102 protein-coding genes and 2 pseudogenes (2 of these 104 running past the window's edge) are annotated in these 115,343 nt (G+C 59.1%); 47 read left to right on the top strand and 57 right to left on the bottom strand.

Going from position 1 to position 115,343, the window contains the following annotated elements; genetic code table 11:
* A protein-coding gene (locus tag FHW68_RS12720) for an MFS transporter (protein ID WP_095632855.1) crosses the window boundary here: on the bottom strand, positions 1–960 show its 5' portion. The gene continues 339 nt to the left of window position 1, outside the view; only the first 960 of its 1,299 coding nucleotides appear in the window; its start codon is at positions 958–960; its stop codon lies beyond the left edge, outside the window.
* A 401-nt stretch (positions 961–1,361) separates the two neighbouring features.
* Between FHW68_RS12720 and FHW68_RS12715 the strand changes: the two genes are divergently transcribed.
* Both FHW68_RS12715 and FHW68_RS12710 read left to right on the top strand, forming a co-directional pair.
* Entirely contained in the window at positions 1,362–1,766 is a 405-nt protein-coding gene (locus tag FHW68_RS12715; protein ID WP_007896491.1) for an acyl-CoA thioesterase, read from the top strand.
* An 84-nt stretch (positions 1,767–1,850) separates the two neighbouring features.
* Entirely contained in the window at positions 1,851–2,750 is a 900-nt protein-coding gene (locus FHW68_RS12710; RefSeq protein ID WP_183680645.1) for a D-hexose-6-phosphate mutarotase, read from the top strand.
* Positions 2,751–2,874: 124 nt separating this feature from the next.
* Here the strand turns inward: FHW68_RS12710 and FHW68_RS12705 are convergent, their stop codons facing one another.
* From FHW68_RS12705 to FHW68_RS12685, 5 genes are all read right to left on the bottom strand, one after another.
* A complete protein-coding gene (locus FHW68_RS12705) occupies positions 2,875–3,411 on the bottom strand; it encodes a DUF3299 domain-containing protein (protein ID WP_183680643.1) in 537 nt (178 codons plus the stop codon).
* An 83-nt stretch (positions 3,412–3,494) separates the two neighbouring features.
* Positions 3,495–3,746, bottom strand: coding sequence for a GlsB/YeaQ/YmgE family stress response membrane protein (locus FHW68_RS12700; protein WP_095632852.1), 252 nt, complete (start codon positions 3,744–3,746; stop codon positions 3,495–3,497).
* A gap of 107 nt (positions 3,747–3,853) precedes the next feature.
* Complete coding sequence (locus tag FHW68_RS12695; protein WP_095632851.1) at positions 3,854–4,936, bottom strand: 5-(carboxyamino)imidazole ribonucleotide synthase; 1,083 nt, start codon at positions 4,934–4,936, stop codon at positions 3,854–3,856.
* Between the two features lie 11 nt (positions 4,937–4,947).
* On the bottom strand, positions 4,948–5,439 hold the full coding sequence (gene purE, locus FHW68_RS12690; protein WP_095632850.1) for a 5-(carboxyamino)imidazole ribonucleotide mutase: 492 nt from the start codon (positions 5,437–5,439) through the stop codon (positions 4,948–4,950).
* A 330-nt stretch (positions 5,440–5,769) separates the two neighbouring features.
* Positions 5,770–6,687, bottom strand: a complete 918-nt coding sequence (locus FHW68_RS12685) for a LysR substrate-binding domain-containing protein (RefSeq protein ID WP_095632849.1) — start codon at positions 6,685–6,687, stop codon at positions 5,770–5,772.
* Positions 6,688–6,866: 179 nt separating this feature from the next.
* Between FHW68_RS12685 and aspA the strand changes: the two genes are divergently transcribed.
* The 7 genes from aspA (at position 6,867) to FHW68_RS12650 (ending at position 19,707) form a co-directional block, all read left to right on the top strand.
* A complete protein-coding gene (gene aspA / locus FHW68_RS12680; RefSeq protein WP_095632848.1) occupies positions 6,867–8,291 on the top strand; it encodes an aspartate ammonia-lyase in 1,425 nt (474 codons plus the stop codon).
* Between the two features lie 501 nt (positions 8,292–8,792).
* Positions 8,793–10,244, top strand: coding sequence for a sodium:alanine symporter family protein (locus FHW68_RS12675; protein ID WP_095632847.1), 1,452 nt, complete (start codon positions 8,793–8,795; stop codon positions 10,242–10,244).
* A 175-nt stretch (positions 10,245–10,419) separates the two neighbouring features.
* A complete protein-coding gene (locus FHW68_RS12670) occupies positions 10,420–11,424 on the top strand; it encodes an asparaginase (RefSeq protein ID WP_183680641.1) in 1,005 nt (334 codons plus the stop codon).
* 147 nt (positions 11,425–11,571) lie between these two features.
* Positions 11,572–12,570, top strand: coding sequence for an AraC family transcriptional regulator (locus FHW68_RS12665; RefSeq protein ID WP_183680639.1), 999 nt, complete (start codon positions 11,572–11,574; stop codon positions 12,568–12,570).
* 259 nt (positions 12,571–12,829) lie between these two features.
* Positions 12,830–13,861 (top strand): histone deacetylase family protein, encoded by a 1,032-nt coding sequence (locus FHW68_RS12660; RefSeq protein WP_095632844.1) that lies wholly within the window; start codon positions 12,830–12,832, stop codon positions 13,859–13,861.
* 13 nt (positions 13,862–13,874) lie between these two features.
* Positions 13,875–14,975 (top strand): polyamine ABC transporter substrate-binding protein, encoded by a 1,101-nt coding sequence (locus FHW68_RS12655; protein ID WP_095632843.1) that lies wholly within the window; start codon positions 13,875–13,877, stop codon positions 14,973–14,975.
* A gap of 178 nt (positions 14,976–15,153) precedes the next feature.
* Positions 15,154–19,707, top strand: coding sequence for a dermonecrotic toxin domain-containing protein (locus tag FHW68_RS12650; RefSeq protein ID WP_260296487.1), 4,554 nt, complete (start codon positions 15,154–15,156; stop codon positions 19,705–19,707).
* Between the two features lie 8 nt (positions 19,708–19,715).
* Here FHW68_RS12650 and FHW68_RS12645 read toward each other — a convergent pair whose 3' ends face one another.
* Positions 19,716–21,266, bottom strand: coding sequence for a PLP-dependent aminotransferase family protein (locus FHW68_RS12645; RefSeq protein ID WP_183680635.1), 1,551 nt, complete (start codon positions 21,264–21,266; stop codon positions 19,716–19,718).
* 90 nt (positions 21,267–21,356) lie between these two features.
* Here FHW68_RS12645 and FHW68_RS12640 point away from each other — a divergent pair, with 90 nt between their 5' ends.
* From FHW68_RS12640 to FHW68_RS12630, 3 genes are read left to right on the top strand one after another with little or no spacing between them, the layout of a single operon-like run.
* Positions 21,357–21,980: an FMN-binding negative transcriptional regulator gene (locus FHW68_RS12640; protein WP_095632840.1), complete on the top strand. Its 624-nt coding sequence runs from the start codon at positions 21,357–21,359 to the stop codon at positions 21,978–21,980.
* 9 nt (positions 21,981–21,989) lie between these two features.
* Positions 21,990–22,436 (top strand): GNAT family N-acetyltransferase, encoded by a 447-nt coding sequence (locus FHW68_RS12635; protein WP_183680633.1) that lies wholly within the window; start codon positions 21,990–21,992, stop codon positions 22,434–22,436.
* Between the two features lie 17 nt (positions 22,437–22,453).
* Positions 22,454–23,125 (top strand): GNAT family N-acetyltransferase, encoded by a 672-nt coding sequence (locus FHW68_RS12630; RefSeq protein WP_183680631.1) that lies wholly within the window; start codon positions 22,454–22,456, stop codon positions 23,123–23,125.
* A 120-nt stretch (positions 23,126–23,245) separates the two neighbouring features.
* Here FHW68_RS12630 and FHW68_RS12625 read toward each other — a convergent pair whose 3' ends face one another.
* Entirely contained in the window at positions 23,246–24,145 is a 900-nt protein-coding gene (locus tag FHW68_RS12625; RefSeq protein ID WP_095632837.1) for a homocysteine S-methyltransferase family protein, read from the bottom strand.
* Positions 24,146–24,256: 111 nt separating this feature from the next.
* Between FHW68_RS12625 and FHW68_RS12620 the strand changes: the two genes are divergently transcribed.
* The 3 genes and pseudogenes from FHW68_RS12620 to FHW68_RS12610 all read left to right on the top strand — a co-directional run.
* A complete protein-coding gene (locus FHW68_RS12620; protein ID WP_095632836.1) occupies positions 24,257–25,078 on the top strand; it encodes an ABC transporter substrate-binding protein in 822 nt (273 codons plus the stop codon).
* A complete protein-coding gene (locus FHW68_RS12615) occupies positions 25,075–25,917 on the top strand; it encodes an amino acid ABC transporter permease (RefSeq protein ID WP_183680629.1) in 843 nt (280 codons plus the stop codon). The genes FHW68_RS12620 and FHW68_RS12615 overlap by 4 nt, the downstream gene beginning before the upstream one ends.
* 571 nt (positions 25,918–26,488) lie before the next feature.
* Positions 26,489–27,592, top strand: a pseudogene (locus FHW68_RS12610) (autotransporter domain-containing protein); the annotation flags it as partial.
* A 262-nt stretch (positions 27,593–27,854) separates the two neighbouring features.
* Here the strand turns inward: FHW68_RS12610 and oadA are convergent.
* Both oadA and FHW68_RS12600 read right to left on the bottom strand, forming a co-directional pair.
* Positions 27,855–29,663 (bottom strand): sodium-extruding oxaloacetate decarboxylase subunit alpha, encoded by a 1,809-nt coding sequence (gene oadA, locus FHW68_RS12605; protein ID WP_095632833.1) that lies wholly within the window; start codon positions 29,661–29,663, stop codon positions 27,855–27,857.
* A gap of 98 nt (positions 29,664–29,761) precedes the next feature.
* Positions 29,762–31,177: an acetyl-CoA carboxylase biotin carboxylase subunit gene (locus FHW68_RS12600; protein ID WP_095632832.1), complete on the bottom strand. Its 1,416-nt coding sequence runs from the start codon at positions 31,175–31,177 to the stop codon at positions 29,762–29,764.
* Between the two features lie 205 nt (positions 31,178–31,382).
* On the opposite strand from FHW68_RS12600, the gene FHW68_RS12595 reads away from it, so the two are divergent.
* Entirely contained in the window at positions 31,383–32,330 is a 948-nt protein-coding gene (locus tag FHW68_RS12595; RefSeq protein ID WP_168185092.1) for a LysR family transcriptional regulator, read from the top strand.
* On the opposite strand, the gene FHW68_RS12590 is transcribed toward FHW68_RS12595, so the two are convergent.
* The 3 genes from FHW68_RS12590 to FHW68_RS12580 all read right to left on the bottom strand — a co-directional run bounded on the left by FHW68_RS12590 (position 32,272) and on the right by FHW68_RS12580 (position 36,605).
* On the bottom strand, positions 32,272–32,484 hold the full coding sequence (locus tag FHW68_RS12590) for a PA3496 family putative envelope integrity protein (protein ID WP_095632830.1): 213 nt from the start codon (positions 32,482–32,484) through the stop codon (positions 32,272–32,274). The genes FHW68_RS12595 and FHW68_RS12590 overlap by 59 nt on opposite strands.
* Before the next feature lie 211 nt (positions 32,485–32,695).
* A complete protein-coding gene (gene hexR / locus FHW68_RS12585; RefSeq protein WP_007896526.1) occupies positions 32,696–33,562 on the bottom strand; it encodes a transcriptional regulator HexR in 867 nt (288 codons plus the stop codon).
* Between the two features lie 169 nt (positions 33,563–33,731).
* Positions 33,732–36,605 (bottom strand): EAL domain-containing protein, encoded by a 2,874-nt coding sequence (locus tag FHW68_RS12580; RefSeq protein ID WP_183680625.1) that lies wholly within the window; start codon positions 36,603–36,605, stop codon positions 33,732–33,734.
* Between the two features lie 258 nt (positions 36,606–36,863).
* Here FHW68_RS12580 and uvrD point away from each other — a divergent pair, with 258 nt between their 5' ends.
* The 3 genes from uvrD (at position 36,864) to FHW68_RS12565 (ending at position 40,742) form a co-directional block, all read left to right on the top strand.
* Positions 36,864–39,047, top strand: a complete 2,184-nt coding sequence (gene uvrD, locus FHW68_RS12575) for a DNA helicase II (protein WP_095632828.1) — start codon at positions 36,864–36,866, stop codon at positions 39,045–39,047.
* 275 nt (positions 39,048–39,322) lie between these two features.
* On the top strand, positions 39,323–40,198 hold the full coding sequence (locus tag FHW68_RS12570; RefSeq protein ID WP_095632827.1) for a Tim44 domain-containing protein: 876 nt from the start codon (positions 39,323–39,325) through the stop codon (positions 40,196–40,198).
* 136 nt (positions 40,199–40,334) lie between these two features.
* The gene (locus FHW68_RS12565) at positions 40,335–40,742 is read left to right on the top strand and encodes an SMI1/KNR4 family protein (RefSeq protein WP_007896531.1); all 408 of its coding nucleotides are present in this window, start codon (positions 40,335–40,337) and stop codon (positions 40,740–40,742) included.
* 178 nt (positions 40,743–40,920) lie between these two features.
* Here the strand turns inward: FHW68_RS12565 and FHW68_RS12560 are convergent, their stop codons facing one another.
* Positions 40,921–42,684: a cation:proton antiporter gene (locus FHW68_RS12560; RefSeq protein WP_183680623.1), complete on the bottom strand. Its 1,764-nt coding sequence runs from the start codon at positions 42,682–42,684 to the stop codon at positions 40,921–40,923.
* Positions 42,685–42,881: 197 nt separating this feature from the next.
* On the opposite strand from FHW68_RS12560, the gene FHW68_RS12555 reads away from it, so the two are divergent.
* A complete protein-coding gene (locus FHW68_RS12555; RefSeq protein ID WP_007896533.1) occupies positions 42,882–43,364 on the top strand; it encodes an acyl-CoA thioesterase in 483 nt (160 codons plus the stop codon).
* Between the two features lie 93 nt (positions 43,365–43,457).
* On the opposite strand, the gene pdxY is transcribed toward FHW68_RS12555, so the two are convergent.
* Entirely contained in the window at positions 43,458–44,330 is an 873-nt protein-coding gene (gene pdxY, locus FHW68_RS12550; protein WP_095632825.1) for a pyridoxal kinase PdxY, read from the bottom strand.
* Between the two features lie 120 nt (positions 44,331–44,450).
* Here pdxY and FHW68_RS12545 point away from each other — a divergent pair, with 120 nt between their 5' ends.
* A complete protein-coding gene (locus FHW68_RS12545; RefSeq protein WP_183680621.1) occupies positions 44,451–44,864 on the top strand; it encodes a DUF3301 domain-containing protein in 414 nt (137 codons plus the stop codon).
* Between the two features lie 127 nt (positions 44,865–44,991).
* Here FHW68_RS12545 and FHW68_RS12540 read toward each other — a convergent pair whose 3' ends face one another.
* Positions 44,992–45,954, bottom strand: a complete 963-nt coding sequence (locus FHW68_RS12540; protein ID WP_183680620.1) for a GTP-binding protein — start codon at positions 45,952–45,954, stop codon at positions 44,992–44,994.
* A gap of 26 nt (positions 45,955–45,980) precedes the next feature.
* On the opposite strand from FHW68_RS12540, the gene FHW68_RS12535 reads away from it, so the two are divergent.
* The gene (locus tag FHW68_RS12535) at positions 45,981–46,337 is read left to right on the top strand and encodes an NADH:ubiquinone oxidoreductase (protein ID WP_183680619.1); all 357 of its coding nucleotides are present in this window, start codon (positions 45,981–45,983) and stop codon (positions 46,335–46,337) included.
* A 4-nt stretch (positions 46,338–46,341) separates the two neighbouring features.
* Here FHW68_RS12535 and FHW68_RS12530 read toward each other — a convergent pair whose 3' ends face one another.
* From FHW68_RS12530 to dksA, 3 genes are read right to left on the bottom strand one after another with little or no spacing between them, the layout of a single operon-like run.
* Positions 46,342–46,992 (bottom strand): DUF1826 domain-containing protein, encoded by a 651-nt coding sequence (locus tag FHW68_RS12530; protein ID WP_183680618.1) that lies wholly within the window; start codon positions 46,990–46,992, stop codon positions 46,342–46,344.
* Positions 46,992–48,200: a zinc metallochaperone GTPase ZigA gene (zigA, locus tag FHW68_RS12525; RefSeq protein WP_183680617.1), complete on the bottom strand. Its 1,209-nt coding sequence runs from the start codon at positions 48,198–48,200 to the stop codon at positions 46,992–46,994. The genes FHW68_RS12530 and zigA overlap by 1 nt, the downstream gene beginning before the upstream one ends.
* Positions 48,201–48,228: 28 nt before the next feature.
* Positions 48,229–48,633, bottom strand: a complete 405-nt coding sequence (gene dksA / locus FHW68_RS12520) for an RNA polymerase-binding protein DksA (RefSeq protein WP_183680616.1) — start codon at positions 48,631–48,633, stop codon at positions 48,229–48,231.
* Between the two features lie 126 nt (positions 48,634–48,759).
* Here dksA and folE2 point away from each other — a divergent pair, with 126 nt between their 5' ends.
* The 6 genes from folE2 (at position 48,760) to FHW68_RS12490 (ending at position 53,710) form a co-directional block, all read left to right on the top strand.
* Complete coding sequence (gene folE2 / locus FHW68_RS12515) at positions 48,760–49,656, top strand: GTP cyclohydrolase FolE2 (protein WP_183680615.1); 897 nt, start codon at positions 48,760–48,762, stop codon at positions 49,654–49,656.
* The gene (locus FHW68_RS12510; protein ID WP_183680613.1) at positions 49,653–50,321 is read left to right on the top strand and encodes a metal ABC transporter ATP-binding protein; all 669 of its coding nucleotides are present in this window, start codon (positions 49,653–49,655) and stop codon (positions 50,319–50,321) included. The genes folE2 and FHW68_RS12510 overlap by 4 nt, the downstream gene beginning before the upstream one ends.
* Positions 50,321–51,187 carry a metal ABC transporter permease gene (locus FHW68_RS12505; protein ID WP_183680611.1) on the top strand — a complete coding sequence of 289 codons (867 nt, stop codon included), beginning with the start codon at positions 50,321–50,323 and terminating at the stop codon, positions 51,185–51,187. Before FHW68_RS12510 ends, FHW68_RS12505 begins: the two co-directional genes overlap by 1 nt.
* A gap of 11 nt (positions 51,188–51,198) precedes the next feature.
* Positions 51,199–52,074 carry a metal ABC transporter substrate-binding protein gene (locus FHW68_RS12500; RefSeq protein ID WP_183680610.1) on the top strand — a complete coding sequence of 292 codons (876 nt, stop codon included), beginning with the start codon at positions 51,199–51,201 and terminating at the stop codon, positions 52,072–52,074.
* Entirely contained in the window at positions 52,071–52,631 is a 561-nt protein-coding gene (locus FHW68_RS12495; RefSeq protein ID WP_095632813.1) for a DapH/DapD/GlmU-related protein, read from the top strand. Before FHW68_RS12500 ends, FHW68_RS12495 begins: the two co-directional genes overlap by 4 nt.
* A 185-nt stretch (positions 52,632–52,816) precedes the next feature.
* Complete coding sequence (locus FHW68_RS12490) at positions 52,817–53,710, top strand: His/Gly/Thr/Pro-type tRNA ligase C-terminal domain-containing protein (RefSeq protein WP_095632812.1); 894 nt, start codon at positions 52,817–52,819, stop codon at positions 53,708–53,710.
* A gap of 108 nt (positions 53,711–53,818) precedes the next feature.
* Here FHW68_RS12490 and FHW68_RS12485 read toward each other — a convergent pair whose 3' ends face one another.
* Positions 53,819–54,340 carry a DUF3617 domain-containing protein gene (locus FHW68_RS12485; RefSeq protein ID WP_095632811.1) on the bottom strand — a complete coding sequence of 174 codons (522 nt, stop codon included), beginning with the start codon at positions 54,338–54,340 and terminating at the stop codon, positions 53,819–53,821.
* Between the two features lie 131 nt (positions 54,341–54,471).
* Here FHW68_RS12485 and cls point away from each other — a divergent pair, with 131 nt between their 5' ends.
* A complete protein-coding gene (cls, locus tag FHW68_RS12475; RefSeq protein WP_183680608.1) occupies positions 54,472–55,911 on the top strand; it encodes a cardiolipin synthase in 1,440 nt (479 codons plus the stop codon).
* Here the strand turns inward: cls and cfaB are convergent.
* From cfaB to hflK (FHW68_RS12450), 5 genes are all read right to left on the bottom strand, one after another.
* Positions 55,908–57,095 carry a C17 cyclopropane fatty acid synthase CfaB gene (cfaB, locus tag FHW68_RS12470; RefSeq protein WP_183680606.1) on the bottom strand — a complete coding sequence of 396 codons (1,188 nt, stop codon included), beginning with the start codon at positions 57,093–57,095 and terminating at the stop codon, positions 55,908–55,910. The genes cls and cfaB overlap by 4 nt on opposite strands.
* Before the next feature lie 201 nt (positions 57,096–57,296).
* Positions 57,297–59,207 (bottom strand): heavy metal translocating P-type ATPase, encoded by a 1,911-nt coding sequence (locus FHW68_RS12465; RefSeq protein WP_095632808.1) that lies wholly within the window; start codon positions 59,205–59,207, stop codon positions 57,297–57,299.
* A complete protein-coding gene (gene hflK, locus FHW68_RS12460) occupies positions 59,204–60,265 on the bottom strand; it encodes a protease modulator HflK (RefSeq protein ID WP_183680604.1) in 1,062 nt (353 codons plus the stop codon). The genes FHW68_RS12465 and hflK (FHW68_RS12460) overlap by 4 nt, the downstream gene beginning before the upstream one ends.
* The gene (hflC, locus tag FHW68_RS12455; protein WP_183680602.1) at positions 60,262–61,311 is read right to left on the bottom strand and encodes a protease modulator HflC; all 1,050 of its coding nucleotides are present in this window, start codon (positions 61,309–61,311) and stop codon (positions 60,262–60,264) included. Before hflC ends, hflK (FHW68_RS12460) begins: the two co-directional genes overlap by 4 nt.
* Positions 61,308–63,272, bottom strand: a complete 1,965-nt coding sequence (hflK, locus tag FHW68_RS12450) for a protease modulator HflK (RefSeq protein ID WP_183680600.1) — start codon at positions 63,270–63,272, stop codon at positions 61,308–61,310. The genes hflC and hflK (FHW68_RS12450) overlap by 4 nt, the downstream gene beginning before the upstream one ends.
* 196 nt (positions 63,273–63,468) lie before the next feature.
* On the opposite strand from hflK (FHW68_RS12450), the gene lpdA reads away from it, so the two are divergent.
* Positions 63,469–64,869 (top strand): dihydrolipoyl dehydrogenase, encoded by a 1,401-nt coding sequence (gene lpdA, locus FHW68_RS12445; protein WP_095632804.1) that lies wholly within the window; start codon positions 63,469–63,471, stop codon positions 64,867–64,869.
* Between the two features lie 113 nt (positions 64,870–64,982).
* Here the strand turns inward: lpdA and FHW68_RS12440 are convergent, their stop codons facing one another.
* Positions 64,983–65,456 (bottom strand): Lrp/AsnC family transcriptional regulator, encoded by a 474-nt coding sequence (locus tag FHW68_RS12440; RefSeq protein ID WP_038980472.1) that lies wholly within the window; start codon positions 65,454–65,456, stop codon positions 64,983–64,985.
* Positions 65,457–65,602: 146 nt separating this feature from the next.
* Here FHW68_RS12440 and FHW68_RS12435 point away from each other — a divergent pair, with 146 nt between their 5' ends.
* Positions 65,603–66,232: a LysE family translocator gene (locus FHW68_RS12435; protein ID WP_183680598.1), complete on the top strand. Its 630-nt coding sequence runs from the start codon at positions 65,603–65,605 to the stop codon at positions 66,230–66,232.
* On the opposite strand, the gene FHW68_RS12430 is transcribed toward FHW68_RS12435, so the two are convergent.
* The 7 genes from FHW68_RS12430 to FHW68_RS12400 all read right to left on the bottom strand — a co-directional run bounded on the left by FHW68_RS12430 (position 66,233) and on the right by FHW68_RS12400 (position 75,467).
* Complete coding sequence (locus FHW68_RS12430; RefSeq protein ID WP_183680596.1) at positions 66,233–68,368, bottom strand: hypothetical protein; 2,136 nt, start codon at positions 68,366–68,368, stop codon at positions 66,233–66,235.
* Positions 68,355–69,551, bottom strand: coding sequence for a DUF3142 domain-containing protein (locus FHW68_RS12425; RefSeq protein WP_183680594.1), 1,197 nt, complete (start codon positions 69,549–69,551; stop codon positions 68,355–68,357). Before FHW68_RS12425 ends, FHW68_RS12430 begins: the two co-directional genes overlap by 14 nt.
* Positions 69,552–69,732: 181 nt before the next feature.
* Positions 69,733–70,569: a class I SAM-dependent methyltransferase gene (locus FHW68_RS12420; protein WP_183680592.1), complete on the bottom strand. Its 837-nt coding sequence runs from the start codon at positions 70,567–70,569 to the stop codon at positions 69,733–69,735.
* The gene (locus tag FHW68_RS12415; protein WP_183680590.1) at positions 70,563–71,717 is read right to left on the bottom strand and encodes an acyltransferase; all 1,155 of its coding nucleotides are present in this window, start codon (positions 71,715–71,717) and stop codon (positions 70,563–70,565) included. Before FHW68_RS12415 ends, FHW68_RS12420 begins: the two co-directional genes overlap by 7 nt.
* Positions 71,714–72,607: a bifunctional 2-polyprenyl-6-hydroxyphenol methylase/3-demethylubiquinol 3-O-methyltransferase UbiG gene (locus FHW68_RS12410; protein WP_183680588.1), complete on the bottom strand. Its 894-nt coding sequence runs from the start codon at positions 72,605–72,607 to the stop codon at positions 71,714–71,716. The genes FHW68_RS12415 and FHW68_RS12410 overlap by 4 nt, the downstream gene beginning before the upstream one ends.
* Complete coding sequence (locus tag FHW68_RS12405) at positions 72,604–73,908, bottom strand: glycosyltransferase (protein WP_183680587.1); 1,305 nt, start codon at positions 73,906–73,908, stop codon at positions 72,604–72,606. Before FHW68_RS12405 ends, FHW68_RS12410 begins: the two co-directional genes overlap by 4 nt.
* Entirely contained in the window at positions 73,902–75,467 is a 1,566-nt protein-coding gene (locus FHW68_RS12400) for a glycosyltransferase (protein WP_260296476.1), read from the bottom strand. Before FHW68_RS12400 ends, FHW68_RS12405 begins: the two co-directional genes overlap by 7 nt.
* On the opposite strand from FHW68_RS12400, the gene FHW68_RS12395 reads away from it, so the two are divergent.
* From FHW68_RS12395 to FHW68_RS12355, 9 genes are all read left to right on the top strand, one after another.
* Entirely contained in the window at positions 75,466–75,678 is a 213-nt protein-coding gene (locus tag FHW68_RS12395; protein WP_183680991.1) for a hypothetical protein, read from the top strand. The genes FHW68_RS12400 and FHW68_RS12395 overlap by 2 nt on opposite strands.
* A 214-nt stretch (positions 75,679–75,892) precedes the next feature.
* On the top strand, positions 75,893–76,807 hold the full coding sequence (locus FHW68_RS12390; protein ID WP_183680583.1) for a GDP-mannose 4,6-dehydratase: 915 nt from the start codon (positions 75,893–75,895) through the stop codon (positions 76,805–76,807).
* A complete protein-coding gene (gmd, locus tag FHW68_RS12385) occupies positions 76,804–77,775 on the top strand; it encodes a GDP-mannose 4,6-dehydratase (RefSeq protein ID WP_095632793.1) in 972 nt (323 codons plus the stop codon). Before FHW68_RS12390 ends, gmd begins: the two co-directional genes overlap by 4 nt.
* 3 nt (positions 77,776–77,778) lie before the next feature.
* Positions 77,779–79,221 carry a mannose-1-phosphate guanylyltransferase/mannose-6-phosphate isomerase gene (locus FHW68_RS12380; protein WP_183680581.1) on the top strand — a complete coding sequence of 481 codons (1,443 nt, stop codon included), beginning with the start codon at positions 77,779–77,781 and terminating at the stop codon, positions 79,219–79,221.
* Positions 79,222–80,019, top strand: a complete 798-nt coding sequence (locus FHW68_RS12375; protein ID WP_095632791.1) for an ABC transporter permease — start codon at positions 79,222–79,224, stop codon at positions 80,017–80,019.
* Complete coding sequence (locus tag FHW68_RS12370; protein WP_095632790.1) at positions 80,019–81,272, top strand: ABC transporter ATP-binding protein; 1,254 nt, start codon at positions 80,019–80,021, stop codon at positions 81,270–81,272. Before FHW68_RS12375 ends, FHW68_RS12370 begins: the two co-directional genes overlap by 1 nt.
* Positions 81,269–82,636 (top strand): glycosyltransferase family 1 protein, encoded by a 1,368-nt coding sequence (locus FHW68_RS12365; RefSeq protein WP_183680579.1) that lies wholly within the window; start codon positions 81,269–81,271, stop codon positions 82,634–82,636. The genes FHW68_RS12370 and FHW68_RS12365 overlap by 4 nt, the downstream gene beginning before the upstream one ends.
* The gene (locus FHW68_RS12360) at positions 82,620–83,750 is read left to right on the top strand and encodes a glycosyltransferase family 1 protein (RefSeq protein ID WP_095632788.1); all 1,131 of its coding nucleotides are present in this window, start codon (positions 82,620–82,622) and stop codon (positions 83,748–83,750) included. The genes FHW68_RS12365 and FHW68_RS12360 overlap by 17 nt, the downstream gene beginning before the upstream one ends.
* Positions 83,751–84,881 carry a glycosyltransferase family 4 protein gene (locus FHW68_RS12355; RefSeq protein WP_183680577.1) on the top strand — a complete coding sequence of 377 codons (1,131 nt, stop codon included), beginning with the start codon at positions 83,751–83,753 and terminating at the stop codon, positions 84,879–84,881.
* Between the two features lie 190 nt (positions 84,882–85,071).
* On the opposite strand, the pseudogene FHW68_RS12350 reads toward FHW68_RS12355, so the two are convergent.
* From FHW68_RS12350 to FHW68_RS12340, 3 genes and pseudogenes are all read right to left on the bottom strand, one after another.
* A pseudogene (locus FHW68_RS12350) lies at positions 85,072–86,019 on the bottom strand (pyridoxamine 5'-phosphate oxidase family protein); the annotation flags it as partial.
* 63 nt (positions 86,020–86,082) lie between these two features.
* Complete coding sequence (locus FHW68_RS12345; protein WP_183680573.1) at positions 86,083–86,709, bottom strand: glutathione S-transferase family protein; 627 nt, start codon at positions 86,707–86,709, stop codon at positions 86,083–86,085.
* Between the two features lie 130 nt (positions 86,710–86,839).
* On the bottom strand, positions 86,840–87,742 hold the full coding sequence (locus tag FHW68_RS12340) for a LysR family transcriptional regulator (protein ID WP_183680571.1): 903 nt from the start codon (positions 87,740–87,742) through the stop codon (positions 86,840–86,842).
* A gap of 159 nt (positions 87,743–87,901) precedes the next feature.
* Between FHW68_RS12340 and FHW68_RS12335 the strand changes: the two genes are divergently transcribed.
* Genes FHW68_RS12335 through FHW68_RS12310 form a run of 6 tightly spaced genes read left to right on the top strand, consistent with a single transcriptional unit; the run spans position 87,902 to position 93,640 of the window.
* Positions 87,902–88,525: a CDP-alcohol phosphatidyltransferase family protein gene (locus tag FHW68_RS12335; protein ID WP_095632783.1), complete on the top strand. Its 624-nt coding sequence runs from the start codon at positions 87,902–87,904 to the stop codon at positions 88,523–88,525.
* A 39-nt stretch (positions 88,526–88,564) separates the two neighbouring features.
* Positions 88,565–90,322, top strand: coding sequence for a bifunctional alpha/beta hydrolase/class I SAM-dependent methyltransferase (locus FHW68_RS12330; RefSeq protein ID WP_183680569.1), 1,758 nt, complete (start codon positions 88,565–88,567; stop codon positions 90,320–90,322).
* Positions 90,319–91,629, top strand: a complete 1,311-nt coding sequence (locus tag FHW68_RS12325; RefSeq protein ID WP_183680973.1) for a phosphatase PAP2/dual specificity phosphatase family protein — start codon at positions 90,319–90,321, stop codon at positions 91,627–91,629. Before FHW68_RS12330 ends, FHW68_RS12325 begins: the two co-directional genes overlap by 4 nt.
* Positions 91,619–92,074, top strand: a complete 456-nt coding sequence (locus FHW68_RS12320) for a hypothetical protein (protein ID WP_183680567.1) — start codon at positions 91,619–91,621, stop codon at positions 92,072–92,074. Before FHW68_RS12325 ends, FHW68_RS12320 begins: the two co-directional genes overlap by 11 nt.
* Before the next feature lie 11 nt (positions 92,075–92,085).
* Complete coding sequence (locus FHW68_RS12315; RefSeq protein WP_095632779.1) at positions 92,086–92,706, top strand: 1-acyl-sn-glycerol-3-phosphate acyltransferase; 621 nt, start codon at positions 92,086–92,088, stop codon at positions 92,704–92,706.
* Between the two features lies 1 nt (position 92,707).
* Positions 92,708–93,640, top strand: coding sequence for a phosphatidate cytidylyltransferase (locus FHW68_RS12310; protein WP_095632778.1), 933 nt, complete (start codon positions 92,708–92,710; stop codon positions 93,638–93,640).
* Between the two features lie 79 nt (positions 93,641–93,719).
* On the opposite strand, the gene glmS is transcribed toward FHW68_RS12310, so the two are convergent.
* From glmS to rpmH, 21 genes are all read right to left on the bottom strand, one after another.
* On the bottom strand, positions 93,720–95,552 hold the full coding sequence (gene glmS / locus FHW68_RS12305) for a glutamine--fructose-6-phosphate transaminase (isomerizing) (protein ID WP_183680565.1): 1,833 nt from the start codon (positions 95,550–95,552) through the stop codon (positions 93,720–93,722).
* A gap of 1 nt (position 95,553) precedes the next feature.
* A complete protein-coding gene (locus tag FHW68_RS12300) occupies positions 95,554–96,330 on the bottom strand; it encodes a DeoR/GlpR family DNA-binding transcription regulator (RefSeq protein ID WP_095632776.1) in 777 nt (258 codons plus the stop codon).
* Between the two features lie 203 nt (positions 96,331–96,533).
* Entirely contained in the window at positions 96,534–97,901 is a 1,368-nt protein-coding gene (glmU, locus tag FHW68_RS12295; protein WP_183680563.1) for a bifunctional UDP-N-acetylglucosamine diphosphorylase/glucosamine-1-phosphate N-acetyltransferase GlmU, read from the bottom strand.
* 116 nt (positions 97,902–98,017) lie between these two features.
* The gene (locus FHW68_RS12290) at positions 98,018–98,443 is read right to left on the bottom strand and encodes a F0F1 ATP synthase subunit epsilon (protein WP_007903037.1); all 426 of its coding nucleotides are present in this window, start codon (positions 98,441–98,443) and stop codon (positions 98,018–98,020) included.
* A gap of 45 nt (positions 98,444–98,488) precedes the next feature.
* Positions 98,489–99,865: a F0F1 ATP synthase subunit beta gene (gene atpD, locus FHW68_RS12285; protein WP_007969907.1), complete on the bottom strand. Its 1,377-nt coding sequence runs from the start codon at positions 99,863–99,865 to the stop codon at positions 98,489–98,491.
* A gap of 27 nt (positions 99,866–99,892) precedes the next feature.
* A complete protein-coding gene (gene atpG, locus FHW68_RS12280; RefSeq protein WP_007934344.1) occupies positions 99,893–100,753 on the bottom strand; it encodes a F0F1 ATP synthase subunit gamma in 861 nt (286 codons plus the stop codon).
* 50 nt (positions 100,754–100,803) lie between these two features.
* Positions 100,804–102,348, bottom strand: coding sequence for a F0F1 ATP synthase subunit alpha (gene atpA, locus FHW68_RS12275; RefSeq protein ID WP_007969905.1), 1,545 nt, complete (start codon positions 102,346–102,348; stop codon positions 100,804–100,806).
* A 21-nt stretch (positions 102,349–102,369) separates the two neighbouring features.
* Entirely contained in the window at positions 102,370–102,906 is a 537-nt protein-coding gene (locus FHW68_RS12270) for a F0F1 ATP synthase subunit delta (protein WP_095632774.1), read from the bottom strand.
* 12 nt (positions 102,907–102,918) lie between these two features.
* On the bottom strand, positions 102,919–103,389 hold the full coding sequence (locus tag FHW68_RS12265; RefSeq protein WP_095632773.1) for a F0F1 ATP synthase subunit B: 471 nt from the start codon (positions 103,387–103,389) through the stop codon (positions 102,919–102,921).
* Positions 103,390–103,447: 58 nt separating this feature from the next.
* Positions 103,448–103,705 (bottom strand): F0F1 ATP synthase subunit C, encoded by a 258-nt coding sequence (gene atpE, locus FHW68_RS12260; protein WP_003097235.1) that lies wholly within the window; start codon positions 103,703–103,705, stop codon positions 103,448–103,450.
* 135 nt (positions 103,706–103,840) lie between these two features.
* On the bottom strand, positions 103,841–104,710 hold the full coding sequence (gene atpB / locus FHW68_RS12255) for a F0F1 ATP synthase subunit A (protein WP_095632772.1): 870 nt from the start codon (positions 104,708–104,710) through the stop codon (positions 103,841–103,843).
* A gap of 16 nt (positions 104,711–104,726) precedes the next feature.
* Positions 104,727–105,134, bottom strand: a complete 408-nt coding sequence (locus tag FHW68_RS12250) for a F0F1 ATP synthase subunit I (protein ID WP_007903021.1) — start codon at positions 105,132–105,134, stop codon at positions 104,727–104,729.
* A gap of 148 nt (positions 105,135–105,282) precedes the next feature.
* Positions 105,283–106,155 (bottom strand): ParB/RepB/Spo0J family partition protein, encoded by an 873-nt coding sequence (locus FHW68_RS12245; RefSeq protein WP_095632770.1) that lies wholly within the window; start codon positions 106,153–106,155, stop codon positions 105,283–105,285.
* Positions 106,156–106,164: 9 nt separating this feature from the next.
* Positions 106,165–106,962 (bottom strand): ParA family protein, encoded by a 798-nt coding sequence (locus FHW68_RS12240; protein ID WP_007934331.1) that lies wholly within the window; start codon positions 106,960–106,962, stop codon positions 106,165–106,167.
* A gap of 18 nt (positions 106,963–106,980) precedes the next feature.
* On the bottom strand, positions 106,981–107,625 hold the full coding sequence (gene rsmG, locus FHW68_RS12235) for a 16S rRNA (guanine(527)-N(7))-methyltransferase RsmG (RefSeq protein WP_095632769.1): 645 nt from the start codon (positions 107,623–107,625) through the stop codon (positions 106,981–106,983).
* A complete protein-coding gene (gene mnmG, locus FHW68_RS12230) occupies positions 107,622–109,520 on the bottom strand; it encodes a tRNA uridine-5-carboxymethylaminomethyl(34) synthesis enzyme MnmG (protein WP_183680561.1) in 1,899 nt (632 codons plus the stop codon). Before mnmG ends, rsmG begins: the two co-directional genes overlap by 4 nt.
* Positions 109,521–110,071: 551 nt before the next feature.
* On the bottom strand, positions 110,072–111,442 hold the full coding sequence (gene mnmE / locus FHW68_RS12225; RefSeq protein ID WP_095632767.1) for a tRNA uridine-5-carboxymethylaminomethyl(34) synthesis GTPase MnmE: 1,371 nt from the start codon (positions 111,440–111,442) through the stop codon (positions 110,072–110,074).
* A 79-nt stretch (positions 111,443–111,521) separates the two neighbouring features.
* On the bottom strand, positions 111,522–113,210 hold the full coding sequence (gene yidC, locus FHW68_RS12220; RefSeq protein WP_095632766.1) for a membrane protein insertase YidC: 1,689 nt from the start codon (positions 113,208–113,210) through the stop codon (positions 111,522–111,524).
* A 2-nt stretch (positions 113,211–113,212) separates the two neighbouring features.
* Positions 113,213–113,458, bottom strand: a complete 246-nt coding sequence (yidD, locus tag FHW68_RS12215) for a membrane protein insertion efficiency factor YidD (protein ID WP_052966011.1) — start codon at positions 113,456–113,458, stop codon at positions 113,213–113,215.
* Positions 113,451–113,852: a ribonuclease P protein component gene (rnpA, locus tag FHW68_RS12210; protein ID WP_218228034.1), complete on the bottom strand. Its 402-nt coding sequence runs from the start codon at positions 113,850–113,852 to the stop codon at positions 113,451–113,453. Before rnpA ends, yidD begins: the two co-directional genes overlap by 8 nt.
* Positions 113,853–113,868: 16 nt before the next feature.
* Positions 113,869–114,003 (bottom strand): 50S ribosomal protein L34, encoded by a 135-nt coding sequence (gene rpmH, locus FHW68_RS12205; protein WP_003213577.1) that lies wholly within the window; start codon positions 114,001–114,003, stop codon positions 113,869–113,871.
* Between the two features lie 567 nt (positions 114,004–114,570).
* On the opposite strand from rpmH, the gene dnaA reads away from it, so the two are divergent.
* Positions 114,571–115,343, top strand: partial view of a chromosomal replication initiator protein DnaA gene (gene dnaA, locus FHW68_RS12200; protein ID WP_095632764.1) — the 5' portion only. It continues 748 nt past the right edge of the window; 773 of the gene's 1,521 nt are visible here — the first part of the coding sequence; its start codon is at positions 114,571–114,573; its stop codon lies beyond the right edge, outside the window.

The following is a 115,343-nucleotide window of genomic DNA, read 5'->3' as shown; positions in this document are numbered from 1 at the left end:
GAATACGCGTCCCGCACCGAAACGATCCGCCAGGGCGCCGGCAATGATGCAGCCGATGCTCAGCAGCACAATCGCCACGCTGTTGGACTGCAGGGCGGTGGTTGGCGCGAAGTGATAGACCGTCTGCAATACGGTCGGGGTCATCAGGATCAACACCACGATGGCGGCGGACAGCAGCCAGGTCAGCAGCATGGAAATCAGAATCGCACCGCGATGGTCGCGCAACACGGCGCGCAGCGGTACTTCCTCGGCCAGGGCTTTGCGCAATTGCAACTCGGCAAACACCGGGGTTTCGTGGAGCCAACGACGCAGGTAGACCGAGAACAGGCCAAACACGCCGCCCAGCAGGAACGGGATTCGCCAGGCGTAATCCGACACTTCCACCGGCGTATAGATGCTATTGATTGCGGTCGCGACCAACGAGCCCAAAAGAATACCGGCGGTCAGACCGCTGGTCAGCGTGCCGCAGGCATAACCGATGTGACGCTGCGGCACGTGCTCGGAAACGAATACCCAGGCTCCCGGCACTTCACCGCCAATCGCCGCGCCCTGGATGACCCGCATCAGCAGCAACAGGATCGGCGCCCACATACCTATTTGCGCGTAAGTGGGCAGCAAGCCCATGATCAGGGTCGGGACTGCCATCATGAAAATGCTCAAAGTGAACATCTTCTTGCGTCCCAGCAGATCACCGAAGTGCGCCATGACGATGCCGCCCAATGGCCGCGCCAGGTAGCCGGCGGCGAAGATGCCGAATGTCTGCATCAAGCGCAGCCACTCGGGCATGTCGGCGGGAAAGAACAGTTTGCCGACCACTGTGGCAAAGAACACAAAGATGATGAAGTCGTAAAACTCCAGCGCGCCGCCCAGGGCAGACAGCGATAACGTCTTATAGTCGTTGCGGGTCAACGGGCGTGCGGATTGGCTGGGCTGCGCGATGCTCGAGGGCGCTGTGGTCATGGCAAGGGCTTCTCTTATAGTCGGATCTGCAACCTCGACAACGCTGGCAGAGGCTTGGGCAGGTTCGGCACGATAGCAAATTGTTCAAAAAAGCACATAGAAGCGCGTATTTGACGGTCAAAATGAGAACCGGATGGTCGTCTCGGAGTCTACCGATCGATATACTCGCAACATTGCAACGGTTTGTAAGGGTTGCTGTGCGAAACCGTCGTTGGCACCTGTCAGCCGATTTCGCAGAGTTTCCCTTTAGGCGCCTTAAGAAAAACGTGACGAACGCAGTATGTTCGGGGCTGAATCGTTTTTCCAAGGCTCCAGTGCGCAGGCACTTGCGCGCGGAGCCGTAAGACGGCTATTCAACCTGAAGTACCAATGAAGAGTCACGGGTCAGAGGCACCCCCGGCATGATAGAGCTCGAACAAGAAGATCCAATCCCGCAAGGCGACCTGGCCCTGCAAATCACCGCGCTTCCGCGCGAAACCAACGGCTTTGGCGATATTTTCGGCGGCTGGCTGGTGGCGCAGATGGATTTGGCTGGCACCGCAATGGCCAGCAAGGTGGCGGGTGGTCGCGTGGCCACCGTGGCAATCGATCGCATGGCGTTTCTGGTGCCGGTAGCGGTGGGCGCGCAGCTGTCCTTCTATACCCAGGCCCTGGAAATCGGCCGTAGCTCGATCCAGATGATGGTTGAAGTCTGGAGCGATGACCCACTGTCCAGCGAATGGCGTAAAGTGACCGAAGCCGTGTTCGTGTTCGTCGCCATCGACGGTAGCGGCCGCACTCGCTCGGTTCCGCCTCGGGCCCGTTAAACCGGAGCTTGTAAAAACGGCGCGTTAAACCCCGCGACCGTTTTGCGGTCCATTGAGTCATTGTTCCTGATTGAGAGTTGCCCCATGAGCACGCCCAACGTTGAAGCCGTGAAACTGGATGAACTGAACTGCTGGCGCATCCGCCACGGTCAGGCCGAATTGCTGGTGGCCCAACAAGGTGCGCACATTCTCAGTTATCAAGTGGACGGCCAGCCGCCGCTGATCTGGCTGAACGACAAGGCTGTGTTCAAGGCTGGCAAAAGCATCCGCACCGGCGTGCCGGTGTGCTGGCCGTGGTTCGGCAACCTGGCGCGCAACCCGCAGAGTGTCCAGGCCATGCGCGTCAGCCAGGAACCGCCGACCGCCCATGGTCTCGTGCGGGCGATGGACTGGGAGCTGCTCGGCATCGAAACCGAGGGCGAAAGCCTGAAGGCGGAATTCAATCTGCCCTACCCCGAAGGCGGCCTGCCAGGCTGGCCACATCAGGTGGACTTGAAGTTGAGCATTCGTCTGGATGAGCAGTTGCACATCAGCCTGACGAGCCAGAACAAGGGCGCTGAACACGTCACCATCAGCCAGGCCCTGCATAGCTATTTCGCGGTCAGCGATGTGCGCAACGTGCATGTCGAAGGGCTGGATGGCTTGAGCTATATCGAAACCCTGGACGACTGGAAAACCGTCACCCAGACCGGTGATTTGCGTTTTAACGGTGAAACCGACCGCATCTATCTCAATACCCCGCCAACGCTGAGTATCGTTGACCCGCATTGGGAACGACGCATCGAACTGACCAGCAGCGGTTCGCGTTCGGCAGTGATCTGGAACCCCTGGATCGCCCGCGCCGCAGCATTCAGCGATATGGCCGACGATGGCTGGCAGCGCATGCTGTGCATTGAAACGGCCAATGTGATGGACGATGTGGTGACGCTGGCACCGGGGGCGAGTCATACCCTGGGCGTCAGTATCGGCACCAAACCGCTCTAGCCATACCGCAATACAAAATGTGGGAGCCAGCCTGCTGGCGATAGCGGTCCGTCAGCTACTTTCAAGTTGACTGACACGACGCCATCGCCAGCAGGCTGGCTCCCACAGTTATTTTCGTTGGTTGCTAGAGATCAGACTCCTGCACCACCCGCACCTGCGCTGCATCCAGAGCATACGCCGCATCCGCCAGGTCATTGTTGACCGTCTCGATCTTCAACGTGCCGGTCACCCACAGCGGCGTGTAGATATCGTTCAGCTTCAAGCCTTTTGGATAACGCACCAGCACCAGTTGGTTTGGCGGCGGTGGTGGCACGTGGATGCAAGCGCCTGGATAGGGCACGAGGAAGAACAACGTGCTGTGGCCCTTGGCGTCGGATTCCAATGGTACCGGATAACCGCCAATGCGAATGTGCTTGTCGTTCATCGACGGCACGGTTTTGGTCGAGTACATCACCGCCGGCAAGCCCTTGCTCTGCTTCATGCCACCCTTTTGGGTAAAGGTGCCGTTGGCTTCCGGTGAGTTGTGATCGATTTCGGGCATGGCCTCGAGGGCCTTCTGGTCCGACTTGGGCATCAGTTCAAGCCAGTCGGTTTCCGGCAGTTCGCCGGCATGGACCAAACCACTGCCCAGGAAGAAAAGAGTCAACAGAAGACGGCGCATGAAAGGGCTCGGCAAAAGAAAGGACGGTGTAGCGCGAGCATTCTAGCCCTCTGCGGCGATGACGCGCAGAGGGCTTTATCACTTCAATGAGTTCTTTTTTTGATCAGGCCGTAGATCACCAGCAAAACCACCGCGCCCACCAGCGCACCGATGAAACCTGCGCCTTCGCCAGCGCGGTAAATGCCTAGGGCCTGGCCGCCGTAAGTAGCCGCCAGCGAACCGCCGATACCGAGCAGGATGGTCATGATCCAGCCCATGCTGTCATCGCCCGGTTTCAAAAACCGAGCCAGCAGGCCGACAATCAAACCAATAAAGATGGTTCCGATAATTCCCATGGCATTTCCCTCTGAATGATTTGGATATGCCGAAAGCCTAGACAGACTTTTGCATCCTGCCATCAGAGAACGGCGGCCCCTGAAGGTTCCGCCGCCGTCACATGAAACTATTCGGCGATGAGCGCTTCGACTTTGAGGATCTGCGCAGCCAACGCCTCGCGGTCTGCACAGCGCAGAGTGGCGTGACCGACCTTGCGACCGACCTTGAAAGCCTTGCCGTAGTGATGCAAATGGCAATCGTCGATCGCCATCACTTTTTCTACTGGTGGCACCACACCGATGAAGTTGAGCATCGCGCTCTCACCCACCTTGGCCGTCGAACCCAGCGGCAGACCGGCAACGGCCCGCAGGTGGTTTTCGAACTGGCTGCACTCGGCGCCTTCGGTGGTCCAGTGCCCGGAGTTGTGTACGCGCGGGGCGATTTCGTTGGCCTTGAGGCCACCGTCGACTTCGAAGAACTCGAACGCCATCACGCCGACGTACTCCAGCTGCTTGAGCACCCGGCTGGAGTAATCTTCAGCCAACGCTTGCAGCGGGTGATCGGTGCTGGCCACGGACAGCTTGAGAATGCCGCTGTCGTGGGTGTTGTGAACCAGTGGGTAGAACCTGGTTTCGCCATCGCGAGCGCGCACTGCGATCAGCGAGACTTCGCCAGTGAACGGCACAAAACCTTCCAGCAGGCAGCCAACGCTGCCCAGCTCGGCGAAGGTGCCGACCACGTCTTCAGGCTTGCGCAGGACTTTCTGGCCCTTGCCGTCGTAACCCAGGGTGCGGGTTTTCAGCACGGCGGGCAGACCGATCGAAGCCACGGCGGCGTCCAGGTCGGCTTGCGACTGGATGTCGGCGAACGCGGGGGTCGGAATCCCCAGGTCCTTGAACATGCTCTTTTCGAACCAGCGATCACGTGCGATGCGCAAGGCTTCGGCGCTTGGGTACACCGGAACGAATTGCGACAGGAATGCCACGGTTTCGGCCGGGACGCTTTCGAACTCGAAGGTCACCAGGTCGACTTCATCGGCCAATTGACGCAGGTGATCCTGATCGCCGTAATCGGCACGCAGGTGTTCGCCCAACGCGGCTGCGCAAGCATCTGGCGCCGGGTCGAGGAAAGCGAAATTCATGCCCAGCGGAGTGCCCGCCAGCGCCAACATGCGGCCTAACTGGCCGCCACCGATTACACCGATTTTCATCGTCAACAACCTCAGGCGATGCGTGGGTCTGGATTGTCCAGGACGCTGTCTGTCTGCTCAGCGCGGAATTTCTTCAACACGGTATGAAATTGCGGATGCCTGGCGCCCAGGATGCTCGCCGAGAGCAGCGCTGCGTTGATCGCGCCGGCTTTGCCGATGGCCAGGGTGGCAACCGGAATGCCCGCGGGCATTTGCACGATGGACAGCAGCGAATCGACGCCCGAGAGCATCGACGACTGTACGGGGACGCCCAGCACCGGCAGGTGGGTCTTGGCCGCACACATGCCTGGCAGGTGGGCCGCGCCGCCGGCACCGGCGATGATCACCTCGATGCCACGGGCCTCGGCCTCTTCGGCATACTGGAACAGCAGGTCCGGGGTGCGGTGGGCGGAGACCACTTTCACCTCGTAAGGGATGCCGAGCTTTTCCAGCATATCGGCGGTGTGGCTAAGGGTGGACCAATCGGACTTGGAGCCCATGATCACGCCAACCAGTGCACTCATCGTCGTGCCTCTTCTCTCTGGGCGCCCGCGGGCGCGTCAAAAAACAACAAGCCACGCAGAAATGCGTGGCTTGATTGTACGAAAAATGGCCGGACGAACCGGCCGAAGGCCGCGCAGTATACCTCAATGAAGCAGATAAACAGCCCCCGATGCGACCATCTGTCATACGGCGCAACGTGCCGGTTTTATTGACCTCAAGGTCAATCAAATCCACCACAAATCCCTGTGGGAGCTGGCTCGCCTGCGATGAGGCCGGTATAGCAAACAATGATGCTGCCTGACACGCCGCAATCGCGGGCAAGCCCGCTCCCACAGGGTTCTTCGTTGTATTCAAGAACCGGTGGTGGTTTGGGCCGCGCCACCTTCAAGCTTGCGCCACAACAACCGCACATTGGCCTTGCGCACCAAAGCGCAGCGGTACAGACGGATCTCCAGTGGCACGTGCCATTGCGGGCCACCGCAGACGACTAACTCACCGCGAGCCAGTTCGGCGCGCACGCTCAGTTGCGGCACCCAGGCGATGCCCAACCCCTCCAGCGCCATGCTTTTCAGGCTGTCGGCCATGGCGGTTTCGTAAATAGTGGTAAACCTGAGGGCGCGCTGGCGCAACAGCATGTTGACCGAGCGCCCGAGAAACGCACCGGCGCTGTAGGCCAACAGCGGCACGCTGGTTTCGCCTTCCAGGTCGAACAACGGCTTGCCGTCGGCATCGGCGGCGCAGACCGGGAGCATTTCGGTATCTCCCAGATGCAGCGAGGGGAAAATCTCCGGGTCCATTTGCATCGCCGAGTCCGGGTCATAGAACGCCAACATCAAATCGCAGCCGCCTTCACGCAATGCATGCACCGCATCGCCAACGTTAGTGGCCACCAGTCGCGTGGCGATGTTCAGCCCCTCGTTGCGCAACTGCGCGATCCAGCGCGGGAAGAAACCCAGCGCCAGGGAGTGAGCGGCGGCAACCTGCATCACTTCGCCCTGCCCGCCTTCCAGGTGATGAAGGTGGCGCAGCACTTCACCCAGCTGTTCGACCACGGTTCGCGCGGTAACCAGAAACAGCTGCCCCGCCGCTGTCAGCTCCACCGGCGTGCGGGAGCGATTCACCAGGGTCAGCCCCAGCGCAGCTTCGAGGCTGCGGATTCGGCGACTGAACGCCGGCTGGGTCACGAAGCGTCTTTCTGCCGCTTGGGAAAAACTGCGGGTGGCGGCCAGAGCGCTAAAGTCCTCGAGCCATTTACTTTCCAGATTCATCACACCCTCCGCACACGCACCAAATTGGGTCACACGCTCGCCGCACACGCGGCGTCACACGGGCATTATGCCGAATGTGCATAGGCTAGTGTTTAACAGCATTGGCCCAAAATTCATCACAAGCCTAGCATTTGCAGTGTTCCGGCACAGACCGGGTCCATATCGAGATGATTTCTATCATGTCCTCCGCTGCATCTTTCCGCACAGAAAAAGACCTGCTTGGCGTACTCGAAGTACCTGCTCAAGCGTATTACGGCATCCAGACCCTGCGAGCGGTGAACAACTTCCGCCTCTCTGGCGTTCCGATTTCGCATTACCCGAAACTGGTTGTCGGTCTGGCAATGGTCAAGCAGGCCGCCGCTGACGCCAACCGCGAGTTGGGTCACCTGAGCGAAGCCAAGCACGCTGCTATCAGCGAAGCCTGTGCCCGATTGATCCGCGGTGATTTCCACGAAGAATTCGTGGTGGACATGATTCAAGGCGGCGCTGGCACTTCGACCAACATGAATGCCAACGAAGTCATCGCCAACATCGCGCTGGAGGCCATGGGCCACAGCAAAGGCGAATACCAGTACCTGCACCCGAACAACGACGTCAACATGGCGCAGTCGACCAACGACGCCTACCCGACCGCAATCCGCCTGGGCCTGCTGCTGGGTCACGACGCGCTGCTGGCCAGCCTCGACAGCCTGATCCAGTCGTTTGCCGCCAAAGGTGAAGAGTTCAGCCACGTTCTGAAGATGGGTCGTACCCAGCTGCAAGACGCCGTGCCAATGACTCTGGGCCAGGAATTCCGCGCCTTCGCCACCACATTGGGCGAAGACCTTGCACGCCTGAAGACCCTGGCGCCAGAGCTGCTGACCGAAGTGAACCTGGGCGGCACCGCGATCGGCACCGGCATCAACGCCGACCCGCGCTACCAGCACCTGGCCGTGCAACGCCTGGCGACCATCAGCGGTCACCCACTGGTTCCAGCCGCCGACCTGATCGAAGCCACCTCCGACATGGGCGCCTTCGTGCTGTTCTCCGGCATGCTCAAGCGCACCGCGGTCAAGCTGTCGAAGATCTGCAACGACCTGCGTCTGCTGTCCAGCGGCCCGCGCACCGGCATCAACGAAATCAATCTGCCAGCGCGTCAGCCAGGCAGCTCGATCATGCCAGGCAAGGTCAACCCGGTTATCCCGGAAGCCGTGAACCAGGTCGCGTTCCAGATCATCGGCAACGACCTGGCCCTGACCATCGCGGCCGAAGGCGGCCAGTTGCAACTGAACGTGATGGAGCCGCTGATCGCCTTCAAGATCTTCGACTCGATCCGCCTGCTGCAGCGCGCCATGGACATGCTGCGCGAGCACTGCATCGTCGGCATCACTGCCAACGAAGAGCGCTGCCGTGAACTGGTCGAACACTCGATCGGCCTGGTCACCGCGCTGAACCCGTACATCGGCTATGAAAACGCCACCCGCATTGCCCGTATCGCGCTTGAAAGCGGCCGCGGCGTGCTGGAACTGGTGCGCGAAGAAGGCTTGCTCGACGAAGAAATGCTCGCCGACATCCTGCGCCCGGAAAACATGATTGCTCCGCGTCTGGTGCCTTTGAAGGCTTAACCGAACGCAGGCTCTTTTGAAGAGCACGCTCACCAGGTCGAGGGACTAGACACCTCTCACCTTTTGAGGGCTTGGGGATTTACTCCCTCAAGCCCTTTTTTTTAACTCTTTGGCAGGAAAAACGTCTTTTGTGGGAGCGAGCCTGTTCGCGATAAACGATAACGCGGTGCCTTTGACTGGACCGCAGCGCCTGCATCGCGAGCAGGCTCGCTCCCCCATGAGCCTGACTCGAAAAGTCGGGTATTTAAAAGCTTCGTTTCGTCGCTTGCACCACAATCGTGCAGACGGACGGCACTCTCCTAGGTATAGTGCCGGCCCTCTTCGCGTGAGCGGTCGTCGGTAACGAGGCCCAAACCCATGCGAAACCCGAACTAATAACAACCCGCGATATGGAACCGGAACGAACCTCGATCCACCTGTTATGCCATGCGAAAGCCGGTGTAACTCGATGTGTCCGGCCATCCAGTATTTGCACACACAAAAAATAGCGAGGAATAATCCATGCTCGAAGTCATCAACGACTTCCTCTCAGGGAAAGTACTGATCGTGCTCATTGTCGGGCTCGGTAGCTACTTCACGATCCGCTCGCGTTTCGTTCAGTTCCGCCATTTCTTCCACATGTTCGCGGTGTTCCGCGACAGCCTCAAAAGCAGCGCTGGCCAGCTCAGCTCGTTCCAGGCCCTGATGCTCAGCCTCGCCGGTCGCGTCGGTGCCGGTAACATCGCCGGTGTCGGCATCGCTGTGACCCTCGGTGGCCCCGGTGCCGTGTTCTGGATGTGGGTGACCGCGCTGGTCGGCATGTCCAGCAGCTTCTTCGAATGCTCCCTCGGCCAGCTCTACAAGCGCTGCGACTCCGAAGGCCAGTTCCGTGGCGGCCCGTCCTTTTACATTCAGCACGGCCTGCAGAAACGCTGGCTGGGCATGATCATGGCGTTCCTGCTGTTGATCACCTTCGGCTTTGCCTTCAACGGCCTGCAAGCCCACGCCGTGACCCACTCGCTGAACAACGCCTTCGGCTTCGACACCACTTACACCGGGCTGGCACTGGCGGTATTGCTGGGCCTGGTGTTCATCGGCGGTATCAAGCGGATCGCCAAAGTCGCTGACCTGCTGGTACCGGTGAAAACCCTGGCGTACATCGGCGTGACCCTCTACGTGATCGTGCTGCAGTTCGACCACGTTCCGGGCATGTTGATGACCATCGTCAAAAGCGCCTTCGGTCTGGACCAGGCGTTCGGCGGCCTGATCGGCAGCGCCATCGTCATGGGCGTGAAGCGCGGCGTGTTCGCCAACGAAGCGGGCCTGGGCAGTGCGCCGAACGTGGCCGCTGTGGCCTCGGTCGAGCACCCGGTCTCCCAAGGCGTGGTTCAGGCATTCAGCGTGTTCCTCGACACCTTCGTGATCTGCACCTGCACCGCGTTGCTGATCCTGCTGTCGGGCTTCTACACCCCGGGCTTCGAAGGCGACGGCATTGCCCTGACCCAGAACTCCCTGGCCGCCGTGGTCGGTGACTGGGGCCGGATCTTCATTTCGGTGGCCCTGTCGTTGTTCGTGTTCACCTCGATCCTCTACAACTATTACCTGGGCGAAAACAACCTGCGCTTCATGATGGGTGAAAACCGCAAGGCGCTGATCGGCTATCGCACGCTGGTACTGGTATTGATTTTCTGGGGTGCCATTGAAAACCTCGGCACCGTGTTCGCCTTCGCCGACATCACCATGACGATGCTGGCGTTCGTGAACCTGATTGCGCTGTTCCTGCTGTTCAAGGTCGGCATGCGCATCCTGCGTGACTACGATGACCAGCGCGCTGCCGGCATCAAGACCCCGGTGTTCGATTCGAGCAAATTCCCGGATCTGGACCTGGACCTGAAAGCCTGGCCAGCCAATCCGACAGCCGCCACTCCTACGGCGGCAGCAGAGCCGCAAGGCGTGACCGCAGCGCAACGCTGATCGGTAAAAAACCGGGCGCATCCTCTGCGCCCGGCGTGACACAGCTTGCGACCGGCGTCATGCTCGGTCGCAAGTTGTGGCAGCTTTTTCGAGGCTGCCATTCTGGTTCGAGCTTGAGACCCCATCGCTGCCACCGCGAGCAGGCTCGCTCCCCTATCGTTTTTGGAGAACCTCCATGAATTCCTCGACTTTTCCCGCTGCCCGGCACGTCATGGTGCTCTACACCGGCGGCACCATCGGCATGCAAGCCAGTGCCCACGGCTTGGCCCCGGCGTCCGGTTTCGAAGCGCGGATGCGCGAGTATCTGCACAGCCAGCCTGAACAGGTAGTGCCGCAGTGGCGCTTTCGCGAAATGTCGCCGCTGATCGACAGCGCCAATATGACGCCCGCCTACTGGCAGCAACTGCGTGAAGCGGTGGTCGATGCTGTTGATGTCCAGGGCTGCGACAGCGTGTTGATCCTGCATGGCACCGATACCCTGGCCTACAGCGCCGCCGCCATGAGCTTTCAGCTGCTCGGCCTGCATGCCCGCGTGGTGTTCACCGGCTCCATGTTGCCGGCCGGCGTGACCGACAGTGATGCCTGGGAAAACCTCAGCGGTGCGTTGGTTGCTTTGGGCCAGGGCCTGGCGCCGGGCGTTCATCTTTACTTCCATGGTGAACTGCTCGACCCGACCCGTTGCGCCAAGGTTCGCAGTTTCGGTCGTCATCCGTTCAAGCGGCTGGAGCGTCAGGGCGGCGGCGTGAAAGCGACTTGCGTACCGGCGCAGCTGAATTACAACCAGCCTAAACAGCTGGCGAAGGTCGCGGTGCTGCCGCTGTTCCCGGGCATCGGTGCCGATCAACTGGATGGCGTGCTCAACAGCGGTATTCAGGGGCTGGTGCTGGAATGTTATGGCAGCGGTACCGGGCCAAGCGACAACCCGGACTTTCTCGTCAGCCTGGAGCGAGCGCGGGACCAAGGCGTGGTGGTGGTCGCGGTGACACAATGTCATGAAGGTGGCGTGCAGCTCGACGTATACGAGGCGGGCAGCCGCTTGCGTGACGCCGGTGTGTTGTCCGGTGGCGGCATGACTCGCGAGGCGGCGTTTGGCAAGTTGCATGGGCTGCTGGGTGCAGGGCTTGAATCGGCTGAAGTTCGGCGGCTGGTCGAGCTCGACCTGTGCGGCGAACTGAGCTGACACAACACAAAACCCTGTAGGAGCGAGGTTTGCCCGCGAAGCTTTTGGCGCACTTGAGGACGCCTTCGCGGGCAAGCCTCGCTCCTACAGGGGCCATCAGGCATGTAACTTGCTCCCCTTCCGGCACGCCCAACGCTGGAAGCACCCATGCTCCACTCCCATCTCACCACCCTCAATGCCGTCTCCCTGGTGCTTGACACCTTCAAGGCCGAAGGCCTGTCCAGCGAAGCATTATTGGCCGGCAGTGGTATCAGCGCGGCGGATCTGAGCCGGGCGGATACGCGCATCACCACCAACCAGGAGATGCTGGTTTGCGCCAACGCCGTCGCGTTACGCCGCGATATCGGCCTGGAACTGGGCCGGCGGATGCACGTTTCGTCCTACGGCATGCTCGGGTATGCCTTACTCACCAGCGCCACTTTAGGTGACGCTTTGCGGTTGGCGCTGCACTATCCGGCGCTATTGGGAACACTGTTCGAATTGAGCCTGGTGGAAGACGACGAGCGCATCTGGCTCACCGCCGGCGACTATCGGGAAAATCCGGCATTGGCGCCGTTCAATGTCGAGTTTTGCCTGGTCTCGATGAAAGTCACCTGCGAAGACTTGCTCGGCCACCCTCTGCCCCTGCTCGGTGCCCGCTTCGAATACCCGGCGCCGGATTATCAGGCGCGCTATGCCGAGCGTTTCGACTGCCCTTTGCAGTTCGATGCCGTGTCCAATGCCTTTGCTTTCGACAAACGCTGGCTTGAACAACCTCTGCCTCTGGCCGACGCCATTACCCATCAGGCCATGGCCGAGCGTTGTCGCAAACAAAACACTGAGTTCACCGGGCGTCAGGCCTGGCTCGGGCGCATCCGCCAACTCCTCGCTTCGCAGCTCAACGCAGCCCCGGGCCTGGATGGGCTGGCCGAACAGATGAATTGCTCGGCGCGCACGCTGCGCCGACATCTGAAAGACCTTGGCTGCAGTTATCAGGAACTGCTCGATGAATTGCGCTTCGAGCAGGCCAAGCGAATGCTCTGCGAAGATCATCTGCCGATCTATCGGATAGCCGAGGCGCTGGGGTTCAGCGAGACCGCAAGTTTCCGCCATGCGTTTGTGCGCTGGAGCGGCGTGGCGCCGAGTCAGTTCCGGCCACACCGATAATCCCTGTGGGAGCGGGCTTGCCCGCGAAGAGGCCAGTACATTCGACGCATCTCCATTGACTGGACCATCGCTTTCGCGGGCAAGCCTCGCTCCTACAGGGGGCGGATGCGTCATCCGGGGGCACCGGTGTGCCATCAGGGGGCGAATTTCGGTCAAATCTTTTGGCCATATCGATCCCCTTTTGGCCTTTCCTGCCGTTCTCCCAAACGCCGCCCGCCGCAAAACTGTGTGCAACCGAATCAGCCTGCGGAGAACAAGAATGCTGACGATCTACTCACACGATCACCACCTGCATCACGGCCGTTGCGAATTGATGGACGGGCAATTGATGCCCTGCTTCGAAATGCCCTCGCGGGCCGACCATGTGCTGGCACGGGTACAGTCCCGCGATCTGGGCCCGATCGCGGCGCCGCAGGATTTTGGTCTCGAGCCGATCGCGCGCATCCATAGCCGCGACTACCTCGATTTCTTCAAAGGGGCCTGGGCACGCTGGACCGAGTTCAACACCGACGGCGATTTGCTGCCCTACACCTGGCCGGCCCGCACCTTGCGCCGGATCATGCCCACCAGCCTGCACGGTCAGCTCGGCTATTACAGCTTCGACGGCGGCGCACCGATTACCGCCGGCACCTGGCAAGCGGCGTATAGCGCGGCGCAAGTGGCGCTCACAGCCCAAGCGGAGATCCAGCGCGGTGCTCACACTGCCTTCGCCTTGTGCCGTCCACCGGGGCACCATGCCGCCAGCGATTTGATGGGCGGTTATTGCTACCTCAACAACGCCGCCATCGCCGCCCAGGCATTCCTCGATCAAGGCCACAAAAAGGTCGCGATCCTCGACGTCGATTACCACCATGGCAACGGCACCCAATCGATCTTCTACGAGCGCAGCGACGTGCTGTTTACCTCGATCCACGGCCATCCGGAAGCCGAGTTTCCGTTCTTCCTCGGTTACGAAGACGAACACGGTGAAGGACCGGGCGAAGGGTTCAACTTCAACTACCCTTTGCCCGCCGGTTCAGGCTGGGACCGTTGGAGCGCAGCGCTGGAACAGGCCTGCAAAGAGATTGAAAAGTACGGTGCCGACATCATCGTCGTGTCCTTGGGCGTCGATACGTTCAAGGACGACCCGATCTCCCAGTTCAAACTCGACAGCCCGGATTACCTGGCGATGGGCGCGCGCATCGCGGGCCTCGGCAAGCCGACACTGTTCGTGATGGAAGGCGGTTACGCGGTGGAAGAAATCGGCATCAATGCCGTGAACGTTCTCGAAGGTTTTGAAAGCGCCCAATGAGGAATCAGCACAAATGAATCGACTCACGCGTTTTATCGCCCCAGTGCTATGCGCCACCGTATTCAGTGGTGCCGTTCACGCCCAAGAGCGCACGTTGCGGGTGTACAACTGGTTCGACTACATCACCCCCAAAGCATTGGAAGATTTCAAGACCCAAAATCCCCAGACCAAACTGGTCTACGACATCTTCGACACCAACGAAGCACTGGAGGCCAAGTTGCTGACCGGCAACTCCGGTTACGACGTGGTGGTGCCGTCCAATGTGTTCCTCGCCAAGCAGATCGAAGCCGGCGTATTCCAGCCGCTGGATCGCAGCAAACTGCCGAACTGGAACCACCTCGACCCCAAGCTGATGAAGCTGATCGAAGCCAACGACCCGGGCAATAAATTTGCCGTGCCCTATATGTACGGGACCATTCTGATCGGCTTCAACCCGGACAAGGTCAAGGCGGCTCTGGGCGACAACGCACCGGTGGACAGCTGGGACCTGATCTTCAAGGAAGAGAACATCAGCAAGCTCAAGCAGTGCGGCGTGGCCTTGCTCGACTCACCGTCGGAGATCCTGCCCCTGGCCCTGCAACACCTGGGCCTGGACCCCAACAGCAAGAAGCCGGCGGACTACGCCAAGGCGGAAGCGCTGCTGATGAAGATCCGTCCACACATCACCTATTTCCATTCGTCCAAGTACATGGCCGATATTGCCAATGGTGACATCTGCGTCGCGGTGGGTTATTCCGGCAGCTTCTCCCAGGCCGCCAACCGCGCCAAGGAAGCCAAGAACGGCGTGATCGTCGACATGCGCTTGCCCAAAGAAGGCGCACCAATCTGGTTCGACATGCTGGCGATCCCCAAGGGCGCGAAGAACCCGGAAGACGCCTACACCTTCATCAACTACCTGCTGCAACCTCAGGTCATTGCACCGGTCAGCGACTTCGTCGGCTACCCGAACCCGAACAAGGACGCCACGGAAATGGTCGACCCGGCGATCCGCAACAACCCCAACCTGTACCCGACCGAAGCAGCAATGAGCACGCTCTACACCCTGCAACCGCTGCCGCGTGATGCCGAGCGTGCCCGCACCCGCGCCTGGACCAAGATCAAGTCTGGTACTTGAAGCACCATGAAAACCAAGACCCGCGCCATCGCGGGTCTTTTTTTGCCTGCGGTATTTATCTACCACCTGCCCCGGTTTGCGTCTGGGTACTGTCGGTTCGAAACGGCAGTACCTGCCCCCATTCGCCAACCGGTTCCTGACCATGACTGAAAACATCCGAACAACCGTTTCGCCCCCCATGTTGAATAAAAGTCGCCTGGTGGATCAAGCCAGCGGCGGTCCGTCACTTCATGATGCCGCTGCGCAATTTTTGCAAAATGCCTTGAAGAAATGCTTTCCCGAACAAAACATCGACCCCGACAAAGCCATGCTGGCCACGCCGATATGGCGCTCGCACGGAGACGATCTGGTTAGCCACGGCAACCACTTCGAATCACTGACTTATGCGCTGGCACGTCTGGCCTTTAAAAAAACCACAGCCAACTACATCGAGGGCGAACATTTCCTGACCCTGACGCCCCATGCCCGCGATCCCATCCATTTACCGGTCAGTATGGACGCGATCACCAGCCTGCTGAATGAACATGCCCCATCGCTGTTCCTGGCCTTCGAACAACGTCAGCTGGACTACTGGAATGAAACCGTCGGCCAGCTGCCGCGCTGGCAAACCCTTTCCAATACCTTGCAGGAGGCACTCGATGTTCAGTCGGTTACCGGCTGGGACGCGGATGAGTGCCGCCTCGCACGACTCGTTTCGCAATACCCTGACAAGGCGCTACGTCAGACCACCGACAGTGGGCTGTCTGATGTCCGCGCGTGCCTGCTGGATCTGGATGTCGGCTTCGAAATGGCAGAGGGCAACAGCACCCGACACTTGATGCTACCGGGCGCGCTGGTGCTGAACGCAACCATTGGCACCCGCGAACTGGTCGTGATGTACACCATCAGTAATGGCTACGAATCGTTCGATTCTCTGGAGCAACTGGGCATGGTCCTTCCCCAGCGAATCGACATCGATCTGAGCGGCCAAAGCCTGAAGTGGCGACTTTATGAACCCGAGGAAAACATCTTCGATGCCATGGTCTGGGCGCTGATAGGCATTCAGATTGATTCCATTGAGGCGCTCGATCCAGCCAGTCGCTCGCTGTTGGCCAGATTTTCTCCCCGGCGGGACGAAAGCACTACGATCAATGCCAAAGACAACGCACGCGTCGAACAGCTGGAAAACGCGATCCCCGAATGGCTATTGGCAGGCTCGCTCGACGATATCCAGGCCTACAGCGGCTACCTGACCAATCTGGGCTCTCTCAGAGGTCAGTCCGACAGCGGTGTCTTCAATGCCGAAGACATACCCCTCATCAATACCTACGCCCAGCAAAAAATGTGCGATGCCATCCTCGCCGACAAAACCGGCGAAGATGCAGCGGGCCTGCGCCTGAATGACATTCGGATCACTGTCACCCACAGCTTTGAAGCCGGCGGTTTCACCCTCCCCGACCCGCATAACCGACAGGTCGAAACCCTGGGTGAATTCGCGCTGCAAAATGTTCGACCGTACAGCGCGACAGTCGCCTATGCCGATGGCCAAGCCGCACCCGCCTGGATGACAGTGACGTTCCTGTTGCGTATGGCCAATGAGATCAACATCGGCGAAACCTACCCTCAGCTGATCAAGCGCACACTCATCGACGATCCGGTGCAGGCTCGGCGCCACAAGGCCCGTTACTGTCGTCAGTGGCCATTGCTGCTGCCGTTGCTGGCCCTGGAATACAAGCTCAAGCAACAGGGCGGGGTCGATGATCAGGGTTACCGTCAGGTCTGCCAACTGATGGAGTCGATCGAAACCAACGGGCCACTCGCCGAGTGGCCGGTGCAGATTCGCCCGCTGGCATTCATGCCCCATTATCGTCTTGGCAGTACGCCGGACACCGTCGCGAACATGTACATCATCGCCCCGCGTGCGGACTCGAGCGGCCCTTGCCTGCTTTATCAACCGTTGCTGGATCAACCATTGCGCCAGTTCCCTTCCGAACAGAACATGCTGTATGCGTTTTATCAGCCCGGCGAACTGCGCGACTCGATTCTGGCCTGGCTGCCCAACAGCACGTTGAGTTTCGAATACGCCCAATATGTGTTTTCCAGCGGTATACCCTCGCCCTGGACCATTACCGAACTGGCTTTCGAACCATTTATCCACCTCGACCTGACCGCTTCCGTCAACCTGACAAACACGCCGCTGAGCGGCGATATCCTGACGACCCTGTTCAATCGCAATAGCCAGGCAATGGCCGAGCTGGCCGACCGCCAATCGACCTCCAACGCCGAACGTCGCTGGGCGTTGCTGGCTGACAGCGGTTGGGCGATGTTCAGCGTGGCCGCCAATTTTCTCAGCGGTTCGGCGGGCACCGCGGTCTGGGTCTGGCAAAGCATCACCCAGATCCAGCAGGCGCTGGATGCCCATGAGCACGGCAACACGCTCGTCGAGTGGTCTTCGATCGGCGATGTCCTGTTGGCGCTGGGCATTTTGCTCATGCAACGGGTCGCGACGCGGCGCATTCGCTTCTCAAATCCCCTGGACGAAAATGCCTCGCAGCAACAGCCATACATGGACGAGCCTCTATTCACGGCCCCTTCCATCACCAAGCCGCCGACGGTCACCCATGACGCGACCCCGCTGAGTGCCGAACTGCCCGAAACGCACCTCTCCATCCTCGCGCCTGCCACGCTTGGCCGTATCAATGCAGGAGCGCGATTTTTACAGCAGATCAATCGATTCCAGGTCCCGGCGCCGAAGCTGCCCGTGGGTGCACAGGCCAACGCCAACCATCTGCATGAACTCACGGGAAAGCTGTACGCCAAGGTCGGTGAGCGATGGTTTCAGGTCAGCGCCGAAACGGACGAACCGGTATTCATCGTTGATCCGAACGACCCCGAGCGATCCGGTTTCAGTGTGAAATTCGACGAAGGCACAGGTCGATGGCACTGGGACCTGAAGCTACGGTTGCGTGGCGGCGGCCCGAGCGGGCGAATAGAAGCCCTGCGGCGCGAAAAAGCCCGGAAAAAGGACGAAGCATGGACCGCCCTGCATCTGTTCATTGCTCAGGAAGCGGCTGGCAAAGCCCGTTTGGAGGAGGCCTTGCAACACCTGGAGAACAACGACGTATCAGCGACGGAGTCCGATGCAGCCATAACCACTTACACCACAACCGCCAACGAGCTGGCCAATGGATATGCCCAGGCCCTGGAAAACCTGGAAAAATGGCGCGAAGCAGGCGGCGCGGGCGTGTTTTATCAGTCTCAGCTGATGCGCCTCACCATTGAGCAGCATCGCTTCCTCAGCAGCTGGCTGAGAATGAAGATGCGCGAGTATGCAAAAATCGTCGTGCCCCTGGTCAGCCAGTCCGAGCTTGCGAGCAGCCTGCCCCGCGCCACGCAGCTGGAAGCCGCACAGAAAGCCATAGTCATCAGCGATGAAATAATTGATCGCCTCGATCGCCTGCACACCTCGCTGGACACGTTGATGAGCAACACCGGCACGGCCCGCAAGATCGCCGGCGATCTGAAAAAATTACTGCCTTCTTTCTCCCGTTACGACCTTCAAGCCAATGAGATCGGCTTGTCCACCGAGCTTTGCCTGCACGAAGTACCCGACAGCAACATGAGTCAGGTACGTCAGCTTGTCGTGCAGATTTTCGACAGCGCGGCTGACGCGGGACACACCTTGCGCTCCACTGAAGCCGGGGCGCTGAATGTCGATCGGCTCACCACCCTCGTCGATCACCTGGCAGACGCCGAACGGCGCCTGCAAGAGCTCTCCATCACCTGGCCCGATCATTTGGAGCCGGTCCGATTCAAGCGCATTCAAACGTTGGTTGGTCAGTTACATAAAGTGGCGCGTAACCGTCTGCTCGACTCGCTTCCCGAGTCTGAAGAAGTACCGGTCGCAGCAATGAGCCGACTCGAACCGCTGCCCTCCACGTCCCGAGCCATCGGCAAGGCGAACAAATCCCGGCCACGAGGGAGTGAAGCGCCAAAGACACCTTCTACCGAAAATCCCGAGCCTGTCGAAGACATCCCCATCATCAAGGCGGCGACCCGGCGCCCAGTACAACCGGCGGTACTGGACGATGAAGGCATCATCGCCAACGCGATGTCTCAAACCGTTGAACTCGACGGGTTCATCAAACGTCTGCGCACCGACGCTCAGCGCCCCTCGCGCATCCCGGCGGACATGCAAGACCTGTTCGATCAACAGGCGACAAGATTTGAAAAAGCCGCCAATGACGTGGAGGCGGTACTGGCTCGCAGAAGAGCCGATTTCCCGGTGGGCAGCTTGAGCACGGAATTACGCGAGGGAGCCGCAAGGCTGCGACGCGAAGGCATCAATGTCTACAGCACCCTACTGATGGGACGCAAACCCCGGGAGGCCTATCTGAAATGGCTGAACGAACATGACCAGGTAGAGATCGTCAAAGACGAGCGCGGCCGCATCAAGACCAGGCAGCGTAAGGACTACTTCCAGGAATACCGGATTCTGGACAAGACACGCCAGAAAAAACCGTTGTGGGTCGCGCATTTCCATTACGACAACCTGACCGATCCAGATGATTTGTTCACGGCCGCTCATCTCAAATTCGCCGAGGGGTATCTGCAAGAGCTGCCAGCCAGAACACGCCAGGAACTGAATACCTTCGATGCGGTGGATAATGCGTTGCGCCGGATCGGCAATCCGCAGGTTCTGGATCTGTTTCTGAAACTTGAGCCGCAAGCGCCGGCAGGCACTGAAACCTGAAGAAATAGTCAACCGCCCCAGACATTGCGCAAACGGGCCAGAGCCGCCTCGATCGCCGGCTCTGGTACGGCGGCAAAACCCAACACCAACCCGGCTCGCTGATCCAGCGGCGTCTGCGAGTCGGGCAACCAGTAACTGCTTAAACCAATGACCTCGACCCCGACGCTTTCGGCTTGCTCGATCAACTCGCGTTCACGAGCCACGCTGCTCACCGAAACCGTCAAATGCAGCCCCGCGGCCACACTCGGCACACTTGCAATACCCTCAATGTTTGTCGGCCAATGGGCTAACAGACAATTGCGTCGACTCAGGGCAGCCCGGCGCATGCGACGGATATGCCGCTGGAAATGCCCGGCGGCCATGAATTCGGCCATCACCGCTTGGGTGCTCACCTCAGAATGCCGCACATCCACCGCTCGACGCTGGGCAAACGCCTCCACCAATCCGGGGGGCAATACCAGGTAACCCAGTCTTAACGCCGGGAAGGCGACCTTGCCGAAGGTCCCGACATACAGCACCCGCCCCTGTCGATCCAGTGCAGCCAACGGCGCCAGGGGTGCGCCGCTGTAACGGTATTCGCCATCGTAGTCGTCCTCGACAATCCACCCGTGGGTACGTTCGGCCCACGCCAACAATTCAAGACGCCGCGCCAGACTCATCACCACCCCGGTCGGGTACTGATGCGCGGGAGTGACATAAGCCAGACGACAATCGCCCAGGCTCGCCAATTCGGTGCAGTCGATGCCCTCACTGTCCACCGCTACGCCGTGCAATCGCGCGCCAGCCACCGCAAACGCGTGACCCGCCGCCCGGTACCCAGGATTTTCAATACCGACTCTGTCGCCAGGTTCCACCAGCAGCTGTGCACAAAGGCTAATTCCCTGTTGTGCGCCACTGGTGATCACAATTTGCTCAGCCGAGCACTGCATACCCCGTGAACTGCGCAAATAAGCGGCAATCAGGCCGCGCAAGCGCGCGTCTCCCGCCGGATCGCCATAACACAGCCGCTGTAAATCCGGTTTACGCCAGAAAGCCGCGTTCAGCTTGGCCCAGACCTCGAAAGGAAATAGATCAAAGGCCGGAACGCCGACCCGAAATGCCCGAGGTGGACCACTGGGAGGCAAGGCCAAATGGTTCTTTTCAATTCGCCCCAAAGCACCGCTGTGGATAACTTCACTGGATGAAACCCCAGGTAAATCCGGCGAATTTGTGGATAAGGCTGTGGGTAACCCTGTTGAAAACCCTGTGGATACTTTTGTGGATAATTTTTTTGCCGGTAACGCGGCTTGAGGCAATAGCGCGACGTAAGTCCCGTCGCCCACACGCCCCTCGATGAAGCCTTCTGCATAAAGCTGATCGTAGGCTCGGACCACGCTGTTCCGGGAAATCGATAACGCCGTCGCCAGATCGCGACTGGCCGGCAGTCGTGTGCCGCTGGCCAGTCGTCCGTCGAGTACGCGCATTCGCAGCGCTTGATAGAGCTGACGACTCAGGCCCTGGCGGCGATCGAGTTCGATACCCGCCGGGTTGAATAATGAGGGAAGCGGCGTGTTCGACATGGTAATGGACCTATGAAATTGGTCATTAATGGCTCTTACAACAGACCAATAGCCTGCCTAGGATGCAGGCATTCGCCAAGGAATATCTCCATGTATACGCCCAGCAATTTCGCCATCCATGATTTGAATGAGCTGCATCAGCACATCCTCGGCACTCGCCTTGGGGTTTTGGTCACCCACGGTGAGCAAGGCCTGCAAGCCAGTCATCTGCCGCTGCTGCTGAATGTCGACCACGGCCCGAATGGCACCCTCTACGGCCACTTTGCCAAAGCCAATCCGCAATGGAAGGAACTGCAGAACGGCGCTGAAGCGCTGGTGATATTTGCCGCTGCCGACGCTTATGTGAGCCCGGGGTTTTATCCGGCCAAAGCCGAACACGGCAAAGTGGTGCCGACCTGGAACTACGTGGCCGTACACGCTTATGGCCCGGGCGAAGTGTTCACTGATACCGACCGCCTGCGCGATCTGGTCGGCGCATTGACCGATCGCCATGAAGCCGGTCGTGCCCAGCCATGGAAGGTCGCCGATGCTCCCGCCGACTATATCGACGGCATGCTCAAGGCCATCGTCGGTTTTGCCTTGCCGATCCAGCGGCTGGAGGGCAAACGCAAGCTCAGCCAGAACCGTAATGCCGCAGACATCGCCGGTGTGCGCGAGGGATTGGCCGCCAGCCCTGATGTTCACGACCAGGCCCTCGCTCAATTGATGCAATAAGGAACGAACATGAATCAGATCGACATCCGCCAGGTTACCGCCGACGATCACGCCGCCTGGCTGCCGCTGTGGCAAGCCTACTTGCGCTTCTACAACACCGAATTGCCCGACGCAGTCACCCAAAGCACTTGGCAGCGCCTGCTCGATCCGAGCGAACCGACCCACGGGGCGCTGGCCTGGGCCGATGGCAAAGCGGTGGGCATGGTGCATTTCATCTATCATCGCTCGAACTGGAGCATCGAAAACTCCTGCTACCTGCAAGACTTGCTGGTAGCACCCCAAATCCGCGGCACCGGTGTCGGTCGGCAACTGATTGAATTCGTCTACACCACGGCCAAGGCAGATGGCTGCTGCAAGGTTCATTGGCTGACCCACGAAACCAACGCCACCGCGATCCAGCTCTATGAGCGCATCGCCGAACGTCCCGGTTTCATCCAGTTTCGCAAAGCCCTTTAAGGTTCAAGGAGAGCAGCATGTCGACTTCACTCGCCGACTGGAAAGGTGTTCCGCCGCCTTCGGTCCAACTGATCGAAGGGTGTTTCATTCGCCTGGAAAAGCTTGACCCGGCGCGTCATGCCGACGGTTTGTGGGAAGCCCTGGAAGGCCCGGGCGCGGATCCGAAGCTGTGGGACTATTTGCCTTACGGTCCTTTTCAGGAACGCAGCGCTTTCAACGATTGGCTGAACAATCATGCAGCCAACAGCGACCCGTACTTTTTCACGGTGATCGACCGCGCCAGCGGCGACGTGCAAGGTATTCTCAGCCTGATGTCGATTGTCCCGGCTCAGGGCCGCATCGAGATCGGCCATGTGACCTTCGGCGCAGCGATGCAGCGCTCACCGAAAAGCACCGAAGCAGTTTACCTGCTGGCCAGGGAATCCTTTGCCTTGGGTTACCGGCGTCTGGAATGGAAATGCAACAACGGCAATGCCCGCTCCAAGTATGCGGCGCAGCGGTTAGGGTTCACTTTTGAAGGGGTGTTCCGCCAGCACATGGTGGTCAAGGGGCAGAACCGTGACACCGCGTGGTATTCGATTCTGGATTCGGAATGGCCGGCGATTGGCGCGGGGTTCGAGCGGTGGCTGTCCGATGAGAACCAGACGGCATCGGGGCAGGTGAAAACGTTGACGGAATGTCGCGGGTGATTTTGTGATCGTTCCCACGCTCCTGCGTGGGAATGCAGCCACGGACGCTCTGCGTTCGATCCGGAAAGCGACGCAGAGCGTCGCGGGATGCATTCCCACGCGGAGCGTGGGAACGATCTTTCAAACCAGTTTCTGGGCGAGCACCGCAATATGCTCCGGCCCGATTCCGCAGCAACCACCCAAATGGCTGGCGCCGCGCTTCTGCCAATCAGCCGCCCATTGCAGGTAACCCGGCGGGTCCAGATCGTCGCGCAATGGGTCCAGACCATCATTGGCCGTGGCCTCTTTCGGCTGCGGCGGGAAGGCATTGGCGTACGCGCCGATGTGTATTTTCACCCCCAAGCGTTCGAAGGTTTCCCGTGCCGCATCAATGGCGGCGCCGATGACTTCCGGCTGGCTGCAATTGAACAGCAAGGTCTCGACGCCCAACCCAGCCGCCACCGCGGCGGCCTCGGTTACCGGTTCACCAGAACGCAGACGCGGCACTTCGTCGGTGTCTTCATCCTTCAAGGTAAACGACAGCCAGAACGGCTTGCCATCCTTCGGCAGACCGGCATGAATCGCTCGCGCCTCGACAATCGAACTCTGGGTTTCAGCCAGCCACAAGTCGACATGCGGCGCCAGGCCGTTGACCAGCGGGCTCAGCAGCTCAGTGACCCGCGCAGCATCAAACAGGTCCGGGCGATAGGAGCCGAACAATGGCGGCAATGACCCGGCCACGCGCACGGGCTTGCCCGCCGCATCGACCGCACGCCGGGCCAGCTCACCGGCCAACGCCGCGAGGGCCTGAGCCTCAGCGGCAAAACGCTCTTCGCCAATATGGAACGGCACCACCGCATAACTGTTGCTGGTAATCACGTTGGCACCGCTTTCAATATAAGCCGCGTGCACAGCCTCTACCGCTTGCGGTGCTTCACTCAAAGCCAGCGCCGACCACTCGGGCTGCCTGAACGGCGCCCCTCGGCGTTGCAGCTCACGACCCATGCCGCCATCCAGAATTACCGTGCTGCCTGCGCCCATATGCTTTTCACTCATAAGCTTATGAAAATAACTCACTATCAGAGTCGTTCTTATAACTATTTAATACGCACCGTACCGTTAATAACAACTTCTTTTTTTCAGGGATCAACTGTGAAATTTCAACCACTGCTGGCCCTGGGCCTGACGATTCTGGCGGCCTCCACCCAAGCCTTGGCGGGTGCCACTCTGGACCGCATCGAGCAGAAGAAAGAACTGGTCGGTGTGCTGATGGAAAGCTATCCACCGTTCTCGTTTCTCAACGATCAAAACCAGCTCGACGGTTTTGACGTCGACGTGGCCAAGGCGGTGGCGGACAAACTGGGCGTCAAGCTGCGTCTGGAAACGCCGTCCTGGGACGTGATCGCCGCCGGGCGCTGGAGTGGACGTTACGACATCTGCATCTGCTCGATGACACCGAGCAAGGCCCGCGCCGAAGTCTTTGACTTCCCGGTCGAGTACTACGCCTCCCCTGCCGTGATTGTGGTCAATGCCAAGGACGACAGCATTCACAGCGCCAAGGACCTGAGCGGCAAAAAAGTCGGCCTCACCAGCGCCTCCAGCTATGAAAGCTACCTGAACAAAAACCTGGTGATCGAAGGCGCCGAAGACATCCAATTGCAGTACCCGTTCGAGAATGTGCAAATCGCCCCGTATGACACCGACAACGTCGCCTTTCAGGATTTGGGCCTGGGCGCTGGCGTGCGTCTGGACGCGATTCTCACCAACCTGGTGACCGCGCAACCGCGTCTGAACGAAGACAAACGCTTCAAGCTTGCCGGTGAACCGCTGTATTCGGAGCCGAACTCGGTGGCCATCGAAAAAGGCGATGCGCAATGGGACGCCAAAGTGCGTGATGTGTTTGCCCAGTTGAAACAGGACGGCACCTTGAGCAAGCTGTCGCAAAAATGGATTGGCGCCGACATCAGCAAATGACTTCTTTCCCCAAACCTTCTCAGCCGCCGCAACCGGTGGCTGAGTCAATGCTGCAACGGATTTTCGGTTTCCGCACCCGGCTGTACCTGACCTGGGTGGCGATGTTCGGCTTGTTCGCGAGTTTCTTCCTGAGCTTCGACCTGAAGTTCTCGATCATCCTCGACAAACTGCCGAACCTGATCGGCCTGCATCTGGCGCCCAACGGCTTTGTGCAAGGCGCAGCACTGACGTTGTTTTTGTGCCTGTGTTCAATTGTGGCGTCGTCGCTGCTGGGCTTCATCACGGCTTTGGCTCGGCTGTCGAAAAGCGCGGTGGCGTTCGGTATCGCCAGCTTCTATGCCTCGTTCTTTCGCGGTACACCGCTGCTGATTCAAATTCTGCTGATCTACCTCGGCTTGCCGCAATTGGGCATCGTGCCGGGCGCCATCGCCGCCGGCATCATTGCCCTGTCGCTGAACTACGGCGCGTACCTGAGTGAAATCTTCCGCGCCGGCATCCTCGGCGTCCCCCATGGCCAACGCGAAGCGTCATTGGCCCTGGGCATGCGCGAAACCGTGATTTTCTGGCGCGTTACCCTGCCCCAGGCCATGCGCACCATCATCCCGCCCACCACCAACCAGTTCATCTCCATGCTCAAGGACTCGTCACTGATCTCGGTGATGGGGGTTTGGGAAGTGATGTTCCTGGCGCAATCGTATGGGCGCTCGAGCTATCGCTATATCGAAATGCTCACCACGGCGGCGATTATCTATTGGTTGATGTCGATTGGACTGGAGCTGATTCAGGCGCGGATGGAGCGGCATTATGGGAAGGCGTATTTGAGCCGTAGCCAGGTTTAAAGCAAAAGGATCGCAGCCTTCGTCAGCGCCTGCATCGGGCCGACTCGCACCTGTAGGAGCGGCCCAAGGCTGCGATCTTTTGATCTTTAATATGCGGCGATGCGATAGCCCTCTTGTCTTGATTCATTGTCAGAAAAAGCGTCAGCTCAAACAGATAAAAATAGCCCCCCTCAAATAATTGGCCATTTTCTACACAACCATCTGACACTCCCCGCAAGCCCGTCGGAAGCAGCTGACATCGGCACCTATAGCCTCCCTCCTAGAGTTTGGTCTCATCTCAAAGAGGCTGTACTCGATGCCCATTCAATACAAATTCCGACCACAACATCTGGCGCTGGCCATTACGCTTGCAATGGGTTGCATAGAAACCTCCAGAGCGCAGCAACCGGAACCCCAAGTCACTTCCGATGCGCCGACTCCCAAGTCTCGTAGAAAGCCACCTAAGCTAAATAAGCGCATCGTTGATCTTCCGGCGTCCAAGGAGGTCATCGAACCACATAAAAACCCTGATCGGTCCACAAACCGGTTGGATGAAGGACAGGCAACTCCGCCTGTTACAACTAAACCGCCTGCCGTTGAAGAACCCAAAGCCAGTCAAACAGCTCAGACTCCATCCAGCCCCACAAATACCGCCGTCACGCCCCTGCTCGCCTCCACCACCGAAACAGCCTCACCAGCCATCGACCAACTGAACAGCAGCCTGAACGCCAATCTCGCCAAGGCAACTCTGAACAGCGACAGCCCAATCAGCGCGAGCATGCTTTCGGCCATGCGCCAGCTGGATAGCGCCAGTGCCTACAGCAATCCCGGCAGGCGAAACAACACACCACGCTTGGCGGCCGGCGATGAAGCCACTGGCAGGGTCTGGTTACAAGCATTGGGTCATGGCGGCACACTGGATCGCAGTCATGGCAGCAGCGCCTTGCAACACGCAACCAAAGGTCTGGTACTGGGCGCGGATTGGGCGCTCGATGAACAGTGGCGTATAGGCGTGATCGGCGGACAATCGCAGACGCGCCTGGACGGCAGCCAACTGGACGGTGATCTGGACAGCTGGCATCTGGGCGCCTACGCCCTGCGCCAAAGTGGTCAGCTGGCTTTGCGCCTGGGGGCAACTTACGGCAACCATGATGGCAGCACCAAGCGTCGGGTAGCTTTCAACGGTTTCAGCGATCGTCCAAAAGGCAGCTACGACGCCAGCACGCAACAAGCCTTTACAGAGGTCGGTTACAACCTCGGCAGCGGCAACCTCAGCGCCGAGCCTTTTGCCAACCTTGGCTACCAGCGGTATCAGCGCGACAGCTATACCGAAAAAGGCGGTGCGGCGGCACTGCAGGTCCATGGGCAAACGCAGGACAACTTCAGCAGCACCTTCGGTCTGCGCCTTGCCCAGCTCAATACACTCGAAAACGGCATGCAACTGACGCCGCGATTCAGCGCTGGCTGGAAACATACCTACGGTAATGTCGACAGCAAAGCTCAGCAGCGACTGGTTACCGGCGGCAAGAATTACACCGTTGAAGGCGCGGCCCTGGATCGCGACAGCCTGACGCTTGATGCAGGGCTGGAGCTGGCGGTTTCGGCCCGGCATACGTTGGGTGTCGGGTACAACGGCGAGCTCGGCGATAACAGCCGCAGTCATGGCGTAATGGGACAGTGGCGGATGGCATTCTGATAAAGCCACTGACTTGATGCAGAACCTGTGCAAGCGAGCCTATGTGGCGGCGACCCTTGTCGGGAAATGGTATCGCCCCGTCGGATCGTGAAGTGCCCTGCGAAGTTGAACCGCTTTCAAAGGTTAACGACTACTTCGCAGCCGAACCGGGGCGAGCCCCCTCGCCACAGGTCGCTTCCACATCTGGCAGATGGAATAGCGCATAAAAAAAGGGGAGCACATGCCCCCCCGAGGTTTAAAGCGGTCTATCGAGGCTGTTAACTCAGCCTTCGATCTCGATCAGGATTTCGCCCGGGTTTACCCGGTCGCCCTTGGCCACATGAATGGCGGTGACTTTGCCGGCGATGGCCGATTGGACTTCGGTTTCCATCTTCATCGCTTCGGTGATCAGCACGGCCTGGCCGGCTTTCACGGTGTCGCCTTCCTTGACCAGCACATCGACGATATTGCCCGGCATGGTGGTACTGACGTGGCCCGGTGCAGTGGCTTGCTTGCGCTTGCTGCTGCCGCCGCCGACGAATTCGTTGAGCGGTTCGAACACCACTTCTTCCGGCATGCCGTCGATGGACAGATAGAAGTGGCGCTTGCCTTCGGACTTGACGCCGACACCGGTGATGTCAACGCGATAAGTTTCGCCGTGAACGTCAATGACGAACTCGGTCGGCACACCTTCGCCGCCGACCGACGCCACGCCGCCCGCTTCCGGAATAGGCAGCAGCACCTCTGGTACGAGGATGCCGGCAGCACGTTCTTCGAGGAATTTGCGGCCGATGTCCGGGAACATGGCGTAGGTCAGCACGTCTTCTTCAGACTTGGCCACCGCGCCGATTTCGGCACGCAACTTGGTCATTTCCGGCTTGAGCAAATCGGCCGGACGCACGTCGATCACTTCTTCGCTGCCGATCGCCTGACGGCGCAGTTTTTCGTTCACGGTGCCCGGCGCTTTGCCGTAGCCGCCTTGCAGGTAGAGCTTCACTTCATTAGTGATGGTCTTGTAACGCTCGCCGGCCAGCACGTTGAAAAATGCCTGGGTGCCAACGATCTGCGAGGTCGGCGTTACCAGCGGCGGGAAGCCGAGGTCTTCGCGAACGCGAGGGATCTCCGCCAGCACTTCGCTCATGCGGTTCAGCGCGCCCTGCTCTTTCAACTGGTTGGCGAGGTTGGAAATCATCCCGCCCGGAACCTGGTTGACTTGAACGCGGGTATCGACAGCGGTGAATTCGCTTTCGAATTGGTGATACTTCTTGCGCACGGCGTAGAAGTACAGGCCGATCTCCTGCAACAGCTCCAGGTCCAGGCCGGTGTCGTATTCGCTGCCCTTAAGGGCGGCGACCATCGATTCGGTGCCCGGGTGACTGGTGCCGGAAGCGAAGCTGGAAATGGCGGTGTCGATGTGGTCGGCGCCGTTTTCGATGGCCTTGAGTTGGCACATGGTGGCCAGGCCAGCGGTGTCATGGGAGTGAATGAACACAGGCAGCGATTGTTCGGATTTCAACGCTTTAACCAGTTCGCCAGTGGCATACGGGGTCAGCAGGCCGGCCATGTCCTTGATCGCCACGGAATCGCATCCCATGGCTTCCATTTGCCTGGCTTGTGCCACGAACGCGTCAATGGTGTGCACTGGGCTGGTGGTGTAGGCGATGGTGCCCTGAGCATGTTTGCCGGCGGCTTTCACCGCTTCGATGGCGACTCGCAGGTTACGCACGTCATTCATCGCATCAAAAATGCGGAACACATCGATGCCATTGACCGCAGCCTTGGCAACGAAGGCTCTGACCACGTCGTCGCTGTAGTGGCGGTAGCCCAGCAGGTTCTGGCCACGCAGGAGCATTTGCAGACGCGTGTTAGGCAATGCGGCGCGCAGCTGGCGCAGACGCTCCCACGGGTCTTCTTTCAGGAAGCGGACGCAGGCGTCGAAGGTCGCGCCGCCCCAGCATTCCAGCGACCAGTAGCCGACTTTATCGAGCTTGTCGCAGATCGGCAGCATGTCTTCGGTGCGCATGCGGGTGGCGAGCAGCGATTGGTGGGCGTCGCGCAGGATGGTGTCGGTAACAAAGATCTTCTTGGACATTCTTATCTCCTCATAGCGACAAGCTTCAAGCTACAAGCCGCAAGAAAAAGCCGATCTGCTTCTACTTGCAGCTTGCTGCTTACAGCTTGCCACTGCATTCAAAGGCCTGCGTGGGCGGCGATGGCGGCGGCGATGGCCAGGGCCAGCTCTTCGGGTTTGCGCTTGATCGAGTAGTTGGTCAGTTCCGGGTGGCTTTCAACGAAGCTGGTGTTGAACTGGCCGCTACGGAATTCCGGATTACGCAAGATTTCCTGGTAATACGCGGCGGTGGTCTTGACCCCTTGCAGACGCATGTCGTCCAAAGCGCGCAAGCCACGGTCCATCGCCTCTTCCCAGGTCAGCGCCCAGACCACCAGTTTCAGACACATGGAATCGTAGAATGGCGGAATGGTGTAGCCGGTATAGATCGCTGTGTCGGTACGTACGCCAGGACCACCGGGCGCGTAGTAACGAGTGATCTTGCCGAAGCTGGGCAGGAAGTTGTTTTTCGGGTCTTCGGCGTTGATCCGGAACTGCAATGCGAAACCACGGTGCTGGATGTCTTCCTGTTTCACCGAAAGCGGCAGGCCGGAGGCGATGCGAATCTGCTCGCGTACGATGTCGATGCCGGTGATTTCTTCAGTGATGGTGTGTTCCACCTGCACCCGAGTGTTCATTTCCATGAAGTACACCTCGCCCTCGGCGAGCAGGAACTCCACGGTGCCGGCATTCTCATAACCTACGGCTTTGGCAGCGCGCACCGACAGGTCGCCGATGTAGGCGCGCTGTTCCGGGGTCAGTTGCGGGCTCGGGGCGATCTCGATCAGCTTCTGGTTGCGACGCTGGATCGAGCAATCACGCTCAAACAGGTGCACCACGTTGCCAAAGCTGTCACCGAGAATCTGCGCTTCGATGTGTTTCGGATTGACGATGCATTTTTCCAGGAACACTTCCGCCGAACCGAACGCCTTGGTGGCTTCGGAAATTACCCGCGGAAAGGCTTGTTCTAGTTCTTCGCGACTGTTGCAGCGACGAATGCCGCGTCCGCCACCCCCTGAGGTGGCCTTGAGCATGACCGGGTAACCGATGCGATCGCCCTCGGTCAGGGCTTCTTCGATACCCGACACGTTGCCTTCAGTGCCCGGAGTGACCGGTACGCCAGCCTTGATCATGCTGCGGCGAGCTTCAGTCTTGTCGCCCATGCGGCGAATCACTTCAGCCGCTGGACCAATGAATTTGATACCGCGTTCGGCGCAGATATCTGCCAGTTCGGCATTTTCCGAAAGAAAGCCGTAGCCGGGGTGCAGCGCATCGCAACCGGTTTCCACTGCCAGGTTCACCAGCTTGCGCGGGTTCAGGTAGCCGGCCAGGGGCTCGGCACCAATGCTGTGGGCCTCATCCGCACGCTTGACATGCAAGGCATGGCGGTCGGCGTCGGAATAGATCGCGACCGAGCGAATGCCCATCTCGGCGCAGGCACGCACGATTCGTACGGCAATTTCACCACGGTTGGCGATCAGGATCTTTTTTATCACTTGGAGGTTCCCTTGAGCCGGTGATACCCACGACCTGTCACACCAGGTCGACGCGTGACCAAATGTTTCAATTCGGTCGCAGGTCCACACTAGCTCTCACAAGGGATTAACAAAAATGAATAATAATTGGGTTACACATAAGCAAAGACTTATAGTTAAGGCATCAGCCTTCGCTCAGGGTCTCTAGAAAATGCGTAAGTCATTGATGCGTATGACATTGCGTCAATTGCAGATCTTCAATGAGGTGTGCGACTTAAGGTCCTACAGCCGTGCAGCCGACGAAATGTCTCTCACACAACCTGCCGTGAGCCTACAGATTCGTCAACTCGAAGAGCTGATCGGTCAGCCGTTATTCGACTACGTCGGCAAAAAACTCTACATGACCGAGGCCGCCGAAGCCCTTCAACGCGCCAGCCGAGACATTTTCGGGCGCCTGGAAAACCTCGATATGCAGCTGTCAGACATGCAAGGCTCATTGCAGGGCCAACTGAAACTGGCGGTGGAATCCAGCGCCAAGTATTTCGTACCGCACCTGTTTGCTGCTTTCAAACGCCAGCATCCCGAAGTGAACCTGCACCTGACGGTGGTCAACCGTGGCCAAGTCATCCGGCGCCTGTCGGATAACCGTGATGATCTGGTAATCATGTCGATGGTCCCACAGGACATGGGGCTGGAATTCCTGCCGTTCCTCAATAATCCGATCGTCGCGGTGGCACCGCCGGATCATCCGTTGTGCCACATGGGGCCATTGCGCTTGCAAGATCTGGAACCCTACACGCTGCTGTTGCGTGAACCCGGCTCCGGCACACGACTGGCATGCGAAGAGTACTTCAAAGAGAAGCGCGTGCATTTCACCCAGATCCAGGAGGTGGCTTCGGCTGAAGCGCAGCGTGAATGCGTATTGGCGGGTCTGGGCCTGGCGCTGTTGACGCGCCATGCCCTGAACCTTGAATTGGCAACCGGGGGATTGATCGAGTTGCCAGTCGAAGAGCTGCCGCTGTATCGCAGCTGGTGCCTGGTACAGGCCAAGGCCAAACGGCTGTCACCGGTGGCCCACGCCTTCCTTGCATTTATTCGCAGCGAGCGGATACAGATCAGCGCGCTGGTTGAGCGTTTCGACGGGAAGTTGCGGGAGCCGCCTGCCAGTAATTGAGTTCCAGATCGTCAGGAAACTCGCCAATTTCGGCCAGAAGCTGGCGGCGTTCGCTACGATCTTCGATCGCACGACGAAATTCCATGCGGCGCTGATCTTCTTGCTGACGGCGGGTTTTGACGGCGCTGTTGCGTTCTTCGTAGGGCTGAGCCATTTCGAGTCTCCCAAGGCGAGTACGGGAGTTTCAAGATAGGCGCCAGGGATGACGGTTTGGCGGCTTGTAGGTTACAGACTGATGAAATTCATCAAATGTGGCGAGGGGGCTTGCCCCCGTTGGGTCGCGTAGCGGCCCCAAAGTGTTTGCGCCTGCTGCGCAGCCGAACGGGGGCAAGCCCCCTCGCCACAAGGTCCGTGACAGTCTTGAATCAATCGTCCAGCGCTTTCACCGATTTGGGCGACAGCCGCAAACTGCGAAGGCTGCGTTTGACGCTTTTCAGGTGATTGACCAGGCTCGGACCGCGAGCCATGGCCACGCCCATCGCCAGCACATCGATGACTACCAGATGCGCAATGCGCGACGTCAGCGGCGTATAGATTTCGGTGTCTTCATGCACATCGATCGCCAGGTTGACGGTCGACAACTCGGCCAACGGTGTCTGGCTCGGGCACAACGTGATCAGCGAAGCGCCGCTCTCGCGCACCAGATTGGCCGTGATCAACAGATCCTTGGAACGCCCCGACTGGGAAATGCAAATCGCCACGTCGCTCGGCTTCAAAGTGACCGCCGACATCGCCTGCATGTGCGGGTCGGAATATGCCGCTGCCGTCAGCAGCAAACGGAAAAACTTGTGCTGGGCATCCGCCGCCACTGCGCCCGACGCACCGAAGCCATAGAACTCGACACGCTGAGCCTGAGACATGAGCGACACCGCCCTCTGCAACTCCACCGGATCGAGTTTCTCGCGAACCTCCATCAGCGTATGCAGGGTGGTGTCGAAGATTTTCAGGCTGTAATCGGCGACTGAATCGTCTTCATGGATCGCGAACTGCCCGAAGCTCGCGCCAGCCGCCAGGCTCTGCGCCAGTTTCAATTTTAAATCCTGGAACCCGGAGCAACCGATGGCGCGGCAAAACCGCACGATGGTCGGCTCGCTGATGCCCACGCTGTGGGCCAGATCGGCCATGGAGCTGTGCATCACCGCCGCAGGATCAAGCAGCACGTGGTCGGCGACTTTGAGCTCCGACTTGCGTAGCAGGTGGCGGGACTGGGCGATGTGTTGCAGCAGATTCAAGGGGCTGGACTCTTTGTTATAGGCAGGTGCCGGGGATGTAGCACGCTTGTAGTTATACTACATGAATCGGCTTTTTGCCTGCTCAATGCGTAACTCGATGTCCCCATTTCATGCGACATGCGCTCCATGTAGCCCCCTCGGCCCTTGTGGCAGCTGATGAAGCCAGCTGCTACAAAGGATCGGCGTCGCGTCGTAAAAGCTCCACCAGGTTGGCAGCCTCGACCGGCCGACTGATCAAATACCCCTGCACCTCATCGCAGCCCTCGGCTTTCAGAAACTCCAACTGCTGCGGCCGCTCCACACCTTCAGCCACCACTTTAAGTGACAGGCCATGGGCCATGGCGATGATCGCCCGGGTGATCGCCGCATCCTCACTGCTCTCCCCCAAACCGCGGATAAACGCCTGATCAATCTTCACGTAGTCCACAGGGATGCGCTTGAGATAGCTAAGAGACGAATAGCCAGTACCAAAATCGTCGATCGCCAGTTTCACCCCAAGGTCGCGCAACTGCTGGAAGGTCGCAATGATGTGCTCGACGCTGTCCAGCAACTGGCTTTCGGTGAGTTCCAGTTCCAGGTGGTGCGGCGCCAGACCGGTTTCCTCCAGCACCTGGCGCACCAGGCTGACCAGTTTCCCTTGACGCAGTTGATGCACCGACAGGTTGACCGACACCCGAATCGGCTGCAGGCCCTGACGCTGCCACTCGCAGGCTTGCCAACAGGCCTGGCGCAGAACGAACTCGCCAATAGCGCCGATCAACCCGGTCTCCTCGGCCAGACCGATGAAATCCCCCGGTGGTACTTGGCCCAGCGTCGGATGATGCCAGCGTACCAACGCCTCGGCGGCATTCAGCCGGCCGGTGGCGAGGCAGAGTTTCGGTTGATAAAACACTTTCAACTGTTTGTCTTCGATGGCTTTGCGCAGCTGGTTTTCGAGCTGCAAACGCTCGAGCGTGCTGGCTTGCAGGCTGTCGGTATAGAACTGGAAGTTGTTGCCGCCCAAGTGCTTGGCGTGCTGCATGGCCATGTTCGACTGGCTCACCAGCGCGGAAATCTCCCGCGCAGTGTCTGGCAACAGGCTGATGCCCATGGACGCGCTCATCACCAGCTCATGCCCGTCGACGGTAATCGGCAAACACAGCTTGGCCGACAAACGGGTTGCCATGCGCGCCAGGCTCGACAGGTTGCCATAGGCATCGAACAGCACCGCAAATTCATCGCCGGACAACCGGGCGATGGTGTCCGCTTCCGGCAGCGCATTGACCAGGCGCCGGGCCATTTTCTGCAACAGCTGATCAGCGATCTCGTGGCCGAGGCTGTCGTTGAGCAGCTTGAATCGATCCAGATTGACGTGCAGCAATGCCAGGCTGCGCCGACCGCCCTGACGCACGCGCTGATGAGCCTCGTGAAGCCGTTCGCGGAACAAGGAGCGGTTGGCCAACCCCGTGAGCTCGTCGTAATGAGCCAGGTAACGCATACGCTCTTCAGACTCCCGCCGAGCAGACAGATCGGCGAAGAAGCCAACAATATGGCTTACTTTTCCCCGTGAATCGCGTACGACGTTCAGTTGTAGCCATTGCGGATACAACTCGCCATTCTTGCGCGTTTCGACCAACTCGCCCTGCCAGCTGCCGTGCTGCTCCAGCGCCTGACGAATCGCCACGTAATGCCGACGGGCGTCACGGCTGCAAGGTAACTCGACCACATTGCGCCCGAGCATGTCGTCGATCTCATAGCCAGTCACCCGACTGAAGGCCTGATTGGCGGCTATTAGCGCATAACCAGGATCAAGAATGACGATGCCCTCGCTGGCGGCCTCGAACACCATCGCCGCCAATTGACGCTGTTCTTCCTGTCCCTTGCTGGCACTGATATCGCGTCGGGTGCCGACCATACGGATCACCCGGCCGTTTTCGCTACGCTCGACCGCTCGACCACGGTCTTCGATCCAGACCCAATGGCCATCGCTATGCCGTACCCGATATTCGATCTGATAATCCTCGCTGCGACCTTTCAAATGCTCGACCAGGGCGCGCCTGAGGGACGGCAAGTCTTCGGGATGCAGACGAGGCTTGAGGTGGCTGAGCATCGCCGTGACGTATTCCGGCTCCAGCCCGAACAGCTCTTGCAATTGGGTGTGATGGACTTCGTCTGTCTGCAGGTTCCAGTCCCACAACCCGAGTTCGCTCGCTTTCAACGCCAGCGCCAGTCGTGCCTCGCTCTTGCTCAGGGCCTGGTTGGCGGCGTCCAGCTCCAGACTGCGCTGAGCGACCCGGTTTTCGAGGTCGACCTGGGTTTCACGTAACTCGTCTTCAGCCCGGCCGCGCTGGTCGACTTCCCTGGCCAATTCGTGGTTGAGCTGATCGCTGCGACGTTGCGCCTGCTGCAAATGCTCGATCAGGGCTTGATTTTGAAAGCGCCGCAACAACCCCTGGTTGATCAGCCGATTGACCTGCCAGGCAACCACGCTCAACGAGCCCAGCAAAATCAGCCCGAACCAGCCCCAGCCCTGTTCCTGCTCATCGCCGCCCCAGAACAGATAGCCAATGGCCGGCAAAAGGCAGGGCAAGGTAAAGGATAGAAAGGCCGGCAGGCTCACGGCATAAGCGACGCTGGCCGAGAGCGCCGCGGCACCGATCAGGCCGAACACCCAGGCTTGCTGCATGAAATTGTCCGCGGGCACCAACGCGATGCCGGCACCGGCCAGGGTCAGGCCAGTCATGGCAGAGCCGAGCATGAACATGCGACGCCAGACCGGATGGGCCTGGCGGTGAGGAATCGCCGAATCGAAAGCCGCGACCTGGATCACCCGCAACGCCACCAGTGACAATAACCAGATCAACCAGACGCTGACCACGAAGTAACGCTGGGGGCTCCAGAGCAATCCGACGCACACCAGACCGTTGGTCAGCATGAACAGCGTAGGCAACAGTGAGCCCTGATACAGCAGGCGCGTGCGTTCGACCGCCATCTCCATGGCGTACTGTTTGCGGATAATCCGGGGCTCCACAGAGGGGCCCGACAGGTCGGAGCGGAGGATCATAGGCAATATTTTTGTTCTTATTAGTGAGCATGCGAGCCCGAATTGTGCACGGAGCATACACAAGCAAATGCCCGGACCAAACAGTCCAAGGTCATAAAATAGACGAAAGTTGGAACCGTCCGTCCCGGTTTAAAAGCCGCCAGACAAGCCCTGCCAACGCTTGCAGCCGGTGACTGACCGGTCGTCATCGGCGCTTCTTTCATCGGCTAATGCAAAGCTCGGTTTGCCCGGGCTGACGGCGCACCCTAGAATGCCCCGATGCGCGATGATCTCTCCCTTCTGCTGAACTCCCTCAACGATGCCCAACGTCAGGCCGTAGCTGCCCCCGTGGGTCGTCAGTTGGTCCTGGCCGGTGCTGGTTCCGGTAAAACCCGAGTGCTGGTGCACCGTATCGCCTGGTTGATCCAGGTCGAAAACGCCTCGCCCCACTCCATTTTGTCGGTGACCTTCACCAATAAGGCTGCTGCCGAGATGCGTCACCGCATCGAGCAGCTGATGGGTATCAACCCCGCCGGCATGTGGGTCGGCACTTTCCACGGCCTGGCGCACCGCTTGCTGCGGGCGCACTGGCAGGAAGCCGGCCTGAGCCAGACCTTCCAGATCCTCGACAGCGACGACCAGCAACGGCTGGTCAAGCGGGTGATCCGCGAGCTGGGCCTGGACGAGCAACGCTGGCCGGTCCGACAGGCCCAGTGGTTCATCAACGGGCAGAAAGACGAAGGTCTGCGTCCGCAACATATTCAAGCCAGCGGCGATCTGTTCCTGGCGACCATGCGCAGCATTTATGAAGCCTATGAGGCTGCTTGCCTGCGCGCCGGCGTCATCGACTTCTCTGAGTTGCTGCTGCGTGCCCTCGATCTGTGGCGCGATCACCCGGGCCTGCTCGCCCATTATCAGAAGCGCTTCCGGCACATTCTGGTGGACGAATTCCAGGACACCAACGCCGTGCAGTACGCCTGGTTGCGTCTGCTGGCCAAGGGTGGCGACAGCCTGATGGTGGTCGGCGACGACGATCAGTCGATCTATGGCTGGCGTGGCGCAAAAATCGAGAACATTTATCAGTATTCCGACGACTTCCCCGATGCCCAGATCATTCGTCTGGAGCAAAACTACCGCTCTACCGCCGGGATTCTCAAGGCCGCCAACGCCCTGATTGCCAACAATACCGGGCGCATGGGCAAAGAGTTGTGGACCGATGGCGGCGAAGGCGAAGCGATCAATCTGTACGCGGCGTTCAACGAACACGATGAAGCACGCTACGTGGTTGAAACCATCGAAAGCGCGCTGAAAACCGGCTTGGCTCGCAGCGATATCGCGATTTTGTACCGCTCCAACGCCCAATCGCGCGTTTTGGAAGAAGCCTTGCTCCGTGAGCGCATTCCGTATCGCATTTATGGCGGTCAGCGCTTCTTCGAACGGGCAGAAATCAAGAACGCCATGGCGTACCTGCGTTTGCTGGAAGGCCGTGGCAACGATGCGGCCCTGGAGCGTGTGATCAACGTTCCGGCCCGTGGCATTGGCGAAAAAACCGTCGAAGCGATCCGCGATCATGCGCGCCACAGCCATGTGTCAATGTGGGAGGCCATGCGTCAGCTGGTGGCCAACAAAGGTCTGACCGGTCGCGCTGCGGGTGCCATAGGGGCATTTATGGAGCTGATCGAGGACCTCGCCGCCAAGTGCCTGGAAATGCCGCTGCACTTGATGACCCAAACCGTGATCGAGCAGTCGGGGCTGATTGCCTACCATCAGGCGGAAAAAGGCGAGAAAGGCCAGGCCCGGGTAGAAAACCTTGAGGAACTGGTCAGCGCCGCGCGCAACTTCGAAAACCCGGAAGAGGATGAAGAACAGTCGCCACTGTCAGCATTCCTCGGTCACGCCTCGCTGGAGGCCGGAGACACCCAGGCCGACGAACACGAAGACAGCATTCAGTTGATGACCCTGCACAGCGCCAAGGGCCTGGAATTCCCTTACGTGTTCCTGGTGGGCATGGAAGAAGGCCTGTTTCCGCACAAGATGAGCCTGGAAGAACCCGGCCGTCTTGAAGAGGAACGCCGCCTGGCCTACGTCGGTATTACCCGGGCGATGCAGAATCTGGTGCTGACCTATGCTGAAACCCGACGCCTGTACGGCAGCGAGACCTACAACAAGGTGTCGCGTTTCGTACGTGAAGTGCCGAAAGGCCTGATCCAGGAAGTGCGGCTGTCCAACAGCGTCAGCCGTCCGTTCGGCGGTGGCCAGCAGCAGAGCTCCAGCAGCCTGTTCGGCGGCAGCGAGATCCCGGACACCGGGTTCAGCCTTGGTCAGACTGTGCGGCATTCGGTGTTCGGCGATGGGGTGATCCTGAATTTCGAAGGCGCCGGTGCTCAGGCGCGGGTGCAGGTGAACTTCAGCGAAGGCAGCAAGTGGTTGATGCTGGGTTACGCCAAGCTGGAAGCGGTATAACGCTGAAAAGATCGCAGGCTTGGCCAGCTCCTACAAGGAATTCGCGTACCCTGTAGGAGCTGCCGAAGGCTGCGATCTTTTTCCAAGGCCGCCCAGGCATCCTTCCTACAGAACTTATCCACTCGTCCTACAGACCAACGTTAACAAGTCTTATTGCATGATCGGAAGCTGAACACTACCTGTCAGGCAAAAGCCCGAAACACTCTGCCGCTAGCCAGCAACACTTCAGCTGTGCAACATGGCGCGCGTGCCTTCCACAAATGGGAATTCCCTTTATGAAACGTTTTCTTAGCATCGCCATGGCGTTGTGCATTGGCCTGACGATGAGCCTCGACGCCAATGCCGCCAAGCGCTTTGGTGGCGGCAAGAGCTCCGGCGCTGCGCCGACTCACCAGACCAGCCAGATGGCTCCTTCTTCTCCTGCTGGCGGCGCTGCTGCCACTGCGGGCGCGGCCGGTGCTGCTGGCGCCGCCACCAAGGCCAGCGGTGCTTCGCGCTGGCTCGGCCCTCTGGCCGGTATCGCCGCCGGTGGCCTGCTGGCCTCCATGTTCATGGGCGATGGCTTCCAGGGCATGCAGATCTTCGACATCCTGATCATGGCGGTCATCGCCTTCCTGGTCTTCCGTTTCATCGCCGCCCGTCGTCGCAAGCAGCAGGAGCACATGGCTCCAGCCGGCGCGCCGATGCAGCGTGAAATGTTCGAACAGAAACCAGCAGCCATGGGTTCGATCTTTGGCGGTTCGGCAGCACCGGTTGCCGCTCGTCCGGTGATCAACGCGCCAGCCTGGTTCAACGAAAACAACTTCATCGAAGCGGCCCGCAACCATTTCCAGTCCCTGCAGCAGCATTGGGACGCCAACGAAATGGACAAGATTGCCGAGTTCGTGACTCCGCAACTGCTGGAGTTCCTCAAGCGCGAACGTGCCGATCTGGGCGACGGCTTCCAGTCGACCTACATCGATAACCTCCAGGTACAACTGGATGGCGTTGATGATCGTGCGGACAAGACCATCGCCACCCTGACCTTCAGCGGCGTGTCGAAGTCCTCGCGCTTTGATCAGGGCGAAGTATTCAGCGAAAGCTGGAACATGGAACGTGCACAAGGCGAAAACCAGCCTTGGCTGGTGGCCGGTATCCGCCAGAACGGCTGATCACTTCCCGCGTTTCACCTGTTGTAATAAAACCCCGGCCCCGGCCGGGGTTTTCTATTTCGCGGTTGCATCTATAGCGAGCTACTGTATAAACCGCCCCAACTAAACCGCGCCATCAAGCAAGAGGATCCCGGACGTGGAAGAAATCATCGAACAACTGCGTGAAGCCAACGAACCGGTACCGGTCCCCTTGGAGTTGCCCGACGAAGATCAGATTGTGGAAATCGAAGAGCAATTGTTCATCGACATCCCGTTCGTCTTCAGAGAATTTTTGCTGACCGTCAGCGACGTGGTCTATGGCAGCCTGGAGCCAGTGACCGTCACCGATCCGCAGTCCCACACCTACCTGCCAGACGTTGCCGCCAACGCCTGGGACGCCGGCGTTGATCGCAGCCTGATTCCGATCTGCCAGGACGGCGATAACTACTACTGCGTTGAAGAAGATGGCACCGTGGTGCTGTGGCTGGCCGAAGAAGAGTTGCTCGCCGAAGAAACCTGGGAATCGGTATGGCACTGGGCGCGGGACGTCTGGCTGGAAAGCTGATTTACCCTGCACCACTTTTTTGTAGCAGCTGGCGCAGCCTGCGTCCGGCTGCGAAGCAGTCGGAAATACCTGCGACTCGGTTAACCTGAAAAAACCTCGGCGCCTGACTTGCGACTGCTGCGCAGCCGAACGCAGCCTTTGGCAGTTGCTACAAGTGCAAGGTGCTACAAGTGCAACGTCAGTGCCTTGATGAATCGTTGTGATTGTCCAGCGTTTCCAGCAAGGCCGCCTGCATTCGCGCATGCACGCGGGTGAACCAGCGCCAGAGCAGCGCCGCCACCACCGCCGCGACTATGACGATCAGCACCAGCAACTTGTTGGTCGGCAGAATACTGGCCGACAAGGCTGCCAGCAGCAGGAAAATCATTAACAACGAGAGGATCGGAATCACTTCGGCGATCACCCGACGCACTCGCTGCGTGTGGCGGCCGGCCATTTCCGGCTTCACACCCATCTCTGCCAGCAGCATCGACAGCGCCTTGAGCTTGCGATAAGCGGCTATCAGGAACGGCTGCGACAACAGTAACGCCCCGCCCCAGATCAACGCTTTCTGCCAGCTCGGCTCACTTATCCAGCCTTGCAGGTAAACAGACATGCGTTCGGCAAAGAACGCGCCCGAGAGAAAGATTGCGATCACCAGCGCCAGATTGATCCCTACCTGCAACAGAACCCGCCGAATCATCGACGCCAACAGCGCGCGCTCGCCCTGAGGCTGAATACTGCGCAGCCATTCGCCGTACATCCCCAACACACGACCCAGGCGTTGCGGCATCACCGCAGCAAGCCTGATCGACAGCGGATCGGCCGCGCGAATCAGATACGGCGTTAACAGCGTGGTGATCACCGAGACGGCCACCGCCACCGGGTAGAGAAAACTGCTGGTGACCTGCAGCGTCATGCCCAATGTGGCGATGATGAAAGAGAATTCGCCAATCTGTGAAAGCCCCATCCCCACGCGCAACGAGGTGCGTCCATCATTGCCGGCAATAAAGGCACCGAGGCCGCAGGACAACATCTTGCCCAGCACCACTGCCACGGTGATCACCGCGATCGGCCAGGCGTATTGCAGCAGGATCATCGGGTCGAGCATCAGGCCGATGGCGACGAAGAAGATGGCACTGAACAGATCGCGAACCGGCTCGATCAACTGCTCGATCTTCAGCAGTTGTCGCGATTCAGCCATGATGGCGCCGATCAGGAACGCGCCGAGGACCATGCTGTATTCAAGTTTGACCACCAACAGGCAGAAGCCGAAACACAGGCCCAGTACAGTAATCAGCAGCATCTCGTTGCTTTCGAATTTCGCCACGTAGGCCAGCAGTCGCGGAACCAGCAGAATGCCAATAACCAGTGCGACAATCATGAACAGTGACAGCTTGCCGACCGTGGAAAAGACCTCGCCGGAACTGACTGTGCCGCTGACCGCGATGCTCGACAGCAACGCGATGATGCCGATGCCGAGGATGTCTTCGACGATCAGTACGCCGAAGATCAGCTGTGCAAAACGCTCATTCTTCATCTTCAGGTCGTTGAGCGCCTTGACGATGATGGTGGTCGAGGAAATCGCCAGGATTGCGCCGAGGAACAGCGAATCCATGGTATTCCAGTCGAACCAGCGGCCGATTTCGTAGCCGATCCAGATCATCAGGACGATTTCCAGGAAGGCCGCTATAAACGCCGTGGCGCCAACCTTGAACAGCTTGCGCAGGCTGAACTCCAGGCCCAGGCAGAACATCAGGAAAATCACCCCCAGCTCGGCGAGGGTTTTGATGGTGGCTTCATCGTGGATCAGGCTGAACGGCGGCGTATGCGGGCCGATGATGAAGCCGGCGACGATGTAGCCGAGCACCACGGGTTGTTTGAGGCGATGAAAAAGCACGGTCACCACACCCGCGATCAACATGATCACTGCCAGATCCTGAATGAAACTGATGGCGTGCATGGCATGTGGCTCCTTGGGGCGGGCTTTTGAAGGGTAACATCGCGATTTCCAGCGGGAAGAAAGTGCAATATATGGAAACAGATCGATTCGGGCGTGACGGCGACCCACCGCCCGGCGTCCCGATAACTGTTAGATTGAAAAACCAAGCGCCCACAGAGGTGTAACCCAGACATCCTGCCTTGACCCGTGAGTACATTATGGAACCCGGAAACGCCCAGCTGTCGATGACGGTATTGATGACCCCCGACATGGCCAACTTCTCTGGCAATGTCCACGGCGGCACCTTGCTCAAATACCTCGATGAAGTGGCCTACGCCTGCGCCAGCCGTTATGCCGGCCGCTATGTGGTGACCCTGTCGGTGGATCAGGTGATTTTCCGCGAGCCGATTCACGTCGGTGAACTGGTGACCTTTCTGGCCTCGGTCAACTACACCGGCAACACCTCGATGGAAGTGGGCATCAAAGTCGTGACCGAGAACATCCGCGAGCGCTCGGTGCGCCACACCAACAGCTGCTTCTTCACCATGGTCGCGGTGGATGACCAGCGCAAACCGGCTGCAGTCCCACCGCTGCAACCGCAGAACAGTGAAGACAAGCGTCGGTACATGCAGGCGCAGCAGCGTCGGCAGATTCGTCAGGAACTGGAAAAGCGCTATCAGGACATCAAGGGCGACGCCTGACGTGTTCGGTCTTTAGATCGCTTCGCGGGCAAGCCTCGCTCCTACGGGTAATGCGCCATCCCGGTGTAGGAGCGAGGCTTGCCCGCGAAGCTTTTAAAGGCTGATCGCCGTCGCTTCAAACCGCACCCGCGGATGGGCAATCCGGTCCTGCGCACGCACCAGTTCCAGCTCATAGCTGGCGCAGGCCTGGGTTTCCAGCAGCACTTCATGCACCGCCGCCGCGGTGAACTCGAAGGCAGTCACCAGATTGTCACCCTGCAGCACGCGCGCCAGGAACAACCCGGAAGTCAGATCGCCAACGCCCACCGGCTGACGCGGAAACGCCAGCAGCGGCCGACGCAGGTGCCAGCTGCCTTCGGCGGTCACCAGCAGCATCTCGAAGCCATCCGCCAATTTGCCGGGATAGTCCAGATGCTTGACCAGCACCGCCTTCGGACCGCGCGCCAGCAGCGCTCGCGCCATGGCCAGGCAATCGAACAATGACTGTGCCTTGCGTCCCGAAAAGCTGTTCAGCTCCAACTGGTTCGGGCACATGAAGTCGGCCACCGCTGCCGCCTCTTCCAGTAGAAAATCGCTGACCTCGGCTGGAACGGTGCAGCCCTTCTCCGGATGGCCCATCACCGGGTCGCAGAGGTATACCGCTTTGGGATTGGTCGATTTGATTCGATCCACGCCCGCGAGAATCGCTCGGCCCTGGGCCGCGCTGCCGAGGTAGCCGGACAACACGGCATCGCAATTGCCCAGCTCGCCAATCGCAGCGATACCTTCTACCAATTCCGGAATCTGATGCGGAGCCAGCACTTCCCCGGCCCATTGACCATATTGCGTATGGTTGGAGAACTGCACGGTATTGAGCGGCCACACGTTAACCCCGACCCGCTGCATCGGGAAAACCGCGGCGCTGTTGCCAGCGTGGCCGAACACCACGTGGGACTGGATGGCGAGCACATGGGGCGTACGTTTCATGCGGTGAGTTTTCCATCAAACGATTGAAATTCGAGCCGCGCAGTATGCGACTAAACGCAGCCTGTACGACAGACCGGCGACGCAGTTAAGCTGACGCTATCTTGTTGGAGCAACCTGTTGATGCTGACCCTCGGAAATATCCTCGTGTTGATGCTGCTCGCCACCGGTGGCGCGTGGTTGTGGCACAACCACGGCCTGCGCGAACGTGCGCTGGAACGGGTCATGCATCATTGCGCCAAGCTTCGGATCGAGCTGCTGGACGGCAACGTAGCGTTGAAGAAGATCGCATTCATTAAAGACGCCAACGGCCGTCGGCGCCTGGCCCGTGTGTATAACTTCGAATTCACCGTAACCGGCGAAACCCGCCACACCGGCACCATCACCCAATTTGGCGCCCATAGCGCACAGATCGAGCTGGCGCCTTACCCGATGCCGTTCGACGACACACCGCCCGTGGCCGATATCACGAAGCCCAGAGCCGAGGTGATTGAACTGAGCCAGTGGCGGCAAGAACACACGAAGTGGCGTCCGTGAGTCGGATGTCAGTCAGTTAAAACCAATCGCGGGCAAGCCCGCTCCCACAAGGTTCACACTGTACCTGTGGGAGCGGGCTTGCCCGCGATGAGGCCTTCAAAAACGACACAAAAACTCGCTAATTTGCCTAAGTGCGGCACCCCGCCAAACCTTCCTGCAGTTCTGGGACAGCCTGCTGCTCACTGAAAATCAACTCAATACGCGAATCCCGATGCCATTCACTGATCTGCCAATTCAGTGACGAGTTATCCAGCGCATTCGCCGACACCCATCCCTCGGCGCTGTGGATAACCAGCTTCGCCCGCCGCCATTCAAGATGCGCAAGCCACTTTTCGATCAATCCGGCATCGAATATCTGACTCGGATGCCACCGCCATCCAACGCTCCAGCCACCCTCCTGCACCTGACTCAAGCAAATCGGCAACGTGGGATCGGTCCAGATGGCTGGCATCTGCGCCAATCCTTTGGGCGCGACAAAGTTATCCACACCCCCGACAGCCTGAGCCGCGATCCCCGGCAACTTGCCCAACGGCAAGGCGGCTTGCTGCGTCCAGTACAAGGGAAGCGTTGGCAACTGTGCGGCGATTCGTTGGCGATCGCTGTCGTTGAGGTTTTCTGCCTTGTTCAGCAACAGCAACCCGGCACTGTCCAAGGCTTGCTGTTGCGCCGCCGGTAACGTTTTTCCGGCCGCGAGCGCCTGAGCATCCAGCACCAGCACGCACGGCTGCACCGCCAGGACGCCTTGCCACGGAACCTCACTCAATTGCCGGAGTAACTGCGCCGGATGTCCCAGTCCGGAGGGTTCGATGAATAGTCGATCCGGTCGCGCCTTGCGCAGCAATCGCCCCAGGCCGATCTGAAACGGCGCACCATTGACGCAACACAAACAGCCCCCGGCCACTTCCCCCAGTGCGATACCATCGGCATCCTGAGTCAACAGCGCGGCATCCAGACCGATCTGGCCGAACTCGTTGATCAACACCGCCCAGCGCTCACCCGCGGGCCGTTGCGCCAGCAGGTGCTTGATCAGGCTTGTCTTGCCGGCACCTAGTGGGCCAGCAATGACGTGGGTGGGAATATTCTGCAACATGGTCGAGGTTTCTGAGGAGGTAAAGGATGCGGTTGATGGGATGGTCGTTGCTGCTGGCGCTCACGTCGGGCGAAGCGCTGGCCCAGGCTTGCGTGGTACACAGCACGGCTGAGCGGCTCGATGTGAAAGTCTGCCAGCAAAACCGCAATATCCCGGAAAAACTGTTCGCCGATGGTTTCTGCCAGCCGAATTTGCCCGGACAGACAGTCGAGGTGCAGTACGTCGACCAATGCCCCACCGGCGCGTTCGGAGTGTGCAGCAACGCTCAAGTCGCCAATATGCCTTACCGGCAGGATATTCACTATTACGGCGTGGCCTCCGATGCGGCATATTTGAAGCCGTTTTGCGAAGCCCAGAGCCAGGGAACCTGGCTCAAACCTTGAGCGGCTAGCTCAGCCAGTCAAGGGTCAGGATCAAACGACGCTCACCCGGCGCCGGCTGCGGCGAGCGGTGGATCAAACCGAAGCCTTCGTTGCCGTGCCACTTCTCCCCTTTAAGCAACGCCACTTCGCCGCTGGTGATTTGCTGGATCAGCGAATTGTTCTGCGGTTCGGCCTCAGGTTTGCCTAATTGCCGGCGATCTATCGCCCCTTCTTTGAGCCATTGGCTGCCGATACCTGCGTAGGTGGTGATCAACCGCACCGGCACATGATCGACGTGGAAACGCGGGCACATGGCGGTGTCCAGAACCCGCAGGCGCAGGCCGATACGCTGGGCGCCCAACAGGCAGGCGAAGGCGCTGACCAGCCAGGAAACATCGGCGATAAAGCCTTCGTAGCCTTCAAGGTCACTGAAGCCTGAGGCTAAACCGTGGAGATTGGGATCGGCATCATCGCCGGGCAGTTCCAGGGACAGCGACTCGGCCAGCGGCTCATTCAGGGACAACAACAAACGAGCGAAATCGGCAATGTGCACCGGGAGCTGGCGTTGCCAGAGGGCCAGGTTCACGCCGTCGTCCAGAATTCCGGTCAGCACTTTTGGCGTATCACCTTGGACCTGACGAATGACCGGTCGCAGCTTCAGACTGGGCGCCAACATCAGGCAGCCGCCTCTTCGTGCCAAGGACCGAACGGATCGGGCAGTAACTGCCAACCCTCGACACCCAAGGCCATTTCAGCATCCGTCAGCAGGCAGTTGTCGAGTTCGGCGGCGAGTTGCGCAAAGTCGATGTTCTGGCCGATAAACACCAGTTCCTGGCGGCAATCGCCGGTGGCGGCGGTCCAGTTTTCCATGATCCCGGCGGTACTTTCTTCGTCTTGCGGCCACTGGTTTTTTGGCACGAAACGCCACCAGCGCCCGGCAAAACCGTGACGCATCAAGCCCCCAGCCTGGGACCAACTGCCAGCGTCCCGGTGTTTGCTGGCCAACCAGAAAAAGCCTTTGGAACGCAGCAATTTGCCGTTCACCCACGGACGGTCGATGAAGCTGAAGAAACGCTGTGGATGAAAGGGTCGCCGCGCCCGATAGGCCGTGGAGGCGATGCCATATTCCTCCGTTTCCGGCACGTGCTCACCGCGCAATTCCTGCAACCATCCCGGCGCCTGAGCGGCTTTTTCGAAGTCGAAGCGCCCGGTGTTGAGGATTTTCTTGAGCGGCACTTCGCCCATGACCATCGGAATGATTTCTGCCTGGGCATTGAGCCGTTCAAGGATTGCAATCAACTCCTGGCGCTCGCGGCTGCTGATCAAATCGATCTTGCTGATCAGGATCACGTCGGCGAATTCGATTTGCTCGATCAACAGGTCAGTGATCGAGCGTTCGTCCTCCTCGCCCAGGGTTTCGCCACGGGAAGCGAGGCTTTCGGCGGCCTGATAGTCGAGCAGGAAGTTCATGCCGTCGACCACGGTGACCATGGTGTCGAGCCGTGCGAGGTCCGCCAGGCTCTGCCCTTCTTCATCGCGAAACGTGAAGGTTTCTGCCACGGGCAGAGGCTCGGAAATGCCTGTGGACTCGATCAACAGGTAATCGAAACGACCGTCCTTGGCGAGTTTGCCGACTTCTTCGAGCAAATCTTCCCGCAGGGTGCAGCAGATGCAGCCGTTGCTCATTTCCACGAGCTTTTCTTCGGCACGGTTCAGACTGACATCGCGCTGAACTTCGCTGCCATCAATGTTGATCTCACTCATGTCATTGACGATCACCGCGACCCGCAAATTTTCGCGATTACGTAATACGTAATTAAGAAGTGTACTTTTTCCGGCACCGAGAAAGCCCGAAAGGACGGTCACGGGAAGACGATTAGGCATCAGGTATTCCTCATCAGGATGTGGCCGGTCAAATCGCCCGTTGATGGCGTTCGCGCAGCTCTTCACGTTCTTTGGCTTCAATACACAGAGTGGCGGTGGGTCGCAGCAGCAGGCGCTTGAGACCAATCGGCTCACCGGTTTCGCGACACCAGCCGTACTCACCGCGGGCCAGGTGTTCGAGGGCTTCGTCAATCTTGTCCAGGAGCTTCTTTTCCCGCTCCAGCAGGCGCAGTTGCCACTGGCGCTGTTCTTCGGCGCTACCGATGTCAGCGGGATCGCTGTGGGGTTCCTGCTCGCGTAACGCGTCGAACTCGCCGGCAATGCGTTCCTGCAGCTCGCCACGCTGAGCCAGCAACAGCTCGCGAAAGAAGCCTTGCTGGGCGTCGTTCATGTAATCGGCGGCGGGTTGAGCGAGGAGTTCTTGCTTAGTCATGGCGATGGATCATCAGAGCGGGTGTATTTTTATGTTATAATATAACAATACAAACAAGTCACTCCCTCTTGCGCGTCCATTGTTATAATATAACATGCCAAATCAACTCCCACGATGGACCTGCTCATGAATGCGCTGACTCTGCCGGATATCGCCGCGCAGGCTTCACGCCAAGCCCTGCCACTCGATTGGGTGGGCATGTGCGGCATTGCTCTTCCGGTTTTATTCGATGGCCAGCGACTGAGCGCAAAGGTCGACGCTGGCGTTAGCCTTGACGATGGAGAGGTGCGCGGCATCCATATGTCGCGGCTGTATCTAGCGTTGGAAATGCTTGAGCAGGAAAACCTTTCGCCTGCCTTATTGCGGCGAGTCTTGCAGAATTTTCTCGAAACCCATGAAGGGCTTTCCCACAACGCTTACCTGAAAATTCACACCGAACTATTGCTCAAAAGACCTGCGCTCGTCAGTCCACTGGCCGGCTGGAAAACTTATCCGGTGAGCATCGAAGCCAGTTTGAAAAACGCGATGTTCCACGTGGAACTAAAAATCGACGTTGCTTATTCCTCAACCTGCCCGTGCTCAGCAGCGCTTTCGCGGCAGTTGATTCAGCAACAATTCGTGGATGACTTCGCCAACAAATCACTGCAACACGCCGATGTTCTGGCTTGGCTCGGCTCTACGAAAGGTATCGTTGCGACGCCGCATAGCCAACGCAGCAATGCGCAATTGCAACTGCGTCTGGACGGTCGTTTGGATGAGCTGCCGCTGATCGACGCGATCAATGATGCGGAAGCAGCCCTCGGCACAGCGGTGCAAACCGCCGTGAAGCGCGCCGACGAACAAGCTTTCGCCCTCGCCAACGGCCAGAATCTGATGTTCTGCGAAGACGCCGCTCGACGCTTGAACCTGACCCTGAAACGTTCCGCCGGAATCAACGCCTTTCACGTGCGAGTCGTTCACGCCGAAAGTCTTCATGCCCACGATGCTGTCGCTGAAAGTCGCTGGAATTGGGAGGCCGCATGATCCAATGCCAAGCCTTGCGCTGGGGCGCTCCCGGTCAACCGCTCACGCCATCGGTGGATTTCCAGTTAGCCAAAGGCAGTTTGACCGCGGTCATCGGTGCCAATGGATCGGGTAAAACCAGCCTGCTGAAAGTCATCGCCGGTCTGCAAAAGCCACTGGCAGGAAAAGTCATCATTGATGTTCCACGCAAAGGCGGCCTTTCGTTTCTGCCTCAGCAACAACACCTGGACCGGCAGTTCCCCATCAGCCTGCAAGAGTTGGTGGCCGCAGGGTTCTGGGGTAGCAAACAAGCTGCGGAGACTCGTCGCCAACGTCTCAAGTCTGCACTGCAAGACTGGTGTTTGAGCGGCCTGGAACATCGCCCATTGATGGCCCTCTCCGGAGGCGAATTGCAGCGAGCTCTGCTCGCCCGGTTGAGTCTTGCCGAAGCCCCTTTGTTGTTGCTCGACGAACCCCACGCCGCACTCGATGAACTTGGACAGGCGCTACTGTGGAAACACATCCACGCCTGGCATGCCGAAGGCCGAACCCTGGTCGTGGTGTGTCATGACCTGGCCGCCGTGCGCCAATACATCCCACAAGCCCTATTGATCAAAAGCAGCGGCTGCGTGCTAGGCCTCAGTACCGATCTGATTCGCCAACAACCTCAGACGCTGGTGGCTTGATGATCGCTGCCGCTCAGCTCTGGCAACCGTTCCACGAATTCGTATTCATGCGCCGTGCGTTGCTCGGTGCTCTCGTTCTGGCGTGCAGCACGGCACCGCTTGGGGTGTTTCTGATCCTGCGGCGCATGAGCCTGATCGGCGACGCGGTGGCTCACGGCATCTTGCCCGGCGCCGCATTGGGCTTCTGGTTCGCCGGGTTGAGTCTGCCCGCACTGACCATCGGCGGCCTCGGTGCCGGCTTGAGCATGGCCGGACTGGCCGCCTGGATCACCCGCCGCACCGGCCTGCGGGAAGACGCGAGCCTGGCCGCGATCTATCCGATTTCGCTGGCCAGCGGCGTGCTGATCCTCGGCATCGCCGGCAAGCGACTGGACCTGTTGCACCTGCTATTTGGCTCGGCGCTGGCAGTCGACGGGCCGACTTTGACCGGCATGATTTGGGTCTCGGGCTTCAGCCTGATCGTCATGGCCCTCATCTACAAACCCTTGTTGCTGGACACCCTCGACCCGCTATTTCTGCAAACCGTCAGCCGCCTCGGGCCACTGGCTCATGGGGTATTTCTGACGCTGGTGGTGCTGAACCTGGTGATCGGTTTCCAGGCTATCGGTGCCCTGATGGTGGTCGGTTTGATGATGCTGCCAGCCGCGGCTTCTCGCTTCTGGAGTCGTCGCTTGCCAGTACTGATGATCATCGCCGCGCTGCTCGGCTGCCTCTCGGTCTGGCTCGGCTTGTTGCTGTCGTTTTACTACTCGCTGCCCAGCGGCCCGGCGATCGTGCTGACGGCTGGCGGTTTGTATTTGCTGTCCGTGGTCTTCGGTCCGGTGCACGGTTTGCTGCGCCGCCCGCCTTTGCTCACATCCCAATGAGGTGTTGCCCGATGCGCGCTTTACTCGTGCTGTTCAGTCTGATGCTGTCGATGTCGTTGTCTGCCGCGGAAAAACTCCAGGTCGTCACCAGCTTCAGCATCCTCGCCGACATGACCCATCAAATCGGCGGCGACCATATCCAGATCACCAACATGGTCGGGCCGGACGCCGATGCCCATACCTATGAACCGACCCCGGACGATGCCAAGGCGCTGCTCAAGGCCAGGCTGATCATCAAAAACGGGTTAGGTTTCGAGCCATGGCTGGATCGTCTGCTGACCAGCACCGAGGCCAAAGCTACGGTCATCAGTGCCAGCCACGGTGTCATTCCACGCTCGCTGGAAGAAGATGGCGAAACCATTCCCGATCCACACGCTTGGCACAACCTGGCAAACAGCGAGCTGTACATCAGCAACATCACCAAAGCGCTGATCGCCGCCGACCCTGCCAACAAAGCCGACTACGAACACAACAGCCAGGCCTACCTGAAAAAGATCTATGCCTTGCTCGCCGAGGCCAAAGCCAAGCTCGGTTCGCTGCCGCCGGGTAATCGCAAAATCGTGACCTCCCATGACGCCTTCGGCTATCTCGGTCAGGCGTACGGCATCGACTTCATGGCGCCACAAGGTCTGTCCACCGAACGTGAACCGTCGGCGGCCGAAGTCGCTGCGCTGATCACCCAGATCCGTCAGGCCCAGGTCAAAGCGGTGTTCATGGAAAACATCAAGAACGCACGCCTGCTCAAGCAAATCGCTGATGAAAGCGGCGCGCGTATCGGCGGCACGCTTTACTCTGACGCTCTTGCGGCGACGGGCCCGGCCAGCACCTTCGCCGGGTTGTTCGAATACAACCTCAACACCCTGTACAACGCGATGAGCAAGCCATGATCCGCAAGAATCCTTCCGGCGATCTGCCGTCGATTGCTGAGTCCGCGTATGTGGATAAAACCGCCATCATCTGCGGCAAAGTGGTGATCGGCGAGAACGTATTCGTCGGCCCGTACGCGGTGATTCGCGCCGATGAAGTGGATGACTCGGGCGAAATGGAAGCGATCACCATCGGCGCCAATTCGAATATCCAGGACGGTGTGGTGATTCACTCCAAGTCTGGCGCGGCGGTGACCATCGGCGAGTTCAGCTCTATCGCCCACCGCTCCATCGTGCACGGTCCCTGCACCGTCGGTAACCGCGTGTTCATCGGATTCAACAGCGTGCTGTTCAACTGCGCGGTGGGCGACGGTTGCGTGGTGCGGCATAACTCAGTGGTCGACGGTCGTGACTTGCCCGAGGACTTCTACGTGCCCTCCACCACGCGCATCGGGCCCAATACTGACCTGTCGCAATTCCCACCGGTGAGCGTCAGCGCCTCGGAGTTTTCCGAGGATGTGGCGCGCACCAACGTCGATCTGGTGCGCGGCTACAAAGCCCTGCAGAACGAATTCTGACCATGAGCAGCGTGTCGTGACTGGCTGGTAAGTCATGGTCGCATCATCAAGATGCGACCGCAGTATTGAAGGTGAAACGAACGCCGTGGCAATCCGGTTGCACGTTTTGCATTTGACCACAGGCAGGGTTTAGCCCTACGGTTTATGCCTAGCACGCGTTATCGAAAACATTCGAGAACACGATCATGATCCATATCACCCTGCCCGATGGTTCATTGCGTGAGTACGATCAGCCACTGTCTGTATATGAAGTCGCTGCGAGCATCAGTTTCGGGTTGGCCAACGCGGCGGTGGCCGGTCGGGTCGACGGCGTGTTGGTCGATTGTGGATTCCTGATCAAGGGCGATGCCCGGGTAAGCATCGTCACGCCTCAAGAGCCCGATGGCCTGGAAATCCTTCGCCGTTCCTGCGCGCTGATGTTGGCCATGGCCGTCAAACAGCTTTATCCGCACGCGCAATTGCGCACAGGCTCGTCGCTGGGTGACGGTTTCTTTTATGAGTTTGCTTTACGGCATTCTTTAACGCTGGCCGAGTTGCCTCTGATTGAAACGCGCATGCGTGCATTGGCGGCAACCAACCATTCGATCCGCCGGGAAACGGCTTCCCGGGCAACGCCAACTGGACGGTTATCGCTGTATCGCTTGGGCGATTTTGAAAGTTTTGCCGCAGGCCCGCATGTACCCACCACCAAGGTATTACAGGCCTTCGCGCTGGATCATATTGGCGGCACCTCTGAGCAACGGATCTACGGCACGTGCTGGTCCAGCCAACAGGAACTGGACACCTGGCGAGCGCCGTCGCAGGTAATGGTCGTGAACATTGATGAACGTCAGAGTGCTTATGCGCACTCGGTGACCGAGACACTGCGCCGCCGCGGATTGCGCGCCAACTCGGACCTGCGTAACGAGAAAATCAGCCACAAGATTCGCCAGCACAGCCAGAAAGTGCCGTATCTGTTGGTAGTGGGCGAGAAGGAAAAGCAAGGCGGGTTTGTCAGTATGCGCAGCGGCAGCGGAGAAGACTTCGGAGAGAAAGGGATTGAGGCGGTATGTGAATTGTTGAATCCGCTCCGGACTTGAGGTGCCCGAGCGGACGCCTTCGCGGGCAAGCCTCGCTCCTACAGCATCTGGGTCGTTCGCACGATCGACATTGATACCCCGTAGGAGCGAGGCTTGCCCGCGAAGCTTTTAGGCCCGAGGTTTAACGGTCCCGCAATCCTGGCCCAACCACACAGCACGAGTATCGAGGCTGCCCTTCTGCTGAATGCCGGTGGCGTTGAAGGTGCCGTTGACCTTGGTGGTGAACTCGCGATCGCTGAGGAATGTGGCGACACCCGCGCCTTGCGCTTTCGGACAGCTGAAGCGGAATTTCCACTGGTTACCGGTACGCTCGGTGATTTCCTGCTTGCAGCCCGACTGTGGGTCCGTCAGCGGAATGTCGTTGGTCTTCACTTGCTCAGGCGTGAGGCACGCACGAATTCCTTTACCACCCATGGTGATGCCCTGTTTCTCCAGCTGCGCACGCTGTTCAGGGGTCATCTGACTCTGTATCTGACCGAGGATCAGTTGCAGGTCGGGCAGATTCTGATCATCGACCTTCATGTTGCTTGAAGTCATTTCCCACAAGCCTGGCTGCAACATCTGCGCCTGAGCAGCCACAGAGAATGTCAAACCAAACGCTATGGCCAAACCCAGCAGACGAACGTTCATCGAGTAACTCCTGATCATTAGTGGCCGTTAGACGTCAGCCACGGACTTCGGTTCATGGGCCAATTAAATAGCGACATTCTGCCCGGAACATGGTCTTTTAAGCATTGAATCTTCAGGAGCAAGGCTGCCCCATGGATTATTTCGGACCGCATGTGTTCGGTTATCTGATCGCTCTGTTGCACGCGCTGGGCTCGATTGCCGCCATTCATGCCGTATTGACCGTTCGGACCGCCCAAGGCTCGATCGCCTGGGCTCTGTCACTGCTGTTCATTCCCTACCTCACGCTTATTCCTTACCTGGTCTTCGGCCGTAGCACCTTCGATGGCTACATCAAGGCCCGACGGCAAGCCAACGAGGAAATGCGCAAGGCCATCTCCGAACTGAACTGGCGCCCTTGGGTAGAAGAGGCACTGGCTGCTCGTGCCTCCAGCGCCTACGCGTCGTTGAGAGCCATGCCCAAACTGGGACACATGCCGTGTCTGGCGAACAACGAAGTGCGCTTGCTGATCGACGGCCAAGCCACCTTCGATGCAATTTTCGATGCCATCAGCAATGCCCGGCAAGCGGTGCTGATCCAGTTCTTCATCATTCACGATGACCGCCTCGGCCAACGCCTGCACACCTTGCTGACGAAAAAAGCGGCCGAAGGCGTGGCCATTTACCTGCTCTACGACCGCATCGGCAGCCACTCATTGCCCCACGGTTATGTGCAACCGTTGCGCGACGCCGGTATCGAGGTCAAAGCCTTCGCCACCCGCAGTGGCTGGCTCAACCGCTTTCAGGTCAATTTCCGCAACCACCGCAAGATCGTCGTGGTCGACGGGATTGTCGGTTTTGTCGGTGGGCTTAATATCGGCGACGAATACATGGGGGAGAAACCGCCCCTGGCGCCATGGCGTGACACCCACGTACAAGTACGCGGGCCGGTAGTGGCCTGCATGCAGGAGTCCTTCGCCGAAGACTGGTTCTGGGCGGCCCGTTCGCTTCCACCCTTGATCCTGCCGCAGGTCTATCCCGATGACGGTGTGCTCTGCCAATTACTGGCCACCGGCCCTGCGGATTCCTGCGAAACCTGTTCGCTATTCTTCGTCGAAGCCATCCATGCGGCGACGGAACGGGTGTGGATCACCACCCCTTATTTCATCCCTGACGAAGCGGTGTTCGCCGCGTTACGACTGGCGGTATTGCGTGGTGTGGATGTACGGATTTTGTTGCCGTCGCGGGCGGATCACCGGATCGTCTATGCCGCATCCAGCCTTTACGCTTTCGAAGCAGTACGTGCGGGCGTGCGCTTGTACCGTTACCAACCGGGGTTCATGCATCAGAAAGTGGTGCTGATCGACAGCGAAATCAGCGCCATTGGCAGCGCCAACATGGACAACCGTTCGTTCCGGCTGAATTTCGAAGTGATGTTGCTGACGGTCGACAGCGTATTTGCCACCAAAGTGGAACACATGCTCAATGATGACTTCGCCCAGGCTCACGAAATCGCCAAAGAAGAAAGCCGGCAGACCCACCGCCTGCAACAGATCGGCATGCGGGTCGCCCGGCTTATTTCACCGATTCTTTAAGGGTTGTATATGTCGTCGCGGGTCCAGGGCAGTTCATGGCTGCCATCGGGATGGGTTTTCACCGCGAGAATTTGATGCAGGTTGATCCAGCCTCGGGCAAAGGCATAGGCGCACCCTGCCAGGTACAACCGCCAGATCCGTAAAGCCTGTTCCGGCACCAGTTTGCTGGCGGCGTCCAGATTGTCTTCCAGGCGTTCGCTCCAGTGGTCCAGGGTTCGCGCGTAATGCAGGCGCAGGCTCTCGACATCGACGATTTCCAGCCCCGCTTCGCTGATCTCGGCGGAGATCATCGCCAGGTGCGGCAGCTCGCCATTGGGGAATACGTACTTCTCAATGAACTCGCCGGCGCCGCGCCCAACCGGCCGGCCGTCGGTGTGCTTGGCGGTGATCCCGTGATTCATCACCAGACCGCCCTCCTTCACTGCACTGAACAAGATTTTGCAGTACTCGGCCAAATTGGCGTGGCCGACGTGTTCGAACATGCCAACGCTGACCACCTTGTCAAAGCGAGCGTCCTGCGGCAGATCGCGGTAATCGAGCAGTTGCAGTTCGATCTGATCCTCCAGGCCTTCGGCTTTCACCCGTTCGCGGGCCAGTGCCAATTGCTCTTTACTCAGCGTGATTCCGAATACTTTCGCGCCGAACTCCCGAGCCGCATAGCGCGCCAACCCGCCCCAGCCGCAACCGACATCCAGCAGATATTCGCCTGGCTGCAAGCGCAACTTGCGGCACAGGTGGCGAAACTTGGCTTGCTGGGCTTGTTCGAGGGTTTCACTGCCGGTCTCGAAATAGGCGCAGGAATACGCCATGTCGCTGTCGAGCCACAATTGATAAAACGCGTTGGAAAGGTCGTAGTGGTAGGAGATGGCCTGGGCGTCGGTTTCCTTGTCATGGACGGTGCGCACAGGCTGATTGCCTTCCTCACCGTTCAACAACGCCTGGCTCCATTCATCGCAGACACGAATCACGTCGCTGATGGAGCCTTCCAGCTCCAGCTTGCCCTCGACGAACGCCGCCCCCAACGCATCGAGGCTGGGATGGGTGAACTGGGTAACCATGTGGGGGTCCTTGACCACAATGGTGACGCTGGGCGCCGGCCCCAGATTGAATTCATGACCATCCCAGAGTCGCAAGCGAAGCGGTAATTGCAGATTCTGTAAGGCCGGTGGAAGTTGCGCGAGCATGAAAAGTCCCCCTTGTTTCAGACGCCAAATCTGAGGGTAGACCATCCCTGAAAAATAGCAGGCTATCGATTAATAGCCCACTTTCTGATCCCGGTGTTGCCATCAACGGTGAAACCCAGCCAACGGTCGGCTCCTTGTGAGTGACCGCCTTACCCTAGATGACTACAAATCCGGCACACAGTTCTGAAAAGTTGTAGACACTTACACCTCATCCTTAAGTTTGAGTAGGGGTTCCTGAAAGCGTAGCAAACGCCCGGCATTCCCGAGCACCAATAACGTGCTCAAGTTGTGCAGCAGCGCGGCAATCATCGCCCCTGCCGCGCCGAGCCAGCCAAATGCGGCAAACGCGACGATGGCCAGGGTCCAGCCCAACCCGATGATCACGTTGACCTGCAAGGTCTGGCGGCATTGGCGACTCAAGCGCACACAGGTTCCGAGCCGGCGCAGATCGCTGCCGATCAGCACGATATCGGCCGAGGCCAGCGCGATGTCCGCGCCGCCCGCGCCCATGGCCACGCCGACCACACCGGCCTTGAGCGCCAGGGAATCGTTGATACCGTCGCCCACCACCATTGGCCGGAACCCGCTGCCGATTTCTTTCATTACGCGGTTGAGCTTGTCTTCGGGCAAGGCCTGGGCTTCGACATCACTGATGCCCACATCGCGGGCCAGCGTATGCGCAACGCTTTGCCGATCCCCGGTGAGCAACAGCTGACGACCCAAACCCAATTCACGCAACTCGCTCAGGGCAAACCGCGCCTCGGGTTTTACACTGTCGGCGAGCAACAGCCAGGCGAGAAATTCACCGTTGAGTGCCAGCCCGGCAATCGGGCCGTCGTGTTCGGGCACAGCGGATGTGGCGATGCCCAGTTGCGCGAACAGCTCCGGACGGCCGAGGGCCGCTTCGCCCTGCTCAGTCATCGCCACGACACCCAGCCCCTGACGCTCGTGAATGTCAGAGAGCAGCAGAAAGTGTTCCTGGGTGACTAACCCGGCCAAGGCGCGGCTGACCGGGTGACTGCTGGCGGAACCGAGGCTGGCGGCAAGTTTCAGCACGTAGCTGCGATCCTCCAGCGGACTGTCGATGGATTGCAGGCGCAAGGTGCCAAACGTCAGGGTTCCGGTCTTGTCGACCACCAACGAGGTCAGGTCAGCCAACTCTTCGAGGAACGCCGAGCTGCGAATCAGAATGCCGTGCCGAGCCGCCACCGCCACTCCGGCAATGGCCGTGGCCGGTGCCGACAACACCAGCGCGCAAGGGCACGCCGCGACCAACACTGCGAGCATCGCTTGCGCATCGTTGGTCACGAACCAGGTCACGGCAGCCAGCAGCAACACCAACACCATGTAGCTGCCGGCGTAGCGTTCGAGCAAACGGGTGATCGGCGGCTTGGAGCGTTCAGCGCTTTGCATCAGCGCAATGACTTTACCCAGGGTCGATTCGTTACCGGTGCGGGTCACTTCAATGCGCAGCAGGCCATCGAGGTTGATCGCCCCACCGAACACCGGCATGCCTACGACAGTTTCTATCGGCACTGACTCACCGGTGATCGAAGCGGTGTCCAGGCTTGCCTGACCCGACAATACCCGGCCATCCGCCGGCACTCGATCACCGGCACGCACCTCCACCAGATCGCCAGCCTTGAGCGTGCCGTTGTCGACTTCAACAACGCTGCCATCAGCCTGAATTTTACGTGCATGGCTGCGAGTCAGTTTGCCCAGAGCATGAATCGCTTCCTGGGAACCGATCACGCTGCGCTCTTCCAGTACGTGGCCGAAGATCATGATGATCGGCAATAGCGCAGCGGTCAGCAGATCGCCCGTGGCCCAGGCGCCGAGCATGGCCAGGGCGATCAGTTGATCGGTAATCCCGTGCAGGCTCGGATAACGCAGGCTGAACCACGCCGAGCGCATGACCGGCACGGCCACCAGCAACGAAGCGAAACCCAGCAGCAATTGGCTCACCCCGGTCTGCTGTGGTAACAACCAGCGCCAGATCAGCCCCAGCGCAAGCAAGCCCAATGCAAGCATGGCCAGGGTCAACTGGCGCGCGGCGCTACGTTGTTCAGCCGAAGACAACATGCTCGGTGCGGCGGCGGTTTGGGCGGTCATTGCGCAGCTCCCTGAATGATCAGGCGGGAATCGTCTTTGGGATCGACCGTGGTCACCGAGCCGGCCTGGCCGAGAATCTTCGGCATCCGCTCACGGTAAATCCGCAGCAGCATTTGCGGGTCGGTGCCTTGCTGCTGCGCCTTGGCCAAACTCAGCACTGTGGCGGTGTCGGCGGAGGCTTTGGCCAGGCGTTCGCTGGCTTGGGCGTGAGCCACTTGCAGCGTGCGGTCGGCTTGTTCGTTGGCGGACTGAGTCAACTTCTCGGCTTCGGTGCGCGCGTTGGCCACGGCTTTGTCGGCTTGCTGGCTGGCGGTTAACACTGCGTTGAACGCATTCACCGCCGGCCCGGGAAGACTCGATTGCACATCGACCCGCTCCACTTCAATGCCCAACCCCTGCCCGGTCGCCGTCAATTCGGCCAAGCGTTGATTGATGCCCCGCACCAGATCGCCACGTAGACGTTCGCGGCGCTCAGCGGCCTGATTGTCGGCGCCGATCAGTTCCGGTCGAGCCACCAGAATGGTGTCCAGGTCGCGCGCGGCAGTAAGCGCCACGGCACTGCGCGTCACCAGCCGATCCAGCGCCGGCAGCACATGTTCACCCTGAAGAACGAAGGCATAGGGTTCGGTGACCTTGTAGAACACCCGCACATCCAGTTGTACCACGCCCGCATCACCGGTCAGCAGATAACCGGAGCCGGCAAGCGCATCGCTGATGGGTGTGGCGAAACTCGCGACTCGATCGGCCTGCAATGCGGCATCCGTGCGCAGCAGACTTTCCACCCGACGCTCGATCACCCGGTCCGCTGCCGGCAACAAGATGACCTGCTCGAACGGGCGCGGCCATGCCAATAGCAAACCGGCATTTTGAAGGCGATCCAGTGCGCCGAAGTGCAGCACCACAGCACGATTTTGCGGGTCGATCTGCCGCACATTGGAAAATGCCCATGCCAACGCAGCCAGCACGGTCACGGCGTACAGCGCCAGAAAAGCCAAGCGCCCGGCCTGAATCCACGGGCTGCTCAACTCATGTGTTCCACGTGGAACTTTTAAATTCATGGCTGCGACCCGGACTTGTTATCGAGAGTCGGCGGTCCCTCAACCAACACCCGAAATGGCGCAGCATCGGTACGCAAAATCAGTTTGGTGCCCGGCGTGACGATGGTGCCCAAGGTGTCGAGAGAGCGCAGCACGTTATAGAGCTGCGGCGAACCGGCGTAGGCACGGCCGTAAATCTGCGCGGCTTCGACGCGGGATTGGGCTTCGATGTCCGCGGCTTTCACTGTTGCATCAGCTTGTACGATTCGCGCGTCACGCTCGGCCGCGGAGCGAATCTGCGCCGCTTCACGCTTGCCGATGGCCGTGCGTTCAATGGCGATGGTTTCACGCTCGGCACGCATACGATCGACAGTCGCAGTGAGCGTCACCGATGGCAAGGTCAAACGCTCGATGCCGACTTGCAGCACGCGCACGCCATAGGTGGTGAGTAACTGCTGATCGATCTGCTGACGCAGTTGCGCTTCAAAATCGGCGATGCGCACTTGATTGGCATCGGTGTTCACCAGGTTGGCCAGATCAAAACTGCTGGCGGTGGTTTCCAACGCGGAGCCGACAAAAGTGCGTATCTGCCGCGCCGCTTCGTCCGGCTGGTTCTGCACGGCGCGCATAAAGCGTTGCACGTTGTCTGGATCACCCGGCACCTGCCAGGCCACGTAGGCTTGCACGATGATGCGCAGACCATCGCGCGTGCCCACATCCTGCAAACCGCTGGAGGTGGTGCGCAGCCGCAGATCCACCGGAATCGCCGCCTCGAACGGTGCCGGCCAGCGCCAGCCAAGTCCCGGCTCCAGCAACACCCGCGATGGATTGCCGAAGCGAGTGATAACCGTGGCCTCTCCCGAACGCACCTGCACCAGGCTCGCCGCCGCAATGGCAAACGCCACCAGCAGCGCCGCCCAACCCATTCGCCGCCACGGGAACGGGCCCGCTTCGTGTGGATCGCCGTGGTGATGATGGTGATGGCCGTGGTGATGTCCGCCATGGCCGTGATCGTGGTCAGCGTGGTCATCGTGACCGCGATTGTGTGTAGGCGTCGGCTGGTTCAATGGGCGGCTCCTGGCTGAGCGGAATTACGCGGCGGCCCAGGCTCAGCCGGCAGCGTGAAGGTACGTAGGTCGATGGTCGGCGCATTGCTGGTGCCGCCCAGGCGATGATCAAGAACCAGTAGCCTGGCGTTGGCCAAACCTTGGGTCAGCTGGCTGAGGTATTGCTCCAGCACGAAGGCCTGGCCGGCGCTGGAAAAAGCCTTTCGCTCGGCGGCAAATTTCAACTCGGCGGCCTGAGCGGTCGCACTGATTTCATGAGCACTGGCCGTGGCGCGATCGTGAGCGATGCTGGCTTGCAGTTGCGCCTGGTGGGTCGCTTCGGCCGCAGCTCCGCGCTCACGGGAAATCGATGCCTGAGCGGCAATCTGCGCCGCTTGCACACCGTGATAAGCATTGGCCGCACCCGCTGGCGGGTGGATGGCCTCAATTACCGTGGCAAGAATTTCCACGCCGCTGTCGAGTTTTTGCAGGTCAGCCTGCACGGCGCGGCCGATCTCTTCAGCGAGCCCTACCCTGTCCTCGCCGAGCAAACCATCGAGGGTTCGCGAGGCGAAATCGTGCACCAGAATCCGGCTGGCGGTGCTGCGGATCAACGTTGGCACATCGGCGCTGTTGTACGTCGCGGCTAATGCCGCCTGATTGCTCAAGCCGATTCGATAGACGAAGCGCACGTCCATGTTGACGATCTGGAAGCTCTGTTTGTCGTCGCGGCTGCTGGCGATGACCTGGGATTTGTCGTTCACATGACTGGCGTCCCACAAGCGATTGGCAATCGCCGGTGCCGGGCCTTCGGCAGGTTCGGCCGTGACCGGCGCCGACGTGTCGCCCACGCTGGTGGCCAACTCGTGAACCACGCCGTACTCGACGCTCAGCACCCGGCCCAGCGGCCACGGCAAACCGGCGTGCAAACCAGGGCCGAACACCTCCACCGGTTTGCCGAAACGCTCATAGATACCGCGCCCTTGCAGGGGAATTTCGTGAATACCGGTGAGCGACCAACCGACGATAGCCACCACTGCCAGCACCGGCAAAAATGCCCGGCGCATGTAGGTGAAGGCCCAGATTTGTCGCAGGTCGATACCAAAGCGATTGTGCAATTCGTGCTGCAATACGAGCAAAGGCTGCGGCGGCCAGCGCAGCATGTCAGCGACGAAGCTTCGCGCCAGCAAGGCCGGCTCCAGCTGTTCACGACGAGGGCTGAACAGCGACAACAGGGCCCGCAGCAGCAACTCGACGGCGACCAACCCCGGCAGCAAGCCGATCAGCACTGCCAGACGCACCGGCCAGACCGATGTTTCATTGCCGAACAACACACACAGTGCGCTGAGCACCAGGCAAATAATCGCGACCCGTGTCAGTTGCGCCAACGGCCCTGCTTCGGGCCACTGGGCGACGTTTTCCTGTGCCAGTTGCCGCTCCAGCACCAGCAAACCGAAAGCCAGCAGCAACGACAGCGTGGCGCCGACACTGGCCGACATCCCCAACGCGGCGGGCGGCAAGGTCAGATTCCAGACGTGCCCGATACTGTACAACGTCAATAACGCCCAGCCCGCTAACCATAGCGTTGGCGCACCGATCTGCCCCAGCAAGCGCAACCACCGTTGGCTGATGCGGTCCAGCCACCGCTCGTACCAGCCTTCAGCGCCAACGACCTCCTCAGCGACAACCACCGGCACCGACAATGCAGGGTCCATCGCCCGTGCGCGCCACTGCGTTACCCACCAGGCCGATTGCAGGCCGGCGACCAGCACCAGCAAACCGGCGCTCTGATTGACCAGCAACGCCGGCCAAAGCGACTGCGGCGCAAACAGCCCGACAAAAAACGCCAGCACCAGCCCCGCGCCAGCCAAGGCCGCCAAACCGATCGCGAATGGCCGCAATCGACGTCCTTGAACCACCGCCTGCTGAAAGCGCGGCAGCGCTGCTATTTGTGCCTCATCGTCATCGAGATCGACTTGCATACCACCCCAGCCTTCGCTTGCATCACATTTCGTTACGATATAACGAAAGTAGTGAAATATTCGTCGTAAATCGCTTCATCTAAAAGCGCCGGACCTGAAGCCTTGACCGAAATGGCTCGAAACGCACATATTACGCTCGTAATTTTTATCCAAGGCTACGTTTATCGACCCTGTCCCCTTCACCAGGAGTACCACCATGAGCACCTATGACGTTGTGATTCTGGGCGCAGGCCCCGGCGGCTATAACGCAGCGATCCGCGCTGGCCAGCTGGGTCTTAAAGCAGCCTGCGTGGAAGGACGCGCCACTCTGGGCGGAACGTGCCTGAATGTCGGCTGCATGCCGTCCAAGGCGCTGCTGCATGCCTCAGAACTCTACGACGCGGCCATGGGAGCGGAATTCGCCAACCTGGGGATTGAGGTCAAACCTGTCCTCAACCTGGCTCAAATGATGAAACAGAAAGATGAAAGCGTTACCGGGCTGACCAAAGGCATCGAGTTTCTGTTTCGCAAAAACAAAGTCGACTGGATCAAGGGCTGGGGCCGCATCGACGGGCCGGGCAAAGTCACGGTGACCGACAACCAGGGCACCAAGACCGAACTGAGTGCCAAAGACATCATTATCGCCACCGGTTCCGAACCCACTCCCCTGCCCGGCGTGGACATCGACAACAAACGCATTCTCGACTCCACCGGCGCATTGTCGCTGGCTGAAGTACCGAAGCATTTGGTGGTGATCGGTGCCGGGGTGATCGGCCTGGAGTTGGGCTCGGTATGGCGGCGCCTGGGTGCTCAGGTGACGGTGGTCGAATTTCTCGATCGGATCTGCCCCGGCGTGGATGGCGAAGCGGGCAAGAGCCTTCAACGCTCGTTGAGCAAGCAAGGCATCCGCTTCAAGTTGAGCTCGAAAGTCACCAGTGCCACGACGTCGGCGAGCGGTGTTCAGCTCAGCGTCGAACCGGCCGCGGGTGGCACCGCCGAGTTGCTTGAAGCCGATTATGTGTTGGTAGCCATTGGTCGGCGCCCTTATACCCAAGGCCTGGGGCTGGAAAACGTCGGCCTCGCCACGGACAAGCGCGGCATGCTCGCCAATAAGGGCCACCGCACCGAGGCCGCTGGCATCTGGGTGGTCGGTGATGTCACGTCGGGGCCGATGCTCGCCCACAAGGCCGAAGACGAAGCCATGGCCTGCATCGAGCAAATCGTCGGCAAGGCCGGCGAGGTCAATTACGACCTGATCCCCAGCGTGATCTACACCAAACCGGAGTTGGCCAGCGTCGGCAAGACCGAAGAACAACTGAAGGCCGAAGGTCGCGCTTATAAGGTTGGCAAGTTTCCCTTCACGGCCAACAGCCGGGCGAAGATCAATCACGAAACCGAAGGCTTCGCCAAAGTATTGGCCGATGAGCGCACCGACGAAGTCCTCGGTGTGCACCTTGTGGGCCCCAGCGTGAGTGAATTGATTGGCGAATATTGCGTGGCGATGGAGTTCAGCGCCTCGGCCGAAGACATCGCCCTGACTTGTCACCCACACCCGACTCGCTCCGAAGCCTTGCGCCAGGCGGCAATGGATGTGGAGGGGATGGCGACGCAGATGTAAGCCCGGAGACTGAACTACCGCTATCGCGAGCAGGCTCGCTTCCACATTTGATCTGTGGCGTTCACACAGCCAATGGGGGGGAGCGAGCCGGCTCGCGATGCAGTCAACGCGGTCTAAAGCGGCAAATGCTCCAACGGCAATGCCCCCGGGGTCTTTACCGTGTGAATCGCAAAGTTGCTGCGGATATCGCTCACACCCGGCAGTTTCAACAGGCGGCCGGTGAGGAAACGGTCATAGGCGCGCAAATCGGGCACCACCACTTGCAACAGAAAATCGGACTCCCCTGATACCAGGAACGCCGAAATCACCTCAGGCAATGCCGTCACGGCCAGGCGAAAAGCTTCAGCTTGTTCATCATTGTGGCGTTCGACTTTGACCCCGACAAACACTGTCAGCCCAAGGCCCACTTCATCTCGATCCAGATTGGCCTGATAACCGCGAATCACGCCCGCCTCTTCCAGCATCCGTACCCGACGCAAACAGGGCGAGGCAGACAAACCGATTTCGTCAGCCAATTGCACGTTGCTCAGGCGACCGTCCCGTTGCAACGCGGCGAGAATCTTGCGGTCGTAGGCGTCCAGTTTCATGGTTTGGCAGATCCCGATGGTTCGATCATCACAAAGTGGCAGGTTATGCCAAATATCGGGTCTTTAGAAGCTGACTACGCAACCACCTGCCCTGCCCCTCGGACTTAGACTGATCTCCACCAGATCGACAACCAATGGGGTGCAACATGGCAGGACTCTGGCTGTTTTTCATGGCGCTGGCGGTGGTGTACCTGTTGCCGGGCCCGGACATGATCCTGCTGTTGCAGACCGGCGCGCGTCAGGGCAAAGGCGCGGCGCTGGCCACGGCGTTGGGGCTCGGTGTGGCACGTGGTTGTCATGTGGCCTTGGCGGCGTTGGGTTTGGCGGCGCTGTTCAAGACGGCGCCCTGGACCTTCGACGTGGTGCGCCTGGCTGGGGCTGCGTACCTGCTGTGGATCGGCATTCAGTGCCTGCGCACCACGATGTTGCCGAGCTTGAATGGTACAAACGCAACTACCGAAAAACCGCATTGGCGCGAGGCCGTCCAGCGCGGTTTGCTGACCAACCTGCTCAACCCCAAGGCGCTATTGTTCTGCTCGGTGCTGTTGCCGCAGTTCATTGATCCGCATGCCGGGCCGGTGCTCACGCAATTTGCGACGCTGGGCGTAATGCTGGTCGGTGTCGGGTTACTGTTCGACAGCGCCTACGCGTTGGTCGGCGCCGCGCTGGGCCGCTGGCTGCAACGCAGTCCATCAGCCCAGCGGGTGCAGCAATGGTTGTTCGGCAGCTTGCTGATCGGCTTCGCGGTGCGGCTGACCTTTGTGCAGCAGGGATGATTACTGCCGCGCCTTGCGCTGGCGTCGATTGATCAGCACCAGCGCTACCGCTGTAAACGCTACAACACTCCCCACTTGCAGCCATTTTTTGTAAGGCCGTAGTGCCGAACGGATGGGAGCCACAGCCTGGGTTATGTAACGTTTATCTGCATTCTGAAAATCCGGGGTAAGACATTGTTCGCCGAAGGAGATTGCCCAATCCACATAAGGGCCTTCTTTGATGTAGCGTTGATAGAAGGCTCTTGCTTCTTCGCGACTGGTGTTCCAACCCGCCGCCTCACACAGCACGGCTGCAAAGGCTTGGCTAGTGTGGGGCAAATTGTCGGCTGCACGACTGGCTAAAGCTGTGGCGACATAACGATAGTGATAGCGCTGATCCGGCTTGGCGGCGCTGGATTGCTGGCGTTGGACTTCCTCTTCAGCCATGAGAGGTCCGACCTTGAGTTCGCTGCTCTCGAGGCGGTAATTGCCACCAAACGTCGCGTAATCCGGGGACATCTCATAGCCCAACAACTCCATTCCATCGTAGCGGGCCAGTGTCGCGGCATAGTAATAAGCGAATGCCCGTTTGGTCGGCCACCACTTTGATTCGGCGTCGTTGCGCAACTCCCCATACCACTTGGCTTTGGCCTGCAAAACAGCATGATCGAAATACCCTGGCGCTTCGTCATAACGCCCTTCACGCAACAACCGCCGCCCCAGCAGATTTCGCAGGCTGGCGGCAACCGGCAACGGCACATAATTGTCGCGATCCTGCTGACTGAGCGGTGGCGGTGCGGGCACCTGAGTGTCGACGTAATGCTTGAGTTCATCGAGGGTCAGCACCCGCTCGGCAACCGTGGCCGCGTCGTACCAGTAAATGCGTTGGCTGCGATAGAGCTGATCAAAGGCTTGCAGATAATCCCCGCGTTGCAGAGCCAGGATCGCGCTTTCGCCCTCGACCCGGCACTTGGGCTGCACTGTTTCGTAATCCCAGTCCGGGGTCCGTCGTTCACCCCAGGACTCGTTCTGCGGGAAGGCTTGGGCTGCCTTGGCGTAAGCCGCAGCGGCAGCGCCTTTGTCGCCATCACGCAACGCCAGTTTCGCCCGCAGCCACCATGCAAGGCCGCCATCACCGGCCTGTTCGAGAAAGGCTTTGGCACTGGCGTAATCGCCCTGTTGATAGCTCATCGCCGCCAGGCGATCCGCGTTATCCAGGCTGCCGCGGGTGCTGTTTTGCAACAGCTTGATCAGTTTTTGTTCGTTCGGCGGTTGATCACCGAATGACCAGCCCAGTCGACTGATCAACGACGCCGTCACCAGTTGCTGCACCGCTTTGCCCTTGAGCAATACCGTCAGTCGGTCATCGGGCATTGCCATCAGATCGGCCATCAACCATTTCAACGAGCTGTAGCCCACCGCCGAACCGTGGAGGTTCTGCGTGGCGTAGAGTTCGATGGCGCTGTCCCAGTCGCCAGCGGTGCGGGCCACTCGCGCTTCTTCGCCGAGGCTCGCAACACCCAGTTCCAAGGGGTCGCTGAAGCCGTCGATGCTCAGCTGACGAGTTCGTTCGAAGGCTTTTCGGGATTGAGCCAACAGGTCGGGCCCCGCGCCCGCCCGTGAACTCATGGCAAACAGTGCCCGCCCCAACGAGTAAGCCGCCCAGGTACTGCGCAACGCACGTTGATCCGCCGGCAGCGCCAGCACTTTCTGAAAATATTCAGCGGCCAAACCATGGTCACCCGCGTTGAACGCCACCGCGCCCGCCAGGTACAACCTGTGCTCGGCCGGCAGGCTCGCGCCTTGCTCTTCAACCTGACGGGCATCGGTCAGGCTGCGCAGTTGTTGCACCAGTGCTTGCTGCTCAGGCGTCAAACCAGCCTGTTCGGCGGTGTTGCGCTGACCCGCGTAATCCGGCCCATCGCCGTAACCGTCCCCCGGAATGTTGGTGGCAGCCGTGACATTTTTCAGTCCAGCGATGGCATGCCCGAGGCGACTGATCTCAACGTTGAAGTTGCCTTCCGGCAGTTCCGCCAGCGACTGGCCACGGTTGTCCAGCAGGCGCATGGGGAAGTCCGGCCCGCAGGCCAACGCTGAACCCAACGGCAGGCTGAGGCTCAGGCAAAGCACATGGCGGGGCCAGTTACGGGTGAACATTCGAACCTCCTTGATCAATAGTTGCGCAGCGTGCCCAGCCGATGGCGCGCTGCCCGCCGGCCGGTATTCGACCCTCGCGCAGGCGGGTGAAGGTAAGCAGATCCAGACGTTGTTGCAACGCATAACCGGCCAATGCATCGGCGCCGTCGCAGCCCTGCACCGCCAATGTCAGGCGTTCGGGCCAGGCGCTATCGAGGTTGCCGTGGTTGCTGACGCTGATGTCGTAGAGACCGTCCTGCGCCAAGAGCTTCAATCTCATGACGCTGTCGAGCTTATCGCCACGCGCCACGGCGATAAGCGTCGTCAAGCTCCAGGCCCTGCGATCATTGGCCAGCGGCAGGCGAAACCAGATCAGCCCGGCCAGATGATCCGGTGGATCGGCGCGCAACTCGGCGCCGAGTTTGCTCAGTTGCAGCGGATCCGCCAGTAATTCCCGGCGTTCGCCGCCCCGCTCGATGGGCACTTCACTTTCCACGACCGGCGCGCCACCGTCCCCCGGCAACAACGCCACGCCATAAGCCGGCAATGCCAGATAAAACGGTTTCGAGGTGATACGGCTCCAGGCTTTGGCCCATTGCCGTGCCTGATTGGGGTCGAACAGCCCACGCCGTGGATCGCTCACCGCGTGCACCTGCAAAACGCTGCTGTCGACAGTTGCCAGCAACGCCGGCAATTCAGGGCTGTCGAGCCAGGCCGGCAACGCGGTGATGCTCAACGGCAAGGAAGCGGGCAGAACGGTGCGTAAATGCGTAAGGAATTCGCGATAGGCCGGTAGCCGGGCATTGCCCGCATCGTGATCGATTTCCACGCCGGAGAGGATCAGCCCCTGCCCTTGCCAATCGCTGAGCACTTGCTGGATTTGTGCGGTGACCTGCTCTTGATCCAGGCCCGGGAGCTGGCCATCCAGACGAATCACCGCAATCAGCGGTCGGCCATCACGCTTGAGCAGCACCGGATCGATCCGTGCCCGGCTCCAGCCAGCCTGCGCAAACGCCTGCAAGGCCAGCACGCGCAAGGTCGAGAAATCGGCGCGGCTGTCGCGCAGCGCGGCGTCATGGGCCGGCGTCCATTGGCGTTGCCAGACGTAGAGTTGCTGATCGAGCGGCGGCGCGCTCTGTTGCTCGCAACCGTTGAGCAACAGCAATGCGGCAAGCAAGGCCGACAGACGAGCGAGAAAATACATGAAGACCCTTGGGCGGCTTGACCCCAACCGCATTATTCGTAGCAGCTGCCGAAGGCTGCGTTCGGCTGCGAAGCAGTCGTGAAACCTGCACAGTTTCTCTGAAGGCTGGGGGTGTCTGAATGGCGGCTGCTACGCAGCCGAACGCAGCCTTCGGCAGCTGCTACAAAGGATACAGCGACTGTTACGCTTCAGGCTTGCGGGCAATGATCACCTGACTTTTCGCCACCACCGCATCCAGCGCCTGTTTGATCTGCGCCCCCCGTGGCGAGGACAGAACGGCTTGCCAGGTGTCGGCCCAATGGTTGAGCAATGGATGGTCGGCATTGCTGAAATCGACCTTGGCCTCCCAGAACAACAGCATCCACATCGACCAATAGAACCCGTACTGGCTGTGGCTGATGACGTCCAGGCCAGCATCGCTGACCATCGCCTTGAACTGCTCTTCGCTGATGATGCGAATGTGGTTGGGCTTCTGGAAATACTCCGGCGCGGCGATGTCTTTTTGCAGGTCTTCGGAACTGGGGTGCGGAACACTGAGCAAATACAGCGCCCCGGGCTTGCCGACCCGCACCAGTTCGGCGAGGAACTGCGCCGGATCGTCGACGTGTTCGATAACTTCGGTGGACACGACTCGGGTCGCGGTCGCGTCGGCAATCGGCAGCGGGTTGCAGTCCGTGACGTGGCACTCGATGCCCCGTGCCGGCGTGTCGCTCAGGCGCTGACGAGTCGCTTCGACCTTGGCGGCGTCGATGTCGGCAATGATGATCTTGGCCCCGCGCATACCGCAGAAATGTACGTTGCCCCCGTCACCGCAGCCCACATCCAGCAGCGTGTCCTCGGGGCTGACCGGGAAACCGGTGAACAGCTCACCGGTTTGCTGGTTGAACCAGCCGCTGAGCATCGCGTCGTGCAAGCCGAGCATGTAGGGGTCGACCTTGTCGGCGACCGAGGATGCCGGCGTCAGCGGCTGCGCGGTAGCGGACGTGCCCGCCGTGAGTTTCTTCAAAAGGCTCAGCATGAGGTGGCTCCAGAGGATGCATGGGCTGATCGGGACAGGCGCAAATGATGTACCAGACGGACACCCCGGTTGCGCATGGGTAGCTCGATGAATCGGTAGTTGAGTTCACTCAGCAGCACGATCAGGGTCATGGCGCAAAACAGCGCCAGTGCCGGCTGCATCGCCACGTCCTGCCAACCGGCGGGCGCGAAACGAAACCAGCTTTCGCGCACGACAAAGAACGCCGGAATGTGAATCAGGTAAATGCCGTAGGAACGGGCGCCCAGCCAGACCAGTACTTGCTTGAGCTTGCCCTTGGGCAGCAGGTAATCGCGATTGTAGGAAGCGATCCAGACCAGCAGCGCGCACAACAAGGCAATCGCAGCGACGCGATAGTTCGCCAGGTTGAAAGGTGTGCTCGCCAGCACGCTCAGTGCGGCGCCCAGGCCGATCAGTGTCAACGGGCCTGACCAGCGATGGCGCAACCATCGTGGCTCCCAGGTCAGATAGCTCGGCCTCGAGCTCCACATCGCCAGCAACACGCCCAATGCCAGGGCATCGGTCCTGAAACTCATCAACAGCGCTGAACGCCAAGTGAACAGTTGCACGGCAACCAAGGCCAGCAACACCCACACCAACCGCTTGCGGCAGACGAGGATCAGTAAGGGCAGCAGCAGGTAGAACTGCTCTTCAAGGGACAGGCTCCAATAAACGAAACTGGCACCGTATTCGAAGCGCATGAAGCTTTCGGCAAAGCGCAAATTGGCCAATTGCAGAAAGCCCGCCAGCGTCGCCTGCAGATTGGCCTGCACCGTGCCAAAGGCGCCCGAATGATTGAAAAACAGTGCGCCCGCTAACATCAGCAGCAGCCACAACCAGGCGGATGGCAACAGACGAAAGGCCCGGCGAATCCAGAAATCGCGGGTTTCCCGCCAGAAGGCCAGGGGTGTCTGGCAACCACGCAGCAGCGGAATCAAGCCTCGGGCGATGACAAACCCGGAGATGACAAAAAACAGGTCCACGCCCCACCAGAATTGCCCGTGGGCCGTACCCGATTCGAAACCCGGCAACTGGCCCGGAAACGGCATGGTTTGCAGGTGATGCACCAGCACACCAAGCACAGCGATCCCGCGCAACAACTCGATGTCGAGAATCCGTCGACTGCTCATGGCGCAGTCCCGGACTTTGAATCGGTCGCCATCGGTTTACGTGCAATGATCACCTGACTCTTGGGCATGAACTGATCGAGCATCTGTTTGATTGCCAGCCCATTGGGTTGCGCCAGCAGGTCTTGCCAGGTTCTCGCCCAGCTCTCCATCAGCGGCGGATAGGGCGCTTGAATCCGGTCACGTACCGCGCCGCCCAAGTCGCGCCCGGCCGCGCGCTCGCTGGCCCAGAAAAAGATCATGCCCATCACCCAGAAAAACCCGGAGGCCTGACGATGCTCGATCACCAGGCCGGCGTCCTCCACCAGGGCGGTGAAACGTTCCGGGGTAAAAATCTGCACGTGATTGGGTGACTGAAAATAACTGGCAGGGGCGATGCCCTGCTGCAAATGCTCGCCCACCGGCGCCGGTACGCTGAGCAGATACTGCGCACCCGGACGGCCCATGCGCACCAGCTCGGCCATGAAGGGTTCGGGTTGATCGATGTGCTCAAGCACTTCCATACACACGATTTTGTTTGCGCAGCCATCGGCGAGCGGCAACGGCAGGCTATTGCTGACCAATCCCAGGTGGGGCTTGTCCGTCTGCGCGTCCACTTGCCGGGCCAGATCACGGACCTTGTCGTGCTCACTGTCGGTGAAAATAACCGAGGCGCCCTGCCGCACCGCAAACAACGTCGCAACGCCTTCACCGCAACCGACGTCCAGCAAAGTGTCGTGCGCCGTGATTGCAAAACCCTTGAGCAATTCGCCGCTTTCGTTCAAAAACCAGCCATCGAGGATGGCGTCGTGCAAGCCGACATCGCGCGGTGACACACTGCCTTGCGCAACCGGCGCAGGCACAGCTTTGGGTTGCGCCATCGGACGCAGCCGCCTCATCAATGCGCGGATCATGCCTCGGGGGTTTCCATGGCAGCCGCAGCGCGGGTTTCGAACAGCCGGGCGAGGAATTCTTTCAGACGCTGTTCAGCGGTTGCCTGGCTGCAAAAGTTTTGCAGGCTGGTCACCGCGTGGGCGGACATCCTTGCATAGCGTTGCGGGTCGTCCATGGCCACCGCGTAGCTGGCCTGATAAGCCGTGCACAGCGAGGCCCAGTTGGTGATGTAACGCAGGGTGCGAAACGCCTTTCGCGGGTCGTGGGGCCAGGCCGTCAGCTCATCCGTGGAATCGATGAGGAAAGCATTGTCCGCGTCCAGATAATCAATCATCGCCGTAGTGCGCGGCGCCACTGCCGGCTTGCCGCAGGACATGAACTCCATCAGCGGCAGGCACTGGCCTTCGCCGTAGGACGTATTCACCACGTAACTCGTGGCCTGCACCAGACGTTCGTAATCCGCATCCGCGAGGTAGCCATAAATCAACACGATACGGCAGCGGTACGGCTGGTTTTTGTACAGGTGATGAAGGATATCGGTCAGCGCTTCTTCGGCATCGTGATGCGTCAGTTTGAGCACCAGCGTGGCATCTTCTACCTCGCGGAAGGTCACGCAAAAAGCACTCAACATGTCTTCCCAATTCTTGCGCCCGTCGCCGGGGTTGAACACCGAGGTGTAGATCACACCATCGAGCACCAGCGCCTGTTCACGAGCGGGCGCCTGAAAGTCGATGCCCTTGCCGGCACGCAAATGCACAGGACCAAAGGCCCGCAGATCAAGTTGACGACTGTCCGCCAGCAAGCCTTTGATCTTCAATCGCACCTGCCGGGCCTTCGGCTGACGCTGCAATTGCGCACCCCGTGCGGCAAAGCGATCCCACACCGGCGCCGGCACCGCGATGATCGGATAGTCGGCGCCCATGGCTTCGCGCACGGCATTGACGGTGTAGCTGGAATGGGTGATCGCAGCACCGCTCGCGCGCAATACCGTACGCCAATCGTTACGCGGTTCACCGGCGAACGGCTCGTTGGGAATGGTGCTGAATTCCCACGCAAACACCGCCAGGGTCGGACAGGCGAAATGCACCGGCGTGCGATGGGGCGGCGAGAACGACAGGAACACGCAGTCTTCGCCACGGGACAGACAGTCGAGGTACAAAGCATCGACTTCAGCCTGCGGGTCGCTGACTTCCACCACCCGTCCCAGTCGCTCCAGCACCGGTCGATACTCTTTGAGCACGAAGTAGTAGCTGTATTCCGAGCGGCCCAGGTTCTGGGCAATGGTGCGCTGATTGGTTTCCGAATGAATGATGATCAGCATGAGGCGTCATCCGTTACGGCCGTTGCTGGCACAACGTGCGGCGCCAGCCCGAAAAAGTCCGCCAGGCGCTGTTGCACTGGAGTGAAGGCGCAGTAATCGTGCATGCGCTCGACCGCGGCATGAGCCATCTGCTGATACTCCAACGGCTGTTCCTTGGCGATCCGGTAGCTGTTTTCGTAGGCCGTTTTCAACGACCCCCAGTCCGGTCGATAACGCAGGGTCCGATAGATGATGCGGGTGTCCTGAGGCCAGATGGTCAGCTCTTCGCTGGACTTGACCACAAACGCCACGCGCTCATCGATGTAATCCTCCATGGCCGTGTGATCCGGGGCGATCACCGGTTTGCCACTGGCCATGAACTCCATCAGCGGCAGACACAAGCCTTCGCAGCGCGAGGCGTTGACGTAATAACTCGCCGCCTCATAGAGCCGGGCATATTGCGGATCGTCCAGGTAACCGTGCATCACCACCACCCGGCAGGCGAATGGGGACAGTTGCGCCAGCAGGGTCATCAACTCGGTGTAATAGGACGACAGATCGCTCTGGGTAATCTTCAGCACCAGTGTGGCGTCCGCGGTGTCACGGAACGCCCAGCAGAATGCGCTGATCAGTTGATGCCAATTCTTGCGCCCGTCCTTGGGATTGAACACGGTGACGTAGACCACGCCGTCGACATGGGTCTGCACCTGCTCCGTAGTGTCCGGAAGGTCCACGGCGGCGGGTACATGGACCGGCACCGCCTGTGGACCGGCAATGCCCGGGAAGTATTTTGCGAGCCTGGAATGAGCCGGGTCAGACAACAGATCGCGAATGCCCTCCCAGTACCACTGGCTCAAAAAGTGAGTGCGATGGACCGGCACCGGTTGCGCCTTGCCCAGGTCCAGCGCCCACAGGCGCAAGTAGTGCCTGGCGATGACGAAGCGGCGCTTCAGGGTCAGCGGCGGCGGGCGCGAGGCCTCGAGCTCCGCCTGTTGCTCAGCGGTCAGCGGCGGCGGAATCAGCGAGTCGGCGGACAACCCCAGCGTACGGGTATCAAGGATGCAGCCCTTGATGTCGAGTGTCGAACCGGCATTGACCGGCACACTGGTATGACGGCTACGAATGGCGGCGAAGTTTTCCCACAACGGAGTCGGCAAGACCAACACCGGAAATGCTTCGCCCATGGCCCGACGGATCGCCCGGGCCGTATGACTGGAGAGCGTAATCACCCGGCCCTGGCGCGCCAGCATGCGCGTCCAGTCCTGGCGTGGATCGTTGTCCCACTGCTCATCGGGAATCGAATCGAACTCCCAGGCCACCACGCACATTGTCGGGCACTCAAGGTCGTTCGGGGTTTTCTGCGGCGGGGTGAAAGACAGGAACAAGCTGTCTTCGCCGGCGTCACGCAGCTGCCTGTAGAGAGGATCGACTTCGGCGGTGGAGGACACCACATGCACCCGCCCAAGGCTTTCGAGCACAGGGCGATAAGCCTTGAGCACGAAGTAATAACTGTATTCGGGACGACCGAGGCTCCGGCTGATGGAACTGTCGTTGACGTCCGAGTAAAGAATGAAATTCATGGCATCCCACGATGAAGCCGCCATCCCGGCGACCTCACTCTATGACGGCAAAGCCACGGATCGAGTCGGTGTGTCGTCCTCGTCTATAGTCTTCATGCTCGTCTACGTTCTTGTTTTAGTGGTCAGTTTCGCGGCGTTGCAGAACAACCCTGCCGAACCCTGGGCGATCGTGACGAGGGGCATTCTAAACACATCCATTAAGGGTTCGTGAACCGCTCGGCGAGAATAAAAAGGCCTGCAAAAACGAGAACTGATCAGTCACGGTGGGACTTATTGAAATTGCTGCGCAATTGGCACAGATTGGCTACCAAACAATTACAACAACGACTTCGCCTGTCTTCCTACGAAGGTTTTTCTTCGGTCTGACAGACTTTTCCTAAAGCCTGTGGGAAGTGGCAGAAGTTCAGCATTGAGGGGACCGCTGATTGAAAAAGCGTCTGTTCGTAACGGGTCTGAGTGGATTCGTAGGACAACATATCCAATCTCGTCTGAAGGCTGATGCCTCGGAATGGGCACTGCTGCCCGCCCCTTCCCGTTACGATCTTGCGCAGCCAGAAAGCCTTGAAGGCCTGTGGCCGCAGATGCCCGATGCGGTCATTCATCTGGCCGGCCAGACTTTCGTCCCCGAAGCCTTTCGTGATCCGGCACGCACGCTGAATATCAACCTGCTGGGCACCCTCAACCTGCTTCAAGCCCTCAAGGCCCGTGGTTTCACCGGTACCTTCCTGTACGTCAGCTCCGGTGACGTCTATGGCCAGGTCAACGAAGCCGATCTGCCCATCACCGAAGGCCAGCCACCCTGCCCGCGCAACCCTTACGCCGTGAGCAAACTCTCGGCCGAATTCCTGAGCCTGCAATGGGGCCTGAGCGAGGGCTGGCCCGTAATGGTCGCGCGCCCGTTCAACCACATCGGCACCGGGCAGAAAGACAGCTTCGCCATCGCCAGCGCTGCGCGGCAGATCAGCCGAATCAAACAAGGCCTGCAAGCAGCGCAACTGGAAGTCGGTGACATCGACGTCACTCGCGATTTCCTCGATGTGGGCGACGTGGTGTCGGCCTACTTCGCCTTGCTGGAAAAAGGCGAGTCAGGACAGGTCTACAACATTTGCTCGGGGCGCGAGCAGAGCATTCGCAGCTTGATCGAACAGCTGGGGGATCTCGCCCGGGTCGATATGCAACTGGTTCAGGACCCGGCGCGTCTTCGCCGGGCGGATCAGCGTCGCGTTTGTGGCAGCCATGCCAAGCTTGCCCAGACCACCGGATGGTCGCCTGAAATCACAACACAACAATCCCTGCGGGCGATCCTGTCCGACTGGGAGAAGCGAGTACGACAAGAATGACAAAAAGTGCATTGATCACAGGGATCACCGGTCAGGACGGCGCGTATCTGGCCAAACTGTTGCTCGACAAGGGTTACAAAGTCCACGGCCTGGTGGCGCGGCGCAGCAGCGATTCGCGTTGGCGACTGCGCGAGACCGGGATCGAGGGCGATATCGTCTATCTGGATGGCGACATGGCCGATGCCTGCTCGGTGCAGCGAGCGGTGATCAAGTCAGCGCCGGATGAAATCTATAATCTGGCGGCGCAAAGTTTTGTCGCCGCCTCCTGGGATCAACCGGTGACCACCGGCATCGTCGACGGCCTGGGCGTGACTCACCTGCTCGAAGCGATCCGTCAGTTCAGTCCCCACACCCGTTTCTATCAAGCGTCCACCAGCGAAATGTTCGGTTTGATTCAGGCCGAGCAGCAGGACGAAAGCACACCGTTCTATCCACGCAGCCCTTACGGCGTGGCCAAGCTCTATGGCCACTGGATCACGGTGAACTATCGCGAAAGTTTCAACCTGCACGCCAGCAGCGGAATCCTGTTCAACCACGAATCACCGCTGCGCGGCATCGAGTTCGTGACCCGTAAAGTCACCGACGCCGCCGCTCGCATCAAACAAGGCAAACAGCAGGAGCTGCGCCTGGGCAACATCGACGCCAAACGCGATTGGGGCTTCGCTGGCGACTATGTCGAAGCCATGTGGCTGATGCTGCAACAGGACACGCCTGACGATTATGTGGTCGCCACCGGCGTAACCACCACCGTGCGCGAAATGTGCCGCATCGCCTTTGAACACATTGGCCTCAACTACCGCGACTACGTGAAGATCGACCCGGCGTTTTTCCGCCCGGCCGAGGTAGAAGTGCTGCTGGGTAACCCGGCCAAGGCCCAGCGCGTACTGGGCTGGAAGCCAAAAACCGATCTGGACACCTTGATCCGCATGATGATGGATGCGGACATGAAACGCGTTGCCAAGGAGTAGGCCATGCTGATTCCCGTGATTCTCTCCGGCGGTGCCGGCACCCGATTGTGGCCGGTGTCCCGCGAAGGCCATCCCAAGCCGTTCATGACCCTGCCCGACGGTCATTCACTGCTGAGTAAAACTTATCGGCGTGCGGCCGGCTTGCTCGATGGCTGGGGCGATATCGTCACGGTGACCAACCGCGACTATTACTTCCAGAGCAAGGATCACTATCAGGAGGCGCGCCTGGAGCGCCATCGCGGGCATTTTCTGCTCGAGCCAACGGGCCGCAACACAGCCCCGGCCATCGCGGCGGCCGCCCTTTCGCTACAAGCCCTGCACGGCGATGAAGCGATCATGGTGGTGATGCCCGCCGACCATCTGATTCTCGATGAAGATGCATTGAAGAGCGCGGTGGAGCACGCCGTGACGCTGGCCAAGGCCGGTCATCTGGTGACCTTCGGCGTCGTGCCGACAGCCCCGGAAACCGGCTTCGGCTACATCGAAACCGGTGCCCCGCTGGACGACAAAGGCGCCGCCAAGGTGCAGCGCTTCGTCGAGAAACCCGACCTGCAAACCGCCACGCATTATCTGGAGAGCGGTAATTTCCTGTGGAATTCGGGGATGTTCTGCTTCTCGATCGCCACGCTGCTGGCCGAGTTGCACCTTCACGCCCCCGCATTGCTGGACCAGGCTCGGGCCTGCATGGCGGCCAGTGCGCCGGTGGAAACCGGCGGTTGCCTGCAACAGGAGCTGTCGCCCACGCACTTCGCCGACATCACCGACATCTCCATCGACTACGCCTTGATGGAGCGCTCCGACAAGGTGGTCGTGGTGCCCGCCTCTTTCGACTGGAGCGACATTGGTTCCTGGGGCGCCGTGGCGGCATTGGTGCCGGCCGATGCACAGCACAATCGCGCCAGCGGCGAAGCGATCTTCATCGACAGCCACAACAACTTCGTCCAGAGCGAAGACCGATTGGTCGCCGCCGTGGGTGTGGATAACCTGATCATCATCGACACTGCCGATGCAGTGCTGGTGGCCCACGCCGACCGCGCCCAGGATGTGCGGCGGGTGGCCCGGCAACTCAAGGACAAAAAACACGAAGCCTATCGCCTGCACCGCACAGTCAGCCGACCGTGGGGCACGTACACCGTGCTCGAGGAAGGTCCGCGCTTCAAGATCAAACGTATCGTGGTCAAACCCGGGGCCAAGTTGTCGTTGCAGATGCACCACCACCGCAACGAACACTGGGTGGTGGTCGAAGGCATGGCCAAGGTCACCAACAACGGTTCCGGGTCGCACCTGGTAGCCAAGAACGAATCGACGTTCATTGCCGCCGGGCACCGGCACCGTCTGGAAAACCCCGGCGTGATCGACTTGGTGATCATCGAAGTGCAAAGCGGTGAATACCTGGGGGAGGACGATATCGTTCGCTTCGAAGACCAATACGGCAGGACGGTTTGAATGTTGCTTTCCCTGTATCGCTCGCTGTGGAGCTATCGAGGTTTCATCCTCGGTAGCGTCAAGCGAGAGTTTCAAGCGCGTTATCGCAATTCGCTGTTCGGTGCCTTGTGGACCGTGCTCAACCCGCTGTCGATGATCGTCGTCTACACGGTGATTTTTTCCCACATCATGCGCGCACGCTTGCCGGGTGTGGATGATGGCATGGCCTACAGCATCTACCTCTGCGCCGGGTTGCTGACCTGGGGTCTGTTCTCGGAAATCACCCTGCGCAGCCAGAACATGTTTCTGGAAAACGCCAACCTGCTGAAGAAAATCAGCTTCCCCAGAATCTGCCTGCCGGTGATCGTGCTGTTCAATGCTGGCATCAACTTCGCGATCATCATCGCGCTGTTCCTGGGCTTTCTGCTGATCACCGGACGCTTGCCGGGCATGGCCCTGCTGGCGTTGCTGCCGCTGATGGCATTGCAAGTGATGTTCTGCGCCGGGCTGGGAATGATCCTTGGCGTGCTGAATGTGTTCTTTCGCGATGTCGGGCAACTGTTCGCCATCTGCCTGCAATTCTGGTTCTGGCTGACCCCGATCGTGTACCCCTTGAGCATCCTGCCCGAGTGGGTCCAGCGGCTGTTGCAACTCAACCCGCTGACGAACCTGATGGGCAGTTACCAGAACCTGTTCCTCTACGGCCAATGGCCGGTCTGGAGTTCGCTGCTGCCGATTTTCGTGATCGGTGTGTTGTTCTGCGTGATCGGGCTGCGACTGTTTCGTCAGCGGGTCGGCGAAATGGTGGATGAACTCTGATGGGGCACATATGCGTAACGGGCCTGGGCAAGGCCTACAAGCAATACCCCACACGCTGGAGCCGACTGGCTGAGTGGCTGATTCCGTTTTCGCCGATCCGCCATCGCCAGCACTGGGTGCTGCAAGACGTAGCGTTCGAGATTGCGCCCGGTGAAGCGGTGGGCATTGTCGGGGTCAACGGTGCCGGCAAAAGTACCTTGCTGAAGATGATCACCGGCACCACCCAACCTACCTGTGGGCAGATCCAGCTCGAAGGCCGCGTCGCCGCCCTGCTGGAACTGGGCATGGGGTTTCACCCGGAGTTCACTGGTCGGCAAAACGCGATCATGGCCGGGCAATTGCTGGGTATGCAGGTCGAAGAAATCGAAGCCTTGATGCCCCAGATCGAACATTTCGCGGAAATCGGCGAAGCCATCGACCACCCGGTGCGCACCTACTCCAGCGGCATGCAGATGCGCCTGGCGTTCAGCGTGGCCACCGCGCGGCGCCCGGACATCCTGATCGTCGACGAAGCGCTGTCGGTGGGCGACGCCTACTTCCAGCACAAGAGCTTCGAACGCATCCGCAGTTTTCGCAGGGCCGGCACCACCTTGCTGATCGTGTCCCACGACCGCTCGGCGATTCAGTCGATCTGCGATTCGGCAATTCTTCTGGAGAACGGCCGCATGGCCATGCACGGCAAGCCCGAAGCCGTCATGGACTACTACAACGCCCTGCTCGCCGAGCGCGAAGGCCAGACGGTGCGTCAGGAAATGCTCGCGGATGGCCAGGTGCAAACCGTTTCCGGCACCGGTGAAGCCGGGATTCTCAGCGTGCGCCTGCTCGATGAGCGCGAACGTGCCATCGATGCCGCCGAAGTCGGCCAGCCGGTCGTGCTTGAGGTGCAAGTCGAAGTGCGTCAGGACATCGAACGCCTGGTGCTGGGTTTCATGATCAAGGATCGCCTGGGCCAGGCCATGTACGGCATCAACACCCATCGTCAGGACCTCGCCCTCACCGATCTGCAGGCCGGCGAGCGGCTGACCTACCGCTTCGCCTTCGTCATGGGCCTGGGCAAAGGCAATTATTCCGTGGCCCTGAGCCTGTCGCGACTGGACTCGCACCTGGACCGCAATTTCGAGTGGCGCGACTACGGCCTGGTGTTCCATGTGATCAACAACCGACACGAAGACTTCGTCGGCTGTTCGTGGCTGGGGGCGAAAACCACCATCACTCGCGCGGCTGAATCGATTGTTTCGGAGAACACGCCATGACCCGTCTCCTGGTGGAATGCACGTACGTATTCCAGCACCCCAAGGTCAATTCGGGCATTCAGCGAGTGGTGCGCAACGTCATCAACCAGTTGCCTGAACGCGTCGATGGCGTTGAGTGCATCCCGGTGGTGATGCTCAAGGGCAAGCTCTACCGGGTGCTGAAACTGAGCCCTTCGGGCATCCCCTTTTTCAATGGGCTGATGGAGTTCGGTGGGCGTCTTGAGCGATTGGCCCATCGTTTCTGGCAACTGCACCAGCGTCTCGACAAACGCTGCACCTCGCGATGGACCCGGCGCGCGCTGTACGCGGCTTACCGCCTCACGGCGCTGGCGGGTTTCAGCGTACCGCTGCGCCTGATTGACCGGATCAATCACTATTACCTGCCCAAACGATGCTCGCCACTGCAGCATCAACCGGGCGACCAACTGGTGTTGCTGGATTCGTCCTGGCACGCCGATTTCTTCCCGCTGGCCGAACAACTCAAACGCGAAGGCGTGGGCATTGTCTCGGTGATCTACGACCTGATTCCCCTGACCCACCCGCAGTTCTACGACACGCGACTGGTGCAGATTTTCAACGAGTGGTTCGACTGGATCGCCAAAACCGCCGACGGCTACGTGGCGATTTCCGCCACGGTGCGCGATCAGGTGCGCGATGAATTGCATCGTCGCGTCGGCCCTGCCAAAGCCGACACCTTGTGGTTCGACTACTTCCACCTGGGCTCCGAACTGGACCTGCGTGAAGAAACCGCCGCTGTCGAAACACGCCTGACCCGGCTGTTCGATACCCCGCAACCGGTGTTCCTGATGGTCAGCACCATCGAGCCGCGCAAGAACCACGACTACTTGCTGGACGCCTTCGAACTCGCCTGGGCCGCAGGCTCCACTGCCCGTCTGTGCATCGCCGGGCGCATTGGCTGGAAATGCGATGCCCTGCTCGCCCGGGTACGCAATCACCCGCAGCTGAACAGGCGGTTGTTCATGTTTAATGACCTGAGCGACACCAGCCTCGAACATGCCTATTCCCACGCCAGCGCGCTGGTGTTTCCGTCCTACGTCGAAGGCTTCGGCTTGCCACTGGTGGAAGCCATGCAACGCGGTTTGCCGGCCATGGGCAGCGACATTCCGATCTTCCGTGAAATAGGCGGCGAATTCATGGCCTACTTCGACCTGGCCGAACCACAGAACCTGGCCGATCTGGTTGTCCGATTCGAGAGCAGCAAACAATTCCCGGCCGCCCGCGATGTGGCGGACTGGCGCTGGATCGGCTGGCGTGAAGCCAGTGCGCAACTGGCCGAGCGAACCCTGCGCAACCTGGTGGAAACACCCGCAGAGCAAGAGAGGCAACATGCGAATTGCCCTTAATGCCCGAATCCTCCAGGCCCCGCGCACCGGTATTGGCCATTACGTCGCCGAACTGGTGAATGCCCTGGCCGGCGAGCCGGATGTCGAGTTGTCGCTGTTCCATGGCTGGGGCTGGAGTTCTTCGCTACCCGAGGCCGCCATGCCGGGCTACTCGCGACTGACGCCATTGCTGCGGCAGATACCGGGGGCGTATCAGGCTCGACGCTGGCTGGCGCAGAAGCGCTTTGATCAAGGCCGCACGCAGGCAATCGACCTTTATCACGAACCCAGTCTGTGGCCGTTGTCGTTCGACGGCCCGACGGTCATCACCTTGCATGACCTGACGCACCTGCACTATCCCGAGACGCAACCACCGGCACGCCTGCGAGAAATCGAGCGGCGACTGGCCGATGGCGTGCAACAGGCGCAGCTGATTCTTACCGACTCGCAGTACATTGCCGACGAGGCTCAAGCCTGTTTCGCACTGCCGGCCGAGCGTTTTGTAGTCGCCCCGCTGGGCGTGGCGGCACGTTTCCACCCACGCGAGCCTGAGGCCATCGATGCGATGCTCAAGGCCCACGGGGTCGAGATGCGGGATTATTTTCTCTGCGTAGGCACCCTGGAACCCCGCAAGAACCTGACGCTGGCCCTGCGCGCCCACGCCCAACTTCCGGAAGCATTGCGTCAGCGCTTTCCACTGTTGATCGTGGGCATGGCTGGCTGGCAGCGCGAACACTTCAACGATGAGCTGCACCAGGCATTGGCCAATGGTCATGTGTGTTTGCTCGGTTACCTGCCCGACGAGCAGGTCGCGCAGCTGTTGGCCGGCGCCCGGGCGCTGATTTTCCCGTCGCGCTATGAAGGCTTCGGCCTACCCGTGCTGGAGGCCATGGCCAGCGGCACGCCGGTCATCCTGACCCGACGTTCGGCCATGCCTGAAGTCGCAGGCGTTGCGGGCAACTATATTGAACCCGACGATCCAGACGGCCTGCGCGATGCCATGCGCCGGCTGATCGACGATCAAACACATTGGCAGGCATGCCGAAAAGCCGGATTGCAGCAGGCAAGGCTTTTTTCCTGGGAGCGTTGCGCGAAGATCACTGCTCGCGCCTACCGCCAGGCCATGGGAGGTTGAATGCGAGTTCTTCATTTTTTCAAGACGTACCTGCCTGACTCCGTCGGCGGGATCGAGCAAGTGATCTTCCAGTTGTGTGAAAGCGGCGCCCAGCATGGCATTGAAAGTCAGGTGCTGACCCTCAGTGCCGATCCGACACCGCCGGTGGTGCAACTCGGGCAGCACGAAGTCCATCGGGCCAAACTCGACATTCAGTTCGCCTCCACAGGCTTTTCTTACAGCGTCTTCAAACAATTTCGCGAAATGGCTGCTGAGGCTGACGTGGTCAATTACCACTTCCCGTGGCCGTTCATGGACCTGGTGCATTTTTCTGCCGCCACAAACAAACCCAGCGTAGTCACCTACCACTCGGACATCATTCGTCAAAAGCACCTGCTCAAACTTTACCGGCCTCTGATGAACCGCTTCCTTGCCAGCGCTGACCGGATCGTCGCCGCATCCCCCAACTATCTGCACACCAGTGATGTGTTGCAGCAGTTTCGGGACAAGACCCGTGTCATTCCCTATGGCCTGAACAAAGCCGGTTATCCACAAGCCGATAACGAACGCATGAACCATTGGCGGCAATCGCTTGGGGATAAGTTTTTTCTGTTTGTGGGCGTGATGCGCTATTACAAAGGCCTGCACATTCTGCTCGACGCCTTGAAAGACGTGGATTACCCGGTGGTAATCGTTGGTGCCGGGCCGCTGGAAGCCGAACTGCACGCCCAGGCCGCAGCGTTGGGTTTGCGCAATATTCACTTTCTGGGGCGTCTTGGCGACGAAGACAAAGTCGCGCTGCTGCAACTGAGTTACGCCATCGTATTTCCCTCGCACCTGCGCTCCGAAGCGTTCGGCATCTCGCTGCTCGAAGGTGCGATGTACGGCAAACCGATGATCTCCAGCGAAATCGGCACCGGCACCAGCTACATCAACATCCACAACGAAACCGGGCTGGTGGTGCCGCCGAGTCATCCACAGGCGTTCCGTGAAGCCATGCGCACCTTATGGGAAAACCCGACGCTTGCGGCCGAGATGGGCGTGAAGGCGGAGGCGCGTTATCGGCAGTTGTTCACGGCGGAAGAAATGGGCCGCAAGTGGACGACGTTGTACGAAGAACTGCTGGAAGAAAAATCCCTGTCCTACGCCTGAACCTGCGGGCCCGGGCTTTTGTGGGGAGGGGGCTTGTCGGAACGCCGCATCGCCCCGTTGGGCTGCGAAGCGGCCCCAAAATCTCTGATGTACCAAAGATTTTGTGAGTGCTACGCACTCAAACGGGGGCAAGCCCCCTCGCCACAGGTCGCTCCTACAGTGGATTTTCTGGGTTACCGCTCCGGCTTGGGCTTTGCAGGCGTGCATTCGCCTGCGCCCAGGTCCCGGTCAGCAAACTGGTGGGTGACACGCCGTCAAAGCGCCAGCGCAAGGCCAGCGCCGCGGGCCGTCGCACCATGCGCTGCACCTCGAATGTCCACAACCGCTCGGCCCCTTGGAAGGCTTCGACTTGCGGGCCTTCGAGGATGATTTGCGTGCGACCGGTGAGGTGCAGCAAGTCACCGGAATCGAAATCGATGAACAGCAATCCGGCTCGAGGATTGACCAGCAGATTGCCCAACGTATTGAAGAACAGGTTGCCGGCGAAGTCCGGGATGGTCAGTCGATTGCCCTCTACCTGGACGAAACCGGCCTGGCCGCCCCGATGAGAAACGTCCACCGAGCGTTGGCCATCGACGTCCACATAACTGGCGACAAAGAAGGTGTCAGCGCCGGCGATCATGGCTTTGGCCGCCTCATCCAGCCCGTTGAGGTGCTGCGCGACACGGGCCGACGGATCCGCCAAGGGCACCGAGTGAAACTGGCGCAATTGAATGTATTTCGGGCAATTGCCGAAAGATTGCTGGACCGTCACTTCGAAGCCGCTCGCCGTCATAGCGCCAACTCGGCCATTGAGACGGTTGCGACGTCGCGTGTGCAGCTCAATACCGAGCAGACCGATCGCCATTCCGTCTTGCAATGGCGCAGGGTCGTCGTGACCAGGCAGGCTGGCGAACTGCAACAGCGCAGGCTCCGGTGAATGGGCAAAGCCCGGCGCCCCTTCCAGAATACTGGCCCAAGGGTTGCCGTCAGCATCCACCGCGCCGTACAGCATGAACGGCAGTTGCTGATAGAAGGTGCGGTGCTGATCCGGCATCTCGCTGCGAATCACCCTACGACCTAATTCGTCCATGCGCTCGGCGACACCCACACGAGCCTGCAACTGTTTCTCGCCTGCGTGCCAAGGTGAACGTTCCATAACGGCTTCTCCCCTGCGCTGATCGCGCATCAAGAACAGCCCGAATCAATCGGGCCGTGAACATCAGGCAGTTGTTTGCAAACCGGCGACGGTGCGTGGCATGCCGACAAACCCCGGCAAGGCTTCAACCCGTGTCAGCCAGGCCCGAATGTTGGGGTAGTCATCCAGCGACACATTGCCTTCCGGGGCATGGGCGATGTAGCTGTACGCAGCGATGTCGGCGATGGTCGGCTCGCCACTGGCCAGATAGGGCGTTGCGCCCAGTTCCTGATCGATCACTTTGAGCCAGCTGTGGGCGTAAGCGATCACCTCTTGCGCGTTGTAAGGCGCACCAAATACGGTGATCAGCCTTGCCCTGCCCGGCCCGAAAGCAATTGGCCCGGCGGCGACCGACAACCAGCGTTGAACCTTGGCCGCACCGACCGGGTCGGTTGGCAACCAGCGACCGTTGCCGTATTTCAGCGCAAGGTAGACCAGGATCGCGTTGGAATCGGCCAGCACCACGCCTTGATCATCAATCACCGGCACCTGCCCAAACGGGTTGAGCGTCAGAAAATCCGCTTGCTTGTGGGCGCCCTTGGCCAAATCGACGAAGATCAGCTCGGTCGGCAGTTGCAACAAAGACAGCATCAGCTCCACACGGTGAGCGTGGCCAGAGCGGGGGAAGTTGTAGAGTTTGATCGCTTGCATGGTCGACTCCGCTGGATGGTGGCGCCGTCCAGGAAGATCAGCGCCGATAGGGGGCCATCTTCCATCCGCAACCAAAACAACAGAATAACCAGCAAACGCAATCCATTATTTCAGCCAGTGCAATAACCCTTCAGCCAAGCAGGGCCGGGTGTTCGCGCAGTACGTTCACCGCGAAGTCCACAAAACTACGGACCCGCGCCGGGGCTTTGCGCCCACCCTGGTAGACCACATGAATGGGCAATGGCGGCAGTTCGAAGTCAGCCAGAACGATTTCCAGCTCACCGGCCGCGACTTTGCTCGCCACTTGATACGACAGCACTCGGGTCAGTCCCAGCCCCATGGCGGCGGCCGTAATAGCTGCCTGATTGGCGGTGACCACAAGGCGCGGTTCCAGACGAATGCTGATTGGCTCTCCCGCGTCAATGAACGGCCAGCTTCTGTGCTGACCGATGGACGAGGTCGCGATGATCGGGCCTGCGCTTAAATCTGCAGGATGCCGGGGCCGACCATGATCGCCCAGGAATCCAGGGGAGGCGCAGATCACCCGCCGCACTTCGCCCACGCGAATTGCATGTTGATTGCTGTCCGGTAACTCACCGATGCGCACAGCCACATCAATGCCCTCCTCGACCATGCTCACCACCCGGTCGACCAGTAGAGCGTTGATGCTGACTTCAGGAAATTGAGACAAGTAACCGACCATGAGCGGCGTAACGAACAAATCACCGAACAACACCGGCGCCGTGATCGTCAATTGCCCACGGGGTTGGGCGTGGCTCCCGGCCGCCGAATCCTCCGCTTCCTGCACCTCGGTGAGAATTCTCCGACAATCCTCCAGATAACGCTGACCCGCCTCACTCAAATGCACGCTGCGGGTGGTACGTGTCAACAATTGGGTGCCGATGCGTTTCTCCAGTGCCGCCACAGCGCGGGTGACACTGGCCGCCGACATTCCCAAACGCCGCGCCGCCGTCGAGAAGCCTTGTTCCTGGGCGACGGTAGCGAAGACTTGCATTTCCTGGAAGCGGTCCATGGATTAACTCCTGAGCACTGAAAAACGCGAGGCCGATGTTTCCCGATTGGACCTGGATATCGCTGGAAGAGGATGAGCCGTGCAGTTTTAATGGCATTCTGATTATTGTGACGTATAACCCTGAACGTTCACGCTTTCAATTGCTGAGACCGTATCCAGATGCCCTCCATCTACCAACTTAAACCTGCCTTCCAGAATCTGTTGCGACCGCTGGTTCAGCGACTGTTCGATAACGGCACCACCGCCAATCAAATTACCGTGCTGGCCGGCGTCATTTCGGTTGTGACGGGCGTCGGGATTGCTTGCTTCGCCCATCACCTGTGGGTTTTTCTGCTGATTCCCGTGTGGATGATCCTGCGGATGGCGCTGAACGCCATCGACGGCATGCTGGCCCGGGAATTCGGCCAACAGTCGCGCCTCGGCGCCTATCTTAATGAACTGTGCGATATCGTTGCCGACAGCGCGCTGATCCTGCCTTTCGCCCTGATTCCCGACGTGAGCGTGTTGATTGTGCTGTTGGTCACGCTGCTGGCATTGTTCAGCGAATACAGCGGCGTCCTCGGGCCGATGGTCGGCGCATCGCGGCGATATGACGGCCCGATGGGCAAGAGCGATCGCGCGTTTGCACTGGGCGCCTTGGCCACCGGCATTGCCATCGGCTGGATCAACGCGTTGTGGATTAACGTTGTGTTTGCGGTGGTCGCCGTCCTGCTGGCTTACACCTTGGTCAACCGGGTCCGCCTGGGCCTGAAAGAAGTGCAGGAAAACGCTCCCTCGGCATAAAGCCTCAGCGTAAGGCTCCTCAAGCATAAGGAAAGTGCAATGCGTGAAACTCAGAATAAGACCTTCACTACCCACGACGGCGTTGAACTGTTCTACCGCCATTGGCCGGCCACGGCGGGTAATTCGGGCGAACCGCGCAAGGCAGTGCTGCTGTTTCATCGCGGCCATGAACACTCGGGGCGTATCGCTCACTTGGTGGATGAACTGGACCTGCCAGCGTTCGACTTCTTTGCCTGGGACGCCCGCGGTCATGGTCAATCGCCGGGCGCTCGCGGCGACAGCCCGAGTTTCGCCACCAGCGTGCGGGACGTGCAGACCTATTGCGATCACCTGAACGCGACCCACCAGATCGATGAAGAGAACATGGCCGTGATCGCCCAGAGCGTCGGCGCGGTGATTGCCTCGACCTGGGTCCACGACTATGCACCGCGCATCCGCTCGCTGGTGCTCGCGTCGCCCGCATTCAAGGTCAAGCTATACGTCCCTTTCGCTCGTCCGGGCCTGGCGCTGATGCGCAAGTTTCGCGGCAACTTTTTCGTCAACAGCTACGTCAAGGCCAAGTTCCTCAGCCACGACCCGGAACGCGTCGCCTCTTACGATAGCGATCCGCTGATCACCAAGGCGATTTCAGTGAATGTGCTGCTCGGCTTGTATGAAGCCGCCGACCGTGTGGTGGCCGATGCGCAGGCGATTCAAGTGCCGACCCAACTGCTGATTTCCGGCTCGGACTTTGTGGTCCACCGCAAACCCCAGGAACAGTTTTTCGAACGCTTGGGCAGCCTGAAAAAGGAAAAACACATTCTCCCGGGTTTCTACCACGACACGCTTGGGGAACGTGATCGCGCCGTGGCCGTAGCCAGCGCCAAACGCTTTATCCTGCAAAACTTTGAATACCCGCTGGACCGCGCCTCGCTGCTCAATGCCGACAAGATCGGCCTAACCTGCGCGGAATCCGAATCCCTCGCTGCCCCGCTGCCGCACAACTCGATGCGCGACCTGTACTGGCGCATGACCCGCGCCAGCATGCGCCTGGGCAGCCGACTGTCCGACGGGGTAAAGCTGGGCTTCGACACCGGTTTCGACTCCGGCAGCACTCTGGATTACGTGTACCGCAACCAGCCCACCGGCAAGGGCGGGCTCGGGCGGATGATTGATCAAAATTACCTGAATTCCATTGGCTGGCGCGGCATTCGCCAGCGCAAACTCAACGTCGAAGAGTTGCTGCGCCTGACCATGGCCAAGCTGCGTGAAGAAGGCCGACCGGTGCGCATCGTCGACATCGCCGCCGGTCACGGCCGCTACATTCTTGAAGCCTTGCAAGGCGTCAGCCCGCTACCGGAATCGATACTGTTGCGCGATTACAGCGACATCAATGTGCGTGACGGTGGTGCGCTGATTCGTGATAAGGGCCTTGGAGACATCGCGCAGTTCGTGAAAGGCGACGCGTTCGACCGCGCCGACCTGGCGGCACTGGACCCAAAGCCGACACTGGCGGTTGTGTCCGGGTTGTATGAACTGTTTGCCGACAATGCACTGGTCGGCGGCTCTCTGGCGGGCCTGGCGGAGGCCGTGGAGCCCGGTGGCTATCTGGTCTACACCGGTCAACCCTGGCACCCGCAACTGGAACTGATCGCCCGCGTCCTCACCAGCCACCGTCAAGGCCAGGCGTGGGTGATGCGTCGGCGCAGCCAGGCGGAAATGGATCAACTGGTGGAAGCAGCGGGTTTTCGCAAAATCACCCAGCGAGTGGATGAATGGGGGATCTTCACCGTGTCCCTCGCGCAACGGGTGCAATGATGGGGGCTGCCCCGAGAGAGCCGGGTTTGCTGAAGCCCGCCGTGCTCTGGTTGCTGGTGCTGGCACCGCTGTTTTTCGCCAGCTACGGCTTTGCCACGTGGGTCACGGCCCAGCGCAGCGATGTCGCCACCTTCGTTTTCGATTGGGAAAGCGCCATGCCCTTCTGGGCCTGGACCATCGTCCCCTACTGGACGATTGATCTGCTGTACGGTTTTTCGCTGCTGCTGCCCGATAGTCGCCATGAACTCAAGCGCCACGCCTTGCGCCTGCTGAGTGCTCAAGTGATCTCTATCAGTTGTTTCCTGTTATGGCCGCTGCGCTTCACCTTCGAACGGCCTGAACTGGATGGAGTGTTCGGCTGGCTGTTCGCGGTGCTGGCCGGGTTCGACAAGCCGTTCAATCAGGCGCCGTCGCTGCACATCGCCCTGCTGGTGATTTTGTGGGTCATGTACCAACGGCACTCTCAAGGGCTGTGGCGCTGGCTGGTACACGGCTGGTTCGCATTGATCGGGATTTCGGTGCTGACCACTTATCAACATCACTTTATCGACTTACCTACAGGCGCCCTCGCCGGCTGGCTGTGCGTGTGGTTGTGGCCACTGGATCGGCCTAGCCCTTTGAGTAGCCTGCGGTTGGCCAAGGACCCGAAACGCTGGCGCCTGGCCCTGCGTTATGGCATCGGCGCGGCGATATTCGCCATTCCAGCCTTTGGCCTGCGCGGCGGATGGCTGTGGCTGATCTGGCCCTCCGTGGCGTTGCTGTTGGTGGCGCTCAACTACACGCTGCTGGACGCCGCCGGGTTTCAGAAACGCGCTGACGGCCGCCTTAGCCCGGCCGCCCGTTGGTTATTTGCACCCTACGTGGCAGCGGCGTGGATCAACTCACGGCTTTGGACCCGTAAACATCCGCAACCCAATGAGGTTGTGGATAACGTTTGGCTCGGCAGGCTTCCCGACGCTGAGCAATTGGCGCCGTTCAAAGCTGTGGTCGATCTATGCGCTGAGCTGCCGCTCAACCCGAAAGGCCGCGCCTATCAAAGCGTTCCGATACTCGACCTGACCGCGCCCAGCGCTGAGCAATGCCTCGCCGCCGCCCAGGCCATTGAACACCTGCGCCAGCAAGGTCCCTTGCTGGTCTGCTGCGCTTTGGGCTATTCACGCAGCGCCACCGCTATCGCGGCCTGGTTGCTGCACAGCGGTCGAGCGGCCACTGTCGATGCCGCCGTGGCGATGATTCAGGCCGCACGCCCGCAAGTGGTGTTCCATCCGGCCCATCGCCAAGCTCTGGAGAACGCCTATGCCGGTTGATATGGAACTGCACGTGGTCGCCAGCCTGCTGCGCCGGGGCCGCGCCCTAGATCAGTTATCCACAGGGCTGACCTTGCTGGGTGTGTTGTTCGGCCTGCTGCAACTGCTGCTGATCACCCCGACGGCGCCGTTCTTGATCCTCAGCGCCTGGCTGATCATCCTCGGGCTATGGCAAAAATACTGGGCGCTGCGGGTGGCCTTCGACGCTGACCTGTTTACTCTGATAGCCCGCGACGCTGACGCTTTGTCAGATCGCACTCAAGCCCTCGATCAGGCCCTGCAAAACCTCAGCCTGCAACCGGCCAGCCGTGCCGGTCGGCCCTGGACCGAACGTCAGCGCGGGGGGCTTAAACTGCTGCGCAAACAGGCGGTCCTGCTGGCCGCCCAAGTGCTGGCACCCTTGGCTGTCATTCTGGCCAGTCCTTGGCTGCCCTTCGCTGGATAAGGAAATCATTAATGTTCGAACCTTTGGTCGCCTTCCTCATCACCTCCATAGCCCGAACCGTTACTGGCGCTCGCAGCCTGTGGATGGGTTGCGCGCCGAATCCCGTGCAGCGCATTTATTTTGCCAACCACAGCAGCCACGGCGACTTCGTGCTGCTTTGGGCCTCGCTGCCTTCCACCCTGCGCAAACTTACACGACCGGTGGCCGGCAGCGACTATTGGAATAAGAGCGCCTTACGCCGTTACATCATCAGCCGGGTGTTCAACGGCGTGCTAATCGACCGCGAGCGCAAGAACCCTGTGGATAACCCTTTGCAGCCCATGCTCGATGCCCTGGAGAACGGTTATTCGTTGATCATCTTTCCTGAAGGCACGCGCAATCTGGAAGAGGGTTTGCTGCCGTTCAAAAGCGGCCTGTACCACTTGGCAAAACGTTACCCACAGGCCCAGGTGATTCCGGTGTGGATCGCCAACCTCAATCGAGTCATGCCCAAGGGACGAGTGCTGCCACTGCCGCTGTTGTGTACCACCAGTTTCGGCGCGCCCCTGCACCTGACCGAAGGCGAGAGCAAAGAGCAGTTCCTTTCACGCAGCCGCGACGCACTGCTGGCCCTCGCCCCGGAGCATTCCTGACATGGATAGACAAACCCTGATGCTGTTCGGCGGGATCGGCATGATCCTGGTGCTGGCCTCACTGATTGGCCTGATTCTCAAACTGCGCACCCGGGGCACGCCCAATGCAGTCATCGAGAACCTCAACGCCCGCATCAACGCCTGGTGGGTGATGGTGGTGGTGATCGGCGTCGCTTTTTGGCTGGGCACCGGCGCGGTGATCCTGCTGTTTTACGCAGTATCGTTCTATGCGCTACGCGAATTCCTCACCCTCATGCCCACCCGACGCAGCGACTACCCGGCGCTGGTAGCCGCGTTTTATCTGGCATTGCCACTGCAATATCTGCTGATCTATTCCGATTGGTACGGACTTTTCTCGATCTTTATTCCGGTGTACGTATTTTTGCTCCTGCCAATTCTTGCGTCTCTCGGTGGCGACAGCACGCACTTCCTCGAGCGGGCGTCGAAAGTGCAATGGGGCTTAATGATCGCGGTGTTCTGCGTGTCGTTCGTGCCCGCTCTGCTGACCCTGGACATCGTCGGTTACGAAGGCCGAAACCTGCTGCTGATCGCGTATCTGGTGATCGTGGTGCAGCTGTCAGACGTGCTGCAGTACGTCTGCGGCAAGTTGTTCGGCAAACACAAGATCGCGCCTACTTTGTCGCCATCGAAAACCGTTGAGGGCTTTGTTGGCGGCGTTCTGCTGTCCTCGCTGATTGGTGCAGCCTTGTGGTGGACCACGCCATTCAACCCGTGGCAGTCGTTCTTTATTGCGCTGCTGATCAACCTGCTGGGGTTTGCCGGCGGCATCGTGATGTCGGCAATCAAGCGTGACCGGGGCGTGAAGGATTGGGGACACATGATCGAAGGCCACGGCGGGATGCTGGATCGATTGGATTCAGTGTGTTTTGCGGCACCGATCTTCTTTCATCTTGTGCGGTATTGGTGGACTTGAAATAGCTGACCTTTTTCAAAAAAAGACCGCAGCCAAGGCTGCGGTCTTTTCATTCATCATTTCATCGCTTGTGGATAACTTATTCCACCGTCACCGACTTCGCCAGGTTACGCGGTTGATCGACGTCGGTACCCTTCAAAACCGCCACATAGTACGAAAGCAGCTGCAACGGAATGGTGTAGAGGATCGGCGACAGGATGTTGTGGATGTGCGGCATCTGGACGACATGAGTGCCTTCGCCGTTGGTCATGCCCGCCTGTTCGTCGGCGAAGACGATCAGTTCACCGCCGCGGGCGCGGACTTCCTGAAGGTTGGATTTCAGCTTCTCCAGCAATTCGTTGTTTGGCGCAACGGTAACTACGGGCATGTCGTTATCCACAAGCGCCAACGGGCCATGTTTCAGTTCGCCCGCCGGATAGGCTTCCGCGTGAATGTAGGAGATTTCCTTGAGCTTGAGGGCCCCTTCCATCGCGACCGGGAATTGTGCACCGCGACCGAGGAACAGGGTGTGGTTCTTCTCGGCGAACAGCTCGGCGATTTTTTCCACGGTGCTGTCCATCGCCAGGGCTTCGCCCAAACGGGTCGGCAGGCGACGCAGTTCTTCGACCAGTGTGGCTTCGACACCTTCGGCCAACGTACCGCGAACCTGACCCAGGGACAGGGTCAGCAACAGCAGGCCAACCAGTTGAGTGGTGAAGGCTTTGGTCGAGGCCACGCCGATTTCGCGACCGGCCTGGGTCAACAGCGTCAGGTCCGACTCACGCACCAGAGAGCTGATGCCGACGTTGCAGATTGCCAGGCTGGCGAGGAAACCGAGCTCCTTGGCATTGCGCAGCGCGGCCAAGGTGTCGGCGGTTTCACCGGACTGGGAGATGCTCACGAACAGGGTATCTGGCTGCACCACTACCTTGCGGTAGCGGAATTCGCTGGCGACTTCGACCTGACACGGAATACCCGCCAGTTCTTCGAGCCAGTAACGGGCAACCATGCCGGCGTGATAGCTGGTGCCGCAGGCGACGATTTGTACATTGCGTACCTTGGCAAACAGCTCGGTAGCTTCGGGGCCGAATGCTTCGACCAGCACCTTGTTTTGGCTCAGGCGACCTTCGAGAGTGCGCTGTACCACGACCGGTTGCTCATGAATTTCCTTGAGCATGTAATGGCGGAATTCGCCCTTGTCAGCCGCTTCGGCACCGTCGCGGTACTGCACGCTTTCACGCTGGACGAGCGCACCATCGATGTCCCAGATCTGCACGCTGTCGCGGCGAATTTCGGCGATGTCGCCTTCTTCCAGGTACATGAAACGGTCGGTGACCTGACGCAGCGCCAATTGGTCGGAAGCCAGGAAATTCTCCCCCATACCCAGACCGATCACCAATGGGCTGCCACTGCGGGCCGCCACCAGACGATCCGGTTGCAGGGCGCTGATCACCGCCAAACCGTAAGCACCGTGCAGCTCTTTCACGGTCGCTTTCAGGGCGATTGTCAGGTCGGGTTGCAGCTTGAGTTTTTCGTGCAGCAGATGCGCGATGACTTCAGTGTCAGTGTCCGAGGAGAACACGTGGCCCAACGCCTGGAGTTGCTGGCGCAGGGCGTCATGGTTCTCGATGATGCCGTTGTGCACCACCGCCAGATCCCCGGAAAAATGCGGGTGAGCATTACGCTCACACGGCGCGCCGTGGGTCGCCCAGCGGGTATGGGCAATGCCCAGACGGCCGACCAGAGGCTCTTCGATCAGCGCCTGTTCCAGTTCGCTGACCTTGCCCGGACGACGGGTGCGCAAGAGTTTTTCATCATTGGTGTACACCGCCACACCAGCGCTGTCATACCCACGGTATTCCAGACGCTTGAGGCCTTCGAGCAGGATGGCGGTAACGTTACGTTCTGCGACTGCACCGACAATTCCACACATGCTAGTTCTCCTGACTGACGGCGGCGCAAATCAAATTGATGCCGCGGGCCTGAATCTGATCGCGTGCCTCAACTGGCAGACGATCATCGGTAATGAGGGTATGGACGCTGCTCCATGGCAGCTCCAGATTGGGAATTTTGCGGCCGATCTTGTCGGCCTCGACCATCACGATCACTTCGCGGGCAACCTCGGCCATGACACGGCTCAAGCCCAGCAATTCATTGAAGGTGGTGGTCCCGCGCACCAGATCGATGCCATCGGCACCGATAAATAGCTGATCAAAGTCATATGAGCGTAGTACTTGCTCGGCCACCTGACCCTGGAAGGACTCGGAATGCGGGTCCCAGGTCCCGCCGGTCATCAACAGCACCGGCTCGTGCTCGAGTTCGCTTAAAGCGTTGGCGACATACAGGGAATTGGTCATCACCACCAAACCCGGTTGTTGGCCGAGTTCCGGGATCATCGCGGCGGTGGTGCTGCCGCTGTCGATGATGATTCGCGCATGCTCGCGGATCCGCGTGACGGCGGCGCGAGCAATGGCCTGCTTGTATTTGGAAACCGGTTGGCCGATATCGGCGACCAGCTCCTGAGGCATGGTGACCGCCCCGCCGTAACGACGCAGCAACAGACCGTTGCTTTCAAGCGCCGCCAAGTCCTTGCGAATCGTAACTTCCGAGGTTTCGAAGCGCTTGGCCAGCTCATCCACGCTGACTTCACCCTGCTCATTGAGCAGGGCAAGGATGTTATGGCGACGTTGGGGCGTGTTGCGCTTTGACATGGACTGGTAAGTTTCGATTCGAAAGATAACGTAAGCAATCAAAACCCATTAGCGAAACTTCGTCAAGCGGGACACGATAAAAATGATCTGTGGATAAAAAGCTTCGCGGGCAAGCCTCGCTCCTACAGACGGTGATTATTCCGTAGGAGCGAGGCTTGCCCGCGAAAGCGACCTCATGAGCACCACGTTGTGCTGTGGGTAACTCAGTTCTTCTTGATCTTCTCCGGCCGTTTCCAGCCATCGATGTTTTTCTGCCGAGCCCGACCCACCGCCAACTGAGCCTTATCCACATTCTGGGTAATGGTCGAACCCGCCGCCGTGGTTGCACCCGCTGAGATATCCACAGGCGCGACCAACGAATTGTTGGAGCCGATGAATACATCTTCGCCCAACACGGTTTTCCACTTGTTCGCCCCATCGTAGTTACAGGTGATGGTGCCTGCGCCGATGTTGGTGCGCGCACCAATCTGGGCATCGCCCAGATACGTCAAGTGACCGGCCTTGGCGCCTTCGCCCATGTGGGCGTTCTTCAGTTCAACGAAGTTACCCACATGCGCACGAGCTTCCAGCACCGTGCCGGGACGCAAACGAGCGAATGGGCCGGCATCGCTGCCTTCACCCAATATTGCGCCCTCGATATGGCTGTTGGCCTTGATCACTACGCCTTTGCGCAGGGTGCTGTCTTTGATCACGCAGTTCGGACCAATCACCACGTCGTCCTCGATGACGACTTTGCCTTCGAGGATCACGTTGATGTCGATCAGCACATCGCGACCAATGGTAACTTCGCCACGCACATCGAAACGCGCCGGGTCGCGCAACGTCACGCCTTGAGCCATCAAATGACGCGCCATGCGCAACTGATAATGACGCTCAAGTTCGGCTAGCTGCTTGCGATCGTTGGCGCCCTGCACTTCCATGGTGTCATGAGGGTGTTCAGTGGCCACCACCAGACCATCACTGACCGCCATGGCGATCACGTCGGTCAGGTAGTACTCACCTTGGGCATTGTTATTGGAGAGGCGACTCACCCAATCACCCAAACGTTCGAAAGGCAGCGCCAGAATGCCGGTATTGCCTTCGGTGATCGCACGTTCAATCTCGTTGGTGTCTTTATGCTCGACGATGGCGGCAACCTTACCGGCGGCATCGCGAACGATGCGGCCGTAACCCGTCGGGTCATCCAGCTCGACAGTCAACAAGCCCAATTGCTGCGGTTGAGCCAGTTTGAGCAGACGTTGCAGGGTTTCCACTTCAATCAACGGTACGTCACCGTACAGAATCAGCACGGTGTCGGACTTGATGAACGGGACAGCCTGGGCCACCGCATGTCCGGTACCCAGCTGTTGATCCTGCAGGACGAAATTCAGGTCATCGGCGCCCAGACGCTCGCGCACCACTTCAGCGCCATGGCCGATCACCACATGAATGCGTTGTGGATCAAGTTGCCGGGCGGTGTGGATAACATGGCTAAGCATTGAGTTACCGGCAACCGGGTGCAGAACTTTTGGCAAGGCCGAACGCATGCGCGTGCCTTGGCCGGCAGCGAGGATAACGATTTCAAGAGACATGACAGGCTACTAATCCTGGGGGTCAGCGGCTGCGACCGGGTGATAAAAGTCAGAAAAGAAAAAAGGGTAGCCGAGGCTACCCTTTTTAATCAATCGCGCAATAAGTCGATGGCCGATTAGTGACCGAACTTCTTGCGGATCTGCTGGACGGTGCGCAGCTGAGCTGCAGCCTCGGCCAGACGTGCGGCAGCAGCTCCGTAATCGAACTCTGCGCCTTTGTCATGCAGGGCCTTCTCGGCAGCCTGAACTGCTTCCCGAGCGGAGGCTTCATCCAGGTCGGCAGCACGTTGCACGGTGTCGGCAAGAACCTTGACCATGTTCGGCTGAACCTCGAGGAAACCACCGGAGATGTAATACACCTCCTCTTCCCCGCCCTGCTTGATCAGTCGGATCGGGCCCGGCTTGAGATTGGTGATCAGCGGCGCGTGACCCAGAGCGATACCAAGATCACCCAGTGCACCGTGCGCAACCACCATCTCGACCAGGCCGGAAAATATTTCCCCTTCCGCGCTGACGATATCGCAATGGACTGTCATAGCCATCTGATTGCCTCAACCTAAATTAGCGCCCGTTGCCGGGCGCCGGGATTACAGTTTCTTGGCTTTCTCGATCGCTTCTTCGATGCCGCCGACCATGTAGAACGCTTGTTCTGGCAGGTGGTCGTAGTCACCGTTGAGGATGCCTTTGAAGCCAGCAATGGTGTCTTTCAGGGAAACGTATTTACCCGAAGCACCGGTGAAGACTTCAGCCACGAAGAACGGCTGCGACAAGAAACGCTGGATCTTACGAGCACGGTTTACCAACTGCTTGTCGGCTTCCGACAGCTCGTCCATACCCAGGATCGCAATGATGTCCTTCAGTTCTTTGTAACGCTGCAGCACGTACTGAACACCGCGAGCGGTTTCGTAGTGGTCGTTGCCGATCACGTTCGGGTCCAGCTGACGCGAAGTCGAGTCCAGTGGATCTACCGCCGGGTAGATACCCAGGGAAGCGATGTCACGGGACAGAACGACGGTGGCGTCCAAGTGGGCGAAGGTGGTCGCTGGCGACGGGTCGGTCAAGTCGTCCGCTGGTACGTATACCGCCTGGATCGAAGTAATCGAACCTTGCTTGGTCGAAGTGATGCGCTCTTGCAGCACGCCCATCTCTTCAGCCAGGGTCGGCTGGTAACCTACTGCCGAAGGCATACGGCCCAGCAGTGCGGATACTTCAGTACCGGCCAGGGTGTAACGATAGATGTTGTCGACGAACAGCAGAACGTCGTTACCTTCGTCACGGAACTTCTCGGCCATGGTCAGGCCGGTCAGTGCTACGCGCAGACGGTTTCCCGGCGGCTCGTTCATCTGACCGTAAACCAGTGCCACTTTGTCCAGAACGTTGGAATCCTTCATCTCGTGGTAGAAGTCGTTACCCTCACGAGTACGCTCACCCACACCGGCGAACACGGAATAACCGCTGTGCTCGATGGCGATGTTACGGATCAGTTCCATCATGTTCACGGTCTTGCCTACACCGGCACCACCGAACAGACCGACTTTACCGCCCTTGGCGAACGGGCAAACCAGGTCGATAACCTTGATGCCTGTTTCCAGCAGCTCGTTGCCACCGGCTTGTTCAGCGAAGGTTGGCGCAGGGCGGTGAATGCCCCAACGCTCTTCTTCGCCGATCGGGCCAGCTTCGTCGATCGGGTTGCCCAGTACGTCCATGATCCGGCCCAGGGTCGCTTTACCGACCGGTACGGAAATGGCTGCGCCAGTGTTGTTGACGTCCAGACCGCGCTTCAAGCCTTCGGTGGAGCCCATCGCAATGGTACGAACCACGCCGTCGCCCAGCTGCTGCTGAACTTCCAGAGTGGTTTCGGCACCTTGAACTTTCAAGGCGTCGTAGATGCTCGGTACGCTGTCGCGTGGAAATTCCACGTCGATAACGGCGCCGATGATTTGAACGATACGTCCGCTACTCATAGCTGGATCCTCTGAATATTTGAACCGTTAAACCGCGGCAGCGCCGCCGACGATTTCCGAGATCTCTTGGGTGATCGCAGCCTGACGCGCCTTGTTGTAGACCAGCTGCAAATCGCTGATCAAATCACCGGCGTTGTCGGTAGCGTTCTTCATTGCGATCATCCGCGCAGCTTGTTCAGCCGCGTTGTTCTCGACCACCGCCTGGTAGACCTGCGACTCAACGTAACGGACCATCAAGCCATCGAGCAGCTCCTTGGCATCCGGTTCGTAGAGATAGTCCCAGTGGTGCTTGAGTTCTTGATCCGGGGTTGCCACCAGTGGAATCAACTGCTCCACGGTAGGCTGTTGCGTCATGGTGTTGATGAACTTGTTGGACACCACGGACAGGCGGTCAATCCGGCCGTCCAGGTAGGCATCCAGCATCACCTTGACGCTGCCGATCAGATCATTGATCGACGGCTCTTCACCCAGGTGGCTGATAGCTGCAACGACGTTACCGCCGAAGTTGCGGAAGAAAGCCGCACCCTTGCTACCAACGACACACAGATCGATCTCGACGCCGTTTTCGCGGTTTACCGCCATGTCCTTGACCAAAGCCTTGAACAGGTTGGTGTTCAAGCCACCACACAGACCACGGTCACTGCTCACAACGACATAACCGACGCGCTTTACTTCACGGTCGATCATGAACGGGTGGCGATATTCCGGGTTAGCGTTGGCCAGATGGCCAATAACCTGGCGGATGCGCTCCGCATAAGGACGGCTAGCAGCCATGCGCATTTGTGCCTTGCGCATTTTGCTGACCGCCACTTTTTCCATGGCGCTGGTAATTTTTTGCGTGCTTTTGATGCTCGCAATCTTACTGCGAATCTCTTTTGCGCCTGCCATGTAACACCTATCAGGTTAGCAAGCGGGAGCCGCTAGGCTCCCGCTGCGGCTTACCAGGTTTGGGTGGCCTTGAACTTCTCGATACCGGCTTTCAGGCCGCCATCGATTTCGTCATTGAAGTCACCCTTCACGTTGATCTTCGCCATCAAGTCGGCGTGATCGCGGTTGAAGTAAGCAATCAGCGCTTGTTCGAAGCTGCCGATCTTGGCGATTTCAACGTCGGTCAGGAACCCACGCTCAGCGGCATACAGCGACAGCGACATGTCGGCGATCGACATTGGCGCGTATTGCTTCTGCTTCATCAGCTCGGTAACGCGCTGACCATGCTCAAGTTGCTTACGGGTCGCTTCGTCCAGGTCAGAAGCGAACTGGGCGAATGCCGCCAGTTCACGGTACTGAGCCAGAGCGGTACGGATACCACCGGAGAGCTTCTTGATGATCTTGGTCTGAGCGGCACCACCCACACGGGATACCGAAACACCGGCGTTCACTGCAGGACGGATGCCCGAGTTGAACATGGCCGATTCCAGGAAGATCTGACCGTCGGTGATGGAAATCACGTTGGTCGGAACGAACGCGGAAACGTCGCCAGCCTGGGTTTCGATGATCGGCAATGCGGTCAGGGAACCGGTTTTGCCGGTCACTGCGCCGTTGGTGAACTTCTCTACGTACTCTTCCGAAACGCGGGATGCGCGCTCCAGCAGACGGGAGTGGAGATAGAACACGTCGCCTGGGTAAGCTTCACGGCCTGGTGGACGGCGCAGCAGCAGGGAAATCTGGCGGTAAGCCACTGCTTGCTTGGACAGATCGTCATAAACGATCAGCGCGTCTTCACCGCGGTCGCGGAAGTATTCGCCCATGGTGCAACCGGAGTACGGTGCCAGGAACTGCAGTGCTGCAGATTCCGAAGCGCTCGCCGCTACGATGATGGTGTTAGCCAGTGCACCGTTTTCTTCCAGCTTGCGAACCACGTTAGCGATGGTCGATTGTTTCTGACCGATGGCTACGTAGACGCAGAAAATGCCGCTGTCTTTCTGGTTGATGATCGCGTCGATCGCCAGAGCGGTTTTACCGATCTGACGGTCACCGATGATCAGCTCACGCTGGCCACGGCCGACAGGGATCATGGCATCGACAGCCTTGTAGCCAGTCTGTACAGGCTGGTCTACCGATTTACGCCAGATCACGCCTGGAGCAACTTTCTCGACCGCGTCGGTCTCGGTGTTGTTCAGCGGACCCTTGCCGTCAACTGGGTTACCCAGTGCGTCGACTACGCGACCCAGCAGTTCCTTACCAACCGGAACTTCCAGGATGCGGCCGGTGCACTTGGCGCTCATGCCTTCAGCCAGAGTCTGGTATGCGCCCAATACTACGGCACCTACAGAGTCTTGCTCCAGGTTGAGGGCCATGCCGAAGACGCCGCCCGGAAACTCGATCATCTCGCCGTACATGACGTCGGCCAGACCGTGAATCCGCACGATGCCGTCAGATACGCTGACGACAGTGCCTTCGTTACGGGCTTGGGAGGTCACATCGAGCTTGTCGATGCGGCCCTTGATAATTTCACTTATTTCGGAAGGATTGAGTTGCTGCATTGCTCTGCTGCCCCTTCAAACTCAAGATTTCAATGCTTCGGCAAGTTTCGCGATTTTGCCGCGAATCGAGCCATCGATAACCAGGTCGCCGGCGCGGATGACAACACCCCCAATAAGGGATGAGTCTTCCTCGACTTGCAGGCGCACTTCCCGGTTGAGTCGTGCACTGAGAACCTTGGCGAGTTTGTCTTGCTGTTCTTGGTTCAATGCGAAAGCACTGGTGACTTCAACGTCTACCGATTTCTCTTGTTCTGCCTTGTACAGGTCGAACAGAGCGGCGATCTCCGGCAACAGCGGGAGACGGTCGTTTTCGGCAACGACGTTGATGAAGTTCTGTGCCTTGACATCAAACTTGTCGCCGCACACGTCAATAAACGTGGCGGCCTTTTCTGCGCTCGTCAGTCGCGGGGCCTTGAGCACGCGCTGCATGATGTCGTCTTCCGACACCGCTGCAGCCAGGCCGAGCATGGCTGACCAATTGGCCAGTTGCTGGTGGGCCTGAGCGTGCTCGAAGGCCGCCTTAGCGTAAGGTCGGGCCAACGTGGTCAGTTCTGCCATGATCGCCCTCGCTTAGATTTCAGCAGCCAGTTGGTTAACCAGCTCTGCGTGCGCGTTTTGATCGATTGTGGCACCCAGGATCTTCGAAGCACCGCCAACGGCCAGGCTACCCACTTGGGCGCGCAGCGCGTCTTTGACGCTGTTCAGTTCCTGTTCGATCTCGGCTTGAGCCTGAGCCTTCACACGGTCAGCTTCGACGCGAGCCTGTTCACGGGCTTCGTCGACAATCTGGGTACCGCGTTTCTTGGCTTGCTCGATGATTTCAGCTGCCTGAGCTTTCGCTTCGCGCAGTTGCTGACCCGCTTTCTCTTGGGCCAACTCCAGGTCGCGAGCTGCACGGCTGGCAGCGTCCAGACCATCAGCGATCTTCTTTTGACGTTCGTGCAGAGCCGTAATGACCGGAGGCCATACGAACTTCATGCAGAACAGTACAAAAATCAGGAACGCAACGGACTGGCCAATCAGGGTCGCATTAATGTTCACGCCAACACCTCGCAGTTACGTTGTCCATCACACCAAATTACCCGGAAGATCCGAGTAATTAGCCAGCGATCTGACCAACGAACGGGTTCGCAAAGGTGAAGAACAGAGCGATACCAACACCGATCATGGTTACGGCGTCGAGCAGACCGGCAACGATGAACATTTTGACTTGCAGCATTGGAACCATTTCTGGCTGACGCGCAGCGCCTTCCAGGAACTTGCCGCCCAACAGGCCGAAACCAATTGCGGTACCCAGTGCGCCCAGGCCGATCAACAGTGCAACAGCGATAGCGGTTAGACCAACTACAGTTTCCATCTTTCCTCCCGACTTTTACGTCGTATGGTTTAGGTTTTTTAGATTTTAAAGCGGGTAAAACAAATCGTTTCATAGCCCTGTTCGGGCACCCACCCGTGTTACCGGGTGGGACATCAGACCAGTCTGAGACTGGTCTTAATGGTTCTGTTCGTGCGCCATCGACAGGTAAACGATGGTCAGCATCATGAAGATAAACGCCTGCAGGGTGATGATCAGGATGTGGAACACAGCCCACGCCCACTGCAGAACTACGCCCAGGCCGCTGAGCCAGAGCAGACCGCTGCCGAACATCACAGCAATCAGAATGAAGACCAGTTCACCGGCATACATGTTGCCGAACAGACGCAGTGCCAACGAGATCGGCTTGGCAATCAGAGTCACGAATTCAAGCAGGAAGTTCACCGGAATCAGCAGGGCTTGAACGAAGATGTTCTTGCTGCCGAACGGGTGCAGGGTCAGTTCGCCGATGAAACCGCCGATGCCCTTGACCTTGATGCTGTAGAAAATGATCAACGCGAATACCGACAGGGCCATGCCCAGGGTAGCGTTCGGGTCGGTGGTCGATACGGCGCGGAACGGAATGTGCGAATCGCCGGAGATCAACATGGCCACTTGAGGAATCCAGTCAACCGGAATCAGGTCGACGGCGTTCATCAGGAAGACCCAGACGAAGATGGTCAGCGCCAACGGTGCAATCACCGGGCTACGGCCATGGAAGCTGTCTTTCACGCTGCCATCGACGAATTCGACCAATACTTCAACGAAGTTCTGCAAAGCACCAGGCTGACCGGAAGTCGCCTTCTTTGCCGCCATGCGGAAAAGAAAAACGAAAATCAGACCCAATGCGACCGACCAGCCGAGTGTATCGACGTGGAAAGCCCAGAAGCCCATTTCTTTGGCTTCTGCTGCGGTGTGGGCAAAACCCCACCCGCCGGTTGGGTGCTGACCGAAGGTCAGGTTCTGCAAGTGGTGCTGGATATAGCCCGAAGCGGTTGTCTCTGCCATGGTTGCCTCAAACGCCCTAAGGTCTCGAAAGTCTTGTTCTCATTAGCAGGGGAGCGAACCAGCTAACCAGTTGGGTCAGCACGAAGACGCCGAATACTGCTAACGGCGCCAATGGCTTCACACCTGCGAACGTCAATGCAAACAGCACTGCCGTCAAAATCAGTTTGCCCGCCTCGCCGGCATAAAAAGACCGGACGATGGCTTGAGCTGCTCGGGCACCGGAAAACCGGAATGCCCTGTGAGCGAAATAAATATTGGGAAGCAAGGCTATCAGGCCTCCGCAGAGTCCCGAGTACCCGGCAACGACTCCATGCCATTGCCAGAGCGCCAAAGCAGCGATCAGCAAAACGACAAATTGAGCCATTAACACCGGAAAAACTGCCAGGCGATGGAACGGCAAGCGGTCTGGCGTGCGGTTTTCCATCTCTTTTGCTCCCCAATGGTCGGCTGCCAGAATTCAATAACTTGGCATAATTTGTGCCGACAAAATGCGCGCAGAGTATAGGGGCGGTTCTGCCCCTATTCAACTGTCAGGTAGTGATTTCCGACTTCACGCTACATGAGGAATTGTTTCAGCGGATGTGTGCGAGCACACCTTGAAGTTCATCAAGAGAGTTGTAGCCGATCACCAGCTGCCCCTTACCCTTCTTTCCATGGCGGATCTGCACCGCAGAGCCTAGGCGCTCGGCCAGACGCTGCTCGAGCCGGGCGATATCCGGGTCCGGTTTTGCAGGTTCAACAGGCTCCGGTTTGTCACTCAACCACTGGCGAACCAGTGCTTCAGTCTGGCGTACGGTCAGCCCCCGTGCGACAACGTGTCGCGCCCCTTCAACTTGTTGATTTTCCGGCAAACCAAGCAAGGCTCGGGCATGACCCATTTCCAGATCGCCATGAGACAGCATGGTTTTGATGACTTCCGGCAGCGTAATCAGACGCAACAGATTGGCGACGGTGACGCGGGATTTACCCACAGCCTCGGCCACTTGTTGTTGAGTCAGCTGGAATTCCTGCTGCAAACGCTGCAAGGCCACCGCTTCTTCGATCGGATTGAGGTCTTCGCGCTGGATGTTTTCGATCAGCGCCATGGCGATGGCGGTTTCATCCGGCACATCGCGAACCATCGCCGGGATGGTTTCCTGGCCAGCCTGCTGGCTGGCGCGCCAGCGGCGTTCGCCGGCGATGATTTCGAAGCGCCCGCTGCCGATCGGGCGAACCACGATCGGCTGCATCACGCCCTGGGCCCTGATCGACTGCGCCAGCTCCTCCAGCGCTTGCGGATCCATGTCCCGACGCGGCTGGTACTTGCCACGCTGGATCAGGTCCAGGGGCAGGTGCTGCAGCTCACGCTGGTCGGCTTGTACCGCTTGCTCTTCCAGCGAGCTGACGGTCGGACCACTCAGCAGTGCATCCAGTCCACGTCCGAGACCTCGTTTCTTGACGGCCATGGGGATTCCTTAAGTTGCCTGAGCAGCGGCGGTGCGTGAGTTTTTGCGCTGACGGCGAACCATCTCGCCCGCCAATGCCAGATAGGCAATCGCGCCCCGCGATGATTTGTCATACGCCAGCGCCGGCATGCCATAGCTGGGCGCTTCGGCCAGACGGATGTTGCGTGGAATGACGGTGTCGTAGAGCTGATCGCCGAAGTGTTCCTTGAGCTGCGCCGATACGTCGTTCATCAGGCTCAGGCGCGGGTCGTACATGGTCCGCAACAGGCCTTCGACTTTCAGGTTCGGGTTTAGCAGTTCGGCGATGCGCTTGATGTTATCCACAAGGTCGCTCAACCCTTCGAGCGCGAAGTACTCGCACTGCATGGGGATAATCACCCCGTCGGCGGCAACCAGCGCATTGAGCGTCAACATCGACAGCGACGGCGGGCAGTCGATCAAAATGTAATCGTAGTTTTCCCGGATCGGCGCCAACGCACTGCGCAGACGGCTTTCCTTCATCTGCATTTCCAGCAGAACCACTTCGGCCGCCGTCAGGTCGCGGTTGGCCGGCAGCAACTGGTAACCACCGTGTTCGGAATAGTGCATGGCCTGGGCCAGATCGCATTCTCCGATCAGCAGGTCGTAGACCGAATTTTCCAGGCCGTGTTTATCCACACCGCTACCCATGGTGGCGTTGCCCTGTGGATCAAGATCGATCAACAGCACCCGACGCTTGGTAGCGACCAGGGAAGCTGCGAGGTTGATGCAGGTGGTGGTCTTGCCCACACCACCCTTCTGGTTCGCTATCGCGAATACCTTAGCCATTCTTGCTTGTGTTCCCAATCATGCCCTGCGGCGCAGTATCAGCAGATGGCGTTGGCCTTGGCAACCGGGTACGGCCAGGGCGTGTTCGCTATCGAGGTGGAAGTCTGCCGGCAATGCTACCAGCTCATCAGCAGGATGAACGCCCTTCATTGCCAGCCAACGTGTTTCGGTATCGCCCAAATGGCGTGTCCAGTTGCTGAAGTTCTCCATGCTGCTGAACGCACGGGAAATAATCCCGTTGAATGGCTGTTCAGGCTGGAAGGCTTCAACGCGACTGTGGATAACTTGCAGGTTATCCAGTTTGAGTTCGAGTTTGACCTGGGTCAGGAAGCGGGTTTTCTTGCCGTTACTGTCCAGGCAGGTCACTTGCGACTCGGGAAACAGGATCGCCAGGGGAATCCCGGGCATGCCGCCGCCACTGCCCACATCCAGCCAGCGGCCGTTTTCGATGAAGGACATAACGCTCAGGCTATCGAGCAAATGCCGGGAAACCATTTCGTCCGGATCACGCACGGCCGTGAGGTTGTAGGCCTTGTTCCATTTTATCAACAGGGCCAGATAACCCAGCAGCTGTGCATGCTGGGCGTCCGTCAGGTTGACACCGAGCTGGCGAGCACCTGTGGATAACTCTTCGGCGTGTTGCGAGGTGACCAACGAACTCAAGCGCTTTGCTCCAACTGACGGCCCGCGCCGCGTTTTTTCAAATGAATCATCAACAGCGAAATCGCTGCCGGGGTCACGCCCGGAATACGCGACGCCTGGCCCAGGGTCTCTGGACGGGTCGCGCCGAGCTTGCTCTGGATCTCTTTCGAGAGACCGGAGATGTTCGTGTAATCGATATCCACAGGCAATTTGGTGTCTTCGCTGGCCCGCAGGCGCGCGATTTCATCCTGTTGACGATCAATGTAACCGGCGTATTTGGTCTTGATTTCGACCTGTTCGGCGACTTGTGGATCTTCTGCGCCCCCACCGGTCACGGCGATCAGACCAGCGTAGTCGATTTCCGGACGGCTCAGCAGGTTGAGCAAATTGTATTCGTGGGTCAGCGGCGTGCCGAACTTCTCGGAAATCGCATCGCCCTGCTCGGTGCCCGGGCGAACCCAGGTACTTTTCAGGCGTTGCTCTTCCAGATCGATGCTTTCGCGTTTCTTGCAGAACGCAGCCCAACGCACGTCATCCACCAGACCCAATTCGCGACCTTTTTCGGTCAGGCGCAGGTCGGCGTTGTCTTCGCGCAGGATCAAACGGTATTCGGCGCGGGACGTGAACATCCGGTACGGTTCCTGGGTTCCCAGGGTAATCAGGTCATCGACCAGAACGCCGATGTACGCTTCGTCGCGACGCGGGCACCAGGCATCTTTGCCCTGAGCACGCAGGGCGGCGTTGGCTCCGGCCAGCAAACCTTGGGCGCCAGCTTCTTCGTAACCGGTGGTGCCGTTGATTTGCCCGGCGAAGAACAGACCGCCAATCACTTTGGTTTCCAGGCTGTACTTCAGGTCACGCGGGTCGAAGTAGTCGTATTCGATGGCGTAGCCCGGACGAACGATGTGTGCGTTTTCCATGCCGCGGATCGATTGCACGATCTGCAATTGCACGTCGAACGGCAGGGATGTGGATATCCCGTTCGGGTACAGCTCATGGGTGGTCAAACCTTCCGGCTCGATGAAGACCTGGTGACTTTCCTTGTCAGCAAAACGGTGGATCTTGTCTTCGATCGATGGGCAATAACGCGGACCGATGCCTTCGATCAACCCCGCATCGGAATACATCGGCGAACGATCAAGGTTCGAAGCAATGATTTCGTGGGTACGGGCGTTGGTGTGGGTAATCCAGCAGCTGACCTGTTGCGGATGCTGCTCTTTGGAGCCCATGAACGACATCACCGGAATCGGCGTATCCCCCGCTTGCTCGGTCATCACCGAGAAATCCACAGTGCGACCGTCGATACGTGGCGGTGTACCGGTTTTCAGGCGACCGACACGCAATGGCAGTTCACGCAGACGATGCGCGAGGGCAATCGATGGCGGATCACCGGCGCGACCGCCGGAATAATTCTGCATGCCGATGTGGATAAGTCCACCGAGGAAGGTGCCGGTGGTCAAGACCACGGAATCGGCGAAGAAACGCAGGCCCATTTGGGTGACAACACCGCGTACTTGTTCCTGCTCGACAATCAGATCATCCGCAGCTTGTTGAAATATCCACAGGTTCGGCTGGTTTTCCAGAGCTTCGCGGACAGCGGCCTTGTACAAAACCCGATCGGCCTGAGCGCGGGTTGCACGCACGGCAGGGCCTTTGCGGCTGTTCAATACGCGAAACTGAATACCACCTTTATCGGTAGCCATGGCCATCGCGCCGCCGAGGGCATCGATTTCTTTAACCAGATGGCTTTTGCCGATCCCGCCAATGGCGGGGTTGCAACTCATGGCACCGAGGGTTTCCACGTTATGCGTCAGCAACAGGGTTTTTGCCCCCATACGTGCTGATGCAAGTGCTGCCTCGGTACCGGCATGACCGCCGCCGATGACGATCACTTCAAAACGGGAAGGGAAATCCACCACGCACCTCGTGCCTGCTTCAGTCAGGTAATCCGGAAATAGTTTGATCTCAGGTTTTTGGACCTGGTCGGCAAGTATAGGGACTTCGCCCTTCCTAAAGAACCCTTTGCACAAAATTTAACCAGCTGTGGAGAAGTCGAGGTTATAGAAATTAAAAAGAGAGAAATTTATTAAATCTTTGTTTTTATGTTTATTTCTACTGAACCACCTTTCTGTGGATAGATTGATACAGCCCTTTATTTTCAATATGTACAGAGATTCAAAACCCTGTGGTCATGTGTCAATGAGGCCCTTGGATAACCGGTGTAAGCCTGTGGATGAAAGGGGTGGTTATCCACAGAGGCGGTTATCTTCAGTTTTGAGGCCCTGTTATCAACTGCCCTTAGCGACACTTATTCACAGGGCTTAATCCACAGGAAAGCCGCCGAACGGGCAAATTCCGGGCAAGGGAAATCCGCTCAAGCAAAGAATCTGCTCGGCACTGAAGGAAAATTTCAGAAAAGGAGAGGACAGACAGGCCTCAATGGCCTGTCTGTGAACAGCTGAAGGAGCTATTTACCGATACAGAAGCTGGAAAAGATCCTTCCCAGCAGATCATCGGAGCTGAATGCGCCGGTGATTTCGCCCAAAGAGTGCTGCGCCTGCCGTAAATCTTCGGCCAGCAGTTCACCGGCACCCGCTAATGTCAGTTGCGCACGACCGTGCTCAAGCGACGCGCTCGCATGACGCAGTGCCTCAAGGTGACGCCTGCGAGCACTGAAGCTGCTTTCGGAGGTCTGCTCGTAACCCATGCAGGCCTTGAGATGTTCGCGTAACAGTTCCAATCCCATGCCGGCAGATTTGGCACTGAGACTGATGGTGACGTGGCCATCGCCACTGACTTCCAGAGCGATGGCTTCCCCTGTCAGATCAGCCTTGTTGCGGATAAGGGTAACTTTTGCCGGGTCCGGGCGGGTTTCGAGAAATTCAGGCCACAAGGCAAAGGGATCAAGAGCCTCGGGAGCCGTGGCATCGACCACCAGCAAGACCCGATCGGCCTCACCGATGGCTTTCAATGCCCGTTCGACGCCAATTTTTTCCACCTGATCATCGGTATCGCGCAAGCCGGCAGTGTCGACCACGTGCAACGGCATGCCATCGATGTGGATATGTTCGCGAAGAATATCCCGGGTCGTACCGGCAATCTCAGTCACGATTGCGGCTTCACGCCCGGCCAAGGCATTCAGCAGGCTGGACTTGCCGGCATTCGGCCGGCCGGCGATCACCACGGTCATGCCGTCACGCAACAAGGCCCCCTGCCCGGCCTCACGCAGCACTGTGGATAATTCGTCGCGCACTTTGTCGAGCATGCTCAGGACATGGCCATCGGCGAGGAAGTCGATTTCTTCTTCCGGGAAGTCGATGGCTGCTTCGACGTAAATACGCAGGCCTATCAGTTGCTCAGTGAGGTTATGCACACGCTGGGAAAACGCACCTTGCAACGAACGCAGGGCGTTTCGTGCCGCCTGCGCGGAACTTGCCTCGATCAGGTCGGCAATGGCTTCGGCCTGAGCCAGATCGAGCTTGTCGTTAAGGAACGCGCGCTCGCTGAATTCCCCCGGCCGGGCCAGGCGACAGCCCAGTTCCAGGCAACGCTTGAGCAACATATCCAGAACGATCGGCCCGCCGTGACCCTGCAGTTCAAGCACATCTTCGCCGGTGAACGAGTTTGGCCCCGGAAAATAAAGCGCGATGCCTTCGTCCAGCACCTCTTCGTTTGCACTGAAAAATGGGCCGTAATGGGCAAACCGCGGTTTCAGTTCGCGACCGCTGATGGCCTTGGCCGCCAGACTCGCCAGCGGCCCGGAAATACGGACAATGCCCACACCCCCGCGACCTTGAGCGGTGGCGACGGCGGCGATGGTTTCGCGAGGAACGCTCATAAACCGGTATCCAGACAAAAGTGACAGATAGCAAAACGCCCCACTAGGGGGCGTTTTGAGTGGTTATCCACAGAGTAAGTTACGCCTCGGCTTTTTTGGTAGCCGCTTCGATCTTACGCGTGATGTACCACTGTTGGGCGATCGACAATACGTTGTTCACTACCCAGTACAGCACCAGACCTGCCGGGAACCACAGGAAGAAGAAAGTGAAGATGATTGGCATCATTTTCATGACCTTCGCCTGCATCGGATCCGGAGGAGTCGGGTTCAACTGCTGCTGGATGAACATGGTTGCGCCCATGATGATCGGCAGAATGAAGAACGGATCCTTGATCGACAGGTCAGTAATCCACAGCATGAACGGCGCCTGGCGCATTTCCACGCTTTCCAGCAGAACCCAGTACAGCGAAAGGAAAACCGGCATCTGCACCAGGATTGGCAAGCAGCCACCCAGCGGATTGATCTTCTCTTTCTTGTACAGCTCCATCATGGCTTGCGACATTTTCTGCCGGTCGTCGCCATGTTGCTCTTTCAGCGCAGCCAGTTTCGGTGCCACTGCACGCATGCGCGCCATGGATTTGTAGCTGGCAGCCGACAGAGGGAAGAAAATCCCCTTGATCAGCATGGTCAGGAAGATGATCGACCAGCCCCAGTTACCGACCAGCGCGTGGATATGTTGCAGCAACCAGAAGATTGGCTGGGCAATGAACCACAGAATGCCGTAATCGACGGTCAGTTCCAGACCTGGGGACAACTCTTTCAGGACAGCCTGGCTTTTCGGACCTGCGTACAGAACGGCGCTGGTTTCGGCTTTTGCACCTGGCGCGACAGTCATTGCCGGGGCGGTGTAGCCGATGATGTAGTTGCCTTTGCTGTCTTTACGGGTCTGGACGATGTTGTTTTCGCCCTTGACCGGAATCCATGCAGTCACAAAGTAGTGTTGCAACCAGGCAACCCAACCACCTGTAACGGTTTCTTTCAGCTGAGCCTTGTCCATGTCGCTCATCGACACTTTCTTGTACGGCTCGTTACTTGTCCACAGGGCGGCGCCCAGGTAAGTCGCGGTGCCGGTGGCGGTGCTGGAAGAAGGATCGGAGCTGGCATCACGCTTCAATTGCGCGAACATGGCACCGGACCAGGGCTGAGCGCTCTGGTTGTCGATCAAGTAGGAAACGGTTACGTCGTACAGGCCACGTTTGAGCGTGAAACGCTTGATGTAGTTGACGCCGTCCTTGCTGAACTTCAGGTCTACGACCAATTGGTCCTGACCGTCAGCCAGTTGATAAACCTTCTTCTCGGAGGAATAAACCGGACGACCGGCAGGACTTGCGTCCGGACCGTTGGTGCCAATCAGCCCGCTCTGAGCCAGATACGTCCGCTCGTTGCCATTATCAAACAGCTGGAATGGAATATCCGGATGATCCTGGCGACGTGGATACAGCGGCAACGTCAACTGGGCAACATCACCACCTTGTGGATCGATTGCCAGGTTGAGCACATCCGTTTTGATCTGGATGAGGTCTTTGCTTGCAGCTACTGGTGTTTCAGCAGGTGCAGTTGCACTGGTATCGCTTGTGGCGCGTGGAATGTCGTCACTGACAGAAGCATTATTGCCAGTCGCCGTATCCGGTAGACCCGGTGCGGTAGTACTGGAAGCAACATTCTGAGTCGGCAGGGCAGCCTGGCCATAGTCCTGGTTCCATTTAAGAACCATAACGTAGGACACGATTGCCAGGGCGACGATCAGGATCGTGCGTTTGATATCCATGATTACTCGGCCATCGAAGAAGAACGGGAGGTAGGGATAGATGGAACCGGGTCATAACCACCGGGATTCCACGGATGACAGCGACCTAAACGACGAAAGGTCAGCCAGCCACCGCGCAGAAGGCCATGATTTTCTATGGCTTCATACGCGTAGCAGGAACAACTGGGGTAGAAACGACAGTGACTGGCCATCAGGGGACTGATGGCATAGCGATAAAACTGGATCGGAACGAGTGCCAGTTTACGCATCGGTGCTGTCTACCCCTGCAGTTTCGGTTTTGACTGCTGGTACCGGCTTGCTGCGTGCCAGACGTTTCCAGAGTTTGTCGAAATGCTGAATCAATTCGGGGCTTTCTACGTCACCCAAACCTTTGCGCGCGACGATAACGATGTCCCAACCGACCAGTAAATCCTGGTTCAGGCGAAACGATTCGCGCATCAGACGTTTGAGGCGATTGCGCTCGACGGAGAGCTTTACGCTCTTTTTCCCGATAACCAGCCCGAGACGGGGGTGATCAAGATCGTTATTGCGCGCAAGGAGCAGGAGATTTTTCCCCGGAACCTTGCCGGTAGGGGAGTCAAAGACTGCCTTGAAATGCCGGGGGGTCAGCAGACGCTTTTCCCGACTGAAGTCCTGACTCACCTCCAGTGCCGGATTATCAAACTGCCAGACGCGCACGACCTTTGGCGCGACGACGCGACAGGACGGCACGACCGTTCTTGGTAGCCATGCGAGCACGGAAACCGTGGGTACGAGCGCGTTTGATAGTGCTTGGTTGGAAAGTACGTTTCATTGTCGTGTTACCTGGTTCGTCCACAACGGGCCGGAATGGCCCCCGTTTTAAGAGACCGGGGATTCTAGAGAAAGCAAGCCTCTAGGTCAATTTCCAACCAGCGTTTCCTTATAAATAGATCTCCAGACGATTTGCTCGGCCAAGGTCGTTCGCCAAATATAAAAATAAAGAAGGGAATTATTTAAAGCTTTTCTGTAAAGCTTATAAAAGCTAGAGGCACGATCATCTGTGGATAACTTCATTTAGCCCTTATAAACCGTGATGTACAGAGAATGACAACTACAGTGGAAAACGGTGATCAGCCTGTGCTGCGCTGTCGGAAAAGCTGTGGGTGGAAAGGTCAGTTATCCACAGGCAGGTTATCCACCGAGTTTCGCCCCCACTTGTCCAGTGTCCTCAAGGGCGGTTATCCACAGAGCTTATGCACATACCGTTGGTCTTCTTTTCGAGGGTTAACGCGTTGATAAATCATGTGCTGTGCGCAACCTGCATGTGGATAAGTGGACGTCTGGTCGCTACAATGACCGCTTGTTTTTGCCTCACCGGCTTTCAACTTAGGGGATATCCGTGTCAGTGGAACTTTGGCAGCAGTGCGTAGAGCTTTTGCGCGATGAGCTGCCTGCCCAACAATTCAACACTTGGATCCGTCCACTACAGGTCGAAGCCGAAGGCGACGAGCTGCGTGTCTACGCGCCGAATCGTTTTGTTCTCGACTGGGTCAATGAAAAGTACCTGGGCCGCGTCCTTGAACTGCTCGATGAGCATGGCAATGGCCTGGCGCCGGCGCTTTCCTTATTAATAGGCAGCAAACGCAGTTCGGCACCGCGTGCGGCACCGAACGCACCGTTGGCCGCCGCGGCGTCCCAGGCTCAGGCCGCTCAGGCGCCTGTCAGTGCTCCGGCGCCAGCCCCGGCACCCGCCTCGACCAAGCGTGCGACCCAAAAAGTAGCTGAGGTCAGTGAAGAGCCGTCCCGCGACAGCTTCGATCCAATGGCCGGCGCCAGTTCGCAGCAGGCTCCGGTTCGCGCCGAACAGCGCACGGTGCAGGTCGAAGGCGCGCTCAAGCACACCAGCTACCTGAACCGCACCTTTACCTTCGAGAACTTCGTCGAAGGCAAGTCCAACCAACTTGCCCGGGCTGCGGCCTGGCAAGTGGCGGACAACCCCAAGCACGGCTATAACCCGCTTTTTCTTTACGGCGGTGTCGGCTTGGGTAAAACCCACTTGATGCACGCGGTGGGTAACCACCTGTTAAAGAAGAATCCGAATGCCAAGGTTGTGTACCTGCATTCCGAGCGTTTCGTGGCGGACATGGTCAAGGCCTTGCAGCTGAATGCGAT

Origin of the sequence: Pseudomonas sp. Tn43, assembly GCF_014192635.1 — a bacterium.
Taxonomy (GTDB): Bacteria; Pseudomonadota; Gammaproteobacteria; order Pseudomonadales; family Pseudomonadaceae; genus Aquipseudomonas.
Note: the sequence above shows the minus strand (reverse complement) of the source record. Positions and strands in the feature narration are given on the sequence as shown.

Coding starts and splice junctions, on each gene's coding strand:
- FHW68_RS12715 (WP_007896491.1), top strand. CDS start 1,362: ATGATAGAGCTCGAACAAGAAGATCCAATCCCGCAAGGCGACCTGGCC.
- FHW68_RS12710 (WP_183680645.1), top strand. CDS start 1,851: ATGAGCACGCCCAACGTTGAAGCCGTGAAACTGGATGAACTGAACTGC.
- FHW68_RS12705 (WP_183680643.1), bottom strand. CDS start 3,411: ATGCGCCGTCTTCTGTTGACTCTTTTCTTCCTGGGCAGTGGTTTGGTC.
- FHW68_RS12700 (WP_095632852.1), bottom strand. CDS start 3,746: ATGGGAATTATCGGAACCATCTTTATTGGTTTGATTGTCGGCCTGCTG.
- FHW68_RS12695 (WP_095632851.1), bottom strand. CDS start 4,936: ATGAAAATCGGTGTAATCGGTGGCGGCCAGTTAGGCCGCATGTTGGCG.
- purE (WP_095632850.1), bottom strand. CDS start 5,439: ATGAGTGCACTGGTTGGCGTGATCATGGGCTCCAAGTCCGATTGGTCC.
- FHW68_RS12685 (WP_095632849.1), bottom strand. CDS start 6,687: ATGAATCTGGAAAGTAAATGGCTCGAGGACTTTAGCGCTCTGGCCGCC.
- aspA (WP_095632848.1), top strand. CDS start 6,867: ATGTCCTCCGCTGCATCTTTCCGCACAGAAAAAGACCTGCTTGGCGTA.
- FHW68_RS12675 (WP_095632847.1), top strand. CDS start 8,793: ATGCTCGAAGTCATCAACGACTTCCTCTCAGGGAAAGTACTGATCGTG.
- FHW68_RS12670 (WP_183680641.1), top strand. CDS start 10,420: ATGAATTCCTCGACTTTTCCCGCTGCCCGGCACGTCATGGTGCTCTAC.
- FHW68_RS12665 (WP_183680639.1), top strand. CDS start 11,572: ATGCTCCACTCCCATCTCACCACCCTCAATGCCGTCTCCCTGGTGCTT.
- FHW68_RS12660 (WP_095632844.1), top strand. CDS start 12,830: ATGCTGACGATCTACTCACACGATCACCACCTGCATCACGGCCGTTGC.
- FHW68_RS12655 (WP_095632843.1), top strand. CDS start 13,875: ATGAATCGACTCACGCGTTTTATCGCCCCAGTGCTATGCGCCACCGTA.
- FHW68_RS12650 (WP_260296487.1), top strand. CDS start 15,154: ATGTTGAATAAAAGTCGCCTGGTGGATCAAGCCAGCGGCGGTCCGTCA.
- FHW68_RS12645 (WP_183680635.1), bottom strand. CDS start 21,266: ATGTCGAACACGCCGCTTCCCTCATTATTCAACCCGGCGGGTATCGAA.
- FHW68_RS12640 (WP_095632840.1), top strand. CDS start 21,357: ATGTATACGCCCAGCAATTTCGCCATCCATGATTTGAATGAGCTGCAT.
- FHW68_RS12635 (WP_183680633.1), top strand. CDS start 21,990: ATGAATCAGATCGACATCCGCCAGGTTACCGCCGACGATCACGCCGCC.
- FHW68_RS12630 (WP_183680631.1), top strand. CDS start 22,454: ATGTCGACTTCACTCGCCGACTGGAAAGGTGTTCCGCCGCCTTCGGTC.
- FHW68_RS12625 (WP_095632837.1), bottom strand. CDS start 24,145: ATGGGCGCAGGCAGCACGGTAATTCTGGATGGCGGCATGGGTCGTGAG.
- FHW68_RS12615 (WP_183680629.1), top strand. CDS start 25,075: ATGACTTCTTTCCCCAAACCTTCTCAGCCGCCGCAACCGGTGGCTGAG.
- oadA (WP_095632833.1), bottom strand. CDS start 29,663: ATGTCCAAGAAGATCTTTGTTACCGACACCATCCTGCGCGACGCCCAC.
- FHW68_RS12595 (WP_168185092.1), top strand. CDS start 31,383: ATGCGTATGACATTGCGTCAATTGCAGATCTTCAATGAGGTGTGCGAC.
- FHW68_RS12590 (WP_095632830.1), bottom strand. CDS start 32,484: ATGGCTCAGCCCTACGAAGAACGCAACAGCGCCGTCAAAACCCGCCGT.
- FHW68_RS12580 (WP_183680625.1), bottom strand. CDS start 36,605: ATGATCCTCCGCTCCGACCTGTCGGGCCCCTCTGTGGAGCCCCGGATT.
- uvrD (WP_095632828.1), top strand. CDS start 36,864: ATGCGCGATGATCTCTCCCTTCTGCTGAACTCCCTCAACGATGCCCAA.
- FHW68_RS12570 (WP_095632827.1), top strand. CDS start 39,323: ATGAAACGTTTTCTTAGCATCGCCATGGCGTTGTGCATTGGCCTGACG.
- FHW68_RS12560 (WP_183680623.1), bottom strand. CDS start 42,684: ATGCACGCCATCAGTTTCATTCAGGATCTGGCAGTGATCATGTTGATC.
- FHW68_RS12555 (WP_007896533.1), top strand. CDS start 42,882: ATGGAACCCGGAAACGCCCAGCTGTCGATGACGGTATTGATGACCCCC.
- pdxY (WP_095632825.1), bottom strand. CDS start 44,330: ATGAAACGTACGCCCCATGTGCTCGCCATCCAGTCCCACGTGGTGTTC.
- FHW68_RS12545 (WP_183680621.1), top strand. CDS start 44,451: ATGCTGACCCTCGGAAATATCCTCGTGTTGATGCTGCTCGCCACCGGT.
- FHW68_RS12540 (WP_183680620.1), bottom strand. CDS start 45,954: ATGTTGCAGAATATTCCCACCCACGTCATTGCTGGCCCACTAGGTGCC.
- FHW68_RS12535 (WP_183680619.1), top strand. CDS start 45,981: ATGCGGTTGATGGGATGGTCGTTGCTGCTGGCGCTCACGTCGGGCGAA.
- FHW68_RS12530 (WP_183680618.1), bottom strand. CDS start 46,992: ATGTTGGCGCCCAGTCTGAAGCTGCGACCGGTCATTCGTCAGGTCCAA.
- zigA (WP_183680617.1), bottom strand. CDS start 48,200: ATGCCTAATCGTCTTCCCGTGACCGTCCTTTCGGGCTTTCTCGGTGCC.
- dksA (WP_183680616.1), bottom strand. CDS start 48,633: ATGACTAAGCAAGAACTCCTCGCTCAACCCGCCGCCGATTACATGAAC.
- folE2 (WP_183680615.1), top strand. CDS start 48,760: ATGAATGCGCTGACTCTGCCGGATATCGCCGCGCAGGCTTCACGCCAA.
- FHW68_RS12510 (WP_183680613.1), top strand. CDS start 49,653: ATGATCCAATGCCAAGCCTTGCGCTGGGGCGCTCCCGGTCAACCGCTC.
- FHW68_RS12505 (WP_183680611.1), top strand. CDS start 50,321: ATGATCGCTGCCGCTCAGCTCTGGCAACCGTTCCACGAATTCGTATTC.
- FHW68_RS12500 (WP_183680610.1), top strand. CDS start 51,199: ATGCGCGCTTTACTCGTGCTGTTCAGTCTGATGCTGTCGATGTCGTTG.
- FHW68_RS12495 (WP_095632813.1), top strand. CDS start 52,071: ATGATCCGCAAGAATCCTTCCGGCGATCTGCCGTCGATTGCTGAGTCC.
- FHW68_RS12490 (WP_095632812.1), top strand. CDS start 52,817: ATGATCCATATCACCCTGCCCGATGGTTCATTGCGTGAGTACGATCAG.
- FHW68_RS12485 (WP_095632811.1), bottom strand. CDS start 54,340: ATGAACGTTCGTCTGCTGGGTTTGGCCATAGCGTTTGGTTTGACATTC.
- cls (WP_183680608.1), top strand. CDS start 54,472: ATGGATTATTTCGGACCGCATGTGTTCGGTTATCTGATCGCTCTGTTG.
- cfaB (WP_183680606.1), bottom strand. CDS start 57,095: ATGCTCGCGCAACTTCCACCGGCCTTACAGAATCTGCAATTACCGCTT.
- FHW68_RS12465 (WP_095632808.1), bottom strand. CDS start 59,207: ATGACCGCCCAAACCGCCGCCGCACCGAGCATGTTGTCTTCGGCTGAA.
- hflK (WP_183680604.1), bottom strand. CDS start 60,265: ATGAATTTAAAAGTTCCACGTGGAACACATGAGTTGAGCAGCCCGTGG.
- hflK (WP_183680600.1), bottom strand. CDS start 63,272: ATGCAAGTCGATCTCGATGACGATGAGGCACAAATAGCAGCGCTGCCG.
- lpdA (WP_095632804.1), top strand. CDS start 63,469: ATGAGCACCTATGACGTTGTGATTCTGGGCGCAGGCCCCGGCGGCTAT.
- FHW68_RS12440 (WP_038980472.1), bottom strand. CDS start 65,456: ATGAAACTGGACGCCTACGACCGCAAGATTCTCGCCGCGTTGCAACGG.
- FHW68_RS12435 (WP_183680598.1), top strand. CDS start 65,603: ATGGCAGGACTCTGGCTGTTTTTCATGGCGCTGGCGGTGGTGTACCTG.
- FHW68_RS12430 (WP_183680596.1), bottom strand. CDS start 68,368: ATGTTCACCCGTAACTGGCCCCGCCATGTGCTTTGCCTGAGCCTCAGC.
- FHW68_RS12425 (WP_183680594.1), bottom strand. CDS start 69,551: ATGTATTTTCTCGCTCGTCTGTCGGCCTTGCTTGCCGCATTGCTGTTG.
- FHW68_RS12420 (WP_183680592.1), bottom strand. CDS start 70,569: ATGCTGAGCCTTTTGAAGAAACTCACGGCGGGCACGTCCGCTACCGCG.
- FHW68_RS12415 (WP_183680590.1), bottom strand. CDS start 71,717: ATGAGCAGTCGACGGATTCTCGACATCGAGTTGTTGCGCGGGATCGCT.
- FHW68_RS12410 (WP_183680588.1), bottom strand. CDS start 72,607: ATGATCCGCGCATTGATGAGGCGGCTGCGTCCGATGGCGCAACCCAAA.
- FHW68_RS12405 (WP_183680587.1), bottom strand. CDS start 73,908: ATGCTGATCATCATTCATTCGGAAACCAATCAGCGCACCATTGCCCAG.
- FHW68_RS12395 (WP_183680991.1), top strand. CDS start 75,466: ATGGCATCCCACGATGAAGCCGCCATCCCGGCGACCTCACTCTATGAC.
- FHW68_RS12400 (WP_260296476.1), bottom strand. CDS start 75,467: ATGAATTTCATTCTTTACTCGGACGTCAACGACAGTTCCATCAGCCGG.
- gmd (WP_095632793.1), top strand. CDS start 76,804: ATGACAAAAAGTGCATTGATCACAGGGATCACCGGTCAGGACGGCGCG.
- FHW68_RS12380 (WP_183680581.1), top strand. CDS start 77,779: ATGCTGATTCCCGTGATTCTCTCCGGCGGTGCCGGCACCCGATTGTGG.
- FHW68_RS12375 (WP_095632791.1), top strand. CDS start 79,222: ATGTTGCTTTCCCTGTATCGCTCGCTGTGGAGCTATCGAGGTTTCATC.
- FHW68_RS12370 (WP_095632790.1), top strand. CDS start 80,019: ATGGGGCACATATGCGTAACGGGCCTGGGCAAGGCCTACAAGCAATAC.
- FHW68_RS12365 (WP_183680579.1), top strand. CDS start 81,269: ATGACCCGTCTCCTGGTGGAATGCACGTACGTATTCCAGCACCCCAAG.
- FHW68_RS12360 (WP_095632788.1), top strand. CDS start 82,620: ATGCGAATTGCCCTTAATGCCCGAATCCTCCAGGCCCCGCGCACCGGT.
- FHW68_RS12355 (WP_183680577.1), top strand. CDS start 83,751: ATGCGAGTTCTTCATTTTTTCAAGACGTACCTGCCTGACTCCGTCGGC.
- FHW68_RS12345 (WP_183680573.1), bottom strand. CDS start 86,709: ATGCAAGCGATCAAACTCTACAACTTCCCCCGCTCTGGCCACGCTCAC.
- FHW68_RS12340 (WP_183680571.1), bottom strand. CDS start 87,742: ATGGACCGCTTCCAGGAAATGCAAGTCTTCGCTACCGTCGCCCAGGAA.
- FHW68_RS12335 (WP_095632783.1), top strand. CDS start 87,902: ATGCCCTCCATCTACCAACTTAAACCTGCCTTCCAGAATCTGTTGCGA.
- FHW68_RS12330 (WP_183680569.1), top strand. CDS start 88,565: ATGCGTGAAACTCAGAATAAGACCTTCACTACCCACGACGGCGTTGAA.
- FHW68_RS12325 (WP_183680973.1), top strand. CDS start 90,319: ATGATGGGGGCTGCCCCGAGAGAGCCGGGTTTGCTGAAGCCCGCCGTG.
- FHW68_RS12320 (WP_183680567.1), top strand. CDS start 91,619: ATGCCGGTTGATATGGAACTGCACGTGGTCGCCAGCCTGCTGCGCCGG.
- FHW68_RS12315 (WP_095632779.1), top strand. CDS start 92,086: ATGTTCGAACCTTTGGTCGCCTTCCTCATCACCTCCATAGCCCGAACC.
- FHW68_RS12310 (WP_095632778.1), top strand. CDS start 92,708: ATGGATAGACAAACCCTGATGCTGTTCGGCGGGATCGGCATGATCCTG.
- glmS (WP_183680565.1), bottom strand. CDS start 95,552: ATGTGTGGAATTGTCGGTGCAGTCGCAGAACGTAACGTTACCGCCATC.
- FHW68_RS12300 (WP_095632776.1), bottom strand. CDS start 96,330: ATGTCAAAGCGCAACACGCCCCAACGTCGCCATAACATCCTTGCCCTG.
- glmU (WP_183680563.1), bottom strand. CDS start 97,901: ATGTCTCTTGAAATCGTTATCCTCGCTGCCGGCCAAGGCACGCGCATG.
- FHW68_RS12290 (WP_007903037.1), bottom strand. CDS start 98,443: ATGGCTATGACAGTCCATTGCGATATCGTCAGCGCGGAAGGGGAAATA.
- atpD (WP_007969907.1), bottom strand. CDS start 99,865: ATGAGTAGCGGACGTATCGTTCAAATCATCGGCGCCGTTATCGACGTG.
- atpG (WP_007934344.1), bottom strand. CDS start 100,753: ATGGCAGGCGCAAAAGAGATTCGCAGTAAGATTGCGAGCATCAAAAGC.
- atpA (WP_007969905.1), bottom strand. CDS start 102,348: ATGCAGCAACTCAATCCTTCCGAAATAAGTGAAATTATCAAGGGCCGC.
- FHW68_RS12270 (WP_095632774.1), bottom strand. CDS start 102,906: ATGGCAGAACTGACCACGTTGGCCCGACCTTACGCTAAGGCGGCCTTC.
- atpE (WP_003097235.1), bottom strand. CDS start 103,705: ATGGAAACTGTAGTTGGTCTAACCGCTATCGCTGTTGCACTGTTGATC.
- atpB (WP_095632772.1), bottom strand. CDS start 104,710: ATGGCAGAGACAACCGCTTCGGGCTATATCCAGCACCACTTGCAGAAC.
- FHW68_RS12250 (WP_007903021.1), bottom strand. CDS start 105,134: ATGGAAAACCGCACGCCAGACCGCTTGCCGTTCCATCGCCTGGCAGTT.
- FHW68_RS12245 (WP_095632770.1), bottom strand. CDS start 106,155: ATGGCCGTCAAGAAACGAGGTCTCGGACGTGGACTGGATGCACTGCTG.
- FHW68_RS12240 (WP_007934331.1), bottom strand. CDS start 106,962: ATGGCTAAGGTATTCGCGATAGCGAACCAGAAGGGTGGTGTGGGCAAG.
- mnmE (WP_095632767.1), bottom strand. CDS start 111,442: ATGAGCGTTCCTCGCGAAACCATCGCCGCCGTCGCCACCGCTCAAGGT.
- yidC (WP_095632766.1), bottom strand. CDS start 113,210: ATGGATATCAAACGCACGATCCTGATCGTCGCCCTGGCAATCGTGTCC.
- yidD (WP_052966011.1), bottom strand. CDS start 113,458: ATGCGTAAACTGGCACTCGTTCCGATCCAGTTTTATCGCTATGCCATC.
- rpmH (WP_003213577.1), bottom strand. CDS start 114,003: ATGAAACGTACTTTCCAACCAAGCACTATCAAACGCGCTCGTACCCAC.